95 protein-coding genes and 3 pseudogenes (1 of these 98 running past the window's edge) are annotated in these 115,109 nt (G+C 63.8%); 45 read left to right on the forward strand and 53 right to left on the reverse strand.

What is annotated here, in order from left to right; translation table 11 throughout:
* The coding region (locus Q352_RS0108315) for an integrase core domain-containing protein (RefSeq protein ID WP_028498956.1) at positions 1-273 on the forward strand (273 nt) is incomplete at its 5' end.
* A 118-nt stretch (positions 274-391) separates the two neighbouring features.
* Here the strand turns inward: Q352_RS0108315 and Q352_RS22770 are convergent.
* The 3 genes from Q352_RS22770 to Q352_RS20305 form a co-directional block, all read right to left on the reverse strand.
* Positions 392-1,891, reverse strand: coding sequence for a YfjI family protein (locus Q352_RS22770; protein ID WP_084299973.1), 1,500 nt, complete (start codon positions 1,889-1,891; stop codon positions 392-394).
* Positions 1,881-2,105, reverse strand: coding sequence for a helix-turn-helix domain-containing protein (locus Q352_RS22775; RefSeq protein ID WP_084299975.1), 225 nt, complete (start codon positions 2,103-2,105; stop codon positions 1,881-1,883). The genes Q352_RS22770 and Q352_RS22775 overlap by 11 nt, the downstream gene beginning before the upstream one ends.
* Positions 2,106-2,753: 648 nt before the next feature.
* Positions 2,754-4,061 (reverse strand): tyrosine-type recombinase/integrase, encoded by a 1,308-nt coding sequence (locus tag Q352_RS20305; RefSeq protein ID WP_036385747.1) that lies wholly within the window; start codon positions 4,059-4,061, stop codon positions 2,754-2,756.
* A gap of 953 nt (positions 4,062-5,014) precedes the next feature.
* Between Q352_RS20305 and Q352_RS23290 the strand changes: the two genes are divergently transcribed.
* The 11 genes from Q352_RS23290 (at position 5,015) to mdcH (ending at position 14,128) form a co-directional block, all read left to right on the forward strand.
* The gene (locus tag Q352_RS23290; RefSeq protein ID WP_156952497.1) at positions 5,015-5,269 is read left to right on the forward strand and encodes a hypothetical protein; all 255 of its coding nucleotides are present in this window, start codon (positions 5,015-5,017) and stop codon (positions 5,267-5,269) included.
* Between the two features lie 44 nt (positions 5,270-5,313).
* The gene (locus Q352_RS22780) at positions 5,314-5,661 is read left to right on the forward strand and encodes a response regulator (RefSeq protein ID WP_169735636.1); all 348 of its coding nucleotides are present in this window, start codon (positions 5,314-5,316) and stop codon (positions 5,659-5,661) included.
* Positions 5,662-5,781: 120 nt separating this feature from the next.
* The gene (locus Q352_RS0108340; protein ID WP_234412969.1) at positions 5,782-6,768 is read left to right on the forward strand and encodes a LysR family transcriptional regulator; all 987 of its coding nucleotides are present in this window, start codon (positions 5,782-5,784) and stop codon (positions 6,766-6,768) included.
* Positions 6,769-6,889: 121 nt separating this feature from the next.
* Positions 6,890-8,557, forward strand: a complete 1,668-nt coding sequence (gene mdcA, locus Q352_RS0108345; protein WP_028498958.1) for a malonate decarboxylase subunit alpha — start codon at positions 6,890-6,892, stop codon at positions 8,555-8,557.
* Positions 8,557-9,411: a triphosphoribosyl-dephospho-CoA synthase gene (locus Q352_RS0108350; protein WP_028498959.1), complete on the forward strand. Its 855-nt coding sequence runs from the start codon at positions 8,557-8,559 to the stop codon at positions 9,409-9,411. Before mdcA ends, Q352_RS0108350 begins: the two co-directional genes overlap by 1 nt.
* Positions 9,412-9,426: 15 nt before the next feature.
* On the forward strand, positions 9,427-9,738 hold the full coding sequence (locus Q352_RS0108355) for a malonate decarboxylase subunit delta (RefSeq protein ID WP_028498960.1): 312 nt from the start codon (positions 9,427-9,429) through the stop codon (positions 9,736-9,738).
* 14 nt (positions 9,739-9,752) lie between these two features.
* Entirely contained in the window at positions 9,753-10,598 is an 846-nt protein-coding gene (locus tag Q352_RS0108360; RefSeq protein WP_233495235.1) for a biotin-independent malonate decarboxylase subunit beta, read from the forward strand.
* Positions 10,595-11,419 carry a biotin-independent malonate decarboxylase subunit gamma gene (gene mdcE / locus Q352_RS0108365; RefSeq protein ID WP_028498962.1) on the forward strand — a complete coding sequence of 275 codons (825 nt, stop codon included), beginning with the start codon at positions 10,595-10,597 and terminating at the stop codon, positions 11,417-11,419. Before Q352_RS0108360 ends, mdcE begins: the two co-directional genes overlap by 4 nt.
* Before the next feature lie 119 nt (positions 11,420-11,538).
* Positions 11,539-12,519 (forward strand): AEC family transporter, encoded by a 981-nt coding sequence (locus Q352_RS0108370; protein ID WP_028498963.1) that lies wholly within the window; start codon positions 11,539-11,541, stop codon positions 12,517-12,519.
* Between the two features lie 44 nt (positions 12,520-12,563).
* Positions 12,564-13,205, forward strand: coding sequence for a malonate decarboxylase holo-ACP synthase (locus tag Q352_RS0108375; protein WP_028498964.1), 642 nt, complete (start codon positions 12,564-12,566; stop codon positions 13,203-13,205).
* Positions 13,202-14,128: a malonate decarboxylase subunit epsilon gene (mdcH, locus tag Q352_RS0108380; RefSeq protein ID WP_028498965.1), complete on the forward strand. Its 927-nt coding sequence runs from the start codon at positions 13,202-13,204 to the stop codon at positions 14,126-14,128. Before Q352_RS0108375 ends, mdcH begins: the two co-directional genes overlap by 4 nt.
* Before the next feature lie 66 nt (positions 14,129-14,194).
* Here the strand turns inward: mdcH and Q352_RS0108385 are convergent, their stop codons facing one another.
* Entirely contained in the window at positions 14,195-14,854 is a 660-nt protein-coding gene (locus tag Q352_RS0108385) for a TetR/AcrR family transcriptional regulator (RefSeq protein WP_028498966.1), read from the reverse strand.
* 100 nt (positions 14,855-14,954) lie between these two features.
* On the opposite strand from Q352_RS0108385, the gene Q352_RS0108390 reads away from it, so the two are divergent.
* Entirely contained in the window at positions 14,955-15,635 is a 681-nt protein-coding gene (locus Q352_RS0108390) for a DAPG hydrolase family protein (RefSeq protein ID WP_199905583.1), read from the forward strand.
* Here the strand turns inward: Q352_RS0108390 and Q352_RS20310 are convergent.
* From Q352_RS20310 to Q352_RS0108430, 8 genes are all read right to left on the reverse strand, one after another.
* Positions 15,587-17,071: an efflux transporter outer membrane subunit gene (locus tag Q352_RS20310; RefSeq protein WP_211249608.1), complete on the reverse strand. Its 1,485-nt coding sequence runs from the start codon at positions 17,069-17,071 to the stop codon at positions 15,587-15,589. The genes Q352_RS0108390 and Q352_RS20310 overlap by 49 nt on opposite strands.
* Positions 17,072-17,128: 57 nt before the next feature.
* Entirely contained in the window at positions 17,129-18,058 is a 930-nt protein-coding gene (locus Q352_RS0108400; protein ID WP_036385751.1) for an HlyD family secretion protein, read from the reverse strand.
* Positions 18,051-18,245, reverse strand: a complete 195-nt coding sequence (locus Q352_RS0108405) for a DUF1656 domain-containing protein (protein WP_028498969.1) — start codon at positions 18,243-18,245, stop codon at positions 18,051-18,053. Before Q352_RS0108405 ends, Q352_RS0108400 begins: the two co-directional genes overlap by 8 nt.
* A complete protein-coding gene (locus tag Q352_RS0108410) occupies positions 18,235-20,247 on the reverse strand; it encodes an FUSC family protein (RefSeq protein WP_051528784.1) in 2,013 nt (670 codons plus the stop codon). The genes Q352_RS0108405 and Q352_RS0108410 overlap by 11 nt, the downstream gene beginning before the upstream one ends.
* A gap of 239 nt (positions 20,248-20,486) precedes the next feature.
* Complete coding sequence (locus Q352_RS0108415; RefSeq protein ID WP_028498971.1) at positions 20,487-21,425, reverse strand: LysR family transcriptional regulator; 939 nt, start codon at positions 21,423-21,425, stop codon at positions 20,487-20,489.
* A gap of 16 nt (positions 21,426-21,441) precedes the next feature.
* A complete protein-coding gene (locus Q352_RS23880) occupies positions 21,442-21,594 on the reverse strand; it encodes a hypothetical protein (protein ID WP_156952499.1) in 153 nt (50 codons plus the stop codon).
* A 54-nt stretch (positions 21,595-21,648) separates the two neighbouring features.
* A complete protein-coding gene (locus Q352_RS0108425) occupies positions 21,649-22,005 on the reverse strand; it encodes a YciI family protein (protein WP_233495234.1) in 357 nt (118 codons plus the stop codon).
* Positions 22,006-22,120: 115 nt separating this feature from the next.
* Positions 22,121-22,639 carry a DcrB-related protein gene (locus Q352_RS0108430; RefSeq protein WP_028498973.1) on the reverse strand — a complete coding sequence of 173 codons (519 nt, stop codon included), beginning with the start codon at positions 22,637-22,639 and terminating at the stop codon, positions 22,121-22,123.
* A gap of 193 nt (positions 22,640-22,832) precedes the next feature.
* Between Q352_RS0108430 and Q352_RS0108435 the strand changes: the two genes are divergently transcribed.
* On the forward strand, positions 22,833-23,882 hold the full coding sequence (locus tag Q352_RS0108435; protein WP_146745045.1) for a hypothetical protein: 1,050 nt from the start codon (positions 22,833-22,835) through the stop codon (positions 23,880-23,882).
* A gap of 73 nt (positions 23,883-23,955) precedes the next feature.
* Here the strand turns inward: Q352_RS0108435 and Q352_RS22260 are convergent, their stop codons facing one another.
* The 5 genes from Q352_RS22260 to Q352_RS0108460 all read right to left on the reverse strand — a co-directional run bounded on the left by Q352_RS22260 (position 23,956) and on the right by Q352_RS0108460 (position 31,217).
* Positions 23,956-25,569, reverse strand: a complete 1,614-nt coding sequence (locus Q352_RS22260; protein ID WP_051528786.1) for a methyl-accepting chemotaxis protein — start codon at positions 25,567-25,569, stop codon at positions 23,956-23,958.
* A gap of 217 nt (positions 25,570-25,786) precedes the next feature.
* A complete protein-coding gene (locus tag Q352_RS0108445) occupies positions 25,787-26,110 on the reverse strand; it encodes a hypothetical protein (RefSeq protein WP_028498975.1) in 324 nt (107 codons plus the stop codon).
* Positions 26,111-26,344: 234 nt separating this feature from the next.
* A complete protein-coding gene (locus tag Q352_RS22265; RefSeq protein WP_051528787.1) occupies positions 26,345-27,985 on the reverse strand; it encodes a methyl-accepting chemotaxis protein in 1,641 nt (546 codons plus the stop codon).
* Positions 27,986-28,014: 29 nt separating this feature from the next.
* The gene (locus Q352_RS22785) at positions 28,015-28,890 is read right to left on the reverse strand and encodes a LysR family transcriptional regulator (protein ID WP_084299979.1); all 876 of its coding nucleotides are present in this window, start codon (positions 28,888-28,890) and stop codon (positions 28,015-28,017) included.
* 716 nt (positions 28,891-29,606) lie between these two features.
* A complete protein-coding gene (locus Q352_RS0108460) occupies positions 29,607-31,217 on the reverse strand; it encodes a methyl-accepting chemotaxis protein (protein WP_028498976.1) in 1,611 nt (536 codons plus the stop codon).
* Between the two features lie 232 nt (positions 31,218-31,449).
* Here Q352_RS0108460 and Q352_RS22790 point away from each other — a divergent pair, with 232 nt between their 5' ends.
* Positions 31,450-32,397, forward strand: a complete 948-nt coding sequence (locus Q352_RS22790) for a GlxA family transcriptional regulator (protein WP_084299981.1) — start codon at positions 31,450-31,452, stop codon at positions 32,395-32,397.
* Positions 32,398-32,488: 91 nt separating this feature from the next.
* On the opposite strand, the gene Q352_RS0108470 is transcribed toward Q352_RS22790, so the two are convergent.
* Complete coding sequence (locus tag Q352_RS0108470) at positions 32,489-33,121, reverse strand: TetR/AcrR family transcriptional regulator (protein ID WP_028498977.1); 633 nt, start codon at positions 33,119-33,121, stop codon at positions 32,489-32,491.
* Positions 33,122-33,354: 233 nt separating this feature from the next.
* On the opposite strand from Q352_RS0108470, the gene Q352_RS0108475 reads away from it, so the two are divergent.
* Entirely contained in the window at positions 33,355-34,578 is a 1,224-nt protein-coding gene (locus Q352_RS0108475; RefSeq protein WP_051528788.1) for an arabinose transporter, read from the forward strand.
* A gap of 62 nt (positions 34,579-34,640) precedes the next feature.
* On the opposite strand, the gene Q352_RS0108480 is transcribed toward Q352_RS0108475, so the two are convergent.
* Genes Q352_RS0108480 through Q352_RS0108495 form a run of 4 tightly spaced genes read right to left on the reverse strand, consistent with a single transcriptional unit; the run spans position 34,641 to position 38,777 of the window.
* The gene (locus Q352_RS0108480) at positions 34,641-36,062 is read right to left on the reverse strand and encodes an isochorismate synthase (RefSeq protein WP_028498979.1); all 1,422 of its coding nucleotides are present in this window, start codon (positions 36,060-36,062) and stop codon (positions 34,641-34,643) included.
* Positions 36,059-36,364, reverse strand: coding sequence for an isochorismate lyase (locus tag Q352_RS0108485; protein ID WP_028498980.1), 306 nt, complete (start codon positions 36,362-36,364; stop codon positions 36,059-36,061). Before Q352_RS0108485 ends, Q352_RS0108480 begins: the two co-directional genes overlap by 4 nt.
* Entirely contained in the window at positions 36,364-37,128 is a 765-nt protein-coding gene (locus Q352_RS0108490; RefSeq protein ID WP_028498981.1) for a thioesterase II family protein, read from the reverse strand. The genes Q352_RS0108485 and Q352_RS0108490 overlap by 1 nt, the downstream gene beginning before the upstream one ends.
* Positions 37,125-38,777, reverse strand: coding sequence for a (2,3-dihydroxybenzoyl)adenylate synthase (locus tag Q352_RS0108495; protein ID WP_028498982.1), 1,653 nt, complete (start codon positions 38,775-38,777; stop codon positions 37,125-37,127). The genes Q352_RS0108490 and Q352_RS0108495 overlap by 4 nt, the downstream gene beginning before the upstream one ends.
* A gap of 226 nt (positions 38,778-39,003) precedes the next feature.
* On the opposite strand from Q352_RS0108495, the gene Q352_RS0108500 reads away from it, so the two are divergent.
* From Q352_RS0108500 to Q352_RS0108555, 12 genes are all read left to right on the forward strand, one after another.
* Positions 39,004-39,891 carry a helix-turn-helix transcriptional regulator gene (locus tag Q352_RS0108500; protein WP_028498983.1) on the forward strand — a complete coding sequence of 296 codons (888 nt, stop codon included), beginning with the start codon at positions 39,004-39,006 and terminating at the stop codon, positions 39,889-39,891.
* Positions 39,892-40,110: 219 nt separating this feature from the next.
* Positions 40,111-44,415 (forward strand): non-ribosomal peptide synthetase, encoded by a 4,305-nt coding sequence (locus tag Q352_RS0108505; RefSeq protein WP_028498984.1) that lies wholly within the window; start codon positions 40,111-40,113, stop codon positions 44,413-44,415.
* On the forward strand, positions 44,412-49,853 hold the full coding sequence (locus Q352_RS0108510) for a non-ribosomal peptide synthetase (protein ID WP_028498985.1): 5,442 nt from the start codon (positions 44,412-44,414) through the stop codon (positions 49,851-49,853). Before Q352_RS0108505 ends, Q352_RS0108510 begins: the two co-directional genes overlap by 4 nt.
* The gene (locus Q352_RS0108515; RefSeq protein ID WP_028498986.1) at positions 49,850-50,887 is read left to right on the forward strand and encodes a Gfo/Idh/MocA family oxidoreductase; all 1,038 of its coding nucleotides are present in this window, start codon (positions 49,850-49,852) and stop codon (positions 50,885-50,887) included. The genes Q352_RS0108510 and Q352_RS0108515 overlap by 4 nt, the downstream gene beginning before the upstream one ends.
* Entirely contained in the window at positions 50,884-52,596 is a 1,713-nt protein-coding gene (locus Q352_RS0108520; protein ID WP_028498987.1) for an ABC transporter ATP-binding protein, read from the forward strand. Before Q352_RS0108515 ends, Q352_RS0108520 begins: the two co-directional genes overlap by 4 nt.
* Entirely contained in the window at positions 52,593-54,332 is a 1,740-nt protein-coding gene (locus Q352_RS0108525) for an ATP-binding cassette domain-containing protein (RefSeq protein WP_051528789.1), read from the forward strand. The genes Q352_RS0108520 and Q352_RS0108525 overlap by 4 nt, the downstream gene beginning before the upstream one ends.
* Before the next feature lie 91 nt (positions 54,333-54,423).
* A complete protein-coding gene (locus tag Q352_RS0108530) occupies positions 54,424-56,583 on the forward strand; it encodes a TonB-dependent siderophore receptor (RefSeq protein WP_276324989.1) in 2,160 nt (719 codons plus the stop codon).
* Positions 56,583-56,849, forward strand: a complete 267-nt coding sequence (locus Q352_RS0108535) for a hypothetical protein (RefSeq protein ID WP_028498990.1) — start codon at positions 56,583-56,585, stop codon at positions 56,847-56,849. Before Q352_RS0108530 ends, Q352_RS0108535 begins: the two co-directional genes overlap by 1 nt.
* Before the next feature lie 7 nt (positions 56,850-56,856).
* Positions 56,857-58,353 carry a PepSY-associated TM helix domain-containing protein gene (locus Q352_RS0108540; RefSeq protein WP_028498991.1) on the forward strand — a complete coding sequence of 499 codons (1,497 nt, stop codon included), beginning with the start codon at positions 56,857-56,859 and terminating at the stop codon, positions 58,351-58,353.
* A complete protein-coding gene (locus Q352_RS20325; RefSeq protein WP_036385756.1) occupies positions 58,346-59,605 on the forward strand; it encodes a RhtX/FptX family siderophore transporter in 1,260 nt (419 codons plus the stop codon). Before Q352_RS0108540 ends, Q352_RS20325 begins: the two co-directional genes overlap by 8 nt.
* Positions 59,598-60,263, forward strand: a complete 666-nt coding sequence (locus tag Q352_RS20330; RefSeq protein ID WP_051528790.1) for a 4'-phosphopantetheinyl transferase family protein — start codon at positions 59,598-59,600, stop codon at positions 60,261-60,263. Before Q352_RS20325 ends, Q352_RS20330 begins: the two co-directional genes overlap by 8 nt.
* 526 nt (positions 60,264-60,789) lie before the next feature.
* Positions 60,790-62,400 carry a methyl-accepting chemotaxis protein gene (locus Q352_RS0108555; RefSeq protein ID WP_211249609.1) on the forward strand — a complete coding sequence of 537 codons (1,611 nt, stop codon included), beginning with the start codon at positions 60,790-60,792 and terminating at the stop codon, positions 62,398-62,400.
* A gap of 93 nt (positions 62,401-62,493) precedes the next feature.
* Here the strand turns inward: Q352_RS0108555 and Q352_RS0108560 are convergent, their stop codons facing one another.
* Positions 62,494-63,060: a TetR/AcrR family transcriptional regulator gene (locus Q352_RS0108560; RefSeq protein ID WP_028498993.1), complete on the reverse strand. Its 567-nt coding sequence runs from the start codon at positions 63,058-63,060 to the stop codon at positions 62,494-62,496.
* Between the two features lie 76 nt (positions 63,061-63,136).
* Here Q352_RS0108560 and Q352_RS20335 point away from each other — a divergent pair, with 76 nt between their 5' ends.
* Both Q352_RS20335 and Q352_RS0108570 read left to right on the forward strand, forming a co-directional pair.
* Complete coding sequence (locus Q352_RS20335) at positions 63,137-64,516, forward strand: MFS transporter (RefSeq protein WP_084299983.1); 1,380 nt, start codon at positions 63,137-63,139, stop codon at positions 64,514-64,516.
* Between the two features lie 311 nt (positions 64,517-64,827).
* Positions 64,828-65,100 (forward strand): phage minor head protein, encoded by a 273-nt coding sequence (locus Q352_RS0108570; protein WP_028498994.1) that lies wholly within the window; start codon positions 64,828-64,830, stop codon positions 65,098-65,100.
* A gap of 208 nt (positions 65,101-65,308) precedes the next feature.
* On the opposite strand, the pseudogene Q352_RS0108575 reads toward Q352_RS0108570, so the two are convergent.
* From Q352_RS0108575 to Q352_RS0108585, 3 genes and pseudogenes are all read right to left on the reverse strand, one after another.
* A pseudogene (locus tag Q352_RS0108575) lies at positions 65,309-66,124 on the reverse strand (autotransporter outer membrane beta-barrel domain-containing protein); the annotation flags it as partial.
* Positions 66,125-66,322: 198 nt separating this feature from the next.
* Positions 66,323-66,670: a hypothetical protein gene (locus Q352_RS20340; RefSeq protein WP_156952500.1), complete on the reverse strand. Its 348-nt coding sequence runs from the start codon at positions 66,668-66,670 to the stop codon at positions 66,323-66,325.
* Between the two features lie 600 nt (positions 66,671-67,270).
* Positions 67,271-67,888, reverse strand: a complete 618-nt coding sequence (locus tag Q352_RS0108585; protein WP_028498997.1) for a helix-turn-helix domain-containing protein — start codon at positions 67,886-67,888, stop codon at positions 67,271-67,273.
* Between the two features lie 43 nt (positions 67,889-67,931).
* Here Q352_RS0108585 and Q352_RS0108590 point away from each other — a divergent pair, with 43 nt between their 5' ends.
* The 3 genes from Q352_RS0108590 (at position 67,932) to Q352_RS0108600 (ending at position 71,956) form a co-directional block, all read left to right on the forward strand.
* Positions 67,932-68,627, forward strand: coding sequence for a B3/B4 domain-containing protein (locus Q352_RS0108590; protein WP_028498998.1), 696 nt, complete (start codon positions 67,932-67,934; stop codon positions 68,625-68,627).
* A gap of 80 nt (positions 68,628-68,707) precedes the next feature.
* On the forward strand, positions 68,708-69,379 hold the full coding sequence (locus tag Q352_RS20345) for an FMN-binding negative transcriptional regulator (protein WP_051528792.1): 672 nt from the start codon (positions 68,708-68,710) through the stop codon (positions 69,377-69,379).
* Between the two features lie 393 nt (positions 69,380-69,772).
* Positions 69,773-71,956 carry a methyl-accepting chemotaxis protein gene (locus tag Q352_RS0108600; RefSeq protein ID WP_051528793.1) on the forward strand — a complete coding sequence of 728 codons (2,184 nt, stop codon included), beginning with the start codon at positions 69,773-69,775 and terminating at the stop codon, positions 71,954-71,956.
* Between the two features lie 89 nt (positions 71,957-72,045).
* Here Q352_RS0108600 and Q352_RS0108605 read toward each other — a convergent pair whose 3' ends face one another.
* The 3 genes from Q352_RS0108605 to Q352_RS0108615 form a co-directional block, all read right to left on the reverse strand.
* Positions 72,046-72,681, reverse strand: coding sequence for a LysE family translocator (locus Q352_RS0108605; protein WP_028499000.1), 636 nt, complete (start codon positions 72,679-72,681; stop codon positions 72,046-72,048).
* 152 nt (positions 72,682-72,833) lie between these two features.
* Entirely contained in the window at positions 72,834-73,889 is a 1,056-nt protein-coding gene (locus Q352_RS0108610) for an NAD(P)-dependent alcohol dehydrogenase (RefSeq protein ID WP_028499001.1), read from the reverse strand.
* Between the two features lie 287 nt (positions 73,890-74,176).
* A complete protein-coding gene (locus Q352_RS0108615; protein WP_244879569.1) occupies positions 74,177-76,027 on the reverse strand; it encodes a methyl-accepting chemotaxis protein in 1,851 nt (616 codons plus the stop codon).
* On the opposite strand from Q352_RS0108615, the gene Q352_RS23300 reads away from it, so the two are divergent.
* Together Q352_RS23300 and Q352_RS0108625 are read left to right on the forward strand one after the other, a co-directional pair.
* On the forward strand, positions 76,011-76,265 hold the full coding sequence (locus Q352_RS23300; RefSeq protein WP_156952501.1) for a hypothetical protein: 255 nt from the start codon (positions 76,011-76,013) through the stop codon (positions 76,263-76,265). The two genes, Q352_RS0108615 and Q352_RS23300, sit on opposite strands and share 17 nt — an antisense overlap.
* Before the next feature lie 854 nt (positions 76,266-77,119).
* Positions 77,120-77,842 (forward strand): autotransporter outer membrane beta-barrel domain-containing protein, encoded by a 723-nt coding sequence (locus Q352_RS0108625; RefSeq protein ID WP_028499004.1) that lies wholly within the window; start codon positions 77,120-77,122, stop codon positions 77,840-77,842.
* Positions 77,843-77,933: 91 nt separating this feature from the next.
* On the opposite strand, the gene hisC is transcribed toward Q352_RS0108625, so the two are convergent.
* From hisC to serC, 8 genes and pseudogenes are all read right to left on the reverse strand, one after another.
* Positions 77,934-79,025 (reverse strand): histidinol-phosphate transaminase, encoded by a 1,092-nt coding sequence (gene hisC, locus Q352_RS0108630; protein ID WP_028499005.1) that lies wholly within the window; start codon positions 79,023-79,025, stop codon positions 77,934-77,936.
* 119 nt (positions 79,026-79,144) lie between these two features.
* Complete coding sequence (gene glyA, locus Q352_RS23720; RefSeq protein WP_028499006.1) at positions 79,145-80,413, reverse strand: serine hydroxymethyltransferase; 1,269 nt, start codon at positions 80,411-80,413, stop codon at positions 79,145-79,147.
* A 141-nt stretch (positions 80,414-80,554) separates the two neighbouring features.
* Positions 80,555-81,280: pseudogene (trpA, locus tag Q352_RS23725) on the reverse strand (tryptophan synthase subunit alpha); the annotation flags it as partial.
* Positions 81,277-82,506, reverse strand: coding sequence for a tryptophan synthase subunit beta (gene trpB, locus Q352_RS20350; RefSeq protein WP_036385804.1), 1,230 nt, complete (start codon positions 82,504-82,506; stop codon positions 81,277-81,279). The pseudogene trpA and the gene trpB, both read right to left, overlap by 4 nt.
* A gap of 5 nt (positions 82,507-82,511) precedes the next feature.
* Entirely contained in the window at positions 82,512-83,726 is a 1,215-nt protein-coding gene (locus Q352_RS0108645) for an aspartate aminotransferase family protein (protein WP_028499007.1), read from the reverse strand.
* A 55-nt stretch (positions 83,727-83,781) separates the two neighbouring features.
* Positions 83,782-84,621, reverse strand: coding sequence for a YggS family pyridoxal phosphate-dependent enzyme (locus Q352_RS0108650; RefSeq protein WP_036385763.1), 840 nt, complete (start codon positions 84,619-84,621; stop codon positions 83,782-83,784).
* Entirely contained in the window at positions 84,621-85,877 is a 1,257-nt protein-coding gene (locus tag Q352_RS0108655) for a benzoate/H(+) symporter BenE family transporter (protein ID WP_028499009.1), read from the reverse strand. Before Q352_RS0108655 ends, Q352_RS0108650 begins: the two co-directional genes overlap by 1 nt.
* 138 nt (positions 85,878-86,015) lie before the next feature.
* On the reverse strand, positions 86,016-87,098 hold the full coding sequence (gene serC, locus Q352_RS0108660; protein ID WP_028499010.1) for a 3-phosphoserine/phosphohydroxythreonine transaminase: 1,083 nt from the start codon (positions 87,096-87,098) through the stop codon (positions 86,016-86,018).
* A gap of 134 nt (positions 87,099-87,232) precedes the next feature.
* Here serC and pdxR (Q352_RS0108665) point away from each other — a divergent pair, with 134 nt between their 5' ends.
* Entirely contained in the window at positions 87,233-88,729 is a 1,497-nt protein-coding gene (gene pdxR, locus Q352_RS0108665; RefSeq protein WP_028499011.1) for a MocR-like pyridoxine biosynthesis transcription factor PdxR, read from the forward strand.
* Between the two features lie 16 nt (positions 88,730-88,745).
* Here the strand turns inward: pdxR (Q352_RS0108665) and Q352_RS0108670 are convergent, their stop codons facing one another.
* The gene (locus tag Q352_RS0108670; RefSeq protein ID WP_028499012.1) at positions 88,746-90,035 is read right to left on the reverse strand and encodes a serine hydroxymethyltransferase; all 1,290 of its coding nucleotides are present in this window, start codon (positions 90,033-90,035) and stop codon (positions 88,746-88,748) included.
* Between the two features lie 673 nt (positions 90,036-90,708).
* Here Q352_RS0108670 and Q352_RS0108675 point away from each other — a divergent pair.
* The 5 genes from Q352_RS0108675 to Q352_RS0108695 all read left to right on the forward strand — a co-directional run bounded on the left by Q352_RS0108675 (position 90,709) and on the right by Q352_RS0108695 (position 94,969).
* Positions 90,709-91,662 carry an AurF N-oxygenase family protein gene (locus Q352_RS0108675; protein WP_028499013.1) on the forward strand — a complete coding sequence of 318 codons (954 nt, stop codon included), beginning with the start codon at positions 90,709-90,711 and terminating at the stop codon, positions 91,660-91,662.
* A complete protein-coding gene (locus tag Q352_RS0108680; protein ID WP_028499014.1) occupies positions 91,659-92,714 on the forward strand; it encodes a 2Fe-2S iron-sulfur cluster-binding protein in 1,056 nt (351 codons plus the stop codon). The genes Q352_RS0108675 and Q352_RS0108680 overlap by 4 nt, the downstream gene beginning before the upstream one ends.
* A gap of 38 nt (positions 92,715-92,752) precedes the next feature.
* Entirely contained in the window at positions 92,753-93,463 is a 711-nt protein-coding gene (locus tag Q352_RS0108685; RefSeq protein ID WP_028499015.1) for a glutamine amidotransferase, read from the forward strand.
* A complete protein-coding gene (pdxK, locus tag Q352_RS20355) occupies positions 93,460-94,356 on the forward strand; it encodes a pyridoxine/pyridoxal/pyridoxamine kinase (protein ID WP_051528794.1) in 897 nt (298 codons plus the stop codon). Before Q352_RS0108685 ends, pdxK begins: the two co-directional genes overlap by 4 nt.
* Before the next feature lie 217 nt (positions 94,357-94,573).
* Positions 94,574-94,969 carry an antibiotic biosynthesis monooxygenase family protein gene (locus Q352_RS0108695; protein WP_199489843.1) on the forward strand — a complete coding sequence of 132 codons (396 nt, stop codon included), beginning with the start codon at positions 94,574-94,576 and terminating at the stop codon, positions 94,967-94,969.
* A gap of 70 nt (positions 94,970-95,039) precedes the next feature.
* On the opposite strand, the gene Q352_RS0108700 is transcribed toward Q352_RS0108695, so the two are convergent.
* The 11 genes from Q352_RS0108700 to Q352_RS0108750 form a co-directional block, all read right to left on the reverse strand.
* Positions 95,040-95,660: a glutathione S-transferase family protein gene (locus tag Q352_RS0108700; RefSeq protein WP_028499017.1), complete on the reverse strand. Its 621-nt coding sequence runs from the start codon at positions 95,658-95,660 to the stop codon at positions 95,040-95,042.
* Positions 95,661-95,724: 64 nt separating this feature from the next.
* Positions 95,725-96,402 carry a type 1 glutamine amidotransferase domain-containing protein gene (locus Q352_RS0108705; protein ID WP_028499018.1) on the reverse strand — a complete coding sequence of 226 codons (678 nt, stop codon included), beginning with the start codon at positions 96,400-96,402 and terminating at the stop codon, positions 95,725-95,727.
* 205 nt (positions 96,403-96,607) lie between these two features.
* A complete protein-coding gene (locus Q352_RS0108710) occupies positions 96,608-98,221 on the reverse strand; it encodes a methyl-accepting chemotaxis protein (RefSeq protein WP_084299987.1) in 1,614 nt (537 codons plus the stop codon).
* 302 nt (positions 98,222-98,523) lie between these two features.
* Entirely contained in the window at positions 98,524-98,691 is a 168-nt protein-coding gene (locus tag Q352_RS23305; RefSeq protein WP_156952502.1) for a hypothetical protein, read from the reverse strand.
* A 3-nt stretch (positions 98,692-98,694) separates the two neighbouring features.
* Positions 98,695-99,276, reverse strand: a complete 582-nt coding sequence (locus Q352_RS0108720) for an electron transport complex protein RnfA (protein WP_028499020.1) — start codon at positions 99,274-99,276, stop codon at positions 98,695-98,697.
* A complete protein-coding gene (rsxE, locus tag Q352_RS0108725; protein ID WP_028499021.1) occupies positions 99,266-99,910 on the reverse strand; it encodes an electron transport complex subunit RsxE in 645 nt (214 codons plus the stop codon). Before rsxE ends, Q352_RS0108720 begins: the two co-directional genes overlap by 11 nt.
* Positions 99,907-100,578, reverse strand: coding sequence for an RnfABCDGE type electron transport complex subunit G (locus Q352_RS0108730; RefSeq protein ID WP_028499022.1), 672 nt, complete (start codon positions 100,576-100,578; stop codon positions 99,907-99,909). Before Q352_RS0108730 ends, rsxE begins: the two co-directional genes overlap by 4 nt.
* Positions 100,575-101,618, reverse strand: coding sequence for an RnfABCDGE type electron transport complex subunit D (locus Q352_RS0108735; protein WP_028499023.1), 1,044 nt, complete (start codon positions 101,616-101,618; stop codon positions 100,575-100,577). The genes Q352_RS0108730 and Q352_RS0108735 overlap by 4 nt, the downstream gene beginning before the upstream one ends.
* Positions 101,615-102,937, reverse strand: coding sequence for an electron transport complex subunit RsxC (gene rsxC / locus Q352_RS0108740; RefSeq protein ID WP_028499024.1), 1,323 nt, complete (start codon positions 102,935-102,937; stop codon positions 101,615-101,617). The genes Q352_RS0108735 and rsxC overlap by 4 nt, the downstream gene beginning before the upstream one ends.
* 9 nt (positions 102,938-102,946) lie before the next feature.
* Positions 102,947-107,848 (reverse strand): 2-oxoacid:acceptor oxidoreductase family protein, encoded by a 4,902-nt coding sequence (locus Q352_RS0108745; protein WP_028499025.1) that lies wholly within the window; start codon positions 107,846-107,848, stop codon positions 102,947-102,949.
* Between the two features lie 79 nt (positions 107,849-107,927).
* Complete coding sequence (locus Q352_RS0108750; RefSeq protein ID WP_028499026.1) at positions 107,928-108,815, reverse strand: (Fe-S)-binding protein; 888 nt, start codon at positions 108,813-108,815, stop codon at positions 107,928-107,930.
* 449 nt (positions 108,816-109,264) lie between these two features.
* Between Q352_RS0108750 and Q352_RS0108755 the strand changes: the two genes are divergently transcribed.
* A complete protein-coding gene (locus Q352_RS0108755) occupies positions 109,265-109,684 on the forward strand; it encodes a DUF6678 family protein (protein ID WP_146745111.1) in 420 nt (139 codons plus the stop codon).
* A gap of 15 nt (positions 109,685-109,699) precedes the next feature.
* Here the strand turns inward: Q352_RS0108755 and Q352_RS0108760 are convergent, their stop codons facing one another.
* Positions 109,700-110,917, reverse strand: coding sequence for a cyclic di-GMP phosphodiesterase (locus tag Q352_RS0108760; protein ID WP_084299989.1), 1,218 nt, complete (start codon positions 110,915-110,917; stop codon positions 109,700-109,702).
* Positions 110,918-111,321: 404 nt separating this feature from the next.
* Here Q352_RS0108760 and Q352_RS24430 point away from each other — a divergent pair.
* Positions 111,322-111,525 (forward strand): annotated as a pseudogene (locus Q352_RS24430) (DUF3224 domain-containing protein); the annotation flags it as partial.
* Positions 111,526-111,587: 62 nt separating this feature from the next.
* Here Q352_RS24430 and Q352_RS0108765 read toward each other — a convergent pair.
* The 3 genes from Q352_RS0108765 to Q352_RS0108775 all read right to left on the reverse strand — a co-directional run bounded on the left by Q352_RS0108765 (position 111,588) and on the right by Q352_RS0108775 (position 113,327).
* Positions 111,588-112,058, reverse strand: a complete 471-nt coding sequence (locus Q352_RS0108765; RefSeq protein WP_051528795.1) for a copper chaperone PCu(A)C — start codon at positions 112,056-112,058, stop codon at positions 111,588-111,590.
* A 32-nt stretch (positions 112,059-112,090) separates the two neighbouring features.
* The gene (locus tag Q352_RS0108770) at positions 112,091-112,657 is read right to left on the reverse strand and encodes an SCO family protein (RefSeq protein ID WP_199489844.1); all 567 of its coding nucleotides are present in this window, start codon (positions 112,655-112,657) and stop codon (positions 112,091-112,093) included.
* Between the two features lie 238 nt (positions 112,658-112,895).
* The gene (locus Q352_RS0108775; protein ID WP_028499031.1) at positions 112,896-113,327 is read right to left on the reverse strand and encodes a carboxymuconolactone decarboxylase family protein; all 432 of its coding nucleotides are present in this window, start codon (positions 113,325-113,327) and stop codon (positions 112,896-112,898) included.
* A 144-nt stretch (positions 113,328-113,471) separates the two neighbouring features.
* Between Q352_RS0108775 and pdxR (Q352_RS20365) the strand changes: the two genes are divergently transcribed.
* Together pdxR (Q352_RS20365) and Q352_RS0108785 are read left to right on the forward strand one after the other, a co-directional pair.
* The gene (gene pdxR / locus Q352_RS20365) at positions 113,472-114,905 is read left to right on the forward strand and encodes a MocR-like pyridoxine biosynthesis transcription factor PdxR (protein ID WP_036385810.1); all 1,434 of its coding nucleotides are present in this window, start codon (positions 113,472-113,474) and stop codon (positions 114,903-114,905) included.
* A gap of 155 nt (positions 114,906-115,060) precedes the next feature.
* Positions 115,061-115,109, forward strand: partial view of a putative bifunctional diguanylate cyclase/phosphodiesterase gene (locus Q352_RS0108785; RefSeq protein WP_028499032.1) — the beginning only. Its footprint extends 2,138 nt past the window's final position; 49 of the gene's 2,187 nt are visible here — the first part of the coding sequence; its start codon is at positions 115,061-115,063; its stop codon lies off the right edge, out of view.

The following is a 115,109-nucleotide window of genomic DNA, read 5'->3' on the forward strand; positions in this document are numbered from 1 at the left end:
ACCTGGGCGCATCAGCGCGGAGTACTGCTGCGGCAAATCGAGCCTGGCAAGCCAAACCAGAATGCCTACATCGAGTCGTTCAACGGACGGTTTCGGGACGAGTGTCTGAACGAGCACTGGTTCACCACTTTGGCTCATGCCCGTGTCGTCATCGAGGTGTGGAGACGGGAGTACAACGACGAGAGACCAAAGAGGTGTTTGGGTGGGCTGACACCGTCAGCCTATGCGAAGCAGTTAGCCGGAAAACCGGCTACATTAACCACCGGGCTCTAAAGCTGAGTGCTACTGAATCCGGGGTGACGTCGTGCGGTGTGAAATTTTTATGATCATTGCGACACGCTATTCCTGCTACAAGTAGCAGGAATAGCAACTTTATGTAATAGATCGGTGCTTAGAAATTATAATTTCCCTTGTAAAAAGAAAGTGGGATTATTAAGTGACTATTTGGTCCTGGCTCAACGAACTCAGTATAGTATATGCGATTGTTTGTTCTACCGAATCGTGATTCCCTGTAAACGCGAATGGCCCCAGCCTTTTCTAGGACAGAAATGGCTTTGCTCATTCTTTGGTCCCTCCTCATTTTGCTTGGGCCAAACTTGAGAATGTAATTTTTTTCTATTGGACGGGTGGACCTTTCCCATCTTTCATCTAGCCATGTCCCTAACTCTTCTGCATCTATCTGTTCTTGAGGGATTGGTACAAATATATTTATATATTGCCTTGAAAACCATAGGCAGGTGGCGATGGCACTGTCTAGCGTTTTTACTAGGATCGGGCCTGATGTGCCTTCGATGACATGGAAAAGTGCAGCTACCCTAGCAATATTTTCTGCCAGCTTTGAAGCATGGCCCTTTGCTTCAGCATATAGACCACCCTTTGCGATTTCAGCCTCTATCCAGTCAGAAACATCCCTCCATAAATTTTGCGCATCATCTGAAAACTCAACCACGTTCTTTTCATTTTCAGATTTTTCAAGTAGGACTATATTTTGCTCCAGTATTTCGGTTAGACGGTCAGTAAATTGCTTCTGATGTTCTTGTAATGGAGGGGTGTGTCCCTGAAAACGTTGCCCCTGAGTTGATGTGGGTTTACAAACGAGGAAGCGCGCCCATAGACCTGCTCCTGTCGTGACATCTCCTTGCTGCTTCATGTAGGCCTCAAAGGGGGCTGGTTGCACCATGACTGATACAGTCAACCGGCAGTCATGAAGGCTATAATTTTGCCCTCCTTTTGCACGATTAACGGTAATGGTGTCACCGCTCCACATGGCATTCAGCTTCGGGAAGTCGCTGAACGCTTGGCTTTTCAAGATGCTTGCTCCCTCACTTGATATCAGTCCCACCGATGGTAGGTCTGTGCTGAGACTGGAGAATAGGGCGGCTGAGCTCGTGTCATCGAATAGCATCTTGAATGAGCGAGGTGCCGTGGGCTTCTGTGCTGCGAGCTCTTTCAGTAGTTGTTCTTCTGCTACGGTTTCCTCGTTGTTCTGCATTTTCTTGGCTATGGCTTTCAGGAGCGCCCGTTCTTTGGTTTCCCAAATGCTGGCTTGAACCTCCCACTCTCTCCTCCGTATTTGATAACTTTCATGTTTAGCTATCTGAAAAGCTCGGATGGGAGCTAGAAAAATGTTCTCTGTCGTGGATTTTCGTTCACCTGACTCTGCGATGCAGAGCAGCATCAGGGAGGTGGGCACGCAGGACCCTGTTGGCATACGAACATTTGTTCTTCCCTGGCAGACGAGTGATAGAGCACTGAGAGCACTCGACACAATCAGAGGAATTGGAGCCTGTATGATGAGCTGTACTTCTGAGACTGCCTCTCGAAGTAGCTGAGGTAGCTGGCGAATGGGGAAGCGAGGCGTATCAAAATCCAAATAAAAATCATTCGTCATTTTTTTGCCCCTTATCCATCACAAGTGCAGTAACTTGCTCGATTGGCCAACGCAGAGATCCACCAATCTTCTGGGGTTTAAGGCCGGATGGATATGCGCCTGTAGATGCCCACTTGCGTAGCGTCTGGGGTTTGAAATTCAACATCTCTGCTGCTTGATTCGTGGTCAATAGCAGGCAATTGGTGCTGAGGTACTTCTCGATGGGGGAGTTCATTGCTGCACCTCCAGAGGGGAGGCGAGCGGCGCGAAGAGGACGCGAGAGAGGGGGGAGGCTATTGGCTGGAGAGGGTGTGGTGCAGGACCATCACTGTCTGATGACCCACCTGAACTGCTGCTGGACGCTTTAGTTCCCACACGAGATCTACGGTGTGCACGCGCAGTCGAGCTTCTGCTACCTGTACGAACTTTCAAGAATATAGGCGCAATTTTGCTCAACTTAGTTTTAAGTTTACGAAGTTTGAGCGAGTAAATGACTTTACGTGATAGTTCCAGTTGTTGGGTAATTGAATTAAATGCGCTATTAAGTAGCTCTGTTGCGCGAGGCGTGTGTCTGTCTGGCACACACATAAGCGGATCGATTTTTAAAAAAGAGTCATCCCAATTTTCTTTGTGCGGCGCTATTTCATTCAAAAGGGCATACGACTCTGAGATTGCGGCGTGAAGCTCAGATTCCATTGTCATTTTCTCCTGTTCTATAGACGAAAGCTTGCATTTCATGCAAGGTCGATACAACCACGAAACGGTGGTTGATACCTCCAAGCTCAAGTTGGAGCTCTTACTTGGCCTGATCCCGTGGTGCTTTGTCAAATTTTTGTTGGTTATGTCATTGTGCTATTTTTGAAATGACAACAATATCAATTGGTTACTTGCTAGTAATGCCTTTGACATTTTGCGATATCTGTGCATTGGTTAGGATCCATGTTTCGATTCTTATGTGCCACATACGTAGCAAGTCCAAAGGACGACGACGATAGTGCTTCTCTGCTAGAGCGCTAGGCTTATGCCCCATGATCTGGGCAACGATGCCAACCGGGCATTCAACCCACTCGGATAGTGTGCCAAACGAACGGCGCAAGCCGTGTAGGGTGAGGGGCGGTAGCCCTGCTGCAGCCAGCGCCTTGTTGTGGCCGATACGAGGTTCCACGATGTGCCCACTCGCTGCGGTCGTACTGCTGAATACCCACTCGTTCTCTCGTGAGAGACCTTGCAGCAGACTCGCCACATAGGGAGTCAACGGGATGGTGCGTTCTCCTTCAACCTTGTCACGGATGGTCAAGCTGTTCCATTTGAAGTCGACCTCACTCCAGCGCAGCGCTGCCAACTCTTCACGGCGGGCGCCAGTGAGCAGGAGAGCTTGCAGGTAGGCTGACTGAATCGGGTTGTTGAGCTCACGAATAGCTTTGAACCAGGCGGAGAGCTGCTCGCGCTGCATGCAGTCATCTTTTGTTCTGGGCGTAGGCAGTGCTGTCCGAACTTTCTTGGCGTGAGTGGCATTGTCGGGAATTAGCTTGGTGAACTCTGGCTGTTCTTCGCACCAATTCACGCATGCGCGCAGCAGGCGAAAGGCGAGGGCTGCTGTAGTCGGTCGAGTGACGCTTTCCGTTTGTAGCCAGGATTCCAGCCGGTCGGCATCAAGGTCAGCCAGCCGCACATCCAGCAGTGAGGCGAGGGGGCCGGCAATTGTGACTTTTGCTTTGGAGCGGACCCGAGGAAGCCCTCCTTCGTGAGCCAGGCTTTCGTGGGATCTCTTGTGTTTGTCGCTCCAGCGATGAGCGTTGGCTGCGATATAGCTCGGCCAAACTTCGCGCAAGGTGACGCGCTGGCGTTCTACACGTGCCTTTCTGGCGGCTGATTCCGCCTTTTTGTCTTGCTTCTCGTCGCGGGGGTCGATGCCAGCATCGCACAGGGTTTGTAGTCGACGTGCTTCTTTGCGCGCACTGTTGTCCTGGCTTTTGGCGGGAGCATCCAGGCGCCAGCTGTCTACACTGCCAATTGTGACGCGTACTGTGTTTGCATGAATCCTACTCTGAAAGATGTAGGCTTTGGCGCCGCTCTGTGTAATGCGGAGTCCAAGACCCGGGGCGTCGGTGTCCCACAGAAAGGCTTGGCTTTTGCCCGGTTCACAGCAGGCCTTCTCGACAAGGCCGATGGTGAATCTGATTCGGGCCATATGCGTATCCTCCGTGCTTACATCGTTTTCATGTAAGCACTATGTAAGCAAGAACGATCAATGTTGGTCAACATTGATCGACAGATTTCGAAGTGGGGTATGATTGTATTGCAATGTTTATAAAAGTATTTTTTGTTTCTATCTACGCTCGTCAATTGTCGTCAACACCAAGAAGCTAAGACTTGTAATCAGTAGGTCACCAGTTCGATTCCGGTAGTCGGCACCAGAAATGTTAGTTGTATCAATGGGTTAAACGTTGCCGCGTTTAACCCATTTTCATTATTGGATCGACTGTAGGTGATTTTGTACCTTCGAGCCTCCCCACATACTCGGCCAGGTGGGCCCTTGACAGGTGCGCGTAGCGCCTCACCATGCCCGGAGAAACGGCTACCGGCATGCTGGCCGTAATTTGCCTTGATGTGATTGATCGCCCGGCGGGCCATGGCTTCGAGTGCTGACCTGCCCCGGCGCGGCGCGGTCGTAGTGAGTGGGAGGGCTTGATATGACCCGCCAAAGTTCAACTGAAGTTGGCGGTTACCCATGTAATGATCTCCATGTGTTTAGCCAGCGGCCAGCTGCATGCAGGGAGCGTGCCCGGTGTCAGCGGGGTGTCGAAAACGACGAGCCCGCCATCAGAGGCGGATTCGGGGTGGAATGCTGGGAATCTGTTGTGATAGAGTGACTATGCCAATGTCAATCAAGTGTCGGTGATGGCTGCTGTCGGCCAGAAAATGCCTGAGCACATCTTTGAAAAAACAAAGTAGCTTTTCTTTGTAGTGGAAAAAAGTTTCGAGCCAATTCCGCCAAGGGCATCCAAAACAGTAGAAATGCTTCATAAGTACAGTTTTGGATATGTTCACTACACCAAATAAATGCTTGACAATTCGTTTCAGTAAATTGTATGGATTTTTCCGTTCGCTGACATCAAATGCTAGCTATCTCTCAGGTGCCCCATGGAATCATTTGCCAAATTAATTTCATCCCTAGCCTCGCTAGCTTGGCCCATATTTTTTTCGATATTGAGCTTTATATTTTATGAGCCGCTGAAGAAAATCATTGAATCCGCCAGAGGAAGAAGGTTCACCATTAAAGTTGCTGGACATGAACTGACGATGGAAGAGGTCTCGGAGCAGCAGCGCATTATATTGAGTGACCTACAACAAAAAGTTGCCGAAATTGAAAAAAAATCGATGCCGCAGCCAAATTGACAGAGCCCTCAATAAAATTTTCATCGCCTACGGGGGGGAGAATATTGTGGGTTGATGATCAGCCCAGAAACAATAGCCTCTTAGTAGCAACACTTGAACAGCGAGGAGCCATGATTGACACCGCGCAGTCGACTTCGGAGGGTGTTGATAAATTTAAGTCAAAACAATACGATATTGTTATCTCCGACATGGGGCGCCCAGAGAGTGACAAAGCTGGAATTGACTTGGCTATGAAAATTAGAAATTTAAACCCCACTGTGCCATTCTTCATATATTGCGGCAGTTGGGCTGCTAGAAATCTGAAAAAAGAAGCGCTTGATGCAGGAGTAACTACAATTACTGCCTCAGGCACGACCTTATTAGGATCCCTTCCTCTTGCAAACGGCGGCTGACCTCCTCCCGAAAAACCGCCAGACAACCCATGGCCTGCAACAGCAGAAACATCCAGATGACGTCATCCTCACTTAACCTCCGTCACAAGCGGGCGGAGTAAACATTGACGTGGCATCGGCATGGCACCGAACATTCGGCCGTTCACTTTCACCCCAGCGCGAGGCGGTTTCCAGATGAAGGAACGGATTGACGAGAAAATTACCTTCCGCAAGCTGGAGGTGCTGCTGGCCTTCATGCAGACCGGCAATCTGGCCAGAATCGCGGAGCAGATGGATACGACGGCTGTCAGCATCCATCGTGCGCTGCACTCGCTGGAGGAAGGGCTCGGGTGTCCGCTGTTTCGCAATGAAGGACGCAATCTGGTGCCCACGCAGGCGGCCAGGGTGCTGGCGCAGGTGGCCGGCGAGGTCATCGAGCATATGGAGCGCGGGATGGAGATGACGCGGCAGGAAGCCGGACTGTCCTCCTCGCTGCTGCGTATCGGTTCCCTGTATTCGCTGACGTCCCAGGTGATGCCGCAGGTGCTGATGGATCTCAAACTGCGCCGCCCGGCGCTGCAGGTGGAGCTGGTGCTCGGTTCCAACGATAGCCTGAGGGCCAAATTGCTGGCCGGCCAGATCGACGCTGCCATCATGGGCTTCGAGGAAGGTGACGGGAAATTCGAGTGTGTGCCGCTGTTCGATGATGAAGTGTTTTTCGCCGTGCCGGGCCATTCGGCGTTCGCCGATGCCGAAACCATTGATCTGCAGGCTTTTTCCGACGTCGATTATGTTTCGCTGTCCGATGGCTTCGTCACTTACCGGCGGTTTCAGGACGCGTTCAATGTGGCCGGTTTTTCCCCGAAGGTGGTAGCGCGCGTCGGTGATATCTACTCGCTGATGAACCTGGTGGCGGGAGGGGTCGGCTATACCCTGTTGCCAGGGCGGGTACGCGGGGTGTTTGGTGACCGGGTGAAACTGGTGCCGCTCGCACCGCGCTACCGCATGCGGCAAGAGATCGGTCTGGTCTACCTGCATGCGCGCGAGCGCGATGCCAATCTGCTGTCGCTGGCCGCCGCATGCCGGATGACGGCCAATCAGCTTTATCCGCAAGCCCATGCCGAGTGACAGGCGAGGTCGGGCCATCTGAGTCCATTACGCCAAGCTTAACGAAATCACGCTGAGCTTAATTGAAGCTCCAAATATGCGGGATTAATGTGCGTCCACATCAATCCCGCATGGAGCAGACATGGACACTACCCAGGCGTCTAGCCAGGCACCGGTATGGAATGGGCGGCGTAATGAGAAAAAACGCCGGCTCGAAGCCCTCGGCAAACTGGCAAATGGTCGGGTCATTCCGACCAACCGGATCGTTGAAGCGCTGGAAATCCTGATTGCGCCGGGGGACCGCGTGGTCCTGGAAGGCAACAATCAGAAGCAGGCCGATTTCCTGTCGCGCGCACTGGCCAGGGTCAACCCGGGCAAGCTGCATGATCTGCACATGATCATGCCGAGCGTCGGACGTCCGGAGCACCTCGACCTGTTCGAGCGCGGTATCGCCCGCAAGCTCGACTTCTCGTTCTCCGGCCCGCAAAGCCTGCGCATCAGCCAGTTGCTTGAAGACGATCTGCTCGAAATCGGTGCCATTCACACCTACATCGAACTGTATGCGCGCCTGTTCGTCGACCTGATCCCGAACGTGGCCCTGGTCGCCGCCTACAAGGCCGACCGTCACGGCAATCTGTATACCGGGCCCAGCACCGAAGACACGCCGCCCATTGTCGAAGCCGCCGCGTTCAAGGACGGTATCGTCATTGCCCAGGTCAATGAACTGGTCGAGGACGAGAGCGAACTGCCGCGCGTCGACATTCCGGGTTCGTGGGTGGATTTTGTTGTGGTTGCCGACCAGCCGTTCTTTATCGAACCGCTGTTCACCCGTGATCCGCGGCTGATCAAGCCCGTGCACGTGCTGATGGCCATGATGGCGATCCGCGGCATTTACGAGCGTCACCAGGTGCAGTCACTGAACCATGGCCTGGGCTTCAATACCGCCGCCATCGAACTGCTGCTGCCGACCTACGGTGAAAAGCTCGGTCTGAAGGGCAAGATCTGCAAGCACTGGACCCTGAACCCGCACCCGACGCTGATCCCGGCGATCGAATCGGGCTGGGTCGAGAGCGTGCACTGCTTCGGCGGCGAACTCGGCATGGAAGAGTATATCCGCGCGCGTCCCGACGTGTTCTTCACCGGCGCGGACGGTTCGCTGCGCTCCAACCGCGCCTATTGCCAGATGGCTGGCCAGTACGCGGTGGACATGTTTATCGGCTCCACACTGCAGATGGATGCCGACGGGCATTCCTCGACCGTGACCCGTGGCCGGATCGCCGGTTTCGGGGGCGCGCCGAACATGGGGCATGACCCGCGTGGCCGCCGCCATGCGACCCCGGCCTGGCTCGACCTGCTGCAGACCGACAACCCGCTGGAACGCGGCAAGAAGCTGGTCGTGCAGATGGTGGAAACCTACCAGCCCGGCGACAAGCCTACCTTTGTCGAAAGCCTCGATGCCATCGATGTGGCCAAGGCGGCCAGCATGCCGCTGGCACCGGTCATGGTCTACGGCGACGACGTGACCCACGTGCTGACCGAAGAAGGCATTGCCTATCTGTACAAGGCCCGCTCGCTGGAAGAACGACGCGAAATGATCGCGGCAGTGGCCGGTGTCACGCCAATCGGCATGCGCCATGACCCGAAAAAGACCTCCGAGATGCGCCGTCAGGGCCTGATTGCCCTGCCGGAGGACCTTGGCGTCGACCGGGCCGAAGCCACGCGCTCGCAACTGGCGGCCAAGAGCATCGCCGAGCTGGTCGAATGGTCCGACGGACTTTACAACCCGCCGGCCCGTTTCCGGAGCTGGTAATGAACGGATTCGTCCTGAATCGCTCGGTGCCGCTGGCGCTGCGCATCGCTGACCTGGCCGTCCGTGCCCTGGTCGACGAGGCGGAACTGACGCCGAAGCCGGGCCTGGTGGACCAGCGCGGCAGCGGCGCTCACCGTGATCTGACGCTGGATCTGATGCGGCGCTCGGCCCATGCCCTGCATGACGGCTTTGCCCGGATGGGCGAGGCAGCGGCCCATGCCGAAGCCGATCTGGCGCTGCGCGAAGCGGTGGGCCGGATCGGTCGCGAGGCCGAGGCCGACATGATGCGCGTCACCGGCGGGGTGAACACCCACCGGGGTGCCATCTGGGCACTGGGGCTGCTGAGCGCGGCTGCCGCCATGCAGCCGGCGGATCTGATGGCGGCGAATGTCGCCCGGCGGGCGGCCTCGCTGGCTTGCCTGGCGGACCGCTTCAGTCAGCCGCAGGCCAGCAACGGCGAACGCATGCGCACGCGGTATGGCGTGCCGGGCGCGCGCGGCGAGGCGCAGCAGGCCTTTCCGCATGTGATCGACATCGGTCTGCCGGCATTGCGCGCCAGTCGCGCCGCCGGCCAGCCGGAAGACGTCGCCCGCCTCGATGCGCTGATTGCGATTCTTGCCCGCCTGCATGACACCTGCGTGCTGTCGCGCGGTGGCGAGGCGGCGCTGCGGGACGCTCAGTCGCTGGCGCGCGACATCCTGCGCGCTGGCGGCACAGGCAGCCTGCAAGGACAACATCTGTTGTACCGCCTTGAACTGAACATGCTGGCTCACAACGCATCGCCCGGCGGGGCGGCGGACCTTCTGGCCGCCACGCTGTTTCTCGATGCGCTGGAGCGGCAAGTCACTATGTAAACGAGGGAGTCCTGAATGGAAACCATCAGATTTGAATACCCGGCCCAACAGCCGGTGGCCGGTCGCGTGCAGGTCGGCGTGGTCGGGAGTGGCGATCTTGAGGTCCTGATCGAGCCGGGTCACGCCGGCCGGACCACGATTGTCGTCAACACCTCGGTGGATGGTGCCGCCAGCCGCTGGCAGGCCCTGTTCGACCGGATGTTCGCCGAGCGGTCCGGGGAGGCCGCCATGCAGGTCGAAATCAATGACTTCGGCGCCACGCCGGGCGTCGTGCGCATGCGCCTGGAGCAGGGCATGGAAATCGTCGCCCGTGCGGCCGGAAAGTGAGGATCACGATGGACATGAGCAAAAACCGGCTGTCGGACAGCTTTATTGAACTGAGCGCCCGCGAACGGGCGCGGGCGCTGCTGGATACGGGCAGCATGCGCGAGTTGCTGGACCCGTTCGATCGTGTGACCTCGCCGTGGCTGGCCTCGCAGGGCATCGTGACCCAGGCCGATGACGGCCTGGTGGTGGCGCGCGGGACCATCAATGGCCAGAGCGCCGTCGTGCTCGGCATCGAAGGCAGCTTCCAGGGCGGCAGCATGGGCGAAGTCTCCGGCGCGAAGATGGCCGGCGCACTCGAACTGGCTGCGGAAGACAATCGCAACGGTATCCCGACCCTGGCCGTGCTGCTGCTGGAAACCGGCGGCGTGCGGCTGCAGGAAGCCAATCTGGGGCTGGCGGCGATTGCCGAAATCCATGCTGCCATTGCCGATCTGCGTCGCTATCAGCCGGTGATCGGCGTGATTGCCGGTACCGTCGGCTGCTTTGGTGGCATGTCGGTGGCTGCCGCGCTGTGCAGCTATGTGGTGGTGACGCGCGAGGCGCGCTATGGGCTGAACGGTCCGCAGGTGATCGAGCAGGAAGCGGGCATTGCCGAATACGACTCGCGGGACAAGCCGTTCATCTGGAGCCTGTCCGGCGGCGAGCAGCGCCATGCCACCGGTCTGGCCGACCGTTACGTGGCGGACGATGTAGCACGCATGGTCGATACCGTGCGTGAACTGGCGGCAGCCGGTGTGCCGGCCCTGCCGCGTGACCAGCGTATCGACGAATTCCTGGCCCTGCTGGACCGTATCGATGTCGATACGCAGCCGGATAGCGCCCGGGTACGTGAAATCTTTGGCAAAGGAGTCAAGGCATGAGCGAACAGCATACGAACACCGCCGCGTCGCAACGCGGGCGGGTCTGGTTTGAGGCGCTCGTCGCCGGCGGTTCGCCGGTCGCCGGGCTGCCGGACTCGGTACAGGCCGCCGATATCGAACTGGCTGGCCGCGCCGCTCGCGTCATTGCCGTGCTGCCGGATCCGGCAAACCGTTTCCCGCGCGCCAGAAACGGCGAAGTGGGGCTGCTGGAAGGCTGGAACGTCGCCCGGGCCGTCAGCGAGGCGGTCAAGGCCGATGCCGACCGTGAGGACAAGCGGACGCTGATCGCGGTCGTCGACGTGCGCAGCCAGGCCTATGGTCGCCGCGAAGAGGCGTTCGGCATTCACCTGGCGCTGGCTGCTGCCGGCGCTGCGTATGCGAATGCCCGCCAGCAAGGCCACCCGGTAGTGGCGCTGATCGTGGGCAAGGCCATGTCGGGCGGTTTCCTCGCCCATGGCTATCAGGCCAACCGCCTGATCGCCCTCAACGACCCGAAGGTGCTGGTGCATGCCATGTACCAGGCCGCCGCGGCGCGCATCACGCTGCGTACGGTCGAGGAACTGGAAAAGCTGGCTGCCACGGTGGCGCCGATGGCCTACGACATCGGCAACTACGCGAAGCTCGGCCTGCTGTGGAAGCTGCTGGACATGGAGCAGGCCGATGCACCGACTGCCGACGACCTGTCGCAGGTCCGCCAGACGCTGACCGCTGCCGTTGCCGACATCCTGAGCTCGCCGCGCGACCTGTCCTGCCGTCTTGGCGCCGAGACCCGGGCCGCTTCGGCCCGGGTGCGTCAGCTGTTGCGTGCGCAATGGGCCTGATGCCTCTTTAAACTTCCCTCCGCTTCCCGTACTGCCTGCAACGGCACGGCGCTTCACGCCGTGCTGCGGGGACCCGCATGCGTGCGGGAAGCCAATAACCCCTCTATCTGGAGACAGCCATGGGCTATTTCATTCTCAAGGCGCTTGCACCGATTTTCGTCATCCTTGCGCTCGGCTACTGGGCCGGCAAGGCCAAGCTGGTCGACAACGCCAATGTGGCGATCCTGAACATTTTCCTGATGGACTTCGCCCTGCCTGGCGGTCTGTTCCTGGCCACGGTGCAAACGCCGTGGGCCGGCATCGTCAAGCAGGTGCCGCTGGTTGCGGTACTGACGCTGTCGATGTGGGTGGTGTACGCCATTGTGTATTTCGTGTCTGCAAAAGTGTGCCGCAAGCCGCTTGGCGATACGGCGGTGCTGTCGCTGACCGTGGCCTTGCCGAACTATGCGGCCCTGGGCCTGCCCATTCTCAACGGTGTGCTGGGGGAAAGCGCGACGACGTCGCTGAATGTGGCCATCGCCATTGCCTGCGGCTCCGTGCTGATGACGCCGATCTGCCTGATGATGCTGGAAGCAGCCAAGGCCCAGGCCAGTGGCGCGCCGCGTCTGCCGATGACCAGCGCCCTGCCGCGCCTGATGTGGGCCTCGATGAAAAAGCCGCTGGTGTTCGGTCCGATCCTTGGCGTGATCGGTTCGGCACTGCTGGGTGCGGCTGACCTGAAGGCACCGGAGCTGCTGCTGGTGGCATTCAAGCCGCTTGGCGCCGCTTCGCTGGCCGCCGCGCTGTTCCTGACCGGGGTGATCCTGTCGGCCCGCAAGCTCAAGATCAATGGCGTGGTGATTTTCAGCGCGGTGCTGAAGAACCTTGTGCAGCCGTTCATCGCCTGGGGGATCGCTCTCGCGTTCGGCCTGGATCCGGTCATCGTCGTGGCGGGTGTGCTGCTGGTCGCCCTGTCTGCCGGCTTCTTTGGTGTGGTGTTCGGCAACCGCTATGGCATCCAGTCGCCCGATGGAGAAGGGGCACTGCTGGTCAGTACCGCCGCATTCATTGTGACGATTCCGCTGTTCATCGTGCTGACGGCACCGCTGCTGCAGCCGTAATGCCTGAACAGGGCCGGGGGCTTTTTATCGGACAGGAGGTTCAGATGCCCGAAGCGTATCTGGTGCATGAACTGGTGTGGCTGCAGGCCGATATCGCCACGCGCCTGCCCGGGTGGTTTGCCGGCCTCCCGGCCTGGGCGCAGGGCAGGGTGCATGCGGCGCATCCGCTGGTGGTGCGCCGTGCCGAGGTGGCACCGGGATGGGTGGCCGTCGGTTTGCGCGGGCACTCGCGTGCCGAACGCCACGGCACTGCCGTCCCGCAGGCTGCCATCGTTCGCCGCGTGCGGCCCACGGCACTGCGAATGCATGCATCGCGGGCCGGGCGTGGCACCCTGCCGGCGTTGCAGGCGTGGGATGCGCTGCGCGATCGCCTGTCGCTGTCCTTCGACTGGGGGCCGGCCGGCAGTGTGGCCTACGAACTGGCCACGGGCGCGGATACCGTCAGCGTCGGCAGCGATCTCGACATGGTGCTGTACGCGCCTGAGCCCCTGACCCGCGAAGCCGCGCGGCAACTGCTGGCGGCATTCGAGCTGCCGGCCTGCCATTGCGATGTGCAGCTCATCCTGCCGGACGATCGGGGGCTGGCACTGCGCGAATGGGCGCGGGGTGACGCGCACGTACTGGTGAAAACGCGGCGTGGACCGCAATTGACCGATCAACCCTGGACGATGGAGACCCCGTCATGACAACCCTGCTGACTTTTCCGGGCCAGGGCGCCCAGCGCCCCGGCATGCTGCATGCCCTGCCTGCCCACCCCGAGGTGACCCGGACACTGGAAGAGGCCTGTGACGGTCTGGGACAGGGGCTGTCCGAACTGGATTCCGCCGATGCGCTGCGTTCGACACAGGCAGTGCAATTGTCACTGTTGATCGCCGGCGTGGCCTCGGCGCGCCTGCTGGCCGACGCGGGCTGCGAGCCCGACATGGTGCTGGGCCTGTCCATCGGCGCCTATCCGGCTGCCGTCGCGGCCGGCAGCCTGACCTTTGCCGATGCGCTGCAACTGGTGCGCCTGCGCGGCGCACTGATGCAGCAGGCGTATCCGTCCGGCTACGGAATGAGTGCCGTGATCGGTCTGTCGCTGGCCCAGGTGGAACGGCTGGTGGCCGGGCAGTTCCGTGAGGAGGAACCGGTCTACGTGGCCAATATCAATTCGGCCGAGCAGATTGTCGTGGCCGGGCATGAGAACGGGCTCGCCCGTCTTGCCGAAGCGGCCGTGCGCGACTTTCATGCGCGCAAGGTGCATCGTATTGCCATCAGCGTGCCCTCGCACTGCATGCTGTTGTCCGGGGCGGCCAGTCAGATGCGGGCGGCGTTCGATCGTGTCACCGTCTCGCCGCCGCGCTGCACGTATGTCAGCGCCAGCAGTGCGCGGGCGCTCTTCCAGGCCGACGCGATCCGGGACGACCTGGCATTCAACATGGCGCGTCAGGTGCACTGGCACGATGCCGCCACCCATGCCCGCGAACGCGGTGCCAGTCTGGCGATCGAAGCCCTGCCGGGCGCCACGCTGACCTCGCTGTGCCGGCCGGTATTTGCCGATGGTGGCGAGGCCGTCTCGCTGTGCCAGGCGCCGCTGGCCACTGTGCTGGCCCTGCATTCGCGGCTGTAGTTGTGCAGGCCGAACGATGAGCTTCGCCTCGATAACGGGTCTGCCGGAGAGGCGTTCGATTGCCGTTCATCCGGCCTGGGATGGACTGCCAGGCCGAGCGATCAGAAGCGACAGCACATCCATGCAGGCATCGAGATGCGCCGCGACTGATCCTTCCGGCAGGGGGCGCATCATGCCAAGCGCCATCTGGCGCAGCGGCTCGGCCACTGCCATTGCCAGAATGGCTTTGGCCAGCACGGCCGGCTCCGGGGCATGCAAAAGCCCCTTGCGGGACTGTTTTTCGAGCCAACCGGAAAGCAGCATCTGCCCACGTTCAATCCCATTGCGCTGGTAACTGTCCAGGAGTTCCTGCTTGCCGGGAAACTCAGTCGTCAGCAGGCGGAAGACGCGAACAGCGGTTTCGGACAGTACCTGCATGCAGACGTTTTCCAGAATCGCCCGGAGTGCTTGCGCAGCGTCACCCGTGTCCTGCGGATCCATCTGCATGGACGGCGCATAGCCATCCGTCCACTGGCGAACCGCCAGACCGATCAGTTCCTGTCGATTCTCGGCATGGCGATAGGCGGTTTTCTTGGCCACGCCAGCGCGCCTGGCTATCGCCTCCATCGTGGCGGCTTCATAACCGCTTTCCAGCAACACGTCCATGGCACTTTGCAGCAGCGCCCGTCTTACGTCTTCTTCTGGTCGTGGCGGCCGTCCGCGCAGTCCTTTTTCCGGTTGGGGCATGGGGGGTTCCTCGGCATTGGGCAATGACGACCATGATATAGGAAACGATGTTCGTTTCCTATATCATGGTCGCTCCGCCAATCGCGAAAGGAAGCCGATGATGTCCCAACTCGCCAAACCGTGGCTTGACCACAGTCCTCTCCTTGATCCCGCCCCCATGACACTGGAGATGGGGGTGCAACGTCTTGAAAATCGCAGTCTGCTGGTGGCTGTGCGTACCGATCTCCATGGCTGCAAGGGAAGGATGCTCGACTGGTGGTTCACGTTTTTCGAAACTACCCAGCACATCAAGTGGTGGCATCCGGCAGATCACGTCGAACATTCGGGATGGGACGCAAACTGGGAGAAGGGCAAGCGCTACCATGGCGCCAGCATCTCCGCTGTCGAATCCCTGGGAGAAATTCCTCCGGTGACCGCCAGGCTCAAATTCCATGATCCTCGCGATGTGTTTGCGCCCTCAATGGTGGACGACGCCTTCGCCAGCCACCGGGTATCGGCCATTGTTGCGGCCCGGATCGGTTTTGGAGACGGGGTGAAGCTGGATGAGAATGGCGATCCCGTGAGCGGACAAATGCTGCACGTCGCCAGGGACACCCCTTTTGGCTGCGTGCTTCGCAGCCGCTTCGTCCTGGGACTGGATGACGAACATGCCCCGAGTGAAGCCATGGGGCTGGCGCTGATGCGGCATTGCTACACAGAGTTCACCTTTCTCTCCCGCTTTTTGCCATCGCTTTATTTTGGTGAAAAGGCCAATGGTGAAGAGGTCCCGCTTCCATGGTGAAGTTCGGTTTTCACACTGGACAGATCTCCCGGGCGGCAGGGCGCCGTATCGCACCTGGCTGACTGCCCCGCACCCATGGACCGGTAAAGGGCAATGATGCCGCGCACCTCTTCCAGCTGACTGAGGATCTGTTCATCTCGCGCCTGATTGACCGTGCGCTGTGCGACAAGTACCGGCAGATAGGCACTCAATCCCCGCCCGTAGAGCCGGGTCGAATGCTCCAGGGCTTGCTGGCTGGCGGCAACGGCCTTGCTCAGGGAGGCCTGGCGCTGGCGTTCACTCGTCCATGTCACCAAGGCATCCTCCACATCGCGAAGCGCAAGACGCACGTCTTTTTCGTAGACCAGCCTTGCCGCGTCGGCATTAGCTTGTGCAGCCGTCACACCCGCGCGTGCGCGCCCCCCGTCGTAGAGCGATTGGCTGCCCTGCATCCCGGCCGACCAGGCCAGGCTGGCGCCCGAAAAAAGACTGTGAATGATGCTGGCCGTGGTACCGATGCCCAAAGGGATACGAAACCTGGGAAAGCGTTCGGCTTCGGCAACGCCGATCTGGGCGCTGGCTGCGGCCAGGCGTCGTTCGTCTGCCCGCAGATCCGGGCGTTGGCGAATCACTTCAGAAGGCAATGAAAGCGGCACAGGAGTACGCATGGTCAACATTGGCGAAAGCTTGGCCAGGGCTGCGTGCCCGTCTTCGGGGAAACCACCGGCCAAGACACCAATGGCATGGCTGAAACGGGCAATGTCCGCTTCCATCAACGGTGGCTGCGCTTCGGCTGTTTCACGTTCGGCACGTGCCTGCATGACATCGGCCAGGGTGCCCAGCCCCATCCGGTGCGCCTGTCCGGCCAATCGCTCGATGTCAACGAGCGTACGAATGTTGTCGCGCGCGATACCCAGGCGTTGTTGCGTCGCACGCAGCCCGGCGTAACTGGACACCAGTTCGGCTGCCAGGCTTACCTGCAGCGCACGATGATCTGCGGCCAGCGCCTCGATACCCGCGTCGGCGGCTTCGAGCGCTCTGCGCGTGCCGCCAAACAGATCCGGCTCCCAGCTGGCATCGAAACCAAAATGCCAAGCCCGCGACTCCCCTCCGGATTGCGAAGTGAGCGCCTTGCTGCTGCGCCGGGCCTCGCCTGAACCACCGGCTGAAACCGTGGGTCCGGACGACGAGGCGATCTGCTCTCGTTCAGCACGCGCCTGCCGCAGGCGCGCCAGTGCGATATCGAGATCCTGATTCCGCGCCAGGACCTGATCGACCAGGCTGTCGAGCATGGGGTCCTGAAATGATTGCCACCACGAGCGCAGTCCGTCGTGATCACTGTTTTTCATGGCCGCTCCGGCCTCGACCCAGTTCGCCGGCACCTGCACCACGGGTCGGTGATAGTCAGGACCTGCCGTCGTGCAGCCGGCCAGGCCAGCCAGGAGTGAAAACAGCATGAGCACACGGCAACGGCGCTGCCGGGCGTGATTCGGTGATGCGTGCATGACCATCCCTTACATCCAGTGGTGCAGTAGCGATATGAGCCGGCCCTGGGGCGGAGAGTCGCCCCCCGATGTCGCCACTTCAATGCTGCCGGTCATGCCCGCCGCCAACACGACGTTATGCGGGAGTTGCTCGATTTCTACGCGTACAGGGATGCGTTGCGCCAGGCGGACCCAGCTGAAAACAGGTTCCACGCTCGGCAAGCCCTGGGCATCGGCCTGCTGGTTGGTGTCGGCGATGCCCCGTCCGATGCTGGCAACCCGGCCCGGAATGACCTGGTCAAACCCCATCAACCGGATCTGTGCAGCGGCACCGGGCTGGATGCCGCGCAATTTGGTTTCTTCGAAATAGCCCGTGATCCAGAAGCTGTTTGCATCCAGCAAGGCGATATTGGGTTGGCCGGTCACCGCATAGTCACCTTTGTTCAATCGCAGGCGCGTGACATATCCATCCACCGGGGCGTGTACAACGGTGCGCGCCAGGTCAAGTTTGGCCCGGTCCACCGCGACCTGCGCACTGCGCCGTTCCGCCCGGGCCATGACTGCCGCCTGGTTTGCGCGCTGGATTTCTTCGGCCGGCACGAGGCTCTCCATGCCTCGGCGTCGCCTGGCATCCCCGGCTTTCTGGTACAGCGAGGCTGTCGCCGCAGCCAATTGAGCTTCAGCCTGTGCCAATGCCAGCGCGAAGTTGGTCGATTCGATCCGGTACAGCACTTCGCCCCGCTTCACGTACTGATCGTCTGACACCGGGACTTCCGCTACCTTGCCGGACACCTCCGGTGCCATGCGCACGATCTGCGCACTGACGCGGCCATCGCGTGTCCAGGGGGCCAGGACATAGGCGTGCCAAAGCGCGCTTACAAGCCATCCTGCGGCGATAACGACAAATAATGTAAGTCCCGCCCGAATGAGCGGCTTTACCGGGAATGAAAGTTTAGACATAGAGTATCAACACCGAAACGAGGCAGAGGGAGATCGCGAATTCGAACAGGCCGGGGTGCCAGACCCACCGCAATACGCCGCTGCGCGCAAGCATGGAGCGAACCCCCAGATAGATCGGCAGCGCGATACACGCGTAGACGAAGAATGGCGGCAGGTAAATGCCGGCCAGCGAGAACTCACTGAGCATCGGTGTGGCCTCCAGACCTGTTTGAAAAGTAATCCGCGTGGTTTTCGAGCAGCGCGGCAATGTCGAGCAGCACGACAGTCAATCGCTGTGTTTCCGCCATCGCGGCACCGTCTGTGGCGGGTAACCGCGACAAGGATTTCGCTGCGCGACGCGCATGGCGCGCGGCCAGACGAGGCTCGGCCGCGCGGCGGCTCATGTTGCGAAAGGCCGCTGCGAGCACGCGATGCAACCCGGAGCCCTTGGGGGCCTGGCGCAACCCCTTGCGCACGCGCAGGACTTCTCGCCCCAGGTGAATGCTGGCCGAGGCGTCGGATATGGATCGGTCCATCAACTCCGGCTGCGTTTTAAGCAAAGCACCGAGTTGCGCCGTGCGATGCTGCTGGCGCCATTGCCATGCATTCGCCGCCGTTTGCCTGCCTCTCAGGGTGCCCAGTGCTTCGTCGCGGATGACCTGGCGCAGGCGTGCCACGTCACGTGGCAGATTGCGCGGCAGCACAATCCTGAATCCCAGCAGCGTAAAAATTGTCGCCAGTACCCAGGCCACGGAGCTGTTGAGGAACTGCGCAAAGTCGTAGTGCATCGGATTGCCTGGCGCCGCCAGCGTCGTGAAAGCCACGAGATAGGCAACGCCGGCCAATGCGTAACGCGGCATCGTGGTCGCATAAACAGCAGGCAACCAGAACAGGCCCAGAACCACCAGCAGCAGTGGCAGTCCAGAGACCTGGGGCAGAACGACGAAGGTGCAGAGGAAGGCCATCACGACGGCAACCACTGTGCCCTTGATAAATTCGACGGCGCCGAGTGCGGGGTTGGGCGCGGTGGACAGCAGTGCGCAAGCCGCCGCCAGCCCCGCCAGCATCATGGCTCCGTACGACCATCCTGTTGTTATCCAGAACGTGCCGCCCAGCACGACGGTCAACAGTGCCCGCAGTCCGTTCTGGATCGCTGCCGTGGTGTCGCGGTAGAACGGGACCTGGATTTGTGCCGCCGTGGGCCGCAGGTGATGGAAGCGCGCCATGCCCTTGAGGGCTTCAAGGTAATCGTCGAGCTGTTCGATCAGGCGGTCGCCTGCAATCATCAGCGCGGCATGTTCCAGTGCTTCATCCAGCGATGTCCTCGCGAGCATGTCTGTCAACTGCGCACGCATGTCAGCCAGTGTCCGGATTGCAATATCCAGCCCGACGGGGCCCTGTTCGTCGGTCAATGCCTGGCAGGCCTGCTGCCAGGCCTGTTCCCAGGCCGGTTGAAGCGATCGAAGGACATTCAGGCTGGCACTTCCCGCACGCATGGGCGGTGCGCCGCCTGTCAGCGCGGAAAACAAGGACACCATCGTTTGTCGAACCGTGCCGGCACGCTGGGCCAGGTCAGCGGACTCGGCTTTCCCTGACGCCAGCAGGTCGTCCACCCCGTACACGTCGGTAATGAGGTTGCGTCTGCCAGCACCCAGGGGCTTGCCGCCAGGTGTGCCATCACCGTGAATCGCCTGGTGATTCGTCGAGAGAATGCCTGCGGTCGCGGCTGCCAGCCGGTTGAGCTGCATCGCCAGGCGGCTGTGCACGCTGCGGGTGCTGAAGAGGGCCGACACTACCGCCAGGCACACTACGCCGATCAGCACGGACGCGCCGCGCCCCATGACTTGATCGAACGTGAGTTCCGGATGCTGCATGGCGCCATAGGCCGCCAAGCCCACGGTGTATCCCGCCAGGGTTGCGCCATAGGCCCGAAAATGACGCAGGAGCGTCATCCCCACCACGCAAACGCCAAGCCACAGGCCAAAGCCCAGCAGGAACAGCCAGGGCATCTGCCCGAATGCGCTCATCAGAACGAAGGCCGCCAGCATGCCCGCCAGGGTACCCAGTACCCGCCAGACCCCTTTGCCGATCACGGTGCCCTGTACCGGGCTGATGACAAGCAGCACGCTGGAGGCCGCCGAATACGGTGCGTGCAGATCCAGCAAGCAGGCGACCACGAGCGCCAGCCAGGCGGCCAGAATCGAACGCATTACGCAGGTTGCGCGCGGTGTCGTCAGGTCGAGGTACGGCAGCCCGTGAGCGAGCCAGTCCCGGAGCGGGAAAAGGTGGCGGGGACAAATGCCTGGAGATGCCGAAGGCACGTTCGCAGAACGCACGATAGCGCCCTTCTGCAGTGAGTAACGAGCATCACTGTAGAGATGGCCAATCATTCCAGAAAGTGAATTTATTGCACTTTAATGGATGCGTTGAACGCACTCATCAGGGCATGCTATCTCTCCGGTTGTGTCCGTCTGGCCGCCTCCGCCTCCTCCTTGTTGCAGAGGGCATGGATCGTATGTCGCAGCCACTGATGGGCAGGATCACTATCCAGACGAGGGTGCCACGCCTGCGTCAGCAGCACTGTCTCAAGGGGCGTCGGCAGTTCGAACAGGCGAATGCTGAGGCCTGCCGCAAGCGCGCTGCTGGCAAGATGCCTGGGCAACGGCAGCAGCAGATCCGAATCCTGCAGCGCAAACAATGCCGTATAAGGACTCTGTACGACCAGGGCGACATGCCGGCGCAGTCCTTGCGCTTCCAGAGCGGCATCTATCGGTCCGATGGCCTTTCCGCGCCGCGACACGTTAATGTGCTCCCAGTGCGTGAGGCGTTCCGGCGTGATTTCATCGTCAAAAACCGGATGACGCGCTCGGGCAACACCCACGAACGTCGTGGTGAACAGTGACTGCACACGAATCTCTGGTCCCAGCTTGCGCGAAGCACTGATAAACAAGTCAATGCGGCCACTGCGCAGCGCCTCCTCGTCCACGTCATCTTCTTCCGGCGAGAAACGCAGCATCGCGCGCGGCATCTCCGTGGCCATCGCCCCCAGCAGATGACCCAGGTGGATGCTCACGAACTCATCCGTGGCGCGGACGCTGAAACGCCTGTCCAGCGATTTCAGGTCGATGCCGGTGTCGGGTTCAAACACCTGCGTGGCCTGCTCGACCGCCAGGCGCACCTGCTCGCGCAATGCGAGCGCCCTGGGCGTGGGCATGAGCTTGCGGCCGACCTGGACGAAGACCGGATCCGCCAGCGCTTCCCGGATGCGGCTCAGGGTGCGGCTCATCGCAGGCGGACTCAAATTCATGCGACGTGCCGCACCGATGACGCTTCCTTCATCCAGCAACGCATCCAGCGCCAGGAGCAAGTTGAGATCGGGGCGCGCCATGATGCTCCTCAGGCCATTAACTAAAATGCAATCTTATTTCAGGTTGGATAACACAGAAAGCATTGATCGAAAAATGCGCCTTCATCATCTGCTCCGGCCGTTTCGGCGTGCCCGCGATGAGGCGCTGCAGAAGCTGCTGCAGGAAGCGGGTCCGGGTGATTCGTGTCATTGCCAGGAAGCTCATGCAGCGGCGGCAGGAGACCGCCCTGAACGTGAAAATTTTCTACAGCACGTCTTTCAGCACAGGAAGGCATTTCACTGGTGAAAATTCGGTAATGCGGTAGAGGGCCAGATCATGTTGCCGGAAGGGGTCCTTTGTGAGGATCTCCTCCAGCGCTTGCCGGTTGACACTGCTGCTGGCCAGGATAACGCCCCCATCCCGCGGGTTCTTCGGGCCTGATGCCAGGAAGATCCCTTTCTCATAATGAACGTCGAGAAAATGGCGATGCGCCTCCAGATGGGCCTCAATGTCGGCAAGGGGCTTTTGATAGGTGAGCTCTATTACATACATGGTTTGATTTCCGGTTTCATATGGATGTCCATCGGTACGGATTGCGCGAGTAATCAATAGCGCAATCATGGTACTCCTTGAAACTGGGCTTGCTCCATACCTCGTGAGTGTGCTCCGAACCTCCCCACGCTGAAGGCATTGCCTGCTGCCGGATTAAGGGTAATAGCGCCACCATCCGGAGCCGTTACTGCAGCGAAATCGTCTGCATGCTCTGCCGCAGCGCGGCCTCCAGTTTGCCAAACTCTTCCCGGGTCGAATTGAAATTGAAGATCAGCATCCGTCCACGAAATGAAGTAATCAGCAGGATGCTGTGAATTCTGGTATCGATGGCCTGTGATACCAGTTCCAGCTGGATCCACTGCCGGCCTTGCAGGCTGACCATTTTGCGCTGCTGCCATTGCAGGCCCGGCATCGCGCGTTCAAATGCGGCTTCCAGTGAGGACTTGACCTCCTGAAGCGATTCGGCCGGCAGCAGGGTTGTTTTCAGGTCATAGGCAATGGTCGTGGTCCGCTCCGCATTGCCTGCGGCAAATGCCGGCGGGCGCCCGGGAGGATATTTGAGGGCTATTTCCATGCTGGAAAGTTCAGTGAATCCGTCCGGCGCATCGAACGATACGCCAAGATCCGGGATGGAGAAGGTGGCAGCATGTACCCGGGTCACAAGACCAAGGACAAATAATCCCTTGAGAAGCAGCAATTTCATGGAGTGGTATCAGTCTGGCAATCAGGCACCGTCATGCCTGTTACTCGGTGGTGGGGCTGGTTGCCGGCATGGCTCCCGCTTGGGCTGGGCAGCGTCTTTTTGTCTGCCCGATTTCGTGTATCGTGGCCACATATAACGGGTAAACCCTCGCATGACAAGTCTCAAACCGGAGCAATGCTTTATGGAAATCGGCGTGCAGTCAATTCTGCTTTCATGGTTTTGCCACCCCAGCCTTCGGCGCTGGCTGCCCCTGCTGGCCGGGGGATTGCTGTGCGGGCTGGCGACCGTTTCACAAGCCGCCCAGCCGGCTCCGCGCTGTGGTGTCTACAGCAACAGCCAGCTGGGCGAGATCCATGTGCTCAGCCCCGATCTGATGCAGCGACGGGTGAAAGACAGCACGCCTGAACTGCTGCATTACCAGCGTGTCGACGGTCAGCTCAAGGTGTTCAATCTGGACCTGGGAATCGGTGATGCCTACACGCTGCTGGACGATGGCCGCGCCATCGACACCGGGATGGACTTTGTCTACACCCTGACCCGGCCCTTGTTCTGCCAGCCGCCGATGCCTGCCGCGACGAGCGTGGCCGGGCAGGCCTGCTGGCAGGATCTTGAGGCATGCGGCCAGAACAGCATTCAGGCCAGCGACAAGGATCTGCGGGACATGTGTGCAGACCGGCTGTGGTTTGCCTGCACCCGACTGTTCGCGGGCGAGCCGGCTGCCTGGCTGCAGTCTGCGCTTGCTGCCGGGCCGCTGCCCAAACCCCTGCCGGCCGACCGGCTGGAGGAGGCCGCGCAGATATGCCTGAAGGGCATGTCCGGCGCCGTATGCAAGGAAGCAGCGAACGTGAACTGGGATGCCGGTCGTTACCTTCAGGCCCGGGCGTTGCTGCGCCATGCCTGTGCCGCTCCGCTTGCCGACCCGACCGCCTGCCTGGCAGCCGAAGGCATGGCATCACTGACCGGGACCGCACTGGCTGCGCCTGCCCCGGCCGGGCTGCCCCGGGGCCGCTTCAGATCGGATACCGGACTTGCCAGAGACATCACTTTTGGTGACAGCGGGCAGGTGACCGGTTTTGCGGGCCTGGTGATGCAGGCCCGGCTGGAGCATGGACTCATCCACATGCGTCACAACCAGGGCGGGGATTTCATCCTGCGCCGGGTGGGCGAGGGCACGCTGATCGGTCTGGACATGTGGAACCGTCTGTCTGTTTACGAGGCACAGCCCGACAGCCCGGCGCACTAGTGCGCAGCCGGCAATGCCTGCCACCTTCACTGTCACGCGTGCTTCCGCGCATTCGGCATGAGCTGGCGCAGTGTCAGACCCTGAATTGCGCCAGCGTGTCCATCTGCTGCCTGACCAGCGTGTCCAGCAGTTCTGCACTGCTTGCGGTGTTTCGCGCTGCGGCACTCGACTCTTCAGACATCTGTGCCGTCTTTTCGACCTGCTGGGCAATGTTGTTGCTTGCCACGCCCTGCTGCTGGATGGCTGCAGAGATGCCGCTGATGCTGGTTGCGGCGTTGTCTGCATTTGCTCCGATCTCGCTTATTGCATGACTGGCTTTGTCTGCCCGGGCCACACCGCTTTCCACCAGCTGGTCGGCAGACTCCATGGCGGTGACGGTCTCCCTGGCCATGCCGAGCATGGCCTCGATCATCGAAGCGATTTCCTGCGTTGAATTTGCAGTCCGTTCGGCCAGCTTGCGTACCTCGTCGGCCACGACGGCAAAGCCGCGCCCCTGTTCGCCGGCACGCGCGGCTTCGATGGCCGCGTTCAGTGCCAGCAGGTTGGTCTGGTCGGCAATGTCCCGGATGACATTGACCACCGTCCCCACCTGAGCACTTCGTGCTTCCAGCTGCTGGATATGGACTACGGACGATTTGACGACCCGGGAGATTTCGTGAATGTCCGTAATGGTATTGCGGATGATTTCCGAACCGGACTCCACCAGTGCCCGCGCTTCCAGTGCGCCGCTGCGGGTGTCCAGTGCCTGCCCGGCAACGTGGTTGATACTGACCGTCATCTGTTCCACCGTTGCAGCCATGTCCGAGGCTGATTCACTCTGCACCGAGGAGGCGGCGGCCACCTGCCGGGCCGTCTCGCTCAGCGCCAGTGATGCCCCCTGAACCTCATGGGCGATATGGCGCAGTGCCTGGAAGCTGGTTTGCAATTTCTCCATCAACAGGTTGAGTGCCATGCTGGCATCGCCGATTTCGTCATGATGCAGAACGGTTGTGCGCCGGGTGAAATCCATGGTTTCGCTGACACTGGCAAGATCGCTGCGAATTTGAGTCAGTCCTGTCCGTATTGTGCGAAACAGGTGGAGGGACAGCCCGCCGGTCAGTGCCAGAGCCACGGCAATACAGGCAAGGGACAGGTTGCGTGTGTACTCATAGTCTGCGCGGCTGATTGCTACGTCCTGCATGGTGAGCGCCTTGTTGAGCGCGTAATGTTCATCGAGTGCTTTCTCGGCAGCACGGGACAGGGGCGAGGCCTGTTTGATCAGGACCATTCTCTGCGCAGGTTCGAGCTGGACAGACCGGGTGAGGGCAGGCTGAATGGCTGCCCAGTATTGCTTTACCGAATCCCGCACCGCATTCAATTTTTCCTGGTCCTGATCGTTGTAGATATTCTTTGCCTGGTAGTCGGCCACTGCCATGTCCAGATTCTGCTTTGCAGCCAGGATTTTGTTTCGCGCCACATTGCGTTGCGCATCATCATCTGCATGCAGAAAATCCCGTAGTCCAACACGAATATTTGACAGGCCGTGCTGCGCACGGTTGATGTCGTCCAGACTGGGGAAAATATTGTTCATCATGGCTTCGTGGCTGTCTTGTGCATGACCTTGCTGCCAGACACTGTAACCACCCACGGAAAGAAGGGCAAAAATGGCGACACTGAGCGTCAGGAAAAGCTTTCTGGAGATATTCATTTTTCCGGTTTCAATTATATAGGTCGTCTTCAGTTGAAATATTCGTCTGAAAATCAATCTGATAAAAAGTTAAGTACGAGTTTCCCGGATTTTCGATGTCAGCTTGCAGATAGAATTTTGTGTGGCTAATGTTGTTTTTATATAAAGCAGCGTGTGCGGCTCTTGCCTGCTTTTTTGTAAGGCAGGGTAAATGTCAGGCAGGAAAAAATTAACCAGATCAGTTGTTCATTGATGGCCGGGATGGCCGGTCATGATGGAAGGGCTGGTCCTGCTCTTTTCTTAGAATCAATGTCAGCGCTCTTTCCATTGTTTCCGTCGTTTCTTCCATATCACTCAGGCAGGCTTCAACCAGCACCCAATACGGATGCGATTTCTCCTTGGTGATCGGAAGCATTTCTGTGGTCGTCTCTTTCAGGACACAGGTAAGCAAATTCAAGGATGCAGACATGCGATGAATGACCATCTGCAAGGCTTTTTCTCTGTCGAGAAAGGATTGCTGGTATCTCCTGATTTCTTCTTCCTGATTTGTTTTTTCTGTCATTGCAGGTTCCTTTTTAATGGCTTCATGTAGAAGGGGTGTTGGAAAAATTTTGATAGCAGGCTGGGCGCAAGATATTTATGAGGTTTGCCAGGCAGGTGACACGATAAGAAGTTGAATCGTCCTGTTGCGTGCATGATGAATTTCATGAAATGGGCATGCCGTTTCTTGAGAGAGGTGTCACCTGTGCAGGAAAATTGTCTGGCCGGTTTCCTTGGCTGGAAGCCGGCCAGTTGCTCAGATCCGGAACCGGCCGATAGTGCTTAACATCTGCTGCGCCTGCTCGTTAAGATCGGCTGCCGTTGCCGAATTGCTTTGAGAGCTGGAATGGCTTTCCTCCGCCATCTGTGCCACGCGCTCAATTTGTTGGGCAATATTGGTGCTTGCAGTCGATTGCTCTCGCATCGAGTTTGAAATCTCGGCAATCTGTTCAACCGTACCGTGGGTGCGCTCCAGTATGCGGTTAATTGCTTCCGTGGCCTGACTGGCTGTCTCCACGCCTGCCTCGACCTGGCTTACCACGGTTTGCATGGAGGCCACCGTCTGGTTGGCATCGCTTTGCATCGAGGCGACGGTGCCGGTGATTTCCTGGGTTGATGCCGCGGTGCGTTCCGCCAGTTTTCGCACCTCGTCGGCCACTACGGCAAAACCACGACCACTTTCACCGGCCCGGGCGGCTTCGATGGCGGCATTCAGTGCCAGAAGATTGGTTTGTTCCGCGATGTCCTTGATGACACTGACTACCGTGCCGATTGAGGTGGTTTTTTCTTCCAGTTGGGTAATTTGTAGTGCGGCAAGTTTGATGCTGTCCGAAATGCTGCGAATCATGTCGATGGTTTCATTGATGATGGTCGCTCCCCGCCCGGCTTCATTTCCCGCCTCATGCGCCCGTTGATCTGCCTGAGCGGAACGATCTGCAACATGGCTGATACTGACCGTCATCTGCTCGACGGCTGCCGACATGCTGGAAGTAGACTCGCTGACCTGCTCGACGGCTTGTGACATCTGAGCGGACGAACCTGCCACTTCGGTGGCATGACCCCCTACCGTGCTTCCGATCTGGCTGAGTTCGGCAAAGCTGGTCTGCAGCATCTGTAACAACTGATTGAAGCAAGTGGCAATGCGAGCAATTTCATCTTTGCCGTTGTCGCTGACACGCAGGGTCAAATCGCGGTCGGAAGTAATGGCTGTGATTTTTTCTTCAAGCTGATTAATAGAATGCTTGATGCTTGATGCTACCCACAGACTGGAGGAAAAAATGGCAGCCAGCAGAATAAAACCAATCGTCATCAATACCCGTTTTGCTTCATTCTGGGTCTGTACGGCTTTATTCCCCAGCTGATAGGCCAGGTCTTTATTGAACTGAACAATTTTTTTCAGCAAGTTGGCTGTTTGTATGGCGGCAGGGGTAAAGGTGGTTGCAATATATTTCAGTTCGGCCTCGTCTTGCGCTGCCTTGTCGTGGGGGTTGGCCGCTTGTGCTCTTATTGCTGTAAATGCTGGAATAAGTGCCTCCCATTTTTTTACGGAGGCAATCGCTGCATCGATATTGGTGCGATCTTCCTCGTTGGTGACCATCGTGCTTTTGTATTGCTCCAGTTGCCCAAGCAGTGAAGTAATGTTTTCGCTTGCGGTCGTCAGCGCTTTTTTATTGCTCGTCTCGTCTATGGAGGCAACGGAAAGAAGTATCTGGCGTCTGGCCTCCTGAAATTCCCCACGGATATTCTCAGCCGCAACCAGCGATGGCAATGCGTCTTCATTTATCGCTACGACCCGGCTTTCAACTTCAGCCATTTGTGAGTGAAGTACCCACAACATGGCCGCGAGGCCTATGAAGCTGATCAGTGCTAATCCGTAAAGCTTCGTGGATATTTTCATTGTTACTTTCCTTGGCTGTTCTGGCTTGCTTACCCAATTGTGGTCATTCTTGCTATGGCATAATTAAATACCGCTTTTTCTCCGGCTGACAATTTTTTATTGTTTGAATATGCAGCATAAAGTTCTTCGTCACAGGTTTGATATTGTGAAAGAATCCGCGTTATTTTCCTGGACGCAAGATTGGCGCTTTGCTCGTTGATGATGGCAATGCCAAGACCTTGCTCTGCTGCGTCAATGATTCCAGAGGTGGAGTTGGTGGTGAAGCGGCTTTTTATTCTGACCGGAAGAGAAATGCCGCTATATGGCAAAAGCACGTTGATTGGCTTTTCGCCACCCCTGTAAATGCAGTGATGATTTGCCAGTTCTTCCGGTGTTGCTGGTGTGCCATGCTGCTCCAGATAAGCTTCGCTGGCATAAAAACCTGATGCAAGATTACAGACTTTATGGGTCGTGCAATTGTTCATTCCTGGCTTTTGGGTCGAGAGGAGGAGCTTGATTGGCGAATGATAAAAATCAGGCTCATCATCAGAAACATGGATGTCAAGTTCCAGCTCAGGGTAAAATTTCAGCAGTTCAAAGAAAAAGCTGTTTTGAAATATTTCAAAAAAATTTGTAGGAACCTGAATGTGAACTTTTTCGTTTTCGCCTTGCTTGCCTGAGCGGATAAAATTTACAGCCGTATCAAGGCTGTCGATATTGACGCCGCTCCATTTGTAAAGACGCTCGCCATCAGGTGTGCAAGATAATGACCGGGTTGAGCGGGAGAAAAGCAACGTGCCCAGCTTGTTTTCCAGTCCACTTAATCGCCGGCTTAGCGTGTTGGCGGGCATGCCAAGCTGTTTGCTGGCCTTGGAGAAGTTTCCAGCACGAACGATTTGAACAAAGAGCGAGATATCGTCAAACATGGCGCTTGTACCGAGTGGTCAATTTTGGTTAGGGATAGTTCGCGGCGAAAGAGGGTTCTTTGTTATGCTCAAATATCAGTTTGTCATGATGGTACCTCATCAAATTTTGGTTGAGAATTGTTGAAAATGGACGCCAGTTATCCATTGTCATGAGGAATTGTGAGAATGGCATTGAGCACCATGCCGGCGTCAGGGGTCTTTATTGAAAAAAGTCAATGGGCAAATGTTGAAATATTCGACATGAAATGTGACCTGGCAGATTCAGCATCCACTGAGCCGGGAAATCAGGCTGATTAAAATGCCGTCAGCCATGAATGCGGCAGGCCATCCCGCCCCTGTTATTCGTGTACTGGTGTCGGTACACTCATCCATTCATGGCACATGACAGCCGAAATCACCGGGCCCACAGGCATGAACAAGTGAAATATTTTCAGGCGGGGAAGGCTTCCGGGGCTGCAAAAGCCGATGACACAGGACGTTATCCATGACTGCCGGATAACTGCCTTTCATGGATGAATTCACCTTCCCGTTTTGATATGAATCAAATCGGCTGGCCGGTACGGGGTTGGTTCATTCGCGTAATGGCGTGCGGTCGTGCTCCTGAAACGATGCCGAACGGATGCCTTGTGAATCGACGTGTCCCTTTGCCCGGGGCCCGTGCGCAGTCAGGCCTGTCACCAGGGGGGGCTGCTGACCAGCGTGCTTGGGGCAGGGGGTCAGATCCTGAAGCGCGCCACCTCCTGCTGCAGGCCGAGCGCCAGCGATTCGAGCTGTCGCGCCGCCGTGCGGGAGAATTGCACTGTTGACTGGGTTTCCTCCACCACGCCCACCACCCGTTCGACATCTCCGGCCAGGTTGGTGCCGGCCTGGCTCTGCTCGGTCACGGCTTCGGCCACGTTGCGGAAACGCTCCAGCGTCCGTCCCATGCTGTCGTCAATATCGCCCAGCGATGCTGCCAGCCGGTTTACCTGGGCGACCCCGGCCTCGACCATCGGGTTCACGTGATCCATGACCCCGGAGACGGTTGCCGTTTCCTTGACCACGGTCTGGATAATGCTTGAGATCTCGCTGGTGGCCTGTGCGGTGCGCTCGGCCAGCTTGCGGACTTCGTCCGCCACCACGGCAAAACCTCGTCCCGCCTCGCCGGCGCGAGCGGCTTCGATCGCCGCATTCAGTGCCAGCAGATTGGTCTGGTCGGCAATGTCGCGGATGGTGTCGGCAATGCCGCTGATATTGCGCGTGCGTTCTGCCAGCGATACCACCTGGGTCGATGCGGTGCTGATTTCTCCGGCAATGGACAGAATGCTGGTGGATACCTCGTGCGCCGTGGACCGGCCCTGTTGCGCCAGTTTGGCCACACCACGCGAATCCACTTCGGTTTCGCGAGCGTTCGCGGACACGTGGTCGATGCTGACCGACAGTTGTTCGATTGCGGCGGCGGCCGACGAAGTCGACTCGTTGGCCACGGTGGAAGCCTGCTCCAGCCGCTCCATCTGTTCGGTCATGCCGTGTGCGGTGTGTGCCAGCTGTCCGGCCGACTGCGAGATCTGTTCGATCATGGCCCGCAGGCTGATCTGCATGCTGCGCATGACCACCAGCAGGCTGTGGGGCTTGCCGCTGCTGTGAATTTCATCGGCCAGATTGCCGGCGGCAATGGCTTCGACCACCTGTACGGCGTAGGCCGGTTCGCCACCCAGGGCCCCGATGATCTGCCGCGACATGGTCATGGCCAGTCCGGCGACGACGACCAGTACGGTGAAACCGATACCCAGCAGCACCCAGGCGTTGTTCCAGAATGTCCTGTCGATGCTGTCTGTGAAAATACCCGTGCCCACCACCCAGCCCCAGGGTTCGAAGCGGTAAACGCCGTTGAGTTTCGGCAGTTCTTCCGTGCTGCCCTTGCGTGAGGTCATGATGACGGTCAGGCCATAGGTGCCGGTTTTCAATGCATCGTTATAGGCATCGACCGTAGTCCGTCCATCGGGCAGCTTGCTGCCGGTGTCGACCTTGCCCACTCGGTCAGATTTGGTATGAGCAACAAGGATATTGTCCTTTGTCCGGGCGAAGTAATAAAAATCGTCATGCTTCATCATGGTCAGCGTCAGGGCCGCCCTGGCCTGGGCCTCTGCCATGGTGAGTTTTCCCTGTTTCTCCTGACCCTGGTAGTACTTGAGAATGCTTTCCGCTGCTTTCAACTGGCTGACAATAAAGGCCTCTTTCTCCTTGTTCAGCGACGTGCGGATGCTGTAGAGCGAAAAGCCTGCCAGCAGCAGCAGACCAAAGAAACTGGTAAAAATGATGATTGCAAGCCGGGTGGAAACACGCATGATATGCCCTGATTATGGTTGTATATACAATAAAATTTCAAGAAATCATGGAGTAATGGCACTAATTAAAAATCTGGACGAATGTGAGTGGAAAATTGATTGCAGAGACGCAAACAGGGCTGTGGCAGCGCATGGCGAGTATGGAAAAGGCTAATGAAATTCTTTCTTGACGCTGGCAAGGATATGTCAGCATCCTTCCGCCTGGAAGGACGTTTACCCCTCAAAAACAGACATGATTCGTGAAATTGGCTTCTTTATTTATCCAGGGCACCAGATGCTGGATCTGGCCGGCCCGCTTTGTGCCTTTGAAATTGCCAATCACTTGCACACAAGTGACACCTATCGCTTCCATCTGTTGTCAACAGGAGGGGGGGCGGTACTCAATAGTCTGGGATTGCCGCAGGCCACGGTGCCATCGGCAGCCATTCAGCCACAGCGGCTGGACACGCTGATCGTGGTGGGGGCACCCAGCCCGTTCTCTCCAGCCGATCTGGATACAGAGGTATTCCGTTCGCTGGTGACGGCCTCGCGTCGCGTCGCCAGTGTGTGTACGGGCGTGTTTCTGCTGGCGGCACTTGGCGTGCTTGATCGGCGCAAGGTAACGACCCACTGGCGTTACGTGGATCGTTTGCGACAGGACTATCCATCAGTGCGAGTGGATGGCGAGCAGGTATTTGTTCAGGATGGCGATATCTGGACTTCTGCCGGCATAACGGCAGGCATTGATCTGGCCATTGCACTGATCGAGGTTGACCATGGCATCGATCTGGCTCGTGCTGTCGCACGTGAAATGGTGGTTTATCACCGCCGGGCGGGCGGTCAATCGCAATTTTCCACACTCGGCGATCTGGCCCCGGCATCAGACCGGATTCGCAATGTACTGGCCTATGTTCGTGAAAATGTCATGCGACCTATCCGTGTCGATGACATGGCCAGAGTGGCCTGCATCAGTTCCCGACAATTTGCCCGTGTCTTCAAGCGGGAAACCGGAGAATCTCCAGCCAGGGCCATTGAACGGATCAGAGTGGAAATTGCGCGTGACCGGATTGAAAGCGGATCTGAATCACTGGAAAAAATTGCCGGACTTTCAGGATTTGTCGATCCGGAACGGATGCGCAGGGCATTTATACGCATAATAGGGCGCCCTCCGTGTGCCATTCGTCAGGCCGGACGAAATTGATTTCCTTCCAGTCTGGCATGTGTCCGCCGTTCGCCAGGTGCGGCGCACCGACTGAATCGGGATCTGGCGAAATGAATACAGGGTGCAAACCTCAATCCTGCTGAATCGATCGAACATAGGCACAGAACATATCGGCCAAGGCATCGGAGTAGGCAACCATTTCCGCTTTTGTCCGCCGGGTGCGGGAAAAACTGCTGCCGACGGTGCCAAGCGTGGTGGAGATCATGTCACTGGCCAGCTCGCGAGAGGCGGGGGCCGCATCGGGTAGCAGCTGTTCCATGAATGCGCCGAACATCCGGTCGCTCTCCGCCCGTATGGCTTTTGCCTCCGGGCTGTCCCGGTAGAACGGTGCCGCGTCATTGAGCGCTCCGCGAACCTCTGCTTCCTCGCACTCGGAACGGATGAATGCGTGAACCAGCGTGCGCAGCCGCGTCAGCGGCGGTGTCGCCGTGTCATCGAGGATGCGGCGCAGCATGTCCAGCGTTTGCTGCCATTCGTCGCTTTGCAGCCTGAACAGGATTGCGGCCTTGTTGGGGAAGTACTGGTACAGGGAGCCAATGCTGATTCCGGCCTTCTCGGCCACGCGTGCGGTAGTGAACCGGGTGGCGCCTTCCCGGGCCAGAACCTGAGTCGCTGCCTGCAGCACTGCACTCACCAGCTCGTTCGAACGCGCCTGCTGTGGCTGCTTTCGTGAGGAAACATCGGGGTTTTTGCTCTTCGGCATGGTGTGGTTCCGGCAAGTCGGCAAATGCGAATAGAGAATGCGACTGATTGATCGCATAATTTGAACGCGATGAATTATTCGCATTGTTCCACGGAACCTGAACGCCCTCAACAACGGCACACCCATGTCCGCCTTCTCCTGTTCTGGTCGACCTTGTTCCGTCGGGCCACTCACAACCTGACACCAGGCCGGCCGTTCTGAATGCTGGCCGGTCACTGCACGAAATATTCAACATGGAAAAAAACACTTCGCACCATGCGGCGGCGGCGCTGACCCCGCCGGCCCCCCGCGTTCTGATGAAACTGCTGCCGCTCACGATGACCGTGTTCATCGCTTTCCTCACCCTCGGCATGCAGCTCCCGGTGCTGCCGCTGTACCTTCATGATTCACTCGGGATGGGCACGCTGGTGGTCGGTCTGGTTATCGGTTCGGAATTTGCTGCAGCTTTGCTTACCCGTGCCTGGGCGGGCAATTTCGCCGATATGCGCGGTCCGAAGAAGGCGGTCGTGGCGGGAACCGTTGCGGCTGCCTCATCGGGGCTGGCCTACCTGGTGTCGCTGGCATTTGCTGATGCGCCAGAAGTGGCCGTCTGGATCCTGCTGGCCGGGCGCATCCTGCTGGCCTTCGGGCAAAGCCTGATCGTGACCGGTTCCATGGGCTGGGGTATCGGCCTGGTCGGGCCGCAGAACGCCGGCAAAGTCATGGCCTGGAATGGTATCGCCATCTATGCCGCGTATGCGTTCGGTGCGCCGCTGGGGGTGGCCGTGAGCGCGCAGTGGGGTTTTCACGGCATCGCCGTCTCCGCCGTATTCATCCCGCTGCTGGCGCTTGGCATTGTCGCCGGCGTCAAAGGCGTCGCGCCTGCCGCACAGCGCCGTACGCCGTTCTACAAGGTGCTCGGCGCGGTGTGGGTGCCGGGGACAGGGCTGGCCCTGTCGAGCGTTGGTTTTGGCCTCATCACCGCTTTTATCGCCTTGCTGTTCGCAGCCCGGGGCTGGGACAACGCATCGGCAGCCTTTACCGCTTTCGGGGTGGCTTTCATCGCCGCACGATTGCTGTTCGGGCATCTGCCCGACCGGGTCGGCGGGGCGAAGGTGGCGCTCGTCAGCGTGATCATCGAGGCCGTCGGTCAGTTGCTGATCTGGGGAAGCGATGCCGCCGCCGGCGCATGGCTCGGTGCCGCGCTGACCGGCTTCGGCTATTCGCTGGCTTTCCCGGGCTTTGGCGTGGAAGCACTGCGCCGCGCACCGCCGCAGACCCGCAGCCTGGCGATGGGGGCTTATGCGGCGTTCCTTGACCTGGCTCTTGGTCTCACCAGTCCGCTGGCCGGTGCGCTGGCCGGCGCCTGGGGCATCGGCTCGGTCTATCTTGCCGGGGCGGTGACCGTGGGGTTGTCGGTGTTCGTCGCCTGGCGGTTGCTGGTGACAGAACCGGCCAGGACAGCCGTGCATGCCTGATTTCCTGAAGCTCAGGCATTGACGCGCCGTTCCCCGCCGGCGGGTGGCGGGGAACGGCGCATTCAGGCAATAGCAGTGTCCTGGCTTGCCGTGGCAAGCAGGGCTTCCTGCATGGCGGCGAGTTTCAGGCAGGTTTCCCGGTATTCGAGCTGCGGGTCCGAGTCCCCCACCAGCCCGCAGCCGGCGAACAGGACGCCGCCTTGCCCGGGAGAGAGCAGGGCGGAGCGCAGCGCGACCAGAAAGTCGCCGTTGCCCTCGCCATCCACCCAGCCCAGAGGGGCGGCATACCAGCCGCGGTCCATGCCCTCGTGCCGGCGGATATAGTCCAGTGCCGCCGCGCGCGGGTAGCCGCCCACCGCCGGTGTCGGGTGCAGCGCCTGGACCAGTCGCAGGATGCCCGCGCCATGGGCCAGCCGGGCCCGGATGGGGGTGTTCAGGTGCTGCACACTGGCCAGTTGCTTCAGTACCGGCGTTCCGGGTATCTCCAGGGTTTCGCTGCAGGGTGCCAGCGCGGCGCGGATCGCGTCGACCACCAGCTGGTGCTCGTGGCGGTCCTTGGCACTGTCCAGCAATGCCTTGCCGAGGCGGGCGTCTTCCCTGGCGTTGGTGCTGCGGGCGGCGGTTCCGGCGAGCGCGTGGGTCTGCGCTTCCCCCCCGCGTACCTGCACCAGACGCTCCGGCGAGGCGCCAAGGAAGCAGCTGTCGCCGCGTCTGCAGGCGAACAGCTGGGTGTTGCCGTGCTGCCGGCGCAGGTATTCGATGACGTGCCAGGCTTCGATCCCGCCCAGCGGCTGGTTCTGCGAGCGCGCCAGAACAACCTTGCCAAGCTGCCCCTGACGGATGTTGCGGACGGCTTCGGCCACCTTGCTTTCCCAGTCCCTGCGTTCCTGTGCCGAAGCCCCGGTGTGCGGACTGCCCGCCGCGGGCTGTCCTCGCCTCCGGGCCGGCTGGCGCAGTCGCCGCAGTATCGAGTCGTGGCGGATGGCCAGGGTCAGGGCATCGTTCCCGGCCTCCGCCAGTTGCTGGCAGAGTACCCGGCAGGTGTCGCCCTCGCGCAGCACGGTCAGGCGGGCGAGATCCAGGCTGGCGTCGCCGAATGCCTGCCAGTGTTTCTGGCGTGGACCGGCCGGGTCGAAACGGAAGCCGCCGCACAGGCGTGGCGCCAGCGGGCCCTCGACGACGGCATGCCGGCACAGGGCCTGCCAGTTTTCCTCGATCCGGACAAAACGCCGCTCACCATGACCATCAAGTTCCAGGGCGCGGTCCCAGGCAAAGAATGCGAGGCCGGGCTGCCGGCCCTCCCAGTAGAAAAATGGCGTCTGACCGTCATCCATGGTGCCGAATACCTGCAGCGGGTCGAGTGGATCGATCCCGAACGAGACCGCTGCCAGCACCGGATGGCCAAGTACCTCGGCCCGGCGGATGGCGCGCTCGAAAGTGTGATGCAGGAGCGGCAGATGCTGGCTTGCGACCGGGGAACTCATGCGATCCCCCGGGTCTGCCGCCAGTACTTGACCTGCTCGTCGATGTACCAGTGGATGAGCTGCGAGAACAGGGTCTCGGCAAAGGCCGGATCGAAGCCGTTCTCCTCCGCCCAGCGGGCGCGTGCCGGGAGCATCGCGGCCACGCGCTCCGGCGCCGGTATGGCGGCCTCGGAGGCCTTGAAGCGCGATGCGGCCCTGACGTATTCCATGCGTCGGCCAAGGGCCTGGATGATCTCATGGTCGATCCGGTCGATTGCGTCGCGGACCTCGAGCAGGCTGCTGCAGTTTTCAGGCGTTGTCATCAGGCAATTTCCCGGAAAAGGGTTTCGGCGTGGCCGAGGCGGCACAGCAGGTGTTCGATCACGGCGGCGCGTTGTCCGACCAGATAGAAATGGCCGCCGGGAAAACGCTTCAGCGTTGCCCGCTGCCGGCCGGCAAGGTCCCAGCCCTGCGCTTCGTCGCTGCTGGCTTCTTCGTCGCGATCGCCGAGCAGGACATCGACGGGGCAGGCCAGGGCGACCGGCCGGGCGCGGCGATAGGTCTCGATCACCTGGTAATCGGCACGCAGGATGGGCAGAAACAGGGCGCGCAGGTCCGCATCCTCCAGCAGTTCGCTGGCGCCTCCCTGACGGCGGATGTCGTCCAGCAGCGCGGCCTCGTCACCGCGGTGCAGCTCGCCACCACGCTGCAGGTGCGGTGCCGGCAGGGCGGAGACGAACAGGTGGTGCGGCGGCAGGCCGGCGTGTTCCAGCTGCAGGGCCGTTTCGTAAGCCAGCGCTGCGCCGAGGCTGTGGCCGAACAGCACCAGCGGCGCGTCGGCGAACTCCCGCAGGGCCAGGGCGGCGCCTTCGGCGAGGGGGGCCATGCCGGTCAATGGCGTCTCGTTGAAACGGTCCTCCCGGCCCGGGTACTGCATCGCCAGCAGGTCGATGTCGGCGGGCAGCCGTTCCTTCCAGGCGGCGAAGAAACTGGCGCTGCCGCCGGCGTGGGGGAAGCAGACCAGACGCAGACGCGGCATGGGCGTCAGGCGGTAGGGACGAACCCAGGTTTCGGCGGGATGGCTCATGCGCGCGCCTCCAGTTCCTGGCGCAGGCATTCGCGCAGCGTCTTCTTGCTGATTTTGCCGATGCCGGTCTGCGGAAAGGCCGCCACCAGCTCGATGCGGTCCGGCACCTTGAATGCGGCCAGGCCCTGGCTGTGCAGGTATTGCCTGAGTTTCAGCGCCGAGGGGGCAGGCTGACGCGGAATGACAAAAGCGCAGGTACGCTCTCCGAGCAGGCTGTCCGGCATGGCTACCACAGCAGCGTCGTGGACCTGGGGATGGGCGATCAGCAGGTTTTCCACTTCCTCGGCCGCGATTTTTTCGCCGCCGCGGTTGATCTGGTCCTTGTCGCGCCCCTCGACTACCAGATAGCCGTCGGCCCGCCGGCGCACGCGGTCGCCGGTACGGTAGAAACCGTTTTCATCGAAGGCCCGGGCGTTGTGTCCGGGCAGCCGGTAGTAGCCCCGGATGGTATACGGGCCGCGGACCCGCAGTTCGCCCACTTCCCCATCGGCGACATCATGGCCTTCCGCGTCGACCACCCGTATTTCGTCGGCCGGTGACAGGGGACGGCCCTGGGTTTCAATGAGGCGCTCGGGCGGATCATCCAGCCGGGTGTAGCAGACCAGCCCTTCTGCCATGCCCAGGACCTGCTGCAGCCGGCAGCCGAGGACCGGGGCAATGCGCCGTGCCGCATGACTGCCCAGCTTCGAACCGCCAACCTGGAGCAGGCGCAGGCTGGAGAGGTCGGCCTGGCGGCTGGCCTGGGCATCGAGCCACAGCATCGCCAGCGGCGGGACCAGGGCAACATGGGTGACCCGCTCGCGGGCGACAAGCGGAAAGCAGTGCTCGGGGTCGGCGCGCTGGCTGACCACCACGCGTCCGCCGGCCAGCAGGGTACCGATCACACCGGGGCAGCAGAGCGTGAAATTGTGCGCCATCGGCAGACCGGTCAGGTACACCGTGCTTTCGTCGAAGCCGCAGAGTGCGGCGCTGGCGCGCACGTTGTAGAGGTATTCACGATGGCGCCGGGGGATCAGCTTCGGTGTGCCGGTGGTGCCGCCGGAGAGCTGGAAGCAGGCGATATCTTCCGCACGGGCCGCGCATTCTTCCCGCGGAGAAGCCTGATACAGCGGTGCCATCGACTGCAGCGGCGCATCGGCCATGCCGTGGATCAGCGCCATGGAGCAGGCGCCTTCGTCCAGCAGCGCACGGGCCATGGGGCGCGGGTCGAAGCCGTCTGCCTGCCCGGCTCCGATATAGGCTGCCGCCCGGGCGAAACGGCAGAAGCCGGCGATTTCATGCTGGCGATGGGCCGGGAGGGCGAGCACCGGGCGCACGCCGAGCTGGAACAGGGCGAAGCAGGTCTCGACAAAGGCGATGCTGTTGGGCAGGTGCAGCACCACATTGTCTCCCGCCTTCAGCCCGGCCAGATGCAACCCGGCGGCCAGGCGGCGGCAACGTTCGAGCAGTGCGGCATAAGTGATGTGGTGACCGTCGGCACTCAGTGCGATCCGCTGCGGATGGCGTTCTGCGCTGATGGCCAGCGCGCCGGCGAAATCCTGTGTCTGCCAGTAGCCGGCCTCGATATAGCGCCGGATGAACGGCTCGGGCCAGTCGGGGGCGTCAGCCGGGGGCTCGATGGCAGAAGCGGGGAGGCGCGAGGAAGTCATGAAATCTCCGGTGAATACCTGATTGATATTTTTTGTAAATGATATTTGTTATCATTAAGCAACAAACAGGGACCGTGCAAGCCCGCTCCTTTCGACTGCCGGGCTTTTTCATTCGATTCATGGGCGAAGTGACCGAAGCGCCATCCGCTTGCGCCAGAAGTCCCTCCGCATTCACCTATCCCGAAGGGGCTGCCGTGCCGGCGGTCTCCGGGGAACAGGAAACCCGATGACCATCACCATCATTTCTCCCCGTTCCGATGACGCCGCCTGCGTGCCCGGCAACCGGCCCGGTGTCGCGCACATCGATCCGGACATCAAACTGGTAACCGGCACCTTGTGCTCGGCCAGCGAAGACTGGTTCGAGGAACCGCTGGAACGCGGGCTGCGGCTGATCCTCGTGCAGAGCGGGCAACTGCGCTGCCGGATTCCCGGGCAGCCCGAGCACCTGATCAAAGGGCCCAGCCTGTGCACCATCGCCAGCGACGGCGATTTCACGTCGACACAGATTTACGGCACCGAAAAGCCCCTGCGCTACACCATCGTCCAGCTCGGTGTCGAAGCCCTGAACGACCGGGCCGGCTGGTTGCCCGAGCCTCTGGTGCGGCGCCCGGGAGGGGACCCGAGGATCATGAGCTGCCCGGCACCACGCGCCATGCAGGCGCTGGCGTCGCAGATCGCAACCTGCCAGATGTTCGGTCCGACCCGTGACCTTTACCTCGGCGGCAAGGCCATGGAACTGGCCGCGCTCAGCGCCCAGTTTCTTTCCGGCGAGGCGGGCGCGACCGAGGCGCCGCGCATCGCCTGCCCGGAAGTCGAGCGCATTCACGCCGCGCGCGACCTGCTGGTGGAATCCCTGCAGGAACCGCCGACGCTCGACGCACTGGCGACCCGGGTCGGCATGAACCCGCGCAAGCTGACCGTCGGCTTCCGCAAGGTGTTCGGTGCCAGCGTGTTTGGCTACCTGCAGGAATACCGCCTGCGCGAAGCGCACCGCATGCTGTGCGACGAGGAAGTCAACGTCTCGACCGTGGCGTACCGGGTCGGTTACAGCCCCGCGCATTTCTCCATCGCTTTCCGCAAGCGATACGGTATTTCCCCCAGCGAGATCTGCTGAGGCGGTGCCCCGGGGGCAGGGAAGGGCGCCGGCGTCACGGTGACGTCGGCGCCCTTCTGCCATCCGGGGCATTCATGAGCTGCTCCCGATCTAACGAAACAGTCCGGCCATCTAAAGCATTGCCGCCCGGACGCCCGGAGCAGGTGGAACAATGTCATATTTGAGAATGGTTGTTATTTACTGACAACTGACATTGACCTTTGCCCTCTGGGAGCCTTCATGGATCTGCCCCTCGATTCCCGTCCCGGCCTGCGCGACTGGCTGGTCACGCAGCTCGCCGAGCTGCTCGGTGAACCGCCCGATGACGTCCGCCTGCTGGCGGACGACGATGACTTGCTGGGTTGCGGCCTCGACTCGATCCGCCTGATGTACCTGCAGGAACGCCTGCGTGCGGGAGGGGTGGCCGTGGAATTCGCGCAACTGGCCCGACGCCCCTGCCTGGAGGCCTGGCTCGAACTGCTGCCTGCCGCGCCACGCGTGGCGGCGCCTGCCCGGACGGCAGAGCCGGCAGTCAGGCACGATCAGCCTTTCGACTTGTCCTCCGTGCAGCAGGCATACTGGCTCGGGCGTGGCCCGGACGAGATCCTGGGCAACATCAGCTGCCACGCCTTTCTCGAATTCCGTGCCCGTGAAGTCGATGCGCAGCGCCTGGCGGCGGCGGCCGCTCTCGTGCGGCAGCGCCATCCGATGCTGCGCGCACGTTTCATTGACGGGCGGCAGCAAGTGATCGAGGCACCGGCGCTGCCGTGCTTCGATCTGCAGGACTGGCGCCAGCATGGCATGGAACAGGCCGAGGCAGCCTGGCAGGCGCTGTGGCAGCAGCGCTCGCACGAATGCCTGAAGGTCGAGCAGGGGCAAGTATTCCTGTTGGGTCTGGTGCAGATGCCGGGGGGCGAGGATCGTCTCTGGCTGAGCCTCGACCTGCTGGCCGCGGATGTGGAGAGCCTGCGTCTGCTGCTTGCCGAGCTGGGTACCGCCTATGCCGCACCGCAGGCGCTGCGCGAGGCGCCACCGCTGCATTTCGCCGACTACCTGGCGCGACGCGCGCAGCAGCGCGCCGGGGCGGTGGCCACGGCACGCGAGTACTGGTTGCAGCGCCTGCCGCAGTTGCCGGACGCGCCGGGCCTGCCGCTGGCCTGCGCCCCCGAGAGCATTCGCCAGCCGCGCACGCGGCGTCTGTCGTACCGGATGCCGGCCGGCGAAAGCCGGCGCCTGGCGTCCCTGGCCGCACAGCACGGGGTGACGCTGTCGAGCGTGTTTGGCTGCGCCTTTGCCGCCGTCCTGGCACGCTGGAGCGAGAGCCCCGGCTTTCTGCTGAATGTGCCGCTGTTCGACCGGCATGCCGATGATGCCCGCCTCGGTGAGGTCATCGCCGACTTCACCACCTTGTTGCTGCTCGAATGCCGGGTCGACGCAACAGCCTCTTTTGCCGACGCGGTCAGGGCCTTCCAGCGCAGCCTGCACGACGCCATCGATCATGCGGCGTTCCCGGCGCTGGAAGTGCTGCGCGAAGCGCGCCGGCAGGGGCAGCCGCGCTCCGCACCAGTGGTGTTTTCCAGCAACCTGGGTGAGGACGGCTTTGTGCCGGCCGCGTTCCGCGACGTCTTCGGCGATCTCCACGACATGCTTTCGCAGACGCCCCAGGTATGGCTCGACCACCAGCTTTACCGCGTCGACGGCGGCATCCTGCTGGCCTGGGACGCGATCGTCGGGCTGTTCCCCGACGGGCTTCTGGAAACCCTGTTCGAGGCCTATGTGACCTTGCTCCGGCAATGCTGCGACGGTGGCTGGGATCACCCGCCGGCCCTGCCGCTGCCCTGGGCGCAACAGGCTTGCCGGGCCCGTCTCAATGCCTGCCCGGCACCGGGCGTGGCGCGCCCCCTGCATCATGATTTCTTCGCCCGGGCCACCCGCGACCCGTCCGCCGTCGCGCTTCGTTACGATGAGCGCTGCATGACCCGCGGAGAACTGGCCGGGCAGGCACTGCGCATTGCCGCCGGCCTGAGAGCCGCCGGCATCGAGACCGGCGATGCGGTGGAAATCAGTCTGCCGCGCGGCCCGCAACAGGTCGCGGCCGTTTTTGGCGTGCTCGCCGCCGGCGCCTGCTATGTCCCGCTGGATATCGATCAGCCGCCGGCTCGCCGCCGGCTGATCGAAGACGCTGCCGGCATCCGCCTGGTGATCACCGAATGCGATGAGCCCCGGGCGACGCCGCCGCGGCTCGCCGTCGAACGACTGGCGCGCACGCAGGCACTTGCCGCGCCGACGCCGCTGACACCCGGCGCGAGCGCCTATGTCATCTACACCTCGGGCTCGACCGGTGTCCCCAAAGGGGTGGAAGTCAGCCACGCGGCGGCGATGAATACCATCGACGCGCTGCTCGGCCTGCTGCGCGTCGGCGCCGACGATCGCCTGCTGGCCGTCTCGGCACTGGACTTCGACCTTTCCGTCTTCGACCTGTTCGGCGGCCTGGGCGCCGGTGCCAGTCTGGTCCTGCCGTCCCAGGCGCAGGCCCGGGATGCGGCCGCCTGGGCCGACGCCATCCGCCGCCACGGCGTGACCCTGTGGAACTCCGCGCCGGCGCTGCTGGAAATGGCCCTCAGCCTGCCGGGCACGCAGGCCGACTACCGCAGCCTGCGCGCGGTGCTGCTGTCAGGCGACTGGGTGGCGCTGGATCTGCCGGCGCGGCTGCGCTCGCGCTGCGCGGCCGACTGCCGTCTCCATGTGCTTGGCGGTGCGACCGAAGCCGGGATCTGGTCGAACCTGCAGTCCGTTGGCGTCGTACCGTCGCACTGGCGTTCCATTCCCTATGGCCGCCCGCTGCCCGGCCAGGCCTACCGGGTGGTCGACGCGTACGGGCGCGATGTGCCGGATCAGGTGGTCGGGGAGCTGTGGATCGGGGGAGGCAGCCTGGCCCGCGGCTATCGCAACGATCCGCAGCTGACCGCACAGCGCTTTGTCCACGACGGGCAGGGGCGCTGGTATCGCACCGGCGACCGTGGCCGCTACTGGGCCGATGGCACGCTGGAGTTCCTTGGCCGGGTCGACCAGCAGGTCAAGCTCCGCGGTCAGCGCATCGAACTGGGCGAGGTCGAGGCGGCGCTGTGCGCCCAGCCCGGTGTCGAGGCGGCTTGCGCCGCGGTGACCGGCAGCGGTACGCCCGGCCTGGGGGCGGTGCTGGTGCCACGGTTGCCGGCTGCGGGCGGACCGCCGCCGGCATGCCCCGAGACACAGTGCTTCGCCGGTCTGGGCGAGGCCGAGACGGTGGTCACCCGGCATCTGCTCGGGACGCTGCTGGAGGCGCCCCCGGAAATTCCCGATGCGCTGTGCAAGCGCTGGCTGGACTGGCTGGCGCAGTCGGCCGCGGGCGAACTGCCGGCGCTCGACGAAGCCTTGCGCAGGCTTGGCTGGCAGGCCTCGGTGCTGGCGGCCATGAGTCAGGCACTGCGTGCGCTGTTTGAAGGCGGGCAGCCGCCGGCCACGCTGCTGCTCGACCCCTGGCTGGCACCGCAGGCGGTGGCGGCCCGGTTGCCGGACGGCCGCGAGGCGCTGACCCGGCTGATGCAGGCCCTGCCGGCGCCGGTTGCCGGCGAACGCCTGCGGGTGGCGGTGCTGGATACCCGCGCCGGGCTCTGGCTCGATCGGAGCCTGCTGCGTCCCGATCTTGACCTGACCCTGTTCGAGCGCAGCCGTGGCCTGCTCGATGCCGCCGCCTCCCGCCTGCCATCGCGGGTCGCGATTCAGGCGCTCGACGACGGGCTGCTGCCGTCCGGACATCTCGGGCGCTATGACCGGGTAATCAGTTTTGCCGCGCTGCATGGCTACGAGACCCGCCGCGAAGGGCTGGCGCTGGCCGCCGCACTGCTGCGTCCGCAAGGCCGGTTGCTGCTGGTCGACCTGCTGCGGGCATCGCCGCTGGCCCTGCTCGGCGCGGCGCTGCTCGATGACCGGCCCTTGCGTCTGCCGGACCTGCCGGCGCTTCAGTCCGACATTGCCGACGCCGGTCTGGCACCGCGCTGCCTCTGGCGCAGTGAGCGGATCGCACTGGTCGAGGCGGTCTCCCCGGGCACCGGTCTCGACCCGGCGCGACTGCAGGCCGGCCTGGAGGCGCGCCTGCCGCAGGCCATGCGGCCCGAGCGACTTTGGTGCCTGCCGGCCTTGCCGCTGAACGCCAACGGCAAGATCGATCGCCGGCGTCTGGCCGCAAGCATGACCCGCGCACTGACGCAGGTCGGCGGAGACGACACGGCCGGCGAAGCGCTGGCGCCGCATGAACAGCGCCTTGCCGCCTGCTGGGAAACGGTGCTCAGGCAGCCGGTGAAGCAGCGTGACGCGAGCTTCTTCAGCCTTGGCGGCGACAGCCTGCTGGCGACGCGCCTGCTGGCCCTGGTCCGCGAGCGCTTCGGCGTGCGTCTGGGCATGGCCGACTTTTACCGTCAGCCGACCCTGGCCGGCCTTGCCCGGCATCTGGAAGGGGCCGACGCCGGCGTCACGAAAAGCCAACTGGAAGAGGGCGTGCTATGAGCGTGGGCGAACTGCTGGAAACTTGCCGCAACCGGCAGATCGAGTTGTGGGGCGAAGCAGGGCAGCTGCGCTACCGCGCCCCGCAGGGGGCCCTCGACGACGGTCTGGCCGAGCGATTGCGGGCGGCGCGCGACGTGCTGCTCGAACACCTGGACGCAGGGCCGGTCTGGCGTGCCGAACCGGCACGCGCCCATGAACGATTTCCGCTGACCCCGGTGCAGGCCGCCTATGTTCTCGGGCGTCAGGCAGCCTTCGACTATGGCGGCAATGCCTGCCATCTGTATGTCGAGTACGACTGGCCGGCCGACACCGATCCCCGGCGCCTCGAGGCCGCCTGGAACGCGCTGCTCGTGCGCCATCCGATGCTGCGTGCGGTGATCGAGGACAACGCCTGGCAGCGGGTCCTGCCCGACGTGCCCTGGCAGTCCCTCGTCGTGCACGACGGTACGACACTGGACCCCGACGCTTTCGGAGCGCACCTGGCGCAGGTGCGCGAGCGCCTCGATCACCGCTGCGCACCACTCGACCAGTGGCCGGTCCTGTGTCCCGAGCTGAGCATCGGCCGGCAGGGCTGCGTGCTGCACATGTCGGTGGATTTCACCCTGATTGACTATGCCAGCCTGCAGTTGCTGCTCGATGAGTGGCGACGGCGCTACCGCGACCCGCAAGTGACGCCACCGCCGGAAGCGACCTTCCGCGACTACGTGCAAGTCGAACAGCAGCGCCGCCGCTCGGCGGCCTGGCAGCGCGACCGCGACTGGTGGCTGGCGCGCCTGGACGACCTGCCGGGACGGCCGGACCTGCCGCTGCGGACACAGCCGGATACCCGCTCGACCCGTTTTTGCCATCTCCATGCGCGCCTCGACGACGACGCCTGGCGCCAGCTCTGCACCCAGGCTGGCGCGCGCGGACTCAGCGCGGCGGGTGTGGCGCTGGCTGCCTTTGCCGAGACAGTTGGCCGCTGGAGCCAGACGCCGGCGTTCTGCCTCAACCTGACGGTACTCAACCGGCCAGCGCTGCACCCCCAACTGCCGCTGGTGCTTGGCGACTTTACCGCGCTGAGCCTGCTGGCGGTGGACAGCCGCCACGGCGACAGTTTTGCCGCGCGGGCGCGGCGTATCGGCGAGCAAATGTTCGAGGACCTTGATCATCCGGTTTTCAGTGGCGTCGACCTGCTGCGCGAACTGGCCCGCCATCGCGGACGTGGCGCCGATCTGATGCCGGTGGTCTTCACCAGCGGTATCGGCAGCGTGCAGCGTCTGCTCGGAGACGCCGAGGCATTGAGTGCGCCGCGATACATGGTCAGCCAGACGCCGCAGGTCTGGCTGGACTGCCAGGTCACCGACCAGTTCGGCGGTCTGGAAATCGGCTGGGACGTACGCCAGGGCCTGTTCCCCGAAGGACAGGCAGAGGCCATGTTCGAGGCTTTCGTCGACCTGCTGCGGCAGCTTGCGGACAGCCCGCAGGCGTGGAACGCCAACGATGCCGGGCTGTACGCCGGGCCGGTCGCGGCGCCTCCGGTGGCGTTGCCCGGCACGGAGCGGAGCATTGCCGCCGGGTTTGCCGAGCGTGCGCAGTTCAGTCCCGATGCCCCCGTGATTCACGATGCGGCCGGCAGTTACAGCTACCGCCAGATTGCCCAGCATGCCACGGCGCTGCGCCGTGCACTGGAAGCGAACGGCGTGGGGCCCGGTCAGCGGGTCGCGGTGCTGCTGCCCAGGAGCGCCTCGCAACTGGTTGCCGTCCTCGGCGTGATTCAGGCCGGTGCGGCCTATGTGCCGGTCGACATTCGCCAGCCGGCGCTGCGACAGCGGGCAATCCTCGACAGCGCCGGCGTGGCGGCCCTGGTCTGCCTGGCGCAGGATGTGCCGGCGCAGATCGACTGCCCGTGCCTGGCCATCGATCGCCTGCCGGCCGATGCGGACTGGCCGCCGCCTGCCGCCGCCGCGGTGGCGCCGGACGATCTTGCCTACGTGATCTACACCTCGGGCTCCACCGGCACCCCCAAGGGCGTGATGCTCAGCCATGCGGCGGCAAGCAATACGCTGCAGGACATCAACGAGCGTTACGCAGTGAGCGAGCGGGACCGTCTGCTCGGCCTGGCCGAACTGAGTTTCGACCTGTCGGTCTACGACTTCTTTGGTGCCACTGCCGCGGGTGCCCAGATCGTGCTGCCGGACCCGGCGCGTGGCAGCGACCCCTCGCACTGGGCCGAGCTGATGGAACGACACGGGATCACCCTGTGGAACTCGGTGCCGGCCCAGGGACAGATGCTGGTCGACTACCTCGAAAGCGAGCCCGGACGCAGGGTACCTGGTCCGCGCTGCGTACTGTGGTCCGGTGACTGGATTCCGGTCAGCCTGCCGGTGCGCTGGTGGAAGCGCTGGCCCGACAGCGCGCTGTTCAGTCTCGGCGGGGCCACTGAAGCGGCCATCTGGTCGATCGAACAGCCGATCCGTCCGGCGCATGCCGAGCTGGCGAGCATCCCCTATGGATGCGCGCTGCGCGGGCAGAGCGTGGAGGTGCTGGATGCCCGTGGCCGGCGCTGCCCGCCGGGCGTGCGCGGCGAGATCCATATCGGCGGGGTCGGCCTGGCGCTTGGCTATGCCGGTGATCCGCAGCGCACTGCTGAGCGCTTCATTTGTCACGCTGACGGACGTCGCCTGTACCGTACCGGCGATCTCGGTCGCTACCTGCCCGATGGTAGCATCGAATTTCTGGGGCGAGAGGACGACCAGGTCAAGATCCGGGGCCACCGCATCGAGCTGGCCGAACTGGACGCGGCCCTGTGCGCACATCCGCAAGTGAACCTGGCGGCGACCGTGGTGCTGGGCAGCGCACACGAGCGCAGCCTGGCCAGCTTTGTCACCCTTCATCCGCAGGCGGGCGAAGCCGGCGACGCCCGTGACGGGCTCGACGCGGTGTGCGAACGGGCGCGGCAGGCACTGCAGCACGACTGGGGCGAGCTGCCGGCGATCGCGGACGCGGTGGCGGCACTCGACCGTGCCTGCCTCGCCTCCCTGGCCGCCTGGCTGGCCGGCAGCGGCATTTTTGCCAGCGCCGCCGGTCTGGACTTCTCCACCCTGTGCCAGCGGCTCGGCATTGGCGATGCGCGTGAGCGCCTGCTGCATCACTGGCTGCAGCAGCTGGAAGAGGGCGGCTATCTGCGGCGTGAAGGATCGGTCTGGACCGGCTGCGACACACGGCCGGCGGCCGACCCGGCGACGGCCTGGCGTGATTTCGCCGCCAGCGCGCCGTCGCATTTGTGGCCGGCCGGACTGGTTGCCTATCTGCGCGACAGCGCCGGGTCCCTGGCAGAACAACTGGCCGGACGGGTCAGCCCGGCGGCGCTGATGTTCCCGCAGGGCTCGGCGCATATCGCCGAGGCCATGTACAGCGAAGGCCTGCACGCCCGCGCACTGCACGCGGCGATGGCCGAGGCGATTGCCGCCATCGTCGAGCGCCAGCCGGCACGCCGCTGGCGGCTGCTCGAACTCGGCGCCGGCACCGCCGCGGCCAGCCGCGCGGTCATTGCCCGCCTGGCGCCGCTGGCTGACCGCGGCGTGGAACTGGATTACCTGTTCACCGACGTGTCCAGCTACTTCCTCGCCGCGGCGCGCAAGCGCTTCGCCGGACAGCCCTGGGTGCGCTTCAGCCGTTTCGACATGAACGACACGCTGAGCGGGCAGGGCGTGGCACCACACTCGGTGGACATCCTGCTGAGCTCCGGCGCGCTGAACAATGCGCTGGATACCCCGGCGCTGCTGGCCGGCCTGCGTGAACTGCTGGACGCCGACGCCTGGCTGGTGATCCAGGAACTGACGCGAGAACACAACGAAATCAGCATCAGCCAGAGCCTGATGATGGAAAACCCGCGCGACGGCCGGGCCGGGCAGCATCATCTGTTCGTTCATGCCGGGCAATGGCTGGAGTGGCTTGGGCAGGTGCCCGGCGACGTGGCGGCCAGCGTGGTGCCGTCCGGCCATGCCCTTGACCTGCTCGGTTACGACATCCTGCTGGCCCGCTGCAAGACCGGGCAGGCGCGGCTGGCACCGGCCGAACTGCTGGCGTTTGTCGAGTCACGCCTGCCGCGCTACATGCTCCCGGCACAGCTGCACGTGCTCGAACGGTTGCCGGTCACCGGGAACGGCAAGATCGACCGCAAGGCCCTTGCCGATGTCGCCCGCCAGCCTCGCTCCGTGCCACCGCGTGATGCGGCCGGGGAACCGGCGGATGCACTGGAACGTGCCTTGCTGGAACACTGGCGGGAGGTGCTGGACAACCCCGATCTGGGGGGCGATCAGGACTTCTTTACCGCGGGTGGCGACTCCCTGCTGATCGCCCAGCTGATCGCGCGCCTGCGCGACAGCCAGGAAGAGGCCCGCCGGCATCCGTTCGACCGGCTGCTGCGCTGGGCGCTGAGCCAGCCGACCGCGCGCGGCATGGCCCGGCGCCTGCGCGAAGCGCGCGAGGACACCGGCGCAGACTGCACACCATCGGCGCCATCGGCGGCGCCAGTCCGCAGCACAGACGGTGTCCCCGGCATGCCGCGCGCGCCCCTTGGCGATGGTGCGGCCCTGGCCGATCCGCTGGTGCGCCTGGCGGAAGGGGAGGGGGTGCCGCGGGTGCTGATCCATGAAGGGCTGGGCACCTTGCTGCCCTATCGTCCGCTGATTCAGGCACTGGGCTGCGAGCGGCCGCTGCTGGGCCTGGCGGTGCATGACAGCGAAGCCTATCTGGCGATTCCCGCCGCGCACCTGAATGCCTGCCTCGGCCGGCGCTATGCCGCTGCACTGCACGCCGCCGGCCTGCGCGAAGTGGATCTGCTCGGTTATTGCTCCGGCGGCCTGCTCGCCCTGGAGACTGCCCGGTCCCTGGTTCAGCGTGGGGTGCGCGTGCGGCAACTGGACATTGTCTCCAGTTACCGGATTCCTTACCGGATCGATGACGAGCGCCTGCTGCTGTTCAGCTTCGCCGCCACCCTCGGCCTGGATACCGCCGCGCTGGGCTTCCCCGGGGCCGCCGGGCTGGCCAGCCGGATTCATGCCGCGCTGGCCGGGACGCGTGGTCATCTGCCGGCGCAGACGCTGGCAACGCTGCCTGCCCTGGCCGACCTCGATGCCCTGCGCTGGCGTGTCCTGCAGGCCGCCAGCGGCAGCGCCGGGGCCGCCGGTTCCGGACGCGAGACGCTGTACCGGCTGTTCTGCCATTCGGTGCGGGCCAGCCAGGCCGAACTGCCGGTGCCTTACGTCGGCGCCCTGCGCCTGTTCGTGCCGGGCGCCGGCCATCCACTGGTACCGGACTACGCCGGGGCGCTGGCACGTGACTGGCAGGCGGCGGCGATCGGTGCCTGCCACCTCCATGAGGTGCCCGGCGGGCACTTCGATTGTCTGGGCCAGACACTGGCCGATTTTCTGCTGAAGGAGGTACGCCCATGAACGCGGTGCGTTCCGTCGTGGTCGCCGGTTCCCGGTTTGGCCAGTTTTATGCCGCCGGTGTCGCTGCCGATCCGCGCTTTGCCCTGCGCGGCATCCTCGGCCAGGGCAGCCGGCGTTCACAGGCACTGGCCGCGCGACATGGCGTCGACCTCTGGCGCGAGCCCGGCGCGGTGCCGGACGATGTCCGGCTGGCCTGCGTCGCGGTCGGCGGCGCCGCGCGTGGCGAGCAGGGACCCGCGCTGGCCGAAGCGCTGATGGCGCGCGGCATCGATGTGCTGATCGAGCATCCGCTGCTGCCCGGCGAATGGCAGGGCCTGCTGCGCACGGCCGCGCGCCTCGGTCGGCGCTGCCTGCTGAACACCTTCTATCCGCAGTTGCCGGCGGTGGCGCGCTTTATCGAACTGGGCCGGCAATTGCACCACTGCCGGGGCATTCGCCACCTGGAGGCAAGCTGCGGGGTCCAGGTGGGCTTCGCCACCCTGGACATTCTGGCGGCGCTGCTGGAAGGGGTCGGTCCCTGGTCGCTGGAGGACGCGGGCTGCGATCTGTCGGCGATGCGCGGGCTGTCCCTGGTGCTGGCCGGCGTGCCGCTGAATCTGCAGGTGCTCAATGAACTGGCTGCCGACAACGATGGCCGGATGACCGTGCTGCAGCGCCTCAGCCTGACGACCGATCGCGGCACCCTCAGCCTGGCCGGACCGCACGGGCCGCTGCTGTGGACCCCGGCGGTCGCGGTACCGGCCGTGGATGCCGACGGGCTGTTTGCGCCGTCCGGCGAGTCGCTGCCCACGGTGCAGCTCTGGCATGCCGAACCCTGCTCCTGGGCGCAGGTGCACCGCCACCTGTGGCCGGCAGCCGCCGCCGACGCCCTGGCCCTGCTCGATGATGAAGACGCCGTGCACCAGCGCAACCAGCGCAGCCTTGAGGTCGCCGCCGTCTGGCAGCGGATCGGCAAGCGGCTGGGCTTTCCCACGGCACCGCCGCCGGGGCTGGCACCGGCGAGCCTGGAGCAGGCGCTGGAGCGGGCCTCATGACCCCGGTGCTGTGGCGTCTGCTGCGTCCCTGCCGCTGGCGGCTGGGACTGGCCATGGGACTGCAGGCCCTGGCCGGCATCAGCTCCCTGCTGCCCTGGATACTGCTTGCCGGGCTGGCCGACTCGCTGGTGAAGGGGGCGGCAAACCCGGTGCTGCTTGCCCTGGTGCCGCTGGCCATCCTGGTCTGGCTGGTCTGCCAGGCGCTGGCCACGCATCTGGCCCACGAGGTGGATGCCGATGTCTGCAACGATCTGCGTCTGCGGCTGCTGGCGCATCTGCAGCGCCTGCCGCTCGACTGGTTCAGCCGCCAGGGCCAGGACGGTGTGGCGCGGCTGGTCGGGCAGGATGTGCGGGCCCTGCACCAGCTGATTGCGCATGCCCCCAACGATGTCAGCAAGCTGCTGGTGGTGCCGCTTGCCGCGATGCTGTGGCTGGCCTGGCTGCAACCCTGGCTGCTGCTGTTCTGCCTGCTGCCGCTGGGGTTTGCCGCCGCCGGTTTCGGTCTGCTGCGCTCGGCGCGCTACCGCGACGAGGTCATGCGTCGCAACACCGCCCTCGAACACCTGTCGGCCGACTATGGCGAGTTCGCTCACAATCTGCTGCTGGCCCGGCAATATCCGGGCGCCGGCATACAGCAGGGAGTCGAAACCTCGGCGGCGGCATTTGGCCTGGCGTTCTCGTCCTGGGTGGCGCGCGTCGGGCATCTGGCCGCGCTGGTCCATGTCCAGCTTGGTGCGCCCTGGCTGCTGGCCTGGTCACTGCTCGGTGCGCTGGTGCTGGACGCGCTCGGCGTGCCACTGGCCCCCGGCCCGGTCTGCGCCGTACTGCTGCTGGTGAGAGCGATGGCGGCGCCGGTCGAGGCGCTGGGTCATGGCAGCGATGCCCTGCTGGCCGCGCAGGCTGCGGCCGCGCGCCTGCAGCAGGTGTTTGACCAGGCCCCGCTGGCGGAAGGCCGGTCATCGCGCCTGCCCGCCGACGGTTCGCTGGTGGCCCGCGGGCTCAGCTACGCCTGTGAGGGCAGGGCGGTGCTGGAGGATATCGACCTGAACGTGGAGGACGGCAGCCTGGTTGCCCTCGTCGGTCCTTCCGGGGCCGGCAAGAGCACGCTGCTGTCCCTGCTGGCGCGCTGCATGGACCCCGACCGCGGCGAGCTGCATACCGGCGGCGTGGCATTGCGCGATCTGCCGTCGGCCGTCCGCCACCGGCATATCGTGCTGGCCGGCCAGCAGGCCGCGGCGCTGGAAGTCTCGCTGGCCGACAATATCGCGCTGTTCCGCCCGGGGGCGACCCTCGACGAGATCCGTGCGGCCGCCCGCGACGCCTGCCTCGACGACCGCATCATGGCCCTGCCGCGCGGTTACGACAGCGTGCCGGGACGTGATCTGCAACTGTCGGGCGGCGAGCTGCAACGGCTGTCGCTGGCCCGCGCGCTGCTGTCGCCGGCCCGGCTGCTGCTGCTCGACGAGCCGACCTCCGCACTCGATCCGCACACCGCCCGCACGCTGCTGCGCTGCCTGCGCGAGCGCGGTGCCGGTCGTACCCGTCTGATCGTCACCCACCAGCTGGAAGGGGTCCGTGACGCCGACCTGATTCTGGTGATGCAGGATGGCCGCCTCGTCGAGCGGGGGCGACATCCGGCGCTGCTGGCGGCGGGCGGAACCTATGCGCGCCTGTGGCACGAACAGCACGAACGGGAGGTGCACGCATGATGACGGTTCTTTCCCGCCTGCGCCTGCTGCCCGGCGACTGCCGCCGCGCGCTGCGCGAGGCGGCGGTCTGGGCGTCCCTGGCCGCCTTGCTGGATGCCGCCTGCGGGGTGCTGCTGGTGCCCTTGATCGAAGCCTGGTTCGCTTCGGGCGTCTTGCCCTGGCGCTGGGTCATCGCACTGCTGGGGCTGACGCTGGTGCAGTCGCTGGTGCAGTACCTGGCGCTGCGCCGCGGGTTCTTTGCCGGCGGCGCGCTGGCTGCCGGCCTGGTGCGCAGCCTGGTCGCACGCTTGCCGCATCTGGCGCCACCGGCCCTGCGCCGGATTGCGCCGGCGGAAGGTCTGTTGCGTGGTCCGGTGATGCAGAGCATGGGAATCCCTGCCCATCTGCTGGGACCGCTGATCGCCGCGGTGCTGACTCCGCTCGGGGTGGTGCTCGGCCTCGGTCTGATCGCCCCGGTCATCGCCCTTGGCCTGCTGCTGGCCGGAGGGCTGCTGTTTGTGCTGCTGCGCTGGAGCGGCCGGCACACCCTGACGGCGGAAAACGCACGGCAGGCAGCCGAACGCGATGCCGCCCGCGAACTGCAGACTTTCGCGGAACGCCAGCCGCTGCTGCGGGCGGCGGAACGTGAAAGCGTCGCGCTTCAGGACCAGGAAGCGGCGTTGCGGCGATTGCACGAAACGACCCGGACACTGCTGCGGCGGAGCCTGCCGGCCGGGCTGGGTTTCGCGCTGGCGGTGCAGGCGGTATTCGCGCTGGGCTTGCTGGGAGGGGCGTGGGCGGTCGGGCGGCAGTGGCTGGATGGAGCGTCCGTCGTGGCGATTCTGGTGCTGCTGGTGCGCTTTATCGAACCGCTGGCCCAGCTCACCCATCTTGACCAGGCCCTGCGCGGTGCCTGGCAGTCCCTTGACACGCTGATGCGGGTGTTCGCGCTGCCGCCGCTGGACTGCCCCGAGCCGGGCGAGCGCCCGCTGGATGCGGGGCTGGTGGCCGAGGGGCTGGGCATCCGCCTGGACGACGGCCGCACGCTGCTGGAAGACATCGCGCTGACACTGGCGCCCGGCTCGCTGACCGTCATCGCCGGTCCGTCCGGCGCTGGCAAAAGCAGCCTGCTGGCGCTGCTCGGCCGGGTTCACGATCCCGATACCGGGCGGGTTCTGCTCGGGCGGGCGGATATCCGCCAGCTGAGTGCATCGACCCTGGCCGCCAGCCGCAACCTGGTGTTCCAGGCGTGTGGCCTGTTCCACGGCAGTGTCGCCTGGAACCTGCGCATGGCCCGGCCCGATGCCGACCTGTCGGCACTGCGCGAGGCGGCGGAGGCAGCCGGCCTGCTGGAAGAGATCGAGCGCTGGCCGCAGGGCTGGGAGACCGCAGTGGGGCCGGGCGGCGGTCTGCTGTCCGGCGGTCAGCGCCAGCGTCTGTGCCTGGCCCGCGGATTCCTCTCGCCAGCGCCCTTGCTGCTGCTTGATGAACCCACTGCCAGCCTCGACGGCGCCAGCGAGGCTCAGGTGCTGCGCAGCCTGCTCGCCTTGCGCGGGCGACGCACGCTGGTGGTGGTCACCCACCGGCCGGCCCTGGCCCGCCTGGCCGATCAGGTGCTGGTGCTGGAGGCCGGGCGGCTGCGGTTGAACGGCCGGCACGACGAGCTGTCTGCCCGCGACCGCTGGTATGCCGGTTTCGCTGCCGGTGCCGGACCACGACAGGAGGAAAAAAGTTCCGCAATGACTGCGGATCGATAGAGAAAGATCGGCAATCGAAACAGTGCCAGTGATTATTTATTTAAAATGATAAGCATTATCATGTAAGCACTGAAGGTTTGACGGGATGAAAATGGAGACAAAGCGAAGCCGCTGGCCCGGGACGATCGCCCGCTGCAGGCCAACCCCGCTGCATATGGGCCTGTTGCTGGCGTTCAGCCCGCTGGCCGTCATGGCCGATGCGCGGCAGAACGGCGAGACGGATGTGCCGGAATTGCCCGCCGTGGTGATCAGCACCGAAGGCGCGTCGCCCGCCCGTGCGGCGGGCACAAGCAGTCTGGCGAAAATGCCGCTCAAGCCGCGGGAGATCCCGCAGTCGGCCAGCGTCGTTTCGCGCGAGCGCATCGAGCAGCAGAACCTGTACAGTCTCGACGAGGTGATGCAGCAGGCCACCGGGGTCACGGTGCAGCCGTTCCAGCTGCTGACCACTGCCTACTATGTGCGCGGCTTCAAGGTCGATTCATTCGAACTCGACGGCGTGCCGGCGCTGCTCGGCAATACTGCGAGCCCGCCGCAGGACATGGCGGTCTACGAGCGGGTGGAAATCCTTCGCGGTTCCAACGGCCTGCTCCACGGCACCGGCAACCCCGCCGCGACGGTGAACATGGTCCGCAAGCGGCCGCAGCATGAATTCGCCGCCAGCACCACCCTGAGTGCCGGCAGCTGGAACCGCTACCGCACGGAGGTCGATGTCGGCGGGCCGCTGACCGAAAGCGGCAATGTGCGCGGCCGTGCGGTGGCCGCTTACGAGAACCGCGACTTCTTCTACGACGTGTCCGACCAGAGCACCTTCCTGCTGTACGGCGTGACCGAGCTCGACCTGACGCCGGATACGCTGCTCACGGTGGGCGCGCAGTACCAGCACATCAACGCCGTCACCAATATGGCCGGGGTGCCGATGGCCAGGGACGGCTCCAGCCTCGGCCTGTCCCGCGACACCTATCTCGACGTCGACTGGGACCGCTTCGAGTGGGACGTCTACCGCGCGTTCGGTTCGCTGGAACAGCAACTGGCCAGCGGCTGGAAAGCCAAATTCAGCGCCGAGTACCAGAGTACCGACTCGCGCTTGCGCTACGCCGGCTCGTACGGTGCCATCGATCCGCAGACCGGCGACGGGGGCAGCCTGATGGGGGCCGCCTACAAGTTCAAGAGCATCCAGCGCAGCTTCGATGCCCACGTGACCGGTCCGGTGCAACTGTTCGGCCTCAAGCATGAACTGCTTGGCGGCGTTTCCTACGCCCGGAGCGAGACCCGGCAGGAAACCGCCCAGTTCCTGAACTGGGCGAACACGCCGGTCAACGTCTACCGCTGGGACCCGCACAGCGTGCCGAGTCCGCAGATCGGCGCCTACCGCTCGCCGGGCGACACCACGACCACCCAGAAGGGCCTGTACGGTCTGGCCCGGATCAAGCTGGCCGAACCGCTGACCGCCGTGCTGGGCGGCCGCGAAAGCTGGTGGACCCAGGACACGCCGACCGCGCACTTCAAGCCCGGCAGCAAATTCACGCCTTACGGCGGGCTGATCTGGGACTTTGCCGACAAGTGGTCGTGGTATGCGAGTTATGCCGAGGTTTACCAGCCGCAGGACCGTCGTACCTGGAGCGGCGATCCGCTCAGCCCGGTGGAAGGCAAGACCTACGAGACCGGGATCAAGAGCGAGCTCGCGGATGGCCGCCTGAACCTGTCGCTGGCGGCATTCCGCATCGATCTGGAGAACAACCCGCAGGAAGACCCCGACCACCCCGGCACCCCGAACAACGCCTATTACATCAGCGGTGGCAAGGTGCGCAGCCAGGGCTTCGAACTGGAGGGGACCGGCCACCTGACGCCGCACTGGAGCCTGTCGGCGGGCTACACCTATACCGACACCGAGTATCTCAAGGACAGCAAGGTGTCCTCGGGCACCCGTTATTCGACCTTTACCCCGCAGCACATGCTGCGTCTGTGGAGCAACTATGACCTGCCGTGGCAGGGCCGTCGCTGGAGCATCGGCGGCGGGGTGCAGGCGCAGAGCGACTACAGCGTGGACTACCGCAACGTGACCCTGCGCCAGGGCGGTTACGCGCTGGCCAACCTGCGGGTCGGCTACCGGATCGATCCGCACTGGACGGCGGCGCTGAACATCAACAACCTGTTCGACCGCACCTACTACCAGAGCCTGTCCAACCCCAACTGGAACAACCGCTACGGCGAGCCGCGCAGCTTCAACCTCACCTTGCGGGGGACATTCTGATGCCCATGCCGGTTGCCGGCTGGGGAGGGCGGATTGCGTTCGCCCTGGCTGGCAGTCTGTCGGCCGCCGCGGCGAGTGGCTATCTGCTGGCGCGCAGCCTGCCACTGCCCGATCCGCTGGAACGGCTCTATGCCGCGCTGTTCAGCGCGCTGGCGCTGGGCCTGTTGCTGCTGTGCGGCGGATTGCTGATCCGTGACCTGCGCGTCCTCGCCGGCGGCCTGGCGGCCTGCCTGCTTATGCTGGCGCTGGCTGTGGCGGGGCACTGAGATGGCCATGCCCGCACGCGCTGTCCTGCATGCCCTGCACGGCGGCGCCGGCGCACTGTCTGGCGTGCTGCTGTTCGTGGTGCTGTTCAGCGGCGCCTGGAGCCTCGGCCACGATGACCTGCGCGACTGGTTGCGGCCACCGGTGGCTACCAGGGCTGGCGCCCTGCCGGTAGAGCGCCTGCTGGCGCGTGCCGCGGAAGAGGGAAGCGATACTGCTTCTGCGAGCGTGCTGCTGCCGGGGCCGGGCCGCGATGTCTTCAGTGTCTGCGATGTGCGCCAGCCTTGCCGGCTGCATCTCGACCCGGCCAGCGGCCGGGTGCTGGCCGGGGTCCCGGCGCTGGATATCCTGCTGAACCTGCACAAGCACTTTTTTGCCGGTTTCCCCGGCCGGGTGCTGGTCAGCCTGTTCGGCATTGTGCTGTTTCTCCTGTGCCTGACCGGCCTGCTTCTGCACAGCCGTCGCTGGCGCGATCTGTTCCGCCTGCGCCGCGACCGCAGCCTGCGCGTGGCGCTGTTCGACCTCCACGGACTGATCGGGCTCTGGGGACTGCCCTGGCTGCTGTTGTTCAGCCTGACCGGGGCGCTCAGCGGGCTCGGGGCACTCGGCACCCTGCTGCTGGCGCCGGTGGTGTATCCGGCGCAGCCGCAGCGGGTGTTCGCCGAACTGATGGGGGCGCCACCGCCTGCGGCGTCGGGCCAGCCGCTGGCGACGCGGGTCGACCTCGACCGTCTGCTGGCCCGGGACGCGGCACGCGTGCCGGGCTTCATCGCCCAGCGTCTGACGCTCGTGCATGCCGGCGATCGCCAGGGCAGCGTGGAGATCGCCGGGGTCAGCCGTGGCGTACCCAGCACGGCGAATTTCGAGCGGCACCTGTACCGGCTTGCCGACGGTGCCTGGCTGGGCGACCGCAGCGCCACCGACCGCGGGTTCTGGCTGCGCGCCTTCATTGCCGTGCAGCCGCTGCACTTTGCGCAATACCAGTGGCTGGGCCCGGGCTGGTCGTCCGTGCTGCGCGGCCTGCAACTGGCGATGGGGCTGGGGGCCTGCCTGCTGTGCGCCAGCGGTCTGTACCTGTGGCTGCAGCGGCGCGCCCGCACGGCGGATCGTCGCGTGCCGCTGCTTTGGCGGCTGGGTCAGGGGGTTTGCGGTGGTCTGGTGCTCGCGGCAGCCGCGCTGCTGCTGGCGCTGCAGGTCGCACCGCCAGCCGTGCGTGCGGGGGCATGGCCGGGCCTGTTGTTTGCCGGGCTGTGGATCACCGCCGGCCTGGTGGCGCTGGCCGGGCCGCGTGACTGGCCGCTGGCCCGCGTGCTGTCGGGGCTGGCCGGCTTTGCCTGTCTCGCTGCGGCTGGCGCACACCTGATTTCCTGCTTTGCCCGTGGTCACTGGCCTGCCGCGCCCGTTGACCTGTGGCTGCTGTTATGCGGCGTGCTGCTCTGCCGGCACGCCTGGATGCTGACGCCTGCGTCCGCCCACCCCCGTCTTACCGGAGACCTTCATGCTTGAGTTGTACCGTCACCGCCGCCTGGTCATGACCCTGGCGCTGCTCTACCTGTCCCAGGGCATTCCCATCGGCCTTGCCATGGATGCACTGCCCACCCTGCTGCGCCGCGACGGCGCACCGTTGCAGGCACTGGCCTTCCTGCCGCTGGTGGGATTGCCCTGGGTGGTCAAATTCCTCTGGGCCCCCTGGGTCGACAACCACTGGTCGCGCCGGCTGGGCCGGCGGCGCAGCTGGATCCTGCCGATGCAGTGCGTGGTTCTGGCCTGCCTGCTGGGGCTCGCCCTGACCGGCCTTGGCGTGGAAACCGCCGGCTGGGCTGTCGGTCTGCTGGCGCTGGCCTCACTGGCCAGTGCGACCCAGGATATCGCTACCGATGGCATGGCGGCCGAGCACTTCAGCGGCAGGCTGCTGGCCAAGGTCAATGCGGTGCAGATCGCGGGGGTCATGATCGGCTTCTTCGGCGGCGGCGCCGGCAGCCTGATGCTCACCGGCCTCTTCGGCCAGCGCACGGCATTTCTGGCGATCGCCTGCGTGCCGCTGCTGAGCCTGTGCCTGGCCTGCGCACTGGGCCGCGGCGATCCCCGCGAGCAGCCGCCTGTGCCGCCCAGCCGGGCCAGCCTGCTGCGCTTCCTGCGCCGCCCGATGGCACCTGCGCTGCTGCTGCTGGCGCTGCTCTCGGCCATGACTGCGGTGTCCGGCTTTGGCCTGTCCAAGCTGTACCTGAACGATGCCGGCTGGGCGCTGGAGGATATCGGCCGACTCGGCATGAGCGGCGGTCTGGTCACGGTATTTCTCGGTTGCGGCGGTGGCGCCTGGCTGGTGAAGCGGGTCGGTCTCTGGCATGGCTTCGCCCTCGGTGTGGTGCTCGCCGGCTGCTCGGCGCTGCTCTGGTACCTGCAGGCCGGTCACTGGCTGCCACTGGGCGCGGGGCTGGCCTGGACATGCGTGCTTGTCGGCTCGCTGGCCACCGGCATTACCTCGGTGGCGATGCTGACCGCGGCGATGCGTTTTGCCGGTCAGGGCGATCAGGCCGGTACCGACGTCACCGCGGTACAAAGCACCCGCGACCTGGGGGAAATGCTGGCGTCCTCCTTTCTGGTCACGCTTACCGCTCAGATCGGCTATGCCGGTGGTTTTCTCTGCGGTGCCGCCCTGGCGCTGGTCGCACTGGTGACCGCCCTGCACCTGCACGGGCGCGAGGCGCGGGGAGGGGGCGCGGCGGGACTGGCGGATACGGGCGCCGGGCGTGCCTGAGTGCGATATCCATGTCTGGCTGCTTCACCTCGACCAGGCATGGGCCTCCCCGGATCAGCTGAGTCCGGACGAGCAGGCACGGGCGCGCCGCTACCAATGCCGGCATGCGCGCCACAGCTTCGTGCAGACCCGCGCCGCCCTGCGCCAGGTGCTGGGCCACTGCCTTGGCCTGCCACCGCTGGCCATCGGCCTGGAGGAAGGCCATCACGGCAAGCCCCGTCTGGCCGCTTCTCTCCCTCGTCTGGAGTTCAATGTCAGCCACAGTGGCCAACTGGCGCTGATCGCGCTGGGCAGGACGCCGCTGGGTGTCGATCTGGAGCATCTGGATCGCCCGCTGGACTGGCGCGAACTGGCGCCGGCCTGCTGCCATCCGGACGAGTTGCCGGTATTGCGCCGGATGCCGGACCCCGACGGTCACCGCCAGTTCCTGCGCCTGTGGACGCTCAGGGAAGCCTATGTGAAGGGCACGGGTGAAGGTCTGAGCCAGTCACCCGCAGACATCCGCCTCGAATACGGTGACGCCGCATGGCGCGTCGCCGGGGATGCCGGCTGGCATCTGCATGCCCTGACGCTGCCCGGCGGCTATGTGGGCAGTCTCGCCGCTACCATGAAAAACCCGGTCGTCAGGCTGAAAGCGCTGACTGCGACGCCATGGTGACGCGGTACCACGGGCGCTGATGCGCGTTTATTGCCTTGCTGGTCACGACAATCGGCGCAGCCGGATACATATGGCGTCCTATCGCTCCGGGAAGCAATCGGGGTGGTCTGGAATTTGTCGGCGCCTTTCGTTTCGGTCGCGCTGAATCAGCGGGCGTTTCCGTATTTGCACGATGGCAGAATGAATATTGAAACCTGATGGGTACGGATGAGGCCCCGGGATAATAATCATTCCCGACCTGCCGCCATTGCTGATTGATAACCGGATACCAGAACGGGGAAGATTTGCTATTGCGCGGCGCAGCCTGTCGTTTCATTATCCCGAATGAGCCAGCACGGCCTGTATCGCCGATGTGCTTGAACTGACGGACATCGGGAAGACCAGTGATGATTCCAGAAATCTGGCCCGCTGCCTGCCGCTCACGGGAAAGCCGGTCAGCCTGTTTTCTGTACTGTCGTTTACCTGTTTATTCAGGGAATGACTTGAATTTATTCGAAAATTACTGGAAATACAGATGTTTGCGAGCATGAGCCTCAAAAAGAGAATGATCGGGATCGGGCTGGTCGCCCTGGCTGGATTACTGGTGCTGGGCGTGTGGTCCGCTCTTCATGAGCGCTCCAAAACCTATGATGAGCGGATGGTCATGCTCAAGTCATTAGTTGAATCGGCTCGTAGCCAGGTTGGGTATTACCAGGGACTGGAAAAGAAAGGGAAGCTTTCAGCTCAGCAGGCCAGGGATCAGGCTCGCGAAGCTTTGCGTGCCACCAAATTCCAGGGTGACAATTATTTCTTCATTTACACCTACGATGGCATCACGGTATTGCTTCCGCCTTCTCCGGAAAAAGAAGGTCAGTCAAGAATTGACGTAAAAGATGCCAAGGGTGTGCCTCTGATTCGCAATATTGTTGCGGCAGGGCGTGCAGGTGGAGATTTTACCGCCTACGACTATCCGCGCGCCGGTCAGACCGAAGCGTCGCCGAAAATGGCCTATGCCACCAATATCGATGGATGGAACTGGGTTATCGGTGCCGGCTTGTATGTTGACGATATCGATGCCGCATTTCGCCACAGCCTGCTCATGTTTGGCGTGGTGATCCTTGTTCTTGCCGTGGCGGTATTCGGGGTCATCCTGTTCATTTCGCAATCCGTCCTTCGCCAGCTGGGGGGCGAGCCGGTACACGCCATGCAGGTAATGAAGCAGGTGGCGGGCGGGGACCTCACTGTCGAATTGAAGACCGCCCGCAATGACAGTCTGCTGGCCGAACTCAATGGCCTGATTCAGGCATTGCGCAGCCTGATTGCCGAGATCCACTCCGGTGCCGAGCATATCTCCACGGCCTCCCGGCATATTCGCGCATCCAGCAGCACCGTTGCCGAGGCGGCCACCAGCCAGGTAGCCTCCACCCAGGGCATGGCTGCGGCCATGGAAGAACTGACCGTCAGCATTTCCCACATTTCGGACAATGCTTCCGAGACCGAGCAGTTCGCCAATACCACGGTCAACGCGGCGGCACTGGGTGAAAAGCAGGTCAATGCGGCGGTCGCCAGCATGGGGATGCTCAGTGCGGCGATTCACGAAGCGGTAGAGCGCATCAATGGTCTCGACCATCGCGCCCGGGAGGTCGGCTCCATTGCTGCCACCATCAAGGACATTGCCGATCAGACCAATCTGCTGGCCCTGAATGCGGCGATCGAAGCCGCACGAGCGGGCGAGACCGGCCGTGGCTTCGCCGTTGTCGCGGACGAAGTGCGCAAGCTGGCCGAACGCACGTCGTCAGCCACGAGCGAGATCGAGCGCACCCTGTCTGCCATCCAGACCGAAACGGAAGGCGCCGTCGGCGCCATGCATCATGCGGCGACCCAGGCCGATCACAGCGTTGGTGAGGTGAGTCAGTCCGCCGATGTGCTCAAGAAAATTGCCGATGGCGCCGCCCAGGCCAGTCAGCTGGTTGCCGATGTGGCCAGCGCAGCGCGGGAACAGCGCTCGGCAAGCAACTCGCTGGCCCAGCAGGTCGAGAATATCGCCCAGGCGGCAGAGGAGACCAGCGGCAGCATGACCGCTACGGCGACGTCGGCCAGCGAGCTGGAACAAGTCGCCACCACCTTGCACCGCGCCGTACGCCGTTTCCAGTGTTGACGAACCGGCAGGCTGCCCGCAACGGGCAGCCTGCCGGCCGTCAGGGAATCCGGGCCGGACAGGGGAGCGAATCAGGCACGCCACCGCCAGGATTCAAGTCCGCCTTGCCGTCAGGAGGGCGGTCAGCCCTTCGACTGCCTGTTCGTACGGGACCGTCGAGCTGGCCGCGCGGGCTAGCACATACCCGCCCTGGCGCACCGCAAGCACGGTAGCCGCCAGCAGCCGCGGATCAAGTCCCTGCTGCAGCTGACCGCCAGCCTGCGCCTCCTGAAGCAAGCCGGTCAGGCGTGTGCTGATCCAGGCGAAAGTGTCCTCCAGCGGTTTGCGCAGGCTGTGGTCGGCCACCACTTCAGGGTCGGCCGCCAGCCGGCCGATGCGACAGCCCTTGAGAATATCCCGCTCCAGACGGAGGTAGGCCAGCACCCGGTCAAGCGGATCTCCGGGACCATCGAGCAACTGCCGGACTTCCTCAATCAACTCGGCTGCGGAGCGTTCCTCGGCAGCCTGTGCAAGCGCCGCTTTGGATCGAAAATGGTGATACATGCTGCCCTGACCGACGCCCGCCTGTTCCTGAATGGCGCGCGGACTGGTGCCTGCATAGCCGCGCTCCCACAGCAGTGCCTGGGTTGTCTCGATCAGTCTGTCCAGTGATGTGCTCATGGCGTGATTGTACCTACTGGTATGTTTCTGTGCTACATTGCTGCGTACATACCAGTAGGTACAGACAGGGGCGCGCATGGAAATTTCAACTCACTCACCACGACTGGCACAGGCGGGCCGTGCGGGAAACAGGGCATGGGGACTGGTGGCCATCTGTGCCGGCATGTTCATGGTCACGTTCGACGGCGTTGCACTGAATCTGGCACTGCCCACGATCCGGCACGAGTTCAATGGCTCCGTGTCGCAACTGGAGTGGCTCGTGACAGCCTATACCTTGCCGCTGGCCAGCCTTTTGCTGACGACAGGCGTGCTGGGGGACCGCTGGGGCGCGCGGCGGCTGTTTATCGGTTCGCTGCTGGCGTTTGCCCTGACTTCCCTGCTGTGCGCCCTGAGTTTGTCGCTGCCGCAACTGATCGCCTCCCGCATGCTGCAGGGCATGGCCGCGGCAGGCCTGCTGCCGATGGTGCTGTCGCTGGTTGCCAAGAGCTGGCAGAACCCGGCCGAACGCGCCCGTGCCGTGAACACCCTGGCAATCGCAGGCAGCGTCGCCATCGTCGTTGGCCCCTTTGGTGGGGGCCTGATGACACAAGTCCTCGGCTGGCCCTCGATCTTTCTGATCAATCTGCCCATTGGCCTGCTGGGGGCCTGGCTGGCATACCGCCATCTGGAACAGACGCCGCGGCGGCGTACACCGCTGGATTTGCCTGGTGCTGCCGTCGGTACGCTGGCGCTGACAGCCCTGATGGCCGGCCTGATCGAAAGCAACACGCTGGGACGCACGCATCCACTGGTTCTTGGTCTGGTTGCCGGGGGCATTGCGGGCATCCTGGCATTCATCCGCATCGAGAAGCGTGTTCGGCATCCGGTGTTGCCACTGGCCCTGTTCCACAACCGGGCATTTGGCGCTGCCGTGGCAGGAGGATTTGCTTTCCAGTTCAGCTGCTATGGGCTGCTGTTCATGCTGGCGATTTTTGTCCAGCAGGCGTGGCAGGTCACGCCCCTGCAGGCCGGCTTGCTGCTGCTGCCATTCGCTATCGCCTTGATCCTGACCACACTGATGCTCAATCCCTGGCTGCTGAAGCGCGGAGCACGCTGGATGTTGTGGGTTGGCAGCGCCTGGGCCTCGGCGGGCGGCATCATCATGCTGGGAATGTCGACGCCCGGGACCTGGCCGGTGCTGGTGCTGGGCACGGTGGTGATTGCCATTGGCACCGGCATCTACTCGCCCACGTTGAATGTGGTGGCGACCACGACAGTTGATCCGGCCTGTGCAGGCCTGGCCTCCGGGGTCTACAACACGTCCCGCCAGATCGGCATGGCCATGGGGATCGCCATCCTGGGGTCCCTGGTGGGCGGTACCGTACCTGCGCTGGCCGGGCTGCGGGCCGGACTTCTGCTGGTCATCGCCTGCCTGCTCAGCATTGTGGTACTGACACGACGCTATATCCGGGAGTGAGGCGGACTGACCGTATGACTTGTGGCTTTCCGGCGAACCCGCACGTTTCTGATCCTCGATGTTGAAGATCATCATTGCGGTAGCTGGCTACGATCGTGGGCCGCACTGCATTGCCCGCGGCAAATGCCGATGGGCGCCCGGGAGGGGCTTTGCCTGCAGCCTGAACGGGTCCTTGCCCTGCCGGCTGTTGATGCCTGCCGTGACGAACAGGGTCGGGCCATCGTCGCTGCAATGGCCAACCGGATAAAAAATAATGGCTTCCTAATTTCTGTCGGATAGGATGTGAAAATTCTCAAAATGGTAGGTGCTTGATGGTGCAGAAAAAGGATGACATTTTTCTGACGGTGGACGGGCGCAGGGCCGCTGCCGAAGAAGAAAAAGCAAGGCAGCTTGCGCTGGGAATCACCAGCTACCGGTGGTCGAGCAGTAACGACGAGGGTGTGTGCGAACGCTGCATGGTCAACTACGGCAAGGTCTTTCGCTGGGATGATCCCCCGCCGACCGGCCACCCCGGTGAAGGGAAATTCTGCTCGCGCAAAGAAGGCTGTCGTTGCATCGCGATTCCGGTTTTCAGCCAGGGCTGATGCCGCAGGGCTGATTTCGGCCGGGCCGGTGTCTTTCCGGATTGACCGGCTCATGGCTGACGTTTCCGTCTGCGCATGAGTGTGGCCGGGTCATATCACGAACGGATAATGAAAACGCCAGCGTCATGATTCCTGTGCTGCGCCGACAATCAGGCCAGGGCGCCGGCTGACGTCCCTGACCCGATGTCGTGATGGCCATGGCGCCGGATCAGAACATCCAGCGTGCCTTGACCGAGGCGGTCAGGTTGGTGAAGCCCTCACGGAACTTGATGTCGTAGCGCGCCGACAGCTCCAGCGAGTCATTGACCTTGTTCACCAGCCCCAGCCCGCCGCGACCCAGCCACTTGCTCGGTTCGATGCCCTTGGTGGTGAATGCGGCCGATGGCGTGCCGGCAAAGGCGGAGACGATGCTCGACTGCTTGCCGAGAAGGTCGTAGCCGGCGCCGAGGTTCGCCACCAGCGTCGTGCGTTCGTTCAGCGTCTGCGACAGTTTGCCGTCCACACCGACAATCAGTTCCTCGGCCCGGTTGCTGTCCACGTTCAGGTTCAGCACGCCGGCACCGGTTTCGGTGTAGCCCTTGTCGCGGATCACCGTGTAGTCGGCACGCAGCGACGGAGTGAACGAGGTGCGTTCGCTCAGTGCCAGGGTGTGGGCCAGTCCGGCGCCGATGTGCGCACTCCAGCTGTTGTAATCCGATTTCGCCGTGCGGCTCAGCCCGCCGAAGGCGATCTGGCGCTCGCCACTGGTACGGTGCGCGCCGACATCGGCCTGGACGTTCAGGTCGGTGGCTTCGCTGAGGCTGTGGCTGTCGTAAACGACCAGCTGGTAGGTGTCGACGTCCGCCCGCTGCTGCGCCGCGCTGTCCTTGCCGTCGACCTTGCTGCTGGCGTAGGCCACCGCCACGCCGAGGCGACTGGCGGCGTTCAGTTCGGTGTCGGCCCCGACCACCATGCCGTAGGTTTTGGCCGTGTAGCCGCTGGCGCCGTCCTTGTCGGCCTGATCGGCCCAGCTGCCGAACGGTCGGGCCCAGCCCCGGCGGTCGGTAAAGAACTCGTCGCCGGACGAGCGGCCGTGCTGGCCTGGGCCGCACCGGCGGTCAGCAGCGGCAGGGTCTGGCTGACGGCACGGGACACGTCGTGCTCGCTGCCGAGCTGGCCCAGGGCGGTAATGACGGCGGTCGCGCCGAGCGCCGGATTGTTGTCATGGTTTCTGGCACGAAATTCAGTGTGTCGGAGTGGATGCCATAGGCCTTGCGGTTTTTCCGCCCTTGTTGTTGCTTGCCGTGACGGTGCCGTTGTTGGTCAGTGTCTTGCCGGTACCCACATTCCCGTTGGCGCCGGCGAGTGCCGAGTAGGTGATCGCGGCCCCGTTGGCCTGGTTGACGCTGGCGCCGTCCGAAACCGTGCAGTCGTAGGTATCGGTGCCAAGATTGCTGTCGCTCGCGATGGCGCCACATGAGGCTGGCGTGGCCAGCGCCGTCGGCACGTACATGAGGCTGGCAATGGCAAGCAGCACGGCGGCGTGGCTGGCCTTCGGTTTCCAGCGGGGGAGGGCGTGGAGAGACGGCATGAACGGGTAGTCCTTGTTGATTGCAATGCATTGGATACGGACGGCAGGCAGGCAGCGCGAAGCGGGATGACGGTCGGATTTCCGGGAGGGGAACTGGCGTTGCGCCATCCTGAAACGTGCCGGTTCCGGATAAAACCGTCGATACCGGCCCTGCCATGTCATACGGTCACGCCATCCGGCTCGTGGCCGTCCGGTGCATTGATGCATCTTCATGATTTTCATGAAGAGTATAAGGACGTGCGGAAGGCTGAAACTGAGCAAATCTGAAAAGTTTCATCACATTTGCATGGATGCTGCCAATGCCAGCCGGTGCCCGTTCATGCCGGTAAATCCGGCTTGTATAATAAAAAACTTATTAAGTTTTTCTAATGATAATTAATAACGTTTAATTTGTCTTATCTTGAGACCGCCGGCACAGTGCAGTTGCCAAGGGATGTCCTTGCCAACTGCAAATGGAGCCATGTCAAAAATGAAAAATCTCAATGGTCTGGTTTATGAACTGTGCCGGCTTTGCCATATCGCCGGGCGTTCCCGGGTGAAACCGAAAACCCCGCAATCCGTCAGGGCAATGCGCTGATCCGTGACCGGTCGTCGTCCCGCTCAGCGTATCGTTGCCTGCGGATGCAGTTCGGCCACGCTCATGGTGAATATCAGCCCGGCGTCGCCTTCATTCGCATAGTGATGGGGCACGTCGGTTCTGGCGACGGCGGAACAGCCCGCGGGAACGATCAGCTCGGTCTTGCCCACTCTGACCGTCAACTGCCCCTGCTCGACATGGAACAGCTCGAAAGTCCCTTGCGGATGCCCGGGCGATTCAAACCGCTCGCCCGGCGGCATCGCCCAGCGCCACAGCTCGATCATGTTCGGCCCGCTGGTCCCGGCCAGCAGACGCGCGGTGCCTCCGCCGGGACCGGTCCACAGCGTCGGGATGTGTTCTGCTTCGATCAGGTGCACGGGAGGGGCACTGGCCACGTTCACGATATCCGCTACCGACATGCCAAGCGCCGCAGCAATCTTGCACAGGATGGCGATGCTGGGGTTGGCGGCGGATTTTTCGATCTCGACCAGCATGCCCTTGCTGACGCCGGCGCGGCGCGAAAGTTCGTCCAGGGAAAGCTTCTGCTGCTTCCTGTGTGCCTTGAGCCTGGCGGAGACTGCCTCGCTGACCGTCTGGACATCGGCGCCGGAATCGGTCGGTATATTGACTTTTTTGGTCATTGGTCGTTAGCATGGAATAAATAAGTCACTAAAGGATTCTCCGATGCGCTCCGTCATGCCGTCAATCGATCCGGATATCGCCAGCCTCGCCCCCGGCTTCCGGGCTCTCAGCATCAGTGTCGAGGCGACACCCATCGTCAATCCCGGCGTTGCTGCCGATGCGCTGCGCCGGGCCTGCCAGTCGCTGACCACCGGCGGTGCTGCCTGGGCAGAAGCCCACCTGCAGGCCTGGGCGGAGGTGTTCCGGCAGTTCGGCGCCAAGCCGCAGCGGACCCCGTGCTCCGCCGAAGCCTTGCGCAAGCGGGTGCTGCGGGATGGCAGCATGCCAAGTATTGACCCCATTGTTGATCTGTATAACGCCATCAGCATTGAGTATGCGATTCCTGTCGGCGGCGAGAATTTTGCCGCCTATGCCGGCGCCCCCCGGCTGGCCATTGCGGATGGCACGGAGCTGTTCGACACCATGAAGGACGGGGCACCGGCACATGAAAACCCCGAGGTCGGGGAAGTCGTGTGGCGGGACGACATCGGGGTGACCTGCCGGCGCTGGAACTGGCGGCAGGGGGTCAGGACCAGGCTGGGGGCCGACGCCACGCAGATGTGGTTCATTCTGGAAAGCCTGCCGGCCATGCCACTGGCCGCGCTGCATGAAGCCGGCGACCAGCTGACCCGGGGCCTGCTGGAGATGATGCCTGGTGCGGTGATTGAATCCACGCTGATCGGCTTCGACCCGCGATAACACCGCCGGATCCCTCCGCCCCGATGACGGTTCGTCGGGGCGGTCATGCCTTGTGTCGTCCATCCCGTCCTGGGAGCCCCATGTATCTGCCCGCCCGCTTCAATGAGCCCGACACCGATGCCCTGCATGAATGCATGATCCGGCATCCGCTCGGGACTCTGATTACGCATGGCCGCAATGGCCTGGACGCCAACGCCATTCCGTTCGAGCTGGTGGCTGGCGAAGGGGCGTCCGGCGTGCTGAAAGCGCATATTGCCCGCGCCAACCCGCTATGGCAGGACCTCCGGGACGGTGATCCGGTGCTGGTGGTTTTTCAGGCTGGCGATGCGTATGTCTCGCCAGGCTGGTATCCGACCAAGCTCGAGTCGCACCGACAAGTTCCGACCTGGAATTACATCGTGGTCCATGCGCATGGACACATCCGTTTTCATGATGACGAGACATTTGTCAGGGGCGTGGTGGCCAGGCTGACCCGGGCACGCGAAGCCTCGCAGCCCAGCCCGTGGAAGATGGGTGATGGTCCGAAAGACTATATCGATGCGCTGCTGAGACGGATCGTCGGGCTGCAGATCGACATTACCCGCCTGGTGGGCAAAAGCAAACTTGGGCAGGACGAGGTGGCGCGGGACATCTGCGGTGCCGGCCATGCGCTCAGGGCTTGCGGACAGCATGAAATCGGCGATGCCATGCTGGCCAGGGCAGAAGACAAGGCCGCGCCGCTTCCTTCCCCCCGACCGCCCCCCCTTCCGTGACGGCCCGGTGATCCGGACACCTGCCGTCGTCCGGTCATTCTCACGCCCGTACATCGCTTTTTATCCCCCGACCTTTCCGGGCTGGGGGATTGGGCTATAAATGCTTGTGCTGCACAAATCCGAAAGCATCGGACAGCGGCATGGATTATGTCGTGTTGCTACTTGAGCGCTAATTTATCTCCGGTATACCGATTGAGGGATACATGGAAGACCCCGGCAGACAGTCGAGCCGGGCTCTCTGAACCGGAATTCAGGTTTTGCCACCCGCGGGGGTGAGTATCTCCGGTTTCGTCGACCGGGACCGGGAAGAATGACGACCGGCAACAGGCAGGGCATGCCGGCATGGTGGCTGGCTGCTGCAGCGCGCACTAATCCAAGAGAGTGAAGGCCACGATGAGCTGGTTAAAGGAAAAAGTCGGTAAGGTCAGCCTGCAATCCGTGCAGGGACGCATTGCCCTCGCTGCGGGCGGGGCACTGGTCATCAGCTCGGCCACGCTGCTTGCCGTCAATATCGGGTCGGCAATGATGACGCAAACCATGGTCAGCAGCCGCACCAACGAGTTGATGCGCAGTGAAGCGGAAGCCAAATTGCGCAATCTGGCCTCGGCCCAGGCCGGTGCGATCCAGGCGCGTTTCGATCTGGCTCTCGATGCGGCACGCACCATGGCCCATACCTTTTCCCTGGCCAGGAGCAGTGTGCCGATGGGGCGCGTGCAGTTGAACGCCATTTTGCACAATGTGCTGGTCAACAATCCGGAATTCAACGGAACCTATTCCTGCTGGGAACCCAACGCCGTCGATGGCAACGATGCCCAGCACACCGGTAGCGGCAATGGCAATAATGCCCAGACCGGGCGATTCACTCCGTACTTTACCCGTAATGGCAGTGGCACTATTGCCGTACAGCCATTGGTTGAATATGACTCCGATGCAGCCCACGTAAATGGCGTGCCCAAGGGCGGCTGGTATACCGGCCCCAGAACGACGGGGCAGGAAAGCGTGCTTGGCCCCTTGCCGTATGTGGTGCAGGGGAAAAGCGTGTTTCTGGCCACCATGTCGGTACCGATCATGGTGAACGGGAAATTCGCCGGGGTGGCGGGGGCCGACTACAACCTCGACTTCGTACAGAAAATCAGCCAGGAGACCAACAAGTCCCTGTATGAAGGCAAGGGCCGGCTGCTGATTCTCAGTGATCGCGGGCTGGTGGTCGCGGACAGTGCCAGCCCGGAAAGCATCGGCAAGCCGTTCACGTCCGGTGCCGGGGAACAGCATGCGGCCGCGCTGCTTGATGACATCAAGGCCGGCAACGCGAAAACCTGGGTGGACGATGCCTCGCAGTCCATCAATGCCATGGCGCCGATTCCGCTTGGCAAGACGGGCAAGCCGTGGGCGGTCCTGATCCAGGTGCCGAAGGATGTGGCGCTGGCCGAAGTCAACAGCCTGAACAGCGAAGTGAAGGCACGTTCCATTTTTGCCACCCTGCTGCAGATTGGTGCCGGCATCGGCATCATCCTGCTTGCCAGCCTGTTCCTGTGGCGGATGTCTGCCAGGATCGCCCGTCCGATCCGGAAAGCGGCTGATATGGCGAAAAGCATCGAGTATGGCGTCTTTGATACCCGGCTTGCCGTCGAATCGAATGATGAGGTCGGCAAGCTGGCCTCGGCATTGAACAGCATGGGCGACAGCCTGCAGGAGAAGGTCAACCTTGCCGAGCAGATCAGCGAGGGCAATCTGAACTGCCAGGTGAACCTGACTTCGCCCTCCGACCAGCTCGGCATCTCGCTGAAGAAGATGGTCGACAACCTGAACCGGATGGTCGGCAATCTGCAAACGGAAGCCAAGGCCATCGACAACAATGCGAAGGACATGTCGGTGCTGAGTCAGGAACTGTCCGAAGGGGCGGGCAGCTCGGCCGCCTCGATCGAGCAGGTCAGTACGGCCATGGCGCAGATCAGTTCGCAGACCAAGAGCAATGCCGACAATGCCAACCGGGCGAAAACCATTTCCCAGACCTCCCGCACTGCGGCGGTCACCGGTGCGCGCGACATGGACGAGATGCTGACGGCCATGCAGGAGATCAAGTCGTCCGGAGACAATATCGCCGCCATCATCCAGACCATCAACGACATTACCGCGCAGACCAACCTGCTGGCCCTCAATGCCGCCATTGAGGCGGCACGGGCAGGCGAGACCGGTCGCGGCTTTGCCGTGGTGGCCGACGAAGTGCGTTCGCTGGCGACGCGCAGTGCCAACGCGGCACAGAAAGTCACCGAGCTGGTCAAGTCTTCCAGCGTGAAAACGGCCGTCGGCGTCGAGACGGCAAACAAGACTGCGGACTCGCTCAAGCAGATTGTGACCAGCGCGGAAGAGCTGTCCTTGCTGGTCGACGGGATCTCGCTGGCCTCGCAGGAGCAGGTGGTGGGGATCGACGAGATTACCCAGGGGATGAACCAGATCGACAACGATACGCAGGCGGTCAGCCAGCATGCCGAGCAGTGTGCGGCGACGGCCGTTCAGCTGACCTCGCAGGCAAAGCTCGTGCATGACCTGATCAAGCACTATCGCGTCAAGGCATAAGGGTCTGAAACGACCGTTGTCGATGGCCATGAAGAAGAGATCCTGCACTGGCAGGATCTCTTTCTTTTTTGCAACCCGTCGGCAGTTTGCTAGCGACGTCCTTCCATGACCATGCGCACGGCCAGACCGGCCAGCACCGTGCCCATCAGCCAGCGCTGCACCGTCTGCCACAGCGGCCGGCCGGCGAGAAACCCGGCGATGGAGCCCGCCATGACCGCAATCAGGGCATTGACGCTGACGCTGATGACGATCTGGGTGAAGCCCAGCGCAAGGGATTGCTGCAGCACGCTGCCATGTCCTTCGGGGCTGATGAACTGCGGCAGCAGCGACAGGTACATCACGGCAATCTTGGGATTCAGCAGATTGGTGACAAAGCCCATCATGAACAGCTTGCGCGGGCTGTCCGCCGGCAGATCGCGGACCTGGAACGGCGAGCGGCCGCCGGGCCTGACCGCCTGCCAGGCCAGATAGAGCAGATACAGCGCCCCGCCGAGGCGCAATGCGTCATACGCATACGGGACGGCCAGCACGAGCGCGGTAATGCCCAGTGCGGCACACAGCATGTAGACCACGAAGCCCAGCGCGACACCCCCGAGGGAAATCAGCCCGGCCATGCGTCCCTGGCAGATCGAGCGCGAGATCAGATAGATCATGTTCGGCCCGGGCGTGAGCACCATGCCGAGCGAGACAAGACCGAAGGCAAGCAGACTGGAGAATTCCGGCATCGGGGCGCAGTCCTGTTGAAATGAGGGGACAGAGAGCGGGCAACACCGGAGCAGTATATTTCAGCCGCGGCCGCCATGACATCCGCAGGGGGCAACGCGTGGAGATGCCCGGAGACCGCCACCGCCGGCATGGCGATGGCGTGGCCTGCATGTCAGGCCTGTCCGTCGGACAACGTGGCCATGTCGATCACGAAGCGATAGCGCACGTCGGCTTTTTCCATGCGCTCAAAGGCATCGTTGATCTGGTCCATGCGGATCATTTCGCAGTCCGGCAGGATGTTCTTCTTCGCGCAGAAGTCGAGCAGTTCCTGGGTTTCACGGATGCCGCCGATCGGGGAGCCCGCAACACGGCGGCGACCGAGCAGCAGCGGAACGGTATTGGTTTCCGCCATCGGGCCCACCTGGCCGACGATGACCAGGGTACCGTCCACGTCGAGCAGCGGCAGGTAGGGGTCCAGGCTGTGCTTGACCGGCACGGTATCGACGATCAGGTCGAAGCCGTTGGCCGCCTTGTTCATGGCCCCGGCATCGGTGGACACCAGCAGACGATCGGCGCCCAGCGCCAGCGCATCGGCTTCCTTGCCGTTGCTGCGGCTCAGTACGGTCACGTCGGCGCCAAGGCCGACCGCCAGCTTGACCGCCATGTGGCCGAGCCCGCCCAGCCCGATCACGCCAACCCGGCTGCCCGGGCCCACATTCCAGGTGCGCAGCGGCGAATAGGTCGTGATGCCCGCACACAGCAGCGGTGCGGTTCTGGCCAGATCAAGGCCGTCGGGCACGCGCAGGCAGAAGGCTTCCCGTACCACCAGATGCTTGGCATAGCCGCCCTGGGTCGGTTCGCCGGTATGGCGGTCGTGGCCGCAGTAGGTGCCGGTATGACCTTCGCGGCACAGTTGTTCCTCACCGTTGTGACACTGGTCGCATTCCTGGCAACTGTCGACCATGCAGCCGACGGCCACGTGGTCGCCGATCTGGTAGCGCGTCACCTGTGAGCCGGTGGCGGTCACCCGGCCGACAATCTCGTGACCGGGCACGATCGGGTAATAGCTCCAGCCCCAGTCGTTGTGCGCGGTGTGCAGGTCGGAGTGACACACGCCGCAGTAGAGGATTTCCATGGCGACGTCATCCGGTCGCAATGCCCGGCGCTCGAACGTCAGGGGTGCCAGCGGAGAATCCGGGCTGTAAGCAGCATAACCAATGGTTTTCATGACAAAACTCCGGTGAAACAGGGGGGCAGTATACGGGGCGGCGGCCGGAGAACCGGCTGCCGACGGGCAGGGAGGGGAACTTGACTGACGGCCATCATAGGGGACCATCAGGTTTTGATTAAGCCCGCGAGAGCGCATGCATTAGTGAATGAAATTCATGAATTGCGGGGCGGCGGGCCGGCAAGCATACCCGCAAAAAAAAACCCCGGTCGATGACCGGGGTGAGTGGCGCGGCAGTGACAGGGAGATCACCGCCTGCTACCAGGAGATCATGGCCTGTCGGGCATTTACAGGCGGAACTGCCCGACCAGTGCCTTCAACTGCTTGCCGTGCTCGGCCAGCTGACGGATGGTGTCGACCACCGTTTCCACCTGGCAGCTGGTCTGCTGGGCGGCAACATTGATGTGCTCGGCGCTGCGCGCCATGTCACTGGTCGCTGTGCTCTGCTCCTTGGTTGACGCCGAGATTTCCTTGACCCGCGCCACGACGGCTTCGGTGCTGAGGCGGATCTGCTCGATCTTGCCGGCGGCTTCCTGTGACGAACCGACGCTGGACTCGACCCGGGTGTGCGTCGCCAGCGCGAAGTCGATCGCCTGCTGGGTCTGCTCCGCCATCTTGTCGATCATGCGCGAGATCTCGACCGTGGCATTGGCCGAGTGTTCGGCCAGCTTGCGCACTTCGTCGGCCACCACGGCGAAGCCGCGACCGTGCTCGCCGGCTCGTGCCGCTTCGATCGCCGCGTTCAGCGCCAGCAGATTGGTCTGGTCGGCGATGCTGCGGATCACGTTGACGATGCCGCGAACTTCTTCGGACTGGCTGGCCAGCCCGCGCATTTCGTTCTGCAGCTTGCCGACTGTTTCCACCACCATGCCGATTTCCTGCGCCACGCTGTTCATCAGTTCGTGCGATTCGACCGAGTGCTGGTTCGACTGCAGCACCAGGGCGTCGGTTTCTTCCGCGCTGTCGGCAATATGGTTGATGCTGACGGTGATCTCCTCGATCGTTGCGGCCGTCGACGAGATTTCCTCGGTCTGGTTGCGCGAATCGCTGGCAATCCGGTCGGCTGCACCGTGCAGCTGCTGGACATCGGTCGCCATGTCTTCGGCATGGCTGCGCACGGTCACGAACATGTCGTGCAGTGTTCCCATGAACTCGTTGAACGCGGTCGCAATCTGGCCCACCTCGTCCTGGCTCCTGACCGGCAGCTTGACCGTCAGGTCACCCTGACCGGACGCCACGCTGCGCATGGTGTCGCGCAGCACGCCCAGCCCGGCCATCATCCGCGTCACGCCGACAAATACCACCAGTGCCGCCAGCAGCAGGCCGCCAAGCACCAGGCCGAGCAGCAGTCCGACGGTCGCATTCACCTCGGCCGTCGCGGCCGCCATCGGCACCATCACGCCGAGATACCAGCCGGTCTTGCCGACCGGACGCAGGCTGCTCAGAAAGTGTTCGCCGTTCAGCGCGACATCCTGGTACGAACCATCCTTGCTGGCGCCGGCAAAGTCATAACCCGGCACGACTTCGCTGATTTTCTTCAGCCCGGAATCCTTCTGCGGGTGGGCAATCACCAGCCCGTCCTCGGTGACCAGGAAGGCGTAGCCGTCACCGGGCAATTTGGCGGTCGTGACTTCGTCCACCACGCGCTGCAGCGTCACGTCGGCGCCGGCAACGGCGATGACCTTGCCGTTTTCACGTCGGGCCTGGGCGAAGGTGATGATCGGACGCCTGGTCGCGGCATCAATATAAGGCGGGGTCGCGATCGGTCCCTGCGACGCGATCGCCGCCACATACCACGGCCGTCCGGTCGGGTCGTAGCCGGCGGGCACCGGCGGCGTCTTGCTGGACTGGGTCATGGTCTTGTCGGGCTGGCCGACGTAGGCATCGTCGAAATGGCCGGCTTCCAGCGTCTGGTCGAGCACCGGATGCAGGTCGCCCTGGCCGAAGCGCGCCAGCGTCGCCGCCATCACCTGCTGGCGGGAATTGACCCACTCGGTGACAAAACTGACCTTGTTGCTGGCTGCCTGGTCGATCTCGCCATGCACGCTGGACAGCAGCGCGCTGCTCATCTTGCTGTAGACGACCACGCAAAAGAGGATGGACAGCAGCGTTATGATCAGAATGACAAACGCCACCATTTTGCTGCGTAGAGATTTCATCGGATTTCCCTCTTTATCTTGTGCGGAGCACCGCTCCCGGTTTCCCGATATCGCCGGCATGTGGCAAAGAGCGGGGGCGGGGGGGCTGTTGATTGAATTTGTTATTGATGTTGCAATCAATTTCCGCTGTTTTATTCATTCTGAATCAATCAAATGGCGAGCAATGGCAATGCAGAAATGGAAAAATGTTTTCAGCGTTATGTCATCGCCTGCATGACGCACGTGCTTGAGTAAACCCTCTGTACCTGTCAAGCCTGCCAGGGCAGTTTACGTCTTTTGCGTGTTGTATGGCATAGAATGCGATGCAAATCTTAGGACAAACACAGCGCATGAAATCCTTTCCATAAAATAACGTTAAAAAATTTTCATTCAACAGATTGCCAAATGAAAGATCAGTTATTTTTGATAAAAACCGTATTGGATTATTCCGTTGTCAGCGGAACGGTCAATATGAATGACATGTTTTTTCTGCGGACGGGAAGCAGGGCGGGGTGAGGCCCTGCTGATGGCGCGGAGCACGCAGTGGGATGTGATCAATGATCCGGCCGGCAGCACCCGCTATGTGGCCTGGGTGCTGGTCTTCGACGATGAACTGGTACGCGGGCTGACCGCAGCTGGTCGCAAAAGCCGTCTGTGTCGAGCCAGCCTATGGTCGGTTTCATGGTTCATGCCAGCGAGCTGGGGCAGGCGAGCCTGGAGTTTGCCTGCGGCCGTTGAGGCGTGACGGGTGGGGCCTTGCCCGGTGAGTGTGAACGGCTGTGGTTCTGCCGGAATGACGTTGCGGTTGCCTGTGCGTTTCCTATTTCACCTTTGTGAATTCGGTCACGACTTGCGCACTGGGCTCGTTCTTTGTCGGCACGTCGGGGACATTCAATGTGTCCTTGCAGAATGTCGGTGTGGTCAATGGTCTGCTGATCGTCAAGGGGATGTTCAGCCCGAATGCGGCGGCTTCACCCGTCAACAGCCTGGACGACATCATCGCCGGGACGCAATCGTCCACCCTCCCTCGCCTGACCGGTGTCAGTCTTGTTGCCGGGCAGCAATACCGCTATCTGGTGCTGCGCGAAGCTGATGCCGACACTGTCGCGTGCGCTGCAGGTGGCCAGCATCGGCAGCCTGACCGGTGCCATGGATCGGGTCGGAACCCGTCTGGAAGGTCTCCGGCTGGCGGACAACGCGGCAGGCGGTACGGCGCGCGGCATGGCCGCCGGGGATGAAACGGCACGCAATGGCGTCTGGGCCAGGACATACAGTCTGCGCGGAAGCCAGAACGAGCGGGACGGTTTCGCCGGCTACGACAGCAAGGGCTGGGGCATTATCGCCGGTGCCGACCACGAGTTCGCACCGGGGCTGGTCGGTGGCGTCGCGCTCAGCTATTCCGACACCTCCGTCGACTACAACGACCAGCTCAGCGGCAACAGCTGCCGGGTCAAGAGCACGCAGCTGTCCGTTTACGGCAGCGTTCCGCAACTGAAGCTGGAATGGAACAAGGTGTCGCAGGACGGCTATACGGAAAGCGGCGGCGGCCCGCTGGCACTGAGTGTGGACTCGAATTCGGCCGAGCGCATGCGCTCCATCCTGGGGGCCCAGCTCAATCACGACACGTCAATCGGCGGGGTCAGGGTCCAGCCGTACGTGAACCTGTTCTGGAATCACGACTTCAAGAATGCCGGTATCGATTCTGGCGCCAGCTTTGTCGGCGGCGGATCGGCATTACCAAGGGCAGCGGCTACACGGCACAGGTCGCCCATGCGACAGCCCGCTGGGCGTTCTGATCCCTGTCGGTGTGTGTGAACAGCCAGACAGAATGACCGGCCCCGGGGCCGGTCATTTTCATTTGCGCTCGCCACCATGAAAAGCGGAGCCATCCCCGGGGCGTTTTCCGCTACGGGTGCGCGGCGCCAAACCCCAGCATATCCAGCGCCGCCAGCAAGGCGTCATTTTCCGCCGGGGTGCCGATGGTGATGCGCAGTTTGTCCCGCAGGCGGTCCTCGTCGAAATAGCGGACGAAAATGCCCTGGGTCCGCAGGCCCTCGAACACGCCCCTGGCACCGCCCCGGCTGTATTCCGGCACGCTGACCAGCAGGAAATTGGTCTGGCTCGGCGCGGACGGCAGCGCGCGTGCCGCCAGCGACTGCGCCATCCGTTGCCGTTCGCTGCGCACCCGCTGTGCCGAGGCCCGCGCCGCGTCGCCGGCTTCGAGTGCGGCGACGGCCAGGCGCTGGGCGATGGCGTCGACGTTGTAGCTGTCCTTGGTCTTGAACATCGGCTCCAGCAGCGAGGCGGCGCCCAGCCCGTAGGCAAAGCGCAGCCCGGCCAGTGAATAGCCCTTGCTCAGGGTCCGCAGCATCAGCAGGTTCTCGTGGCGGGACAGCAGCGGCAGGGTGTTGTGCGCCAGCGCCGGGTCGACGAAGTCGACATAGGCTTCATCGATCAGCAGGACGCCGTTGAACTCGCTGGCCAGCCGGTCGAGTTCCGGCACACTGATCAGCGTGCCGGACGGTGCATGCGGATTGCAGATCAGCAGCAGTGCCACCCCCGCTTCATTCATCTTCCTGCCCAGGTCCGGCGGCAGCGACCAGTCGTCCTGCAGCGGAAGGGCGAAAGTGGGGGAGTCGTGTATTTCCGCCAGCACGCCGTACAGGCCATAACTCGGCCGCACAATCCCGATCGGCTGCCCGGGCTCGACAAACGTACTGATCGCCAGCCGCAGCAGCTCGTCCCCGCCGTTGGTGGCGATGACATTCTGCGGCGACAGGCCATGTACGCTGGCCGCCAGCTCCCGGAAGGCGCGGGCGCTCGGGTGCGGGTAGCGGCGCAATTCATCCGGCTGGACCGATTGCAGCGCCTCGATCACCTGCCGGGCCGGGGGATACGGGTTTTCGTTGGTATTCAGCTTGGCGACGACCCGGCATTCCGGTTGATCTCCCGGGGTGTACCCGGCCGCCCGCCGCACATTCTGTCTTTCATGAGTCATGCGTCTACATCCACTGTCTGTTCAGTCTGGTCGCGAATCCCGGCTATTAATACGCCCCTGAATGTGAATTGCAACCGCCCCCGCTCGTTGCCGAACGGGGGCGGTTGCCCTGCGCCGGCTTACTGGTAGACCGGATGGCGGCGGCACAGCGCCGTGACCTGCTCCCGCACCTGGCGTGCCACCAGATCGCTGTTGCCGGTTTCCAGCGCATCCAGCACGTCGCACAGCCAGCCTGCCAGCTGCTCGCACTCTTCCACGCCAAAGCCGCGGGTGGTGACGGCCGGCGTGCCGATGCGCAGGCCCGACGTCACGAACGGCGAGCGCGGATCATTGGGCACCGAGTTCTTGTTCGCCGTGATATAGGCGTTGCTCAGTGCCGCATCGGCGTCCTTGCCGGTGTACGGCTTGTCGGACAGGTCGATCAGCATCATGTGGTTGTCCGTGCCGCCGGACACAATCTTGTAGCCGCGCTTCTGCAGCAGGGCGGCCATGGCACGGGCATTGGTCACGACCTGCTTCTGGTAGGTCTTGAATTCGGGCGCCAGGGCTTCCTTGAACGCGATGGCCTTGGCGGCGATCAGGTGCATCAGCGGCCCGCCCTGGACCCCGGGGAAGACAGCCGAGTTGAGCTTCTTGTAGAAGTCCTCGTCCTGGCCCCGGGACAGGATCAGGCCGCCGCGCGGGCCGCGCAGGGTCTTGTGGGTGGTGCTGGTCACCACATGGGCATGCGGCAGCGGATTCGGGTATTCGCCGGCCGCGACCAGGCCGGCCACGTGGGCCATGTCCACCCAGAACAGGGCGCCGACCTTGTCGGCAATGGCGCGCATGCGCGCCCAGTCCTTGTAGCGTGAGTAGGCGGAGAAACCGCCGATCAGCATCTTCGGCCGGGTTTCCAGCGCGATGCGTTCCATCTCGTCGTAGTCGATCAGCCCGGTCGCCGGATCGAGGCCGTAGGGGACAATCCTGTAGTGACGGCCGGAGAAGTTGGACGGGTTGCCGTGGGTCAGGTGTCCGCCCTGGGCCAGGTTCATCCCCATCACGGTGTCGCCGGGGCTGACCAGCGCCAGGAACACGGCGGCATTGGCCTGGGCGCCGGCATGCGGCTGGACGTTGACATAATCGCAATCGAACAGTGCCCGGGCCCGCTCGATGGCCAGGCGCTCGGCCACATCGACATACTCGCAGCCGCTGTAATAGCGCTTGCCCGGATAACCCTCGGCATACTTGTTGGTCAGGACAGTGTTCTGGATGGACATCACCAGCGGGCTGGCATAGTTCTCGGACGCGATCAGTTCGACGTGGTTTTCCTGACGGCGTTCTTCGTTGCGCACGGCCTCGGCCAGTTCGGCGTCGAAATCGTCGAGGGTCACGGATTGCTGGTAATACATGTTGACGGGGTCCTGTGGTCGGGATGAAGGAATGGGCTGAAGGGGAGCGGTCGGCGCGGGCAGGTCCATCTGCCGGCGGACATCGCGTATCAGGGTGCTGGCTGCCGCCAGCGTGTCTGTCACCGGTTTGCCCGGCAGGGCCTCGATCAGCCAGGAGCCGATCACGACGGCGTCTGCCGTGTGGGCGACTGCGCGCGCGGTCTGCGCATCGCGGATGCCGAAACCGACGCCGACCGGAAGCCGCACGTGGCGGCGGATGCGCGCCAGCGTGTCCTGAACCTGGGCCATGTCCAGCGTCCGGGTGCCGGTCACGCCATTGACGGACACGCAATAGACATAGCCGCTGGCACATTCGGCAATCTGCCGGATGCGTTGCTCGGTCGACGTCGGGGCAATCAGGAAGATCAGATCCATGCCGTGCCGGCGCAACTGGGTGGCCAGCGCGCCGGACACTTCCGGCGGGTAGTCGACCACCAGCACGCCATCCACGCCGGCCGCCGCCGCGGCCTCGGCAAAGGCGCCCGGACGGCGCAACTGGTCGTAGCGTTCGAGCGGATTGGCGTAGCCCATCAGCACCACTGGCGTGCTGTTGTCGGTGCTGCGGAACTGGCGGACGTGGTTGAGCACCTGCGGCAGGCCAATGCCGGCGAGCAGTGCCTGCTCACTGGACTGCTGGATGGTCGGACCGTCGGCGGACGGATCGGAAAACGGTACGCCCAGCTCGATAATGTCGGCGCCGGCGCTGACCAGCGCATGCATCAGGGTCGGGGTGATGCCGGCCTGCGGATAGCCTGCCGTCACATACGGGATCAGCGCCTGCCGACCCTGCTGCGCCAGACGGTGGAAGGTGTGCTCGATCCGGCTCATGCGACACCTCCCGCCCTGCTGCAGTCATGGGCCAGTACCGTGTCCATGTCCTTGTCGCCCCGGCCGGACAGATTGACCAGAATGGCCTGCTCGCGGGACATCTCCCTTGCCAGCTTGATGGCATGGGCAACGGCATGACTGGCTTCCAGCGCCGGAATGATGCCTTCGACGCGGCTGAGGCGATGGAAGGCGTCGACCGCTTCGGCATCGGTGACACCGACATACTCGGCACGGCCGATCTCGTGCAGCCACGCGTGTTCCGGTCCGACGCCCGGATAGTCCAGGCCGGCACTGATGCTGTGGGTCTCCAGCACCTGGCCGTTGTCGTCCTGCAGGATCAGGGTGCGGTTGCCATGCAGCACGCCGGCGCTGCCGCGCTGGATCGAGGCGGCGTGTTTGCCGCTGTCCAGCCCGAAACCGGCGGCTTCCACGCCGATCAGGCGCACTCCCTCGTGGCCGATATACGGGTGGAAGATGCCGATGGCGTTGCTGCCGCCGCCGACACAGGCGACTATCGCATCCGGATGCTGCTTCAGCATCTGCCGGCGCCGGAACAGGGCCGGCATCTGCTCCAGGCACTCCTTGCCGATCACGGTCTGGAAGTCGCGCACCATCATCGGATACGGATGCATGCCGGCCACGGTGCCGATCAGGTAGAACGTGTTGTCGACATGTGCAACCCAGTCGCGCATGGCCTCGTTCATGGCGTCCTTCAGCGTCCGGCTGCCGGATTCCACCGGCACCACGGTCGCACCCAGCAACTGCATGCGCTGGACATTCGGGTGCTGCCGCCGGATGTCCTCGCTGCCCATGTAGACCACGCACTCCAGCCCGTAGCGGGCGCAGATGGTGGCGGTGGCCACGCCGTGCTGACCGGCACCGGTCTCGGCAATGATGCGCCGCTTGCCCATGCGTCGCGCCAGCATGGCCTGGCCGATCACATTGTTGATCTTGTGGGCGCCGGTATGGTTGAGGTCTTCGCGCTTGAGGAAGATCTGCGCGCCTCCCGTCTCGTCACTGAGCCGTCTGGCGTGGTACACCGGCGATGGCCGGCCGACATAGTCCGCCAGCTCGTCGCGGAACTCGGCGACGAAGTCCGCATCGTCCCGGTAGCGCAGATAGGCCCGGTGCAGTTCGTTGACGGCGCCGGCCAGGGTCTCGCTGATGAAGCTGCCGCCGAAGCGGCCGAAGAAGCCGGCGGCATCCGGTTGGGCGCAGGGTGGCATGCGGGTCATGCTTGCAGCTCCTCATGGGTTTTCTGCCGGGCGGCGGGCGTTGCCAGCAGGCGCGCCACGCGCACCACGATCTCGTCGATCTGCGCTTCGTCGCAGATCAGGGCCGGGAGCAGGCGCAGGGTGGTGTCGCGGGTCACGGTAATCAGCAGGCGCTGTTCGTCCAGCGCGCGCCCGACCAGCTCTCCGCAGCGCCGGTTCAGTTCGATGCCGGCCATCAGCCCCAGGCCGCGAATCGAGACGACGTCGGGGTGATCGCCCAGTGTCGCCTGCAGGCCGGCCAGCAGCCGGCGGCCCAGCACGGCGGCCCGCGACGGCAACTGTTCGCGCTCCATGATGTCGAGCACGGTGCAGCCGACACGGCAGACCAGCGGATTGCCGCCGAAGGTGGAGGCGTGATGACCGGGCGAGAACAGACTGGCGGCCGCGCCGCGCGCCAGACAGGCGCCGATCGGCACGCCATTGCCCAGCCCCTTGGCCAGGGTGATGACGTCGGGCACGATGCCGGCATGCTGGAAGCCGAACCAGGCGCCGGTACGACCCATGCCGGTCTGCACCTCGTCCATCATCATCAGCCAGCCGCGCTCGTCACACAGCTGGCGCAATGCGCGAAGGTAGGAAGCGGAGGCCGCATGCACGCCGCCTTCTCCCTGTACCGGTTCGATCAGCACCGCAACGATGTCGGCAGTCTGCGCCGCCAGTTCGCGGACGGCCTCGATATCGTCGTAGGGCACGCGCACAAAGCCCGGCACCAGCGGCTCGAAGCCGCGCTGCACCGCCGGGTTGCCGGTCGCGGCCAGCGTCGCCAGTGTGCGGCCATGAAAACTGTTCTCCATGACCAGCACCAGCGGTTGCACGACCTGTCTGGCGTTGGCATGGAGCCGGGCCAGCTTGAGCGCCGCCTCGTTGGCCTCGGCCCCCGAATTGCAGAAAAAGGCGCGTTCCATGCCCGACAGCGCGCACAGCCGCTGACCGAGCTGTTCCTGCCATTCGATGCGAAACAGATTGGAGGTATGCAGCAGCTTGCCGGCCTGGTCGGCGATGGCGGCGGCGATCTCGGGATGGGCGTGGCCGAGGTTGGTGACGGCGACACCGGCGATGGCATCCAGGTATTCCACGCCCTGCGCATCCCACAGCCGCGCACCATGGCCCCGGGTGAAGGAAACTGGCCGGCGCGAATACGTCTGCATGAGATACGAGGGTGAAGTGTTCATGGCTTTTCTTCCTGCTTGGTCGTGATGCAAAAGAATTCCGCCGGCGGCCGGCGGCTTACGCGCTGGCGGCAGTTTCCGCCGTGGGCCAGTAATACGAGTCGGGCAGGGCGCGGGCGCCGAAAATGGCCTGCCCGACCCGGACCACGGTCGCACCTTCCTCGATGGCGATCTCGAAGTCGCCGGACATGCCCATCGACAGCTCGTTCAGGCCGATGCCGGGCGGGGCGTCCTGGCGCAGGCGGTCGCGCAGCTCCCGCAGCAGCACAAAGCAGGCGCGGACCCGCGCCGCCTCGGCCGAGAACAGGGCCAGCGTCATCAGGCCGCGCACGCGCAGGGCCGGGAAGGCGGGCAGGGCGTGCAGGAAGGCCGCAACGTCCTCGGGCTGCAGGCCGTACTTGCTGGCCTCGCCGGAGGTATTGACCTGAACGAACACATCCAGCTCGCGGCCTTCGGCCTGCAGGCGCCGGTTCAGCTCCTCGGCCACGCGCAGGCTGTCGAGCGCCTGGAACTCGTCGGCAAAGCGGGCGACCTGCCTGGCCTTGTTGGTCTGCAGATGGCCAATGACCGACCAGTGCAGGTCCGGCAGATCGGCCGTGGCTTCCCACTTGCGATGGGCTTCCTGCACCTTGTTCTCGCCGAGCAGCCGGCAGCCCGCCGCATACGCGAGGCGCACATGCGCTTCGTCAAAGGTCTTGCTGACCGGCAGCAGGCGCACGCTGGCCGGTTCGCGACCGACCCGCAGGCAGGCGCTGGCGATGCGTTCGCGAACCACGGCCAGGTTGCGGCGGAAGTCGTCGACGGTATCGGCCTGCGGATAGCGGCCGTGCCGGTCGTGCCGGGTCTGGGTGCCGGATGGCGAGGCCGGAAGATCGGTGTGGCTGGATATCGCGGGCATCAGTTGGCTCCCCCTTTGTTGATGGCGGGTTCGGCGGCAGGACGCACCGTGTCGGTGGCTGCGGCGCGGCGCGGCAGCGCGCCATTGAGCACGGCGTAGGCCACCAGCCCGATCAGCAGGCCCCAGAACGCGCCGCCGATGCCGAACAGCTTGATATTGGCCGCCGCCGCCAGGAAGGTGATCAGCGCGGCTTCGCGGGATTTCGCATCGGCCATGGCATTGGCGAGGCTGCCGCCGATGGTGCCCAGCAGGGCGAGCCCGGCCAGAGTGGTGATGAAGGTGGCCGGAAAGGCCATGAAGACGGCGGCGAGCGTGACGCCGAACACGCCGACCAGGATGTAGAAAATCCCTGCCGCCACCCCGGCGATCCAGCGCCTGGACGGGTCCTCGTGCGCTTCCTTGCCGGTGCAGATGGCGGCCGTGATCGCGGCGACGTTGAAGGCATGCGAGCCGAACGGCGCCATCAGCAGGGAACCGAGGCCGGTGACGGTCACGATCGGGTTGGCGCTGGTCTTGAAGCCGTCATTGCGCAGCACCAGCATGCCGGGCATGTACTGCCCGGTCAGGGTGATCAGGAACAGCGGCAGCGCGACACTCAGCAGCGAGTTCAGCGTGAACACCGGCAGGGTGAAGACCGGCGCGGCCAGTTTCAGTTCCAGCCCGGACAGGTCGACGCGCCCCTGCAGCAGCAGGAAGGCCAGCCCCAGCACCAGGATGCCGACCACGGCGTAGCGTGCGGTGAAGCGCTTGAGCACGACATAGGCGACGATCAGCAGGCCGGCCAGCAGCGGGTCGATGCTCATGCCGCCAAAGGCGCCGATGCCGAACTGCAGCAAAATGCCGGCCAGCAGGCCTGCGGCCACGCCCGGCGGAATCAGCCGGATGACGCGTTCGAAATAGCCCGACAGGCCGAGCAGCACAAAGGCCGCTGCCGAGACCAGATAGGCGCCGACCGCCTCGGCATACGGCGTCGTGGCCAGGGCGACGACCAGAAAGGCCGCGGCCGGCGTCGACCAGGCGGTGATGATCGGCTCGCGGGAGATCCAGCTGAGGAAGAGCCCGGTGACCCCCACACCGATCGACACCGACCACACCCAGGAGGCGGTCAGTTCCGGACTGAGGCCGGCCACTTTCGCGGCCTGGAACACCAGGATGAATGTGCCGCCATAGTTGACGATGACCGAGATCAGCCCGGCCACGACCGGGTGAGTGAGATCACTGAGGCGAAGGGATGAAGACGAAGCTGAAGAGGACATGATTTTCTGATCTCCGCTGCCTGACAATGTGCCCGGCATAGACTGGTGGTGAATTTATATCGCGTGACTGGACGGTGTGGCCCCTACACTTTGGACGGCTCGGGCAGACCACTTTGTGCAGCGCACCCCGGCAGTGCCTCAGCCATGGATGCGCTGGAAGTCGTGCATGAAGTCGGTCAGCGCCTCGACGGCGGGCAGACCGATCGCGTTGTAGATGCTGGCCCGGATCCCGCCGACCGACGCATGGCCCTTGAGCCCGTTGAGCCCGGCCCGGTCGGCCAGTTGCAGGAAGGTCTTTTCCAGGGCAGGGTCGGCCAGCACGAACGGCACGTTGTTGATGGAGCGGCTGGCCGCTTGCACCGGGTTGACGTAGAAGCCGTCGCTGCTGTCGATCGTGCGGTACAGCAGCTCGGCCTTGGCCTGATTGGCGCGGTGGATCTGCTCGATGCCGCCGGAGCGGCTGATCCACTTGAGGGTCAGCCCGGTCAGGTACCAGGAGAAGGTGGCCGGGGTGTTGAGCATCGAGTCCGCCCGTGCCTGATGGGCATAATTCAGCACGTCCGGCGTCACGTTCAGCGGCGCATCAAGCAGCGCTTCGTCCACGATGACGACGGTGACGCCCGCCGGCCCGATATTCTTCTGCGCGGCGGCGTAGATCAGCCCGTGCTTTGCCACATCGATCGGTTTGGACAGCAGGCTCGAGCACGCATCGCAGACCAGCGGGACGGCGGCATCCGGCGTGGTGGAGAACTGCACGCCATGCACCGTTTCGTTCTCGGTGTAGTGCAGATAGGCGGCATCCGGATTGAGCTGCCAGTCCGCGGCGTCGGGGATGTGGTCGAAGCCGGACGATTCGCTGCTGCCCGCGACGCGGACGTCGCAGTAGCGGCTGGCGGCCTGGATGGCCTTGCCGGACCAGAGCCCGGTGTGCAGATAGTCCGCCGTGCGCTTGCCGCGCAGCAGATTCATCGGCACCTGCGAGAACTGCAGCGAGGCGCCGCCCTGCAGGAACAGCACCCGGTAGTGGTCTGGTACCTTCAGGAGGGTGCGCAGATCCTGTTCGGCCTGGCGGGCAAGCTCGATGAATGTCCCCGAGCGATGGCTGATTTCCATCACCGACATGCCGGTGCCGGCGAAGTCGAAAAATTCCCGGTGCGCTTCCCGCAGCACTTCCATCGGCAGCGCGGACGGGCCCGCGCTGAAGTTGTGAGACCTTGCCATACGTTTTTCTGAGCCTGTTCGGATGAGTTCGCGATGCGTGGCATCGCCAGTCACAAAGGCAGTGACGACCCGCACAGTCTATGGATAAGATGGCCTGATTTAGTGGGCCATTTCCACCCTGTCAGGCAGACCACATGGCAAAGACATTCGAGCTTGAAACCCTGAAAATGCGGCTGAACGATGCCGAGTTCGAGCTGCTGAACCTGCACCAGCGCATCCAGCGCGCACTGCGTGCGCTGATCCTCGACGGCGCCCTGGGGCCGGGCGTGAAACTGCCGGCGACGCGGGCGCTGGCCACTTCGCTCGGCGTGGCCCGCGATACGGTCGAGAACGCCTATGTGCAGTTGCATCGCGACGGCTTCATCGCCCGGCAGAAGGGCTCGGGCAGCTATGTGTCCGAAACCGTCGGTACCGAACTGCGCGGCGCGGCGCGCAAGCGCATGAAGCTCCAGGACCACAAGCGCAGCACGATGGAACCGGGGGCGGGGCTGAGCCGGCGCGGGCGGATGATTCTCGACAGCGGCGGCACCATCGACCAGCAGGTGATCAAGGCGTTCGCCACCGGCCTGCCGGAAACCCGCACCTTTCCGACCGATGTCTGGGAACGGCTGCAGCGCCAGGCGCTGAAGGACTACCGCGCCCAGGTGCTGCTGCACGGCGATCCGCAGGGGGCGATGCCGCTGCGCAAGGCCATTGCCGCCTACCTGAACCTCGAACGCGGCGCCAAGGCTGCGCCGGAGCAGATTCTGGTGCTGAGCAGCACCCGGCAGGCCCTGTTCCTGTGTGCCCAGTTGCTGGTGGATGCCGGCCGGCCGATCCTGATGGAGAACCCGGGTTACTACGGTGCCAAGAAGGCGTTCGAGTCGACCGAGGCCAGGGTCGTGCCGATCGACGTCGACGCGCAGGGCATCCGCACCGATCTGTTGCGGGCCGATCGCAGCGGTGCCGACTGCGTCTACGTGACGCCATCCCACCAGTACCCGACCGGAGCGACCCTGTCGCTTGAACGGCGGCTGGAGCTGATCAGCTGGGCGGCGGAGAACGGCAAGTGGATCATCGAGGACGACTACGACAGCGAGTTCCACTACGACGGCCTGCCGACGGCCTGTGTCCAGGGCCTGGACAAGTACCAGCGCACGATCTACATCGGCACCTTCAGCAAGACGCTGTATCCGGGCCTGCGCATGGGCTATATGGTCATTCCGCCGGAGCTGGTCAGCGCCTTCGCCCGCGCGCGCAGCATCATGGACGGGCACACGCCGCAGATTCTGCAGCTGACCCTGGCGCGCTTCATGGAAGAAGGACACTACAACGCCCATGTGCGGGCGATGCGCAAGCTGTATGCCGGGCGCCGGGAAATCCTGCTTGAAGCCATCGATCGGCACCTGGCCGGCATTGTGACCGCGCTGCAGCCGGAGGGCGGCATGCAGGTCCTGTGCCTGCTGGAGGACGGCTGGTCGGAGGAAAAGACCATCCGCCAGGCGGCCAGCGCCGGCGTACTGCTTCCGGGGCTCAGCCGGCTGTACGCCGGCGAGGAAAAGCGGCAGGGCTGGCTGCTCGGTTATGCGTCGCTGACTGCCTATGAAATCGAGGCGGCCATGCTGCGTCTGGCCAATGCGCTGAAGAAGTAGCCGGCGGGCTGCGTGCTCAGTAGGGCAGCGGGAAGCGCCGGGTCAGCTCCGCCACCCCTTCGCGGATCGAGCTTTCCGTGCGGCTGTCGATGGCGCCGGCACGCACGCCGCCGAGCAGGGCAAGGATCATGTCGCCGATTTCCCGGAACTCGTCCGGCCCCATGCCGCGCGAGGTGCAGGCCGCGCTGCCCACCCGGATGCCGGAGGTGACCGTCGGCCCGGTTTCGTCGTTGGGCACGGTATTCTTGTTCAGGGTCAGACCGACCTGTTCCAGCGCATGCTCCGCCACATTGCCGGCCAGCCCCCAGGGGCGCAGATCGATCACGCCGAGATGGCAGTCCGTACCGCCGGACACGATGGACAGGCCGCCTTCCGCCAGCCGGCCGCACAGGGCCTGCGCGTTCTCGACCACGGTCCGGGCGTAGGCGTGAAATGTCGGGTGCAGCGCCTCGCCCAGCGCTACGGCCTTGGCGGCAATGATGTGCATCAGCGGGCCGCTCTGCAGGCCGGGAAATACGGCCGAATTGATTTTCTTCATGATCTCGCCGTCATTGCCCAGGATCATGCCGCCACGCGGCCCGCGCAGTGTCTTGTGGGTCGTGGTGGTGGTGACATGGGCGAACGGGACCGGCGACGGGAAGACGCCGCCGGCGACCAGCCCGGCAACGTGCGCCATATCCGCCATGAACAGGGCGCCCACATCGTCGGCAATGGCGCGGAAGCGCGCAAAGTCGAGGGTGCGCGAGTAAGCCGATCCGCCGGCGATGATCAGCCGGGGCCGTTCACGCCGGGCAATCCGTTCGACCTCGTCCATGTCGACCCGGTGCGACACCGGGTCGACCCCGTAGCTGATGGCCTGGAACCACCGCCCCGAGATATTGGCCCTGGCGCCATGGGTCAGGTGCCCGCCGGCCTTCAGGTCGAGACCGAGAACCTTGTCGCCCGGCGCCAGAAAGGCAAGAAACACCGCCTGGTTGGCCTGGCTGCCCGAGTGCGGCTGCACATTCGCGTATTCGCAACCGAACAGGCGCGTGGCCCGCTCGATCGCCATGTTCTCGGCAGTGTCGGCATGCAGGCAGCCACCGTAGTAGCGGCGGCCCGGATAGCCTTCTGCATACTTGTTGGTCAGCACCGAGCCCAGGGTTTCAAGCACGGCGCGGCTGACGAAGTTCTCCGATGCGATCAGTTCGATCGAGTGCTGTTGCCGCTGCCGTTCGGCGTCGATGACGCCCCAGAGGTCCCGGTCGGCCTGTTGCAGGGTGAGGGAGCCCACGGCGGGCAGGGCAAGACCGTCTGTGTTCGCCATTCTCGGCATGTAGTTTCCTGTGTCGATTGAAGCAGACCGGCGAATCCGGGCGTCTTGCGGCCTGCCGGCCACGCGGATTGCCGTCTGTGCTGATAAGGACGATCGGGCTGTCCATGGGCTCAAATGCAGAACCCCATCCTAATCTGGCCGCGAACGGGCGGGATATACCGTGTTTCCGGACCCGTACAGACCACTTTTCTGTCGTTGCAGTGCAGCAGATTTCGGCAGGTGGTCTGGTCCTGTCGCTGAAAATGGACTGTTACGAAAGACCATATTGGGAATAGTATTTTTACGGGGATGATCCTGGCATACCCTCATTGCCGCGCCGACACTTGAATCCGTGCCTCTGCGCTGCAGGAAAATGGCCCGGCCGACCACCCCGCCTGTTCACTGCAACTTCCTCGTACTCGCTACTGTTTCCCCTGCCACCGTCGGTGCAGGGGCATCGGGCGATGTGCCATTCACTGTTGAAACGATTGTCGCCCGAATAACGGGCGAGCCTGAGTCGTGAGCGATCAGCCCCGTCGTGGTGCTGCAATCGTGATGTACCGAAATAAAAGATTCATCCATTTACCCGCCGGTTATTACCGGTTCGGGAAACGTTAAATAATAAAAATATAACGCAACTTTCATACTTGAAAAACGCAGCCAGTCTGCAAGCCGGAGATTGAAAATGAAACATTTGAATGCAGGTACCGATGATGCCGTCCACGTCATGCTGAACAAGCTGTCCACACTGTGGAAAAGCCGTGCAGCAGTCAATCGGGAACAGCCTGACTACTGGAGTCTGGCCTTTGATCCGGCCAAGAAGGATTTCAGTACGTCCCTGCTGCCGTTCCGCGACCATCAGGCCTGGCTGGAAGCGCCGGAAGAACTGCAGTCCAAATGCCTCTCGTACGCCTGGGGAATTTATAACCTGAAAACCATTTATATTGAGTGCAATGTGGTGGCCCCGGTGTGCGAAGACATTATCAAGACGCCGCCGCCGAGCGCCAATCGCGCGCTGCTGCAGGACGTGATGTCGGAAACCCTGCTGGACGAAGCCCTGCATACGCGCATGTCGATCATGGCCTGCAACTATATCTACGATATGCGCGGCCTTCCGCCGCTCGACTTCTCGGACTTCAATCTGGTTCGCTGGCGCGACGGTCTGCTGGCGGATTGCGGTGCCGAGTGGGAACGCCGCCTGACGCGTTTCGCCATTGCCTGCGCCAGTGAAACCCTGATTACCGACTACCTGAAGACCATGGCCGAGGATGACTCGATCCAGGCCGTCTGCCATGAAGTCACGCGGACCCACGCCATGGACGAATGGAGCCACTCCAGCGTATTCAGCTTTGTGGCGACCGACATCGTTCACGGCCTGAGCCGCAAGGAACGCGAATACCTGCGCGCGGTCATCGTCAAGACCGTGCAGATGTTCGCCAACAACGAACTCGGGGCCTGGTCCACCGTGTTCTCGATGCTGGACTTCCCGCACGCCCGCGACATCCTGCACGATGTCGGCGACACCAACGAGATCGGCGTCTACACCGAATCGGTCGAAAGCCTTCTTGACCGGATCGGCCTGGCCGGCAAGATCCATTCGAATCCCGTTGCCGCCTCGCGCCAGGAGGTCCGTGCATGAACACCGTGGTCCAGGCGCGTTGCGAACGCGCCGTCCCGGAGGTGGGAGGGGTCAAGGTCTTCACTCTGCGGGCGCAGGACGCGCATGCCGGCTTTCTGAGTACGCTGCAGCCCGGCCGGCATGTCGCGATCCACTATCCGGACACCTCGGGCACCCTGCAGGAGCGGCTGTATTCGATCACCCGCCGGCAGGATGACGATCTGTTCGAGATCGCGGTCAAGCGTTCGGGCCGCAGCGGGGTCTCGGACCAACTGCATTCGACCCTGCAGGAAGGGTCGATGGTGCCGCTGAACTATGTGGCCGGTGACATCTCGCTGGCGTCGATTGTCGACCTTGAGCATGTCGGCATGGTCGCGGGTGGCATCGGCATCACGCTGCCGATCGCGCTGCTCCGGGAACTGGCGACCCGGTCGCGCAGCGGGCTGCGCGTGCCGGAGGTGGTGCTGATGCTGTGCGTGCCCCGGGTGGTCGACATCCCGTTCCTGCACGAGCTGCTGGAGCTGGACCTGACCATGGCGTGGTTCTCCCTGCGCGTCTTCGTCACCCGCGAGTGCATTCAGGACAGCGGTCACTTCATGTCCGGTCGCCCGCCGGCGGATGCCCTGCATATCCTGAAGCAGCCGCAGGCGGTGGTGATCTGCGGCAGTCATGCCTTTGCCCAGACCTTCCGCGAGCGGACGGCCACGATCTTCCCCGCCGCCCGGCTGCTGATCGAGTCGTTCACCCCGCCGGACGCGCCGACGGCGGCAGAGATCCGGCAGGGCGAAGCGGCAGCGCCGCTGCGCCTGCGCCTTGCCGACAGTGATGCCGTCATCGAGACCACGCCGGGCAAGAGTCTGCTGGACATGCTGGAATCCAGCGGCGTGCCGGTCCGCAGTCAGTGCCGGGCCGGCATCTGCGGCAGTTGCCGGGTCCGGGTGTCCGCCGGCGATTGCCGGTTCGAGCCCGACTTCTGCCTCAGCGATGACGACAAGGAAGACGGCTATGCCCTTGCCTGTTGTACCTTTCCCCTGTCCGGCGAATTGACGGTCGATCTGAAATCCGCCGCCTAGTCCCCGCTTCCCGTTCTCTTATTCCAATGAGGATTTGTATGAAAACAGCGATTGCACTGCGCCACATTCACTTCGAGGACGTCGGCACGCTCGATGCCGTACTGCTCGAACAGGGTTACCAGGTGCAGTACCTCAATCCGGCACTGGACGCGCTGGACGGACCGGCGGTCCGGAATGCCGACCTGCTGATCGTGCTGGGCGGCCCCATCGGCGCCTACGACGAACAGATCTATCCCTTCCTCGAAGGCGAACTGGCCGTCGTGCGCCAGCGGCTGGCGGCCGGCAAGCCGATGCTGGGCATTTGCCTGGGCGCCCAGCTGATTGCACGCGCGCTGGGGGCCAAAGTCTATCCGCTCGGCGTCAAGGAAATCGGCTTCTCTCCGCTGACGCTGACGCCGGAAGGCCGCGAGTCGGTGCTGGCCACGCTGGGGGACACCCCGGTCCTGCACTGGCATGGCGACCAGTTCGACATTCCCGCCGGTGGTGTCCGGCTGGCCAGCACGGCAGTCGGAGCCAACCAGGCGTTCGCCATCGGCGCCAATGTGCTCGGGCTGCAGTGCCACCTCGAAGCCGACGTGCACAAGCTGGAAAGCTGGCTGGTTGGCCATGCCAGCGAGCTGGGGCAGGCCGGCATCGACCCGCGCACGCTGCGGGAAGACGCCGCCCGTCTGGGTGACCGCCTGACAACGGCCGCACGCAGCGTGATGGCGGACTGGCTGCGCCAGCTGGACCACCAGACGCCGGCATGAGGGGAGACGCCACCCTGCCCGGGACGGCGCGGGAACCGCATCCGTATCTGCTGGATGTGGTTTCCGTGCAGTCCCAGGTCATCTACGGGCGGGTCGGCAACAATGTGGCCGTCCCCGTGCTGCAGGGCGGCGGCCTCAGTGTGGCCGCCGTGCCCACGGTACTGCTCAGCAACACCCCGCACTATTCCAGCGTCCATGGCGGCGCCGTGCCGGCCGAATGGCTGGAAGGCTATCTGTACGACCTCGGGCGACGCGGGGCGCTGCAACGCCTGCGCGCCGTTCTGGTCGGCTATCTCGGGCATCCCGATCATGCCGCCGTCCTCGCGCGCTGGATCAGCCGCCTGCAGCAGGAAATGCCCGGGCTGCTGGTGGTCGTGGACCCGGTCATCGGTGATGTCGACGTCGGCACCTATGTCGCCCCCGGTCTGGTCGACGCCTATTGCCGGTACCTGCTGCCGCTGGCGACCGGCCTGACGCCGAACGGCTACGAACTGGCGCAGCTGACCGGCATGCCGACCGGGCGCCAGGAAGAAGCGATGGCAGCCGCACGGCAACTGCTGGGCGCGCGCACCCGCTGGGTGGCCGTGACCAGCGCGGCGCCGGCGGCCTGGCCGGACGGGCAGATGGGGACGGCACTGGTCACGGCGACGGAGAGCGTGACCCTCCGCCACGCCCGGGTCGACTGCGCGTGCAAGGGCACCGGCGACCTGTTCGCCGCCAGCCTGACGGCCAGCCTGCTGGACGGTATTGCGCTGCCTGATGCCGTCTCGCTGGCCGGTTCGCGGGTGGTCGAGGTGCTCGAACAGACCCGCGCCGCGTGCTGCAACGAGCTGGTGCTGACACCGGGGCGCTGGCTGGCTGGCATCCATGACATCAGGGCAATGACACCCTGATACCGGAAAGTGGTCTGTTTATTCAGTTGCAATTGGACCGGTTTGTCAGTCCATTCGCACGGTATAAACAGAGCGGGAAACAGGACCACGGGAAATCGCGAATACGGGCATGCCTGCAACGGGCATGCCATTTTCTGCCGCTTTTCCAGCACTGTTTTCCGGAACCTGCCGCCGCTTATAAAAAACGGATCGTGCCTGCTTGCCGGATAACCGGGCAATGACCGATGAGGCGCGGGTTTCTTTCTTGAAGTCAGCCAAGGAGTCAAAAATGATTGTTGTGCTGTTTGAATTGCAGGCTGCCCCCGGGCAACAGCAGACGTATGTGGATCTGGTGAACAAATTGCAGCCGCTTCTGGCACCGATCGAGGGGTTTATTTCGGTTGAATGTTTTCAAAGCACGCTGAATCCCGAAAAGGTCATGTCGGTCACGACCTGGCGCGATGAGGAGGCGGTGAAGCAGTGGCGGAACGTGCCGGCGCACCTGTCCGCGCAGAAAGCCGGCCGTGACAAGATCTTCCTTGATTACCGGGTGCGCGTGACGTCCGTCATGCGCGACTATGGCCTGCATCAGCGCGAACAGGCGCCGGAAGACAGCCTGATCGGTCGCCACTAGACCCGGGCAGCAGGCAGGGCTTGGGCGTGCGGTCGTTTCCCTGCGCCTCAAGCCCCTGTTGTTACCCCGGTCAGGACGAATACTGCTGCTGCTCGACCTGCTGCGCCCTTTTCCAGCTGTCGAGTTCCCTCAGCCCGGACACATAACGTTGCAGGTTCGGGTAGTTTTCCGGCCGCTCCAGACGCAGGGCGAGCTCGGCCACGAACACCATCATGAAATCCGCACCACTCAGGCGCTCGCCAAGCAGGTATGTCCTGCCCGCCAGCGACGATTCCAGATAGCCCAGAACCTTGTCGCACTCCTGCTGGGCATAGCCGGGCAGGAAGGTCAGCGCGGCCGATTCCCGGCTGCTGAAAATCTTCAGCAGCAGCGGCAGCATGGCCGAGCTTTCGGCAAAGTGAATCCACTGCAGATAGGCGGCATGGTCGGCCGAGGACCGGTCTGGCGCCAGATGCGGGGCAAACCGCTCGATCAGCACTTCGGTCATGGCGCCGGACTCGGCAATCAGCTGTCCATCCAGTTCAATGACCGGGGATTTGCCCAGCGGGTGGATGGCCGCCAGTGCGGGCGGCGCAAAATGGGACTGCGGATCGCGACGATAGGCGACCAGCTCGTACGGCAGGCCGATTTCTTCCAGCAGCCAGAGTGCGCGAATGGAGCGGGAGTGGTTCAGGTGGTGCAGCTTGATCATGGTGACCGGGGCCTTGTGCGGGATGAAGTCCTGCCGGCCGGCTGGCCGGGCAGGGGGGCGATCGTCAGGCCAGTTGTTCGAGCATGGCCTTGGCCACGGCTTCGGAACTGGCCGGGTTCTGGCCGGTGATCAGGCGGGCATCGACCACGACATGCGGCTGCCAGTCCGCGCCCTTTTCATACTGTCCGCCCAGACGCGTGAATTCATCCTCGATCAGGAACGGCACCACCTCGCTCAGTTGCACCGCTGCCTCTTCGCTGTTGGAAAAGCCGGTCACGCGCCGACCCTTGACCAGCGGCAGGCCATCGGCCGTATGCACCCGGCGCAGCGCCCCCGGCGCGTGGCAGACCAGCCCCAGCGGCTTGCCGGCGCGCTCGAAGGCTTCGATCAGCGCGATCGAGGCCGGGTCTTCGGCCAGATCCCACAGCGGGCCGTGGCCACCGGGGTAGAACACGGCATCGAAGTCGTCGGCACGGACATCGGCCAGCTTGCCGGTATGGGCCAGCGCATGCCGGGCCTGGGCATCCTGGCGGAAGCGTTCGGTCGCCGGTGTCTGTGCGTCGGGCTCGTCACTCTTCGGGTCCAGCGGCGGCTGGCCGCCCAGGGGCGAAACCAGCGTCAGCTGCGCGCCGGCATCCCTGAACACGTAGTACGGGGCGGCAAATTCTTCCAGCCAGAAACCGGTTTTCTTGCCGGTGTCGCCGAGGCGGTCATGCGAGGTGAGGACGATCAGGATGTTCATGGCGGGGATTCCTTGTGCAGCAAAACGGTGCCGGCGAGGAGGCGGAACGCCTGCTGTGCCGGCCGGGTGACGGACGAAGTATAGTCCGAATAGACCGGTCGTCTAATAAATGTTTGCTGCTCGCTGTCCGGTGCCATGAAAAAACCCCGGCGCTGGCCGGGGACGAAGGTGGTGCGGAACTGCTCGGCGCTCGCTACACGGTGATTCAGACCCGGAATTGCGCCAGCGTGCTCATTTGCTGCTTGACCAGGGCATCCAGCCGTTCGGCGCTTTCCGCGGTATTCCTGGCCGCCGTGCTCGACTCTTCCGACATCTGCGCGGTCTGTTCGACCTGGGCGGCGATATTGTTGCTGGCCACGCCCTGTTCCTGGATCGCGGCGGAGATTTCGGTAATGCTGACGGCGGCCTTTTCCGCATTCGCACCGATTTCCTCGATGGCGCGGCTGGCGCCATCGGCGCGGGAGACGCCGGTTTCGACCAGATTGTCGGCCGACTCCATCTGGGTGACGGTCTGTTTGGCCATGTTCAGCATTGACTCGATCATGGCGGCGATCTCCTGGGTCGATTTCGCCGTCCGTTCGGCCAGCTTGCGCACTTCATCGGCCACGACGGCAAAGCCGCGCCCCTGTTCACCGGCCCGGGCGGCCTCGATGGCCGCGTTCAGTGCCAGCAGATTGGTCTGGTCGGCAATGTCCCGGATGACATTGACCACCGTGCCCACTTCCGCACTCCTGGACTCCAGTTGCTGGATATGCGCGACGGAGTGTTTGACCACCTGGGAAATCTCGTGAATGTCGCTGATTGTGCTGCGGATGATCTCCGAGCCCGACGTCACCAGGGCGCGGGCTTCGTGGGCACCCTGCCGGGTCTCGTGGGCCTGCTCGGCCACATGGTTGATGCTGACGGTCATCTGTTCCACGGTCGACGCCATGTTCGAGGCGGATTCACTCTGTGCCGCCGATGCCGCCGAGACCTGGCGGGCAGTATCACTCAGGGCCTGCGAGGCAACATCGACTTCCTGCGCCACGCTGTGCAGCGCCAGGAAACTGGTCTGCAGTTTCTCCAGCAGCTGATTGAGCGCTTCGCAGGCTTCGCCCACTTCATCCCGCTTTGTCACCGGCGTGCGCCCGGTGAAATCCAGGGTCTCGCTGACAGTTTTCAGTGCATTGCGGATTTGCGCCAGCCCATTGTTGATGGTGCGGAACAACTGGAGCGACAGGCAACCGGTCAGCACGAATACGAGACCGATAAACAGCACGGACAGATTGCGCGTGCTTTCATAATGGGCCCGGCTGTCGGCCGCATCTTTTATGGTCAGCGTCTGATTGAGCTGATACTGGTCATCCAGCGCTTTTTCGGCGGCATGCGACAGTGGCACGGCCTGGCGTATCAGGGCAACCTCGTGTGCATGATCGAGGGAGTTCACCCGGGAAATCAGTGGCTGGATCGCGTCCCAGTAGCGTGCGCCGGTATCCCGGACATCATTCAGCTTTTTCTGGTCTTCATCATTGTAGATATTGTTGGCCTGATAATTGGCGATGGCAGTGTCAAAAGCCTTTTTGCCTTTGGCAATCTTGGCCCGGGCCGCACTGTGCTCGTCTTCCCCCTCCGCCAGCAGCAGGTCGCGCAGCCCGACCCGTACATTGGCCAGACCATGCTGGGCGAGAGAAATGTCATTCAGGCTGGGGAAAATACTGTTCATCATGGCTTCATGCTGATCCTGTGCCCGGCCCTGTTGCCAGATGCCGTAGCCGCCGACCAGCAACAATGAAAGTAATGCGACACTCAATGTCAGAAAAAGCTTTTTTGATATTGTCATTTTCGATTTATTTGATATTTATTTGGAATTGCAATGGTCATTCTGGCTGCCGGAATTATTCCGGCGCCGATATATTACGCTTGTTGCTGCATGGCCGGATCCCGCCCGCTCCATTGCGGAGGGGCCGGAAAGTTTCCGGTTTCCGGTGTTTTTCATTTATTCAGAGTGGCGCTGGCGGCATAAATCAGGCGGAGAATGGGACCGATAAAGAAATGATTGCCTGATCCGGAATGGAAGGTGTCTGTCATATGGCATGGCGCCGATCCGACGAAGCATGTCGCCATTGGCGCTGCCGCATGGCGTCAATCCTGTCGCCGCGGACAGTCGTGCTGGCGGCAGGCGCGGCAGGCCGGCGCGTCGCGACGGGGGCCCGGGCGGCAGCGGCGCTGCCAGCACGCATCGATCATGACCCAGACCCCCAGCAGCACGGCCACCAGGCAGCCTGCGCCCAGCATCCTGAGACCGATCATGGCCTACGCCCCCAGTCCGCCAAAGCCCATGAAGGCCAGCGCCAGCATGCCGGCCAGCATCAGGCTGAGCGCCGCACCGCGGCTGACATCGGGCACATCGGCCAGACTCAGCCGCTCGCGCAGTCCGGCCATCAGCACCAGGGCCAGGGTGAAGCCGGCGCCGGCGCCGAAGGCGAAGACCAGTGCCTGCAGCAGCGAGTAATGGCGTGCGGTCTGGAACAGGGCCAGACCGAGGACCGCGCAGTTGGTGGTAATCAGCGGCAGGAAAATACCCAGACTCTCGAACAGCGCCGGGCTGAAGCGGCGGATCAGCATCTCCACCAGCTGGACGGCGGAGGCGATGACGGTAATGAAGGCGATCAGCCGCAGGCTTTCCAGTCCGAGCCAGGCCAGCGCCAGATTGATTGCCCACGCGCACAGGGCGCAGATCAGCATCACGAACAGGGTGGCCGCGCCCATGGACGAGGCGGTACGGAGTTTGCCGGAGACGCCGAGAAACGGGCAGATGCCCATGAACAGCGCCAGCACGAAGTTGTTGATGATGGCCGCGTTCAGAAAGATCGACCCCAGCGATTCAGTGGACATGGCATGCCTCCGTGGACGATTGCCGGGCCTGCCGGCGGGACTTGAGGCTGTTGAACAGCAGCAGCCAGCCGCCGAGCACGAAGAAGCCGCCGGGTGGCAGCACCATGATGACCCATGGCGCGAACTGCTCGCCGAACAGCCGCACGCCGAACAGGCTGCCGCTGCCGAGGATTTCGCGCACCACGCCCATCGCCAGCAGGGCCAGGGTATAGCCGAGCCCCATGCCCAGCGCATTGACGATGGCCGGCCAGACCCGGTGCTTCGACGCATGCGCCTCTGCCCGCCCCAGAATCAGGCAGTTGACCACGATCAGCTGGATAAAGGCGCCCAGCGCGTTGTACAGCGCCAGACTGATGACCTGGATCGCGTAGTCGATCAGGGTGACGAAGGTGGCGATGATCACCACATAGGTGGCGATGCGCACCGGGCGCGGAATGATCCGGCTCAGCGCGGACACCATCGCCGCCGACGCCACCAGGGCGAAGGTGGTCGACAGGCCCATGGCCAGCGCATTGATGGCCGAATTGGTGACGGCCAGCACCGAGCACATGCCGAGCAGCATCACGAACACCGGGTTGTTGCGCCACAGTCCTTCGCTGAAGGTGCCGGGGGGAAGGGATGGGGGGATGCTCATGGCCTGTCCTTCGCCAGGGTTGCAAGATGGGGGCGCAATGACGGCAGCAGGCTGCCGGCCCCCTGGTTCAGCGCCGTGCCGACCGCGCGCGAGGTGACGGTGGCGCCGCAGATGGCATCGATCTGCCAGGACGCGGTCTTCTTGCCGTGGCCGACGGTGACAATCGGGTGGGCCAGGGCACGGCCATCGGCGGACAGCCGGGCATCGAGCCCCGGGAAGTTCGCCAGAAACCCCTTGTCGCTCAGGATCTTGTCGCCCAGCCCCGGCGTTTCCGCCATTCTGACCACCGCAAAACCGGTAATGGTTTCGCGTGCCGGGTCGTAGCCGTAGACGAGCTGCACCTGGCCGGCATAGCCGCGCGCGGCGGCCTCGGCGGCGATGCCGACCAGTTTCCCCTGCGCGTCATAGGCGGCCAGCAGCCGCTGGCCCTGGCGGTCGGGCGCGGTGTCGGCCAGCAACTGTCCGCCGGCCAGCACATAGGGCCGGATGGTGGCAGCACTGGCCGGCACCACCCGCCGCGCCAGGGTTTCGGTTGCCTGCCGCCGGTTGGCGGCTGCATACGGCCGGCTCAACTCGTCCGCCATCACGATCAGCATCCCGCACAGCAGGGCGATGCCGCCCAGTACCAGAATCATGCGCTGGCTGCTTTCCCGGTTTGCGGTACTCATGCGCGTCTCCCGAATTTGCCGTGACCGTAGCGGCGTGGCCGGGTCAGGGCATCGATATGCGGTACCAGCGCATTGGCCAGCAAAATGGCATACATCACCCCTTCCGACGCGCCGCCCCAGAAGCGAAGGGTGACGGCCAGCATGCCGATCAGCAGGCCGTAAAGCCACAGGCCGTGCCGGCTGATCGGGGCCGTCACCATATCGGTGGCCATGAACCAGGCACCGAACATCAGCCCGCCCGAGGTCAGAACGAACAGCAGGCCGTCCGGCAGCCGGGGGAAGGGGCCGGCGAGGGCGGTGAGCAGGGCGGCACCGGTCAGCACCGCCAGCGGAATGCGCCAGTTCAGCATGCCGCGGACGGCCAGATACAGACCGCAGACCACGATCAGCAGGGCCGACGTCTCGCCCAGCGAGCCGCTGGCGCCGGGCGAGAACAGAAAGTGTCCGTGGGCCGGCAACTCGCCGGCAAACTTCCACGACGCCAGCGGCGTGGCGCCGGAAAAACCGTCCAGCCGGGCCGTGGCCCAGGCCGCCACCGGTGGCGGCATCACGAACGGCGGCGTCAGTGTCGACGGGATCAGCCCGGTAAAGCGGTCGGTCGCGCCGGCGGGGGTCCAGGTGGTCATGGCGGCGGGAAAGCTGGCCTGGACAAAGGCGCGGCCGATCAGGGCCGGATTGAACACATTGCTGCCCAGGCCGCCAAACAGCAGCTTGCCCAGCGCAATGGCGACCATGCCGGCCACGGCGCCCATCCACAGCGGCAGGGCCGGAGGCAGACTCATGGCCAGCGTCAGGCCGGTAATGACCGCGCTGAGGTCGCGCGGACGGGACGGATCGCGAATGAGCAGGCGTTCGGTCAGCACGCAACTGGCAACCACCGCCAGCACCAGCAGCAGCGCGCTGAGGCCGAACTGCCAGATCGCCCACAGCGTGACCGGCAGCAGTGCATACACCACATGGCGCATGATCTTCGGCGTGTCATGACCGGCGAGCCGGTGTGGCGAGGCACGCAGGGTCAGCCGGACCGGTTGCCGGTTCATGATGGCCTCCGCTGGCGGAGAACGGATTTGCTGATGCGGTTGTACTGCAGCAGCGGGATGCCGGACGGGCAGCCCTGCGTGCAGGCGCCGCACTCGATGCAGTCGAGCACGCCATGGCGTGCGCTCTGCTCGTATTCCTGCTTTGCCGCCAGCTGGCCAAGCAGGGACGGGTTCAGGCCCATCGGGCAGGCGTCGAGGCACTGGCCGCAGCGGATACAGGACCGGCGCTCGCGCACCGGCAGCGAGCCGGCCGGGAACACCAGAATGCCGGACAGGCCCTTGGTGACCGGGACGTCCAGCGAGGGGGCGCTGATGCCCATCATCGGCCCGCCGAGAATCACCTCCATGTCGCCCGGTGCCATGCCGGCGTGCCGGAGCACGTCGCCGATGCGGGTGCCGAGCGGAATCAGGTAATTGCCCGCCTGTTGCACCCCGGGCCCGGATACGGTCACCACGCGCTCGATCAGTCCGGCGCGCCGGGGCAGCAGTTCGCCCAGCATGGTCAGCGTGCCGACGTTATTGACCACCACGCCGATGTCCGCAGGCAATTTGCCGGACGGCACCTCGCGCTGCAGCACGGAGCGGATCAGCATTTTTTCCGCACCCTGCGGATAGCGGGTCGGCAGCACCCGGCACTGGATGCTGCGATCGGCCGGCAGTTGCGCGGCCATCGCGGCGAGGGCGGCGGGCTTGTCATCCTCCACGCCGATCAGTGCGCGATGCACACCCAGCGCATGCATGGCATAGCGGATGCCCGCCATCAGCGCGGCGGTGTGCTCGACCATGACCCGGTGGTCGGCGGTCAGAAACGGCTCGCACTCGCAGCCGTTGACCAGCAGGGTATCGAGTCTGGCCTCCCGGGGCGGACTCATCTTGACGTGAGTGGGGAACGCCGCGCCACCCAGCCCGACCAGGCCGGTGGCCTGCACTGCCGCCGCCAGTGCGTCCGGCGTCAGGGTCAGCGGATCGACCGCCGGCGGCAATGGCAGGCGGCACTGCAGACTGGACGGGTCGGTGCGGATGGCAATGGCCGGCGTGCGGCGGCCATCGGCCATTGTCAGCAGCGGCAGGGCTTCGACCGTGCCGCTGACCGGCGCATGGTGCGGAATCGACACAAAGCCGTCGGCTTCGGCGATCAGCTCACCGCGCGCCACCGGCTGACCGATCCGCACGCAGGTGCGGGCCGGCTTGCCGATATGCTGGGCCAGCGGCACCGTCACCCGCTCGGGAAACGGCAGGCGGCGGATCGGCAGGCCCGCGGTGCGGGCCTTGCCATGGTCGTCGTGCCGGGGGGCGAATATCGCTTCGAACAGTGTCATGGTCTGTCCTTATGCGAAGTGGCTGGCGCGTTCGCGCAGCGCAGGCAGGCCCGGCTCGTCCGGATTGGCCGGCGTACCCGGGTGGATGCAGGCTGCCGGACAGTGCTCGGCCGCCCGCACCAGCTCGGCATAGGTCGCCGCCGACGGGTCGGCCACGGTTGCCCTGCCGTCCGGGCCATAGGCAAACGCCTTGCCGTTCAGACGGGTGCAGTCGTCGCAGGCGGTGCAGTCGGCCGGATCGATCCATGCCGGCTCGAATGCCGTTGCCGCCGTTGCTGCCGGAGCGGCAGCCGGCTGCCCGCCGGGCGGCGGTGCGCTGCCGGCGAGTGCGAACAGCGTGTCCGACAGCTGGCGCGCCATGTCCTGGCGTGCACGGGCGACGGCATCCTGCACCTGGCTGCCTTGCGCCTGTCCCGACAGGGCGCGCAACTGGTGCCAGAAGCGCAGACGGTCGTCGGCCGAGCGCACAATGCTGTCGCTGACCGCCAGCCGTCCGATGCGGCCATCGCCCTGCAGCACCTCGATATACGGCACATGGCCGGCGCGTTCGGCCTCCGGCAAGGCGAGCAGCGCGGCGAACGGCAGCATCCGTCCGTTGTCATCGGCCGCTCCGATCTTGCGGAAGTGCTTGCCGAAGCGCGCTTCGGTACAGGCGAAGTCGGCAAAGGTAAAGGGTTTTTGCCGGCGCAGCGGCTGGCCGCTGTCGTCGTGGCCGACCAGTTCGGTCATCGGCCAGTCGGCATCCGGTGCCGGATTGCCGCTCAGGTCCAGCCCGTCGCCGATCAGCGGCCCGGCATCCGGATCGAAGCGGAACAGCGGGTAGGCGCGCGATTCGACCGCCAGCCGCGACTGGCGGTCCATGCCGTCGTCCGCCACGCCGTGCTCGGCCGGACAGACGGCATAGATGTTGAACAGGGCCGGTCGCTGGCTGTTCAGGCCGTCGATAAAGCCGCCCAGCAGGTGCGGGAGATGGCTGACGGCCGACTGCAGCACGAAGCTCGTGCGGTGGGCCATGGCAATCAGGCCGATTTCCTTGCGGATTTCCTGCTTGCCGCGTCCGACCTTGCCATACGGCGACATGTCGGACACCTGGCCGACAAAGCCCGAGGTGCAGGCCTGGCCACCGGTATTCGAGTACACCTGCGTATCCAGCACCAGTATCTTGACCGGCGTGCCGGAGGCCAGCGCACGCGACAGGTTCTGGAAACCGATGTCATACATGGCGCCATCGCCGCCGATGGCCACCACCGGCGGGCAGAGCTGCCATTCGTCGTGGCTGAAGTCGCGCCAGTTGAAGCGCTGGTAGAAACCGGCCTTTTCCGCAGTAAGGGGCGCGCCGGACAGCACGTCCTCCACCTGGCGGATGGCCCGGAAGCCTTCGGCCATGCGTGACATGTGGCCCTCGAACAGGCCCATGGCCATCGACGGGCTGTCCTGAAACAGGTGCGAGGACCACGGGAACGGATACGGGTTGTACGGCCAGGACGAAGCCCACACCGAAGTACAGCCGGTCGAGTTGACTGCCCCCATGGCGGCCCGCCCGCTGCCGGACGGGCCGGATTCGTAGCGCCAGACCAGATCGCGCAGCCGGGCCAGCAACTGTCCCATGTCCTTGAGCCAGGCGCGGTCGACCACGGTGTTCTCATGGCCACTGTCGAGCAGGTCGGCGAGGCGGGACAGGGTCAGGTCGCCGTCCGGAACGGCAAGGCTGGCATCGGCCAGTGCCTCGGCGTCGGACAGATCGATGCCCGCCACCAGCTGCTGGCGCATATGGGCTTCCAGCCGGACGATCAGGTCCTTCAGCCGTGTCAGCTGGCGTTCCACTCGCGGCTGCATCAGCGCGCTGACCGTCGAGGTGAACAGGTGGATGGCGGTCTTTTCTCCGCAGCCGAGACAGGCACCGTCGCCACAGGCCATCGACCCGTAGTGGCGCTTGTCGAGCAGCAGGGTTTCCAGTGCGCCGATCCCGTTGTCGAGATCGCGGATGCGGGCGAATTCCGGTGGCGTATTGGGCAGGTCGCGCCACAGATCCCAGCGCTGCCGCAGCCCGGCAATGGCGGTCTCGTCCTGCGGGCGGGCGCTCAGCGCGCCGTCCTTGCACACGCTGATACAGGCCATGCAGCCCTTGCAGGTGGACGGATTGACCGTCAGCGCAAACAGCCCGCCACTGCCGGCGCACTGCTTCTCGCGCACAGTCCAGTACGGTGCGGTGAGGGCAAAATCGGTGTCCCCCAGTTCGCTGCGCAGCCGCCCCAGTTCCCGCTCCAGACTGTCGTGCGTCTCTCCGGGCTGCTGCTCGGCCAGTACCTGGTAGATGGCGCTGTCGAGTGCGGTACCGACCTGGCCGCCGTGGCCCTGCGGGTGACAGCCGGCATGCAGCAGGGTGGCCAGCCTGTGGCTGACCCGGCGCAGATGCACGGTCGGCGTGCCGCCGGTTTCGATGCGGCGGATCAGCGTCGCCAGCAAGTCGGCCGGCCGGACCACCAGGCCCGGCAGGGCCGAATCGGGACACACGGCATAGCACTTGCCGCAGGCCGTGCACTTGTCCGGCTGCCAGTGCGGGTAGTCGAAGCGGATCTGTGTCATGTCGCGCATCAGCCCGGTGACCGGTGGCAGCAGCGACAGGGCCTGGAACGGGTCGGCCGGCCGGTCCGAGCCGCGGCCCGCCACGTAATGCACGCCGGTGCGCTGCCAGAAGCGGTGGATGTCACCCAGCGGCGACTGGCTGCGCGGCCGTGCCGCCAGGGCTGCCGGGGCGACGGGCAACAGGGCGGGGGCGTCGGCTGCCTGCGGCGGCATGTGGCGGATCTCGCGGGTCTGGTCGAAGCCGCGCCGCACCACGCGCAGATTGTCGGTCACCACCTGCTCACCCTTGGCGCCGAACTTGCGGCGCAACTGCGCCTCGATGGCGGAGAACAGGCGCGCCTCGTCAAGGCTGGCACGCGCCATCAGCGGCGAGGCGGCAAAGAAGGCGCCCTGGAAGGCATTGCCCTGCATGCGCAGTTGCAGCTCCGGATGGCTTGCCTCGTCGCGGGCGATCGAGAAACCGTCGACAAAGAACAGGCGAATCCCGCGTTCGGTGATTTCCTGCTGACGGGCCGTCGGAATGCCGGCCCAGACCGTGTCCGGGTCCTGGCTGTCCGCCTGCAGAATGAACACGCCGCCGGGTTTCAGGCCATCCAGCGGATTGGAGTGGCTGAACACATTGGGATCGGGCGACATCACCACGTCCACGTAGCGATACTCGCAGTTGAGGCGGATCGGCGTCGGGGCGGCGGCAAGGTAGTAGGTGGTCGGCTGGCCCTTCTTTTCCGAACCGTACTTCGGATTGGCGCGGATTTCCCAGTCCAGCAGCTCGAACAGCGTCATGGCCAGGTTCTTGCCGGTGGTGATGGCGCCCCAGCCGCCGATGGAGTGGATGCGGACAGTCAGGGCGTCCGGCGGCATCAGGTCCGGATTGACCGAGCCCTTGACCGCCAGTTCGCGCACCTGCGGATAGGCAGCCAGCAGACTGTCGTTGCATTCCGCCTCGACCGGCGACAGCGGTTCGCTGATGAAGTCGATACCCAGATAGAAGAAACGGCGCTGGCTGCTGTCGGGCAGCATGTTTTCCACCGCGCCGATCAGGCATTCCGGCTGCAGGTCGCGTGAACCGAGGCCGTACACCCCCGAGTACAGATCGGGCGCCTCGGCCGCGGTCATGGCGGCATGGCCGGGGTAGGGCAGCGGCTTGCCGCGCGGGGTGCGGCCGTTTTCCAGACACTTGCCGAGAGTGGCGCGGACTTCGCGCATCAGCGGCAGATCTTCGGCCAGCGGCTGGTCGGTCCGTTCCAGCACCGCCACGCCCTTGCAGCCCTTGATGACCTCGCCCAGCAGATCACCGGCAAACGGCCGGTACAGGGTGATGCCGACCACACCGACCTTGAGCTGGCGTTCGAGGCGCAGCCAGTCGGCCACGGCCTGCGCCTCGACAATCATCGAACCCATGCCGACGATCAGATAGTCGGCGTCGTCGCAGCGGTAGCGCGACAGGCGCTGGTAGTGGCGGCCGGTCAGCGCGCCGTATTCGTGCATGGCCTGATCGGCCAGCCCGGCGACGTGGGCATGGAAGTACGGACGCTGCGCCGCCATGGTCTGCATGAAGGCGTCCTGGTTCTGCACCCCGCCCGACATCAGCGGCAGGTCGACGTCCCACAGTGCCGGCACCCGGCGGCGGGTCGGGCCGAACAGCAGGCGCTGTGCCGGCGTCGGGCTGTCGATCAGGTCTTCCGGCGAACCGAGGTATTCGGCAATCAGTTCGCGCTCGGGCTTGCGGATCGGCTCCAGCAGGTGAGTGGTCAGAAAGCCGTCCTGGGCCACCACCGCCGGGGTCAGTGCCAGTTCGGCGGTGCGGCGGCCGATCAGGTTGAGGTCGGCGGCTTCCTGCGCGCTGTTGGCGAACAACTGGAAAAAACCGGTGTCATCGATGCAGTGAAAATCATCGTGGGCACAGTGCACATTGAGCGAGGCATGGGTGATGGCGCGGCAACCCATATTCAGCACATAGGGCAGGCGCTTGCCGGCGGCGGCGTACAGCGACTCGTGCATGAAGGCAATGCCCTGCGACGACGAAAAATTGGTCGCCCGCAGGCCGGTCATCGACAGACCGGCGGTGACTGCCGCTGCCGCGTGTTCGGATTCCGGCTCGACAAAGATCAGCGGTCTGCCGGAGACATTGATATGGCCGTTCGCCGCCTGTTCGGCCCAGTACTCCCCCATCTGCGTCGATGGCGTGATCGGGTAGGCGCCGGCGGCGTCGGATGCCTCGCGCTCGCACAGGATCACCGCGGTATTGCCATCCACGGCCATGCGTTCGCCCGGATATCGGTAGCGGACTTCTTCTGCCGCCTTTTTTCCCTTGATGCCAAACATGATTAAGCCTCTGAGTCGTAGATCTGGAATTCGGAGTCACTGTGGTCGGGCTGTCGCGGCCGCATCGGGCCGGACGCGCTCACGGGGTATGGGCAGGGGAGACCGGCAGCGCTTCCCGGCGGCGGACCGGACCGGCGGCAGGGCCACGCTCCGCCGTGGCCGGCGTGGACAGCCAGACAATGGCGCCGGTCGGGCAGCGGGCCGTGGCCTGGCGCGACGCCTGGCGCACGTCGCCGGCAATGACTGCCAGCCCGTCCTCCAGCCGGATCAGTCCCGGCGCGGCGTCGGCCACGCAGCGGCCACAGGCGGTACAGGTGACGGCACAGGCATCACGGGCATCAGGGCCGGGCTGGCGGTTGCGACAGGCCACCCACAAGCGGTTTTCCAGCGGTTCCAGGGAGATCAGGGCGCGCGGGCAGGCATCGACGCAGTCGCCGCAGGCCGTGCAGCGGTCCGGGTCGATCACCGGCAGGCCGTGGGTATCGAGATGGATGGCATCGAAGCGGCAGCGCAGCGTGCAGTCGCCCAGTCCCAGACAGCCCCAGCTGCAGGCCTTGGCGCCGCCGGACACCATCTGGGCGGCGCGACAGCCCGGCAAGCCCTGGTAATGGGCGCGCTGGCGGGCCACATGCTGGCCGCCGGCACAGGCCAGCCGCGCCACCCGGCGCACCCGGGTGCCGACAGGGGTGCCGAGCAGGGCGGCGATGCGGGCCAGTGCATCGGCCGGGGCGGTATTGCACGCGGCGGGGGCAATCTGTCCGGCCAGCAGGGCGTGGGCGAACTGCTGACAGCCCGGCACGCCGCAGCCCCCGCAGTTGGCCTGCGGCAACAGTTCGCAGATGGCTTCCAGCCGCGGATCTTCTTCCACCTGCAGCCAGCGGTATGCGAGCGCCAGCAGGGCGGCCAGCGTGCCGCACAACACCGCCATTGCCATTGCGGCGGTACTGATGTGGGAAAGGATTTCCATGGTCTCTGTCGTGTTTGATCCGGTGATCCGGGCCGGTATTGGCTCCGGTCCGGATATCAATGACTACGACACAAGACTGAGAGGCGAGGGGCTTGTCGGTCAAGCGGTTGCTTGGTTGAATCGCGGCAATATCCTGATATGGTCAGAATTATTAATATTCATGACGCAATTTCGATAAGTCATTCATTTTGCTGATTCATTTCTGAAGTCTGCGAAATGGATTTTCAATAAGTTATCGAATCGGCAAGTTCACAAAGCGACATGTCAGATATATCGGGTTAATCCCTTTGGTATTTTTCTGGACTCGGGAATCATTATGGCCGGAGAAAAAAGGTAACTGTTTTTTCGCCCTGTCCGGCCGATCGGGTATTTCGCCGCGAGTCCTGAAAAACGCATGCCGGGCAGAATCCGGTATGCTTGCCGCCGCACCCGAACTTCATTCCCGGTCCATGTACAAACTTGAACGCCACAAGGCCGAGGTGCGGGACGAGGTCAACCGCCTCGGCCTGTGCCCGCTGATGAACGACACGCGCTGGCGGCGGCTGCAGGCCGCCATCGACAGTCTGCCGTTTCCGCCGCCCTACCAGCGCAAGGACGTCCTGCGCGCCGAGCCGGACTCGCCGGACCTCGATGCCGATGTCAGCTACCAGGGCAATTACACGGACGAGTGCCTGGGGCCGTTTTTCGCCACGGAATGGATCCGCATCCGGCCGCGCTATCTCAAGCAGGTCGGGCGCCTGCTGCCGCCGGTCCTGGTCGATTGCGAGGCGGAGCTGCTGCAGGCGTTACGGGCGTACGGGCTGCGGCATGAACGGGACGGGGACACGATCGTGATCCACGGCTACAAGCCGACTGCCAGCGCTGGCTGACGGCCTGCCCGAACCTTATTTCAGCCACAGGCACATATCGTCCAGGTGCCTGAAGTGCCAGCGGTTCTCGTCTTCCGGTCCGATGATGCTGTCCTCGCAGCAGGGGGCGCCCAGATCGAGAAGGTGCATGGGGATCGGCTCGTTGTCGAGCAGCGAGAAGAACACCCGCACGGTGGGGCGCAGCAGCGAATCCTGTCCCGGCTCGGTGACCACGGCCAGTCGCTGGGACGCCAGCCGCACCAGCGAGCCGACCGGGTAGATGCCGACCGACTTGACGAAGGCATTGAACAGCACCTTGTCGAAGTGCCCGTCCCAGCTGGCCATCTGCCGCATGGCGCCGGCAGGATTCCAGGGCTCCTTGTACGCGCGTTGCGAAGTCACCGCGTCATAGACATCACAGATCGCGCCCATGCGTGCCAGCAGCGGAATCTCGTTGCCGGCCAGACCATGCGGGTAGCCCTGACCATTCATTTTCTCGTGGTGGTAAAGCGCAATCTCCTGTACCTCGGGCGCGGCGCCGCCGGCACGCAACAGCTCGGCCCCGGCGGCCGGGTGGCCTTTCATGATCTCGAACTCGGCATCGGTCAGCTTGCCCGGCTTGTTCAGTACATCCAGCGGCATGGCTGCCTTGCCCAGGTCATGCATCAGACCGCCGATGCCGGCAAGGCGGGTGTGCTCTTCACTCAGTCTGAGTTGACGAGCCAGGGACAGCATCAGCGCACAGACAGCGACCGAGTGCAGGTAGGTGTAGTCGTCGTGGGTCTTGAGGCGGGCCACGCTCAGCAGCGCGATCGGGTGGCGCTCGATGGAACTGGCGATCTCGTCCACCAGCGGCAGGGTGGCATTCGGATCAATGGCCTTGCCGAGCCGGGCCTCATTGAACATCTCCACGATCTGTCCCTTGGCAGACAGGCAGATGTCCTTGGCGCGGGCCACTTCGGAAGCCATGGGGCTGGTGCTGTCACAGGTCTCGACCGGCGGGCTCATCCCGGTCAGCGCAGGGGCCTCCGGCGCGTCCGGCGGCGCCTCGCTGCGGCCTTCCGGCCGGGGGCATCCAGCCGTGGACTTGATCCATACCTCGCGAATACCCGCTTCCATGATGGCGCGGATGTCGGCCGGGTCGGTCAGCAGAAAGCTGCCCCGCAGGAACGGGTGCTTCAGCCAGGAGCCGCCAAGCTTGTGAATGTACATGCCGGGGCGCAGGTCTTGGACGGGAATGCGTTTTGCCAACATGGTGTCTCTTTGGTGAAGAAGGGGGGTTACTGCACGGATACCCGCTGACGACCCGCAGGCTGCACTGCCTGGTGCCGGCCATGCCCTGCGGAGTATTCAGCTCCTTGTCTTGCTGCCAATGATATTGGCATTCTAGAGGGCTGAAAAAATCATTTCAATCATGACTCCGGTGAAAATGCCTGCGAAGTGTTGTCGGTTTTACCGTGGTGCTGCATCAGGCGCAGCGCCTGTCTCGTCCCACACCTTAGTGATGCAGACACAGGGCGGACATAGGAAACCATGCTGACAGCAGGGATGTCGCATTCCTGAAGTATCCCTTTCCCCGCGCCGGCAAGGCTTGACGCGGCGTAAAGGGCCATGGCGACAATCAGGTGGCCGGTTGACGAAGATCAACGTCGTGGCCGTTGCCGGGGCCGTGTTTCTCCTGCGGCATTCGACCAGGCGCCCGGACGGGCAGTGACATCGCCATTGAGAGCGTCAAAGGCGTGATGAATGGAAAAGAAGGCATCGCCAATTTCATTCACTGTGCGTCCACAACCGGCACGGATCGGGCAGATGAATGCTGCATGGTCCGGGGCCGTGGCACAGGTGATTTGAGCGGTGTATCGGGACCGGGAGCCTGGCCGGCCTCCGGTCCCATACCGTCATGCGTGCCGGCCCGTGTTCCGGCTTACTGGTGGGCGTCGTGGCTCATGCCGCCGCCGTTCAGCGCCCGGGCCGGGGCGCTGACGGCGACCGATTCACGCTTGCCGTCAGCGGTCTCGAATACCAGCGTCAGCGGCACCTTGTCGCCCGGCCGGATCTGCTGTTTCAGCTCGATCAGCATGATGTGGTAACCGCCCGGGCGGAGTTCCACCGCCTTGCCGGCCGGCAGCACGACACTGGCGACCTGGCGCATCTTCATTACATTGTCCTGCATGGCCATCTCGTGGACTTCGACAGCCCGGGCCGCCGGCGACGCCGCGCTGACCAGCTTGCTGTCGCGGTCGGCGGTCAGGCGCATGAAGGCACCGGTGGCCTGCTGCTGCGGCACGGTGGCGCGGACCCAGGCATCACTGATCGTGACCTGTGCCTGGGCGGCGGAGGCGATGATGGCGCCGGTACAGAAAACCAGTGCGGTTCTGATCGGGGAGAAGGTCATGGTGGGGCTCTTTTCCTGGCAGGGTGAAAGGGTCAGGCGAGGGCGAAGACCTGGCGCAGGTCATCGACGCATTCATCGACACTCTGGCTGTGCTGCAGCGCCAGCTGCAGCTTCCCGTGCCGGTCAAAGACAAAACTCAGCGCGGTGTGATCCATGGTGTACGACGATCCGGTCGGGACTTTCTGGTAGAACACATTGAAGTTGCGGGCCGTGGCAGCCGTCTGTTCCGGGGTGCCGTACAGGGCGACAAAACCGGGGTCGAAGGCAGCGACATACTTGTCCAGCACCTCTGGCGTATCGCGCTCCGGATCGACGGTAATGAAAATGACCTGCAGCTGCTCGCCATCCTTGCCGAGCGCCTTGCGGATCTGCGTGGCCCGGTACAGCGCGGTCGGACAGACATCCGGGCACTGGGTAAAGCCGAAGAACACCATGACCACCTTGCCGCGATAGTCGGTCAGCGTGCGGGTGCGTCCCTGCGGATCGGTCAGTGCGAAATCGCGCCGGACATCCTGATCGCTGAAATCCATGCCGTGCAGGTTCTTGAAACGGCTGGCGGCAGGTTCTGCCTTTGGTCCGCAGCCGGCCAGCGCCAGCATGAGCCCCGCTGTCTGCAGGAGAAAAAGGCGTCGCGGGGTGTCGTAAGGCATCGGCATGGCATCGGGGTCGAGGTACGACCCGGCTGTAGGAAAAGGGCTGGCCGGCCAGCCGGGCGGGGCGCCGCGGACAAGGGCCATGACAGGCGAAAGCACTATAACCCTTACCCGGTTGACCGCTGCTGTGACAGATTGCCGCAGCAGCGACCACGCCGGGCCGATGCGGAAAAGGCGCGGACGGCTATTGCCGCAAACCGATGGCCAGGCGATTGAATGCGCTCATCAGCGCAATGGCAAAGCACAGGTCCGAGATCTCGACCTCGCTGAAATGGGCCTTCAGCGGTTCGAATGCCTGATCCGGCGCATGGGTGCGGGCCACGTCCACCAGTGACTCGGTCCAGGCCAGCGCCGCGCGTTCGCGTTCGCTGAAATGCGGACTCACCCGCCAGCCGGCCAGACTGTCCAGTCTGGCATCCGGCATGCCGCCTGCGCGCAGCAGCGCCGCGTGCATTTCCAGACAATAGGCGCAGCCATTGATCTGCGAAATCCGCAGATTGACCAGTTCGATCAGCGTCTTGCCGAGCGGGCTGTGCGCCAGGGCTTTCTTGACGGCACCGAGACCCTGATAGGCGTCCGGCGAGAGGGTCTGGTACGGCAGGCGAAGGGCAGTCATGCAGGGATTCCAGTAGCGGGGAAAAAGAAAAGCCGGGCTCCCGGATGGCAGTCATCAGGATTCCCCGGCGGTCTGTCGCTACTTTAGGCAACCAATGGCATAGTAAACAGGTGCAAGAATGAACAATTGGACTGGGCCATGGACATGGACTTCCGCCTCCCGGCGCTGCAAAAGCTGCAGGGCGAACCGATCTACCTGCAGCTGTACCGGCGCTTTCGCGACGCGATTGCCGAGGGCAAGCTGCGTCCGGGCGACCGGGTGCCGTCGGTGCGGAGTCTGGCCAGCGAGCTGAACCTGGCGCGCGGTACGGTGGAAACGGCTTACCAGATGCTGGGCAGCGAAGGCTATCTGCTGGCCCGGGGGCCTGCCGGCACCGTGGTGTCGCCCCGGCTGGCAGACCGCACTGGCCGTGGCGCACCCCCGGTCCGGCCGTGTTCCCCGTCGGCCCCGCGGACAACGGTGACCGAGCCGCCACCGTTTCAACTGGGCCTGCCCGCCCTGGACATGTTTCCGCGCAAGACCTGGGCACGACTGGCCGGACGTCATGCGCGCAGCCTGGATGTCGCCGCCATGGCCTATCCCGACCCGTGTGGGCATGAAGCGTTGCGTCATGCGATCGCCTCCTATCTGGGCATCTCGCGCGGCATTGCCTGCACGCCTGAACAGGTCTTTGTCACGGCCGGCTATCGTTGCGCGCTGGATCTGGTCTGTCGTGCCGCGCTGCAGCCGGGCGATACCGGCTGGTTCGAGGACCCGGGATACCGCTTCGCCAGGCAGTTTCTGGAACAGGCCGGCATGCGCTTGTCGCCGGTGGCAGTGGACGACGACGGGCTGGATGTCGAGGCCGGGCTGCGGCAGGCCGGCGCGGCGCACTTTGCGCTGGTCACCCCCTCGCACCAGAGCCCGCTGGGCGTTGCCCTGTCCCTGCCGCGCAGACTGGCCCTGCTGGAATGGGCCACGGCTACCGGTGGCTGGATCATCGAGGATGATTACGATAGCGAATTCCGCTACCACGGCCGTCCGCTGCCAGCCCTGAAAAGCCTGGATCGCGCCGGGCGCGTGCTCTACGCCGGGACGTTCAGCAAGGTGCTGTTTCCCGGGCTGCGTCTCGCCTATCTGGTCGTCCCCGAGTCGCAGATCGCCAGATTCAGGGAGACGGCAAGCGTGCTGCATGGCCACGGCGCCATCCTGCATCAGGCCACCGTGGCCGATTTCATGGCGCAGGGACACTTTGCCCGTCACCTGAAGACCATGCGCAGCCTGTATGCCGAGCGTCGCGGCTATTTGCTCGATGCCCTGACGCAGGTGTTCGGCGATGCGCTGTACGTGCCGCCGCGCCGGGGCGGCATTCATCTGCTCGCCCATCCACGGGCCGGCTGCAGCGACCGGACGCTGGCCACGCTGGCGAATGCCGAAGGGCTGGCGGTGGAGGCCCTGTCCGCCTGGGGCCGGCTGGACACGTCTCCTGAAGGGCTGTTGCTGGGTTTCACCAATCTGGCGACGGCCGGGCAGGCACTGGGCCTGTGCCGGCGGCTGGAGAAAGCCTGGGGGCGCTTGCCGGGCCCGTCCGTGGCTTGACGCCGGCAGGCCGCCGCCTGTCAGCTGCGGCCCGTTGTGCAACAGGATTTTTCATCAGCATCGTCTACAGTAAATGATATTTGCATTGCCGCGTGGCAGGTCGGGGCGCAGCTGAACAGACTTACTCAAGAGATGACTGGAAGAAGGCGGTTTCAATGAAATGTCCTGCGATACAGGCCAATGAAAAGGAACGGTTGATCGCAC

It is taken from the genome of Microvirgula aerodenitrificans DSM 15089, from assembly GCF_000620105.1.
GTDB classification, from domain to species: Bacteria; Pseudomonadota; Gammaproteobacteria; order Burkholderiales; family Aquaspirillaceae; genus Microvirgula; species Microvirgula aerodenitrificans.

What these genes read in the sequence shown, in the direction of transcription:
- serC (WP_028499010.1), bottom strand. Translation starts at nt 87,098, where the DNA reads ATGGCAAGGTCTCACAACTTCAGCGCGGGCCCGTCCGCGCTGCCGATG.
- Q352_RS0108600 (WP_051528793.1), top strand. Translation starts at nt 69,773, where the DNA reads ATGAGCTGGTTAAAGGAAAAAGTCGGTAAGGTCAGCCTGCAATCCGTG.
- Q352_RS0108775 (WP_028499031.1), bottom strand. Translation starts at nt 113,327, where the DNA reads ATGACTGCCCTTCGCCTGCCGTACCAGACCCTCTCGCCGGACGCCTAT.
- Q352_RS0108415 (WP_028498971.1), bottom strand. Translation starts at nt 21,425, where the DNA reads ATGGCGCGCCCCGATCTCAACTTGCTCCTGGCGCTGGATGCGTTGCTG.
- Q352_RS0108350 (WP_028498959.1), top strand. Translation starts at nt 8,557, where the DNA reads ATGAACGGATTCGTCCTGAATCGCTCGGTGCCGCTGGCGCTGCGCATC.
- Q352_RS0108470 (WP_028498977.1), bottom strand. Translation starts at nt 33,121, where the DNA reads ATGCCGAAGAGCAAAAACCCCGATGTTTCCTCACGAAAGCAGCCACAG.
- Q352_RS20310 (WP_211249608.1), bottom strand. Translation starts at nt 17,071, where the DNA reads ATGCTGTTTTCACTCCTGGCTGGCCTGGCCGGCTGCACGACGGCAGGT.
- Q352_RS20335 (WP_084299983.1), top strand. Translation starts at nt 63,137, where the DNA reads ATGGAAATTTCAACTCACTCACCACGACTGGCACAGGCGGGCCGTGCG.
- Q352_RS0108735 (WP_028499023.1), bottom strand. Translation starts at nt 101,618, where the DNA reads ATGAACCGGCAACCGGTCCGGCTGACCCTGCGTGCCTCGCCACACCGG.
- rsxE (WP_028499021.1), bottom strand. Translation starts at nt 99,910, where the DNA reads ATGAGCATCCCCCCATCCCTTCCCCCCGGCACCTTCAGCGAAGGACTG.
- Q352_RS0108555 (WP_211249609.1), top strand. Translation starts at nt 60,790, where the DNA reads ATGAGCCTCAAAAAGAGAATGATCGGGATCGGGCTGGTCGCCCTGGCT.
- Q352_RS0108495 (WP_028498982.1), bottom strand. Translation starts at nt 38,777, where the DNA reads ATGACTTCCTCGCGCCTCCCCGCTTCTGCCATCGAGCCCCCGGCTGAC.
- Q352_RS0108585 (WP_028498997.1), bottom strand. Translation starts at nt 67,888, where the DNA reads ATGACCAAAAAAGTCAATATACCGACCGATTCCGGCGCCGATGTCCAG.
- Q352_RS22260 (WP_051528786.1), bottom strand. Translation starts at nt 25,569, where the DNA reads ATGAATATCTCCAGAAAGCTTTTCCTGACGCTCAGTGTCGCCATTTTT.
- pdxR (WP_028499011.1), top strand. Translation starts at nt 87,233, where the DNA reads ATGGCAAAGACATTCGAGCTTGAAACCCTGAAAATGCGGCTGAACGAT.
- Q352_RS0108445 (WP_028498975.1), bottom strand. Translation starts at nt 26,110, where the DNA reads ATGACAGAAAAAACAAATCAGGAAGAAGAAATCAGGAGATACCAGCAA.
- Q352_RS0108750 (WP_028499026.1), bottom strand. Translation starts at nt 108,815, where the DNA reads ATGGAAATCCTTTCCCACATCAGTACCGCCGCAATGGCAATGGCGGTG.
- Q352_RS23300 (WP_156952501.1), top strand. Translation starts at nt 76,011, where the DNA reads ATGACAAACGCCACCATTTTGCTGCGTAGAGATTTCATCGGATTTCCC.
- Q352_RS22785 (WP_084299979.1), bottom strand. Translation starts at nt 28,890, where the DNA reads ATGTTTGACGATATCTCGCTCTTTGTTCAAATCGTTCGTGCTGGAAAC.
- pdxK (WP_051528794.1), top strand. Translation starts at nt 93,460, where the DNA reads ATGAGGGGAGACGCCACCCTGCCCGGGACGGCGCGGGAACCGCATCCG.
- Q352_RS0108520 (WP_028498987.1), top strand. Translation starts at nt 50,884, where the DNA reads ATGACCCCGGTGCTGTGGCGTCTGCTGCGTCCCTGCCGCTGGCGGCTG.
- Q352_RS0108400 (WP_036385751.1), bottom strand. Translation starts at nt 18,058, where the DNA reads ATGTCTAAACTTTCATTCCCGGTAAAGCCGCTCATTCGGGCGGGACTT.
- hisC (WP_028499005.1), bottom strand. Translation starts at nt 79,025, where the DNA reads ATGACTCATGAAAGACAGAATGTGCGGCGGGCGGCCGGGTACACCCCG.
- Q352_RS0108730 (WP_028499022.1), bottom strand. Translation starts at nt 100,578, where the DNA reads ATGAGTACCGCAAACCGGGAAAGCAGCCAGCGCATGATTCTGGTACTG.
- Q352_RS0108605 (WP_028499000.1), bottom strand. Translation starts at nt 72,681, where the DNA reads ATGCCGGAATTCTCCAGTCTGCTTGCCTTCGGTCTTGTCTCGCTCGGC.
- Q352_RS22265 (WP_051528787.1), bottom strand. Translation starts at nt 27,985, where the DNA reads ATGAAAATATCCACGAAGCTTTACGGATTAGCACTGATCAGCTTCATA.
- Q352_RS0108670 (WP_028499012.1), bottom strand. Translation starts at nt 90,035, where the DNA reads ATGGCGAACACAGACGGTCTTGCCCTGCCCGCCGTGGGCTCCCTCACC.
- Q352_RS0108375 (WP_028498964.1), top strand. Translation starts at nt 12,564, where the DNA reads ATGCCCGAAGCGTATCTGGTGCATGAACTGGTGTGGCTGCAGGCCGAT.
- Q352_RS0108765 (WP_051528795.1), bottom strand. Translation starts at nt 112,058, where the DNA reads ATGACCTTCTCCCCGATCAGAACCGCACTGGTTTTCTGTACCGGCGCC.
- Q352_RS0108530 (WP_276324989.1), top strand. Translation starts at nt 54,424, where the DNA reads ATGGAGACAAAGCGAAGCCGCTGGCCCGGGACGATCGCCCGCTGCAGG.
- Q352_RS0108760 (WP_084299989.1), bottom strand. Translation starts at nt 110,917, where the DNA reads ATGTTGGCAAAACGCATTCCCGTCCAAGACCTGCGCCCCGGCATGTAC.
- Q352_RS0108475 (WP_051528788.1), top strand. Translation starts at nt 33,355, where the DNA reads ATGGAAAAAAACACTTCGCACCATGCGGCGGCGGCGCTGACCCCGCCG.
- Q352_RS0108370 (WP_028498963.1), top strand. Translation starts at nt 11,539, where the DNA reads ATGGGCTATTTCATTCTCAAGGCGCTTGCACCGATTTTCGTCATCCTT.
- Q352_RS22790 (WP_084299981.1), top strand. Translation starts at nt 31,450, where the DNA reads ATGATTCGTGAAATTGGCTTCTTTATTTATCCAGGGCACCAGATGCTG.
- Q352_RS0108560 (WP_028498993.1), bottom strand. Translation starts at nt 63,060, where the DNA reads ATGAGCACATCACTGGACAGACTGATCGAGACAACCCAGGCACTGCTG.
- Q352_RS0108355 (WP_028498960.1), top strand. Translation starts at nt 9,427, where the DNA reads ATGGAAACCATCAGATTTGAATACCCGGCCCAACAGCCGGTGGCCGGT.
- Q352_RS0108430 (WP_028498973.1), bottom strand. Translation starts at nt 22,639, where the DNA reads ATGAAATTGCTGCTTCTCAAGGGATTATTTGTCCTTGGTCTTGTGACC.
- Q352_RS0108705 (WP_028499018.1), bottom strand. Translation starts at nt 96,402, where the DNA reads ATGAACATCCTGATCGTCCTCACCTCGCATGACCGCCTCGGCGACACC.
- Q352_RS0108650 (WP_036385763.1), bottom strand. Translation starts at nt 84,621, where the DNA reads ATGCCCGCGATATCCAGCCACACCGATCTTCCGGCCTCGCCATCCGGC.
- Q352_RS0108710 (WP_084299987.1), bottom strand. Translation starts at nt 98,221, where the DNA reads ATGACAATATCAAAAAAGCTTTTTCTGACATTGAGTGTCGCATTACTT.
- Q352_RS0108755 (WP_146745111.1), top strand. Translation starts at nt 109,265, where the DNA reads ATGTACAAACTTGAACGCCACAAGGCCGAGGTGCGGGACGAGGTCAAC.
- Q352_RS0108720 (WP_028499020.1), bottom strand. Translation starts at nt 99,276, where the DNA reads ATGTCCACTGAATCGCTGGGGTCGATCTTTCTGAACGCGGCCATCATC.
- Q352_RS0108340 (WP_234412969.1), top strand. Translation starts at nt 5,782, where the DNA reads ATGGCACCGAACATTCGGCCGTTCACTTTCACCCCAGCGCGAGGCGGT.
- Q352_RS22770 (WP_084299973.1), bottom strand. Translation starts at nt 1,891, where the DNA reads ATGACGAATGATTTTTATTTGGATTTTGATACGCCTCGCTTCCCCATT.
- Q352_RS0108685 (WP_028499015.1), top strand. Translation starts at nt 92,753, where the DNA reads ATGAAAACAGCGATTGCACTGCGCCACATTCACTTCGAGGACGTCGGC.
- Q352_RS0108360 (WP_233495235.1), top strand. Translation starts at nt 9,753, where the DNA reads ATGAGCAAAAACCGGCTGTCGGACAGCTTTATTGAACTGAGCGCCCGC.
- Q352_RS0108610 (WP_028499001.1), bottom strand. Translation starts at nt 73,889, where the DNA reads ATGAAAACCATTGGTTATGCTGCTTACAGCCCGGATTCTCCGCTGGCA.
- Q352_RS0108675 (WP_028499013.1), top strand. Translation starts at nt 90,709, where the DNA reads ATGAAACATTTGAATGCAGGTACCGATGATGCCGTCCACGTCATGCTG.
- Q352_RS0108625 (WP_028499004.1), top strand. Translation starts at nt 77,120, where the DNA reads ATGCCGACACTGTCGCGTGCGCTGCAGGTGGCCAGCATCGGCAGCCTG.
- Q352_RS0108590 (WP_028498998.1), top strand. Translation starts at nt 67,932, where the DNA reads ATGCGCTCCGTCATGCCGTCAATCGATCCGGATATCGCCAGCCTCGCC.
- rsxC (WP_028499024.1), bottom strand. Translation starts at nt 102,937, where the DNA reads ATGACACTGTTCGAAGCGATATTCGCCCCCCGGCACGACGACCATGGC.
- Q352_RS20340 (WP_156952500.1), bottom strand. Translation starts at nt 66,670, where the DNA reads ATGCCGTCTCTCCACGCCCTCCCCCGCTGGAAACCGAAGGCCAGCCAC.
- Q352_RS0108680 (WP_028499014.1), top strand. Translation starts at nt 91,659, where the DNA reads ATGAACACCGTGGTCCAGGCGCGTTGCGAACGCGCCGTCCCGGAGGTG.
- Q352_RS20325 (WP_036385756.1), top strand. Translation starts at nt 58,346, where the DNA reads ATGCTTGAGTTGTACCGTCACCGCCGCCTGGTCATGACCCTGGCGCTG.
- Q352_RS0108390 (WP_199905583.1), top strand. Translation starts at nt 14,955, where the DNA reads ATGTCCCAACTCGCCAAACCGTGGCTTGACCACAGTCCTCTCCTTGAT.
- Q352_RS0108485 (WP_028498980.1), bottom strand. Translation starts at nt 36,364, where the DNA reads ATGACAACGCCTGAAAACTGCAGCAGCCTGCTCGAGGTCCGCGACGCA.
- Q352_RS20305 (WP_036385747.1), bottom strand. Translation starts at nt 4,061, where the DNA reads ATGGCCCGAATCAGATTCACCATCGGCCTTGTCGAGAAGGCCTGCTGT.
- Q352_RS0108510 (WP_028498985.1), top strand. Translation starts at nt 44,412, where the DNA reads ATGAGCGTGGGCGAACTGCTGGAAACTTGCCGCAACCGGCAGATCGAG.
- Q352_RS23290 (WP_156952497.1), top strand. Translation starts at nt 5,015, where the DNA reads ATGGAATCATTTGCCAAATTAATTTCATCCCTAGCCTCGCTAGCTTGG.
- Q352_RS0108770 (WP_199489844.1), bottom strand. Translation starts at nt 112,657, where the DNA reads ATGCTGGCGCTGGCCGGCTGCGGACCAAAGGCAGAACCTGCCGCCAGC.
- Q352_RS0108645 (WP_028499007.1), bottom strand. Translation starts at nt 83,726, where the DNA reads ATGAACACTTCACCCTCGTATCTCATGCAGACGTATTCGCGCCGGCCA.
- Q352_RS0108655 (WP_028499009.1), bottom strand. Translation starts at nt 85,877, where the DNA reads ATGTCCTCTTCAGCTTCGTCTTCATCCCTTCGCCTCAGTGATCTCACT.
- Q352_RS0108745 (WP_028499025.1), bottom strand. Translation starts at nt 107,848, where the DNA reads ATGTTTGGCATCAAGGGAAAAAAGGCGGCAGAAGAAGTCCGCTACCGA.
- Q352_RS0108615 (WP_244879569.1), bottom strand. Translation starts at nt 76,027, where the DNA reads ATGGTGGCGTTTGTCATTCTGATCATAACGCTGCTGTCCATCCTCTTT.
- glyA (WP_028499006.1), bottom strand. Translation starts at nt 80,413, where the DNA reads ATGTATTACCAGCAATCCGTGACCCTCGACGATTTCGACGCCGAACTG.
- pdxR (WP_036385810.1), top strand. Translation starts at nt 113,472, where the DNA reads ATGGACTTCCGCCTCCCGGCGCTGCAAAAGCTGCAGGGCGAACCGATC.
- Q352_RS0108405 (WP_028498969.1), bottom strand. Translation starts at nt 18,245, where the DNA reads ATGCTCAGTGAGTTCTCGCTGGCCGGCATTTACCTGCCGCCATTCTTC.
- Q352_RS0108570 (WP_028498994.1), top strand. Translation starts at nt 64,828, where the DNA reads ATGGTGCAGAAAAAGGATGACATTTTTCTGACGGTGGACGGGCGCAGG.
- Q352_RS0108525 (WP_051528789.1), top strand. Translation starts at nt 52,593, where the DNA reads ATGATGACGGTTCTTTCCCGCCTGCGCCTGCTGCCCGGCGACTGCCGC.
- Q352_RS0108700 (WP_028499017.1), bottom strand. Translation starts at nt 95,660, where the DNA reads ATGATCAAGCTGCACCACCTGAACCACTCCCGCTCCATTCGCGCACTC.
- Q352_RS23880 (WP_156952499.1), bottom strand. Translation starts at nt 21,594, where the DNA reads ATGACACGAATCACCCGGACCCGCTTCCTGCAGCAGCTTCTGCAGCGC.
- Q352_RS0108505 (WP_028498984.1), top strand. Translation starts at nt 40,111, where the DNA reads ATGGATCTGCCCCTCGATTCCCGTCCCGGCCTGCGCGACTGGCTGGTC.
- Q352_RS0108540 (WP_028498991.1), top strand. Translation starts at nt 56,857, where the DNA reads ATGCCCGCACGCGCTGTCCTGCATGCCCTGCACGGCGGCGCCGGCGCA.
- Q352_RS0108425 (WP_233495234.1), bottom strand. Translation starts at nt 22,005, where the DNA reads ATGATTGCGCTATTGATTACTCGCGCAATCCGTACCGATGGACATCCA.
- mdcE (WP_028498962.1), top strand. Translation starts at nt 10,595, where the DNA reads ATGAGCGAACAGCATACGAACACCGCCGCGTCGCAACGCGGGCGGGTC.
- Q352_RS23305 (WP_156952502.1), bottom strand. Translation starts at nt 98,691, where the DNA reads ATGATCGGTCTCAGGATGCTGGGCGCAGGCTGCCTGGTGGCCGTGCTG.
- Q352_RS0108490 (WP_028498981.1), bottom strand. Translation starts at nt 37,128, where the DNA reads ATGAGCCATCCCGCCGAAACCTGGGTTCGTCCCTACCGCCTGACGCCC.
- Q352_RS0108695 (WP_199489843.1), top strand. Translation starts at nt 94,574, where the DNA reads ATGACCGATGAGGCGCGGGTTTCTTTCTTGAAGTCAGCCAAGGAGTCA.
- Q352_RS22775 (WP_084299975.1), bottom strand. Translation starts at nt 2,105, where the DNA reads ATGAACTCCCCCATCGAGAAGTACCTCAGCACCAATTGCCTGCTATTG.
- Q352_RS20345 (WP_051528792.1), top strand. Translation starts at nt 68,708, where the DNA reads ATGTATCTGCCCGCCCGCTTCAATGAGCCCGACACCGATGCCCTGCAT.
- mdcA (WP_028498958.1), top strand. Translation starts at nt 6,890, where the DNA reads ATGGACACTACCCAGGCGTCTAGCCAGGCACCGGTATGGAATGGGCGG.
- Q352_RS0108535 (WP_028498990.1), top strand. Translation starts at nt 56,583, where the DNA reads ATGCCCATGCCGGTTGCCGGCTGGGGAGGGCGGATTGCGTTCGCCCTG.
- mdcH (WP_028498965.1), top strand. Translation starts at nt 13,202, where the DNA reads ATGACAACCCTGCTGACTTTTCCGGGCCAGGGCGCCCAGCGCCCCGGC.
- Q352_RS0108460 (WP_028498976.1), bottom strand. Translation starts at nt 31,217, where the DNA reads ATGCGTGTTTCCACCCGGCTTGCAATCATCATTTTTACCAGTTTCTTT.
- Q352_RS0108515 (WP_028498986.1), top strand. Translation starts at nt 49,850, where the DNA reads ATGAACGCGGTGCGTTCCGTCGTGGTCGCCGGTTCCCGGTTTGGCCAG.
- Q352_RS0108500 (WP_028498983.1), top strand. Translation starts at nt 39,004, where the DNA reads ATGACCATCACCATCATTTCTCCCCGTTCCGATGACGCCGCCTGCGTG.
- Q352_RS0108410 (WP_051528784.1), bottom strand. Translation starts at nt 20,247, where the DNA reads ATGCGTTCGATTCTGGCCGCCTGGCTGGCGCTCGTGGTCGCCTGCTTG.
- trpB (WP_036385804.1), bottom strand. Translation starts at nt 82,506, where the DNA reads ATGCCACCCTGCGCCCAACCGGATGCCGCCGGCTTCTTCGGCCGCTTC.
- Q352_RS0108480 (WP_028498979.1), bottom strand. Translation starts at nt 36,062, where the DNA reads ATGAGTTCCCCGGTCGCAAGCCAGCATCTGCCGCTCCTGCATCACACT.
- Q352_RS0108385 (WP_028498966.1), bottom strand. Translation starts at nt 14,854, where the DNA reads ATGCCCCAACCGGAAAAAGGACTGCGCGGACGGCCGCCACGACCAGAA.